The 115,343-nt window shown below is 45.2% G+C and carries 99 protein-coding genes, 4 tRNA genes and 1 pseudogene (1 of these 104 running past the window's edge); 71 read left to right on the forward strand and 33 right to left on the reverse strand.

Features of this window, described 5'->3' with window-relative positions; translation table 11 throughout:
• Positions 1-105 precede the first annotated feature (105 nt).
• From M3085_RS06020 to M3085_RS06035, 4 genes are all read left to right on the forward strand, one after another.
• Entirely contained in the window at positions 106-1,287 is a 1,182-nt protein-coding gene (locus M3085_RS06020) for an iron-containing alcohol dehydrogenase (RefSeq protein ID WP_249052529.1), read from the forward strand.
• 174 nt (positions 1,288-1,461) lie between these two features.
• The gene (locus tag M3085_RS06025) at positions 1,462-2,238 is read left to right on the forward strand and encodes an AMP nucleosidase (protein WP_178257541.1); all 777 of its coding nucleotides are present in this window, start codon (positions 1,462-1,464) and stop codon (positions 2,236-2,238) included.
• Positions 2,239-2,250: 12 nt separating this feature from the next.
• Positions 2,251-3,267, forward strand: coding sequence for a DNA polymerase III subunit delta (gene holA, locus M3085_RS06030; protein WP_178257542.1), 1,017 nt, complete (start codon positions 2,251-2,253; stop codon positions 3,265-3,267).
• A gap of 304 nt (positions 3,268-3,571) precedes the next feature.
• On the forward strand, positions 3,572-5,899 hold the full coding sequence (locus M3085_RS06035; protein ID WP_178257543.1) for a transglycosylase domain-containing protein: 2,328 nt from the start codon (positions 3,572-3,574) through the stop codon (positions 5,897-5,899).
• A 63-nt stretch (positions 5,900-5,962) separates the two neighbouring features.
• Here M3085_RS06035 and gcvP read toward each other — a convergent pair whose 3' ends face one another.
• Genes gcvP through M3085_RS06055 form a run of 4 tightly spaced genes read right to left on the reverse strand, consistent with a single transcriptional unit; the run spans position 5,963 to position 11,012 of the window.
• A complete protein-coding gene (gcvP, locus tag M3085_RS06040; protein WP_249052530.1) occupies positions 5,963-8,812 on the reverse strand; it encodes an aminomethyl-transferring glycine dehydrogenase in 2,850 nt (949 codons plus the stop codon).
• 39 nt (positions 8,813-8,851) lie between these two features.
• Positions 8,852-9,490, reverse strand: a complete 639-nt coding sequence (locus M3085_RS06045; RefSeq protein ID WP_178257545.1) for an MBL fold metallo-hydrolase — start codon at positions 9,488-9,490, stop codon at positions 8,852-8,854.
• Between the two features lie 9 nt (positions 9,491-9,499).
• Positions 9,500-10,126 carry a 16S rRNA (guanine(527)-N(7))-methyltransferase RsmG gene (gene rsmG / locus M3085_RS06050; protein ID WP_249052531.1) on the reverse strand — a complete coding sequence of 209 codons (627 nt, stop codon included), beginning with the start codon at positions 10,124-10,126 and terminating at the stop codon, positions 9,500-9,502.
• 31 nt (positions 10,127-10,157) lie between these two features.
• A complete protein-coding gene (locus M3085_RS06055; RefSeq protein WP_249052532.1) occupies positions 10,158-11,012 on the reverse strand; it encodes an RsiV family protein in 855 nt (284 codons plus the stop codon).
• 112 nt (positions 11,013-11,124) lie between these two features.
• On the opposite strand from M3085_RS06055, the gene lipB reads away from it, so the two are divergent.
• Both lipB and M3085_RS06065 read left to right on the forward strand, forming a co-directional pair.
• A complete protein-coding gene (gene lipB / locus M3085_RS06060) occupies positions 11,125-11,790 on the forward strand; it encodes a lipoyl(octanoyl) transferase LipB (protein ID WP_249052533.1) in 666 nt (221 codons plus the stop codon).
• 108 nt (positions 11,791-11,898) lie between these two features.
• Positions 11,899-12,462, forward strand: coding sequence for a DapH/DapD/GlmU-related protein (locus M3085_RS06065; protein ID WP_249052534.1), 564 nt, complete (start codon positions 11,899-11,901; stop codon positions 12,460-12,462).
• A 77-nt stretch (positions 12,463-12,539) separates the two neighbouring features.
• On the opposite strand, the gene M3085_RS06070 is transcribed toward M3085_RS06065, so the two are convergent.
• Complete coding sequence (locus M3085_RS06070; protein ID WP_178255871.1) at positions 12,540-14,204, reverse strand: AMP-binding protein; 1,665 nt, start codon at positions 14,202-14,204, stop codon at positions 12,540-12,542.
• Positions 14,205-14,627: 423 nt separating this feature from the next.
• Here M3085_RS06070 and M3085_RS06075 point away from each other — a divergent pair, with 423 nt between their 5' ends.
• The 4 genes from M3085_RS06075 to M3085_RS06090 all read left to right on the forward strand — a co-directional run bounded on the left by M3085_RS06075 (position 14,628) and on the right by M3085_RS06090 (position 18,351).
• A complete protein-coding gene (locus M3085_RS06075; RefSeq protein ID WP_178255872.1) occupies positions 14,628-15,464 on the forward strand; it encodes an outer membrane protein assembly factor BamD in 837 nt (278 codons plus the stop codon).
• Between the two features lie 29 nt (positions 15,465-15,493).
• Complete coding sequence (locus M3085_RS06080) at positions 15,494-15,829, forward strand: DNA-directed RNA polymerase subunit omega (protein WP_178255873.1); 336 nt, start codon at positions 15,494-15,496, stop codon at positions 15,827-15,829.
• A 118-nt stretch (positions 15,830-15,947) separates the two neighbouring features.
• On the forward strand, positions 15,948-16,403 hold the full coding sequence (locus tag M3085_RS06085; RefSeq protein WP_178255874.1) for a DUF4293 domain-containing protein: 456 nt from the start codon (positions 15,948-15,950) through the stop codon (positions 16,401-16,403).
• Positions 16,404-16,572: 169 nt separating this feature from the next.
• Positions 16,573-18,351, forward strand: a complete 1,779-nt coding sequence (locus M3085_RS06090; protein WP_249052535.1) for an alpha-1,3-galactosidase B — start codon at positions 16,573-16,575, stop codon at positions 18,349-18,351.
• Positions 18,352-18,468: 117 nt separating this feature from the next.
• Here M3085_RS06090 and M3085_RS06095 read toward each other — a convergent pair whose 3' ends face one another.
• Together M3085_RS06095 and serB are read right to left on the reverse strand one after the other, a co-directional pair.
• Positions 18,469-19,737, reverse strand: a complete 1,269-nt coding sequence (locus tag M3085_RS06095) for a DEAD/DEAH box helicase (protein WP_191709532.1) — start codon at positions 19,735-19,737, stop codon at positions 18,469-18,471.
• A gap of 28 nt (positions 19,738-19,765) precedes the next feature.
• Positions 19,766-20,998 (reverse strand): phosphoserine phosphatase SerB, encoded by a 1,233-nt coding sequence (gene serB / locus M3085_RS06100; RefSeq protein ID WP_178255877.1) that lies wholly within the window; start codon positions 20,996-20,998, stop codon positions 19,766-19,768.
• A 269-nt stretch (positions 20,999-21,267) separates the two neighbouring features.
• On the opposite strand from serB, the gene M3085_RS06105 reads away from it, so the two are divergent.
• Complete coding sequence (locus M3085_RS06105; protein ID WP_178255878.1) at positions 21,268-21,765, forward strand: thioredoxin family protein; 498 nt, start codon at positions 21,268-21,270, stop codon at positions 21,763-21,765.
• A gap of 242 nt (positions 21,766-22,007) precedes the next feature.
• Here the strand turns inward: M3085_RS06105 and M3085_RS06110 are convergent, their stop codons facing one another.
• The 3 genes from M3085_RS06110 to lon are packed head-to-tail and all read right to left on the reverse strand — an operon-like array spanning position 22,008 to position 26,736.
• Positions 22,008-23,132, reverse strand: a complete 1,125-nt coding sequence (locus M3085_RS06110) for an LptF/LptG family permease (RefSeq protein ID WP_191709531.1) — start codon at positions 23,130-23,132, stop codon at positions 22,008-22,010.
• On the reverse strand, positions 23,129-24,259 hold the full coding sequence (gene tgt / locus M3085_RS06115) for a tRNA guanosine(34) transglycosylase Tgt (RefSeq protein WP_178256618.1): 1,131 nt from the start codon (positions 24,257-24,259) through the stop codon (positions 23,129-23,131). The genes M3085_RS06110 and tgt overlap by 4 nt, the downstream gene beginning before the upstream one ends.
• Complete coding sequence (lon, locus tag M3085_RS06120) at positions 24,256-26,736, reverse strand: endopeptidase La (protein ID WP_249052536.1); 2,481 nt, start codon at positions 26,734-26,736, stop codon at positions 24,256-24,258. The genes tgt and lon overlap by 4 nt, the downstream gene beginning before the upstream one ends.
• A 178-nt stretch (positions 26,737-26,914) precedes the next feature.
• Between lon and M3085_RS06125 the strand changes: the two genes are divergently transcribed.
• Complete coding sequence (locus M3085_RS06125; protein WP_249052537.1) at positions 26,915-27,631, forward strand: tRNA1(Val) (adenine(37)-N6)-methyltransferase; 717 nt, start codon at positions 26,915-26,917, stop codon at positions 27,629-27,631.
• Here M3085_RS06125 and M3085_RS06130 read toward each other — a convergent pair.
• A complete protein-coding gene (locus M3085_RS06130) occupies positions 27,621-28,652 on the reverse strand; it encodes a diacylglycerol/lipid kinase family protein (RefSeq protein WP_178256615.1) in 1,032 nt (343 codons plus the stop codon). The genes M3085_RS06125 and M3085_RS06130 overlap by 11 nt on opposite strands.
• Before the next feature lie 225 nt (positions 28,653-28,877).
• Here M3085_RS06130 and spt point away from each other — a divergent pair, with 225 nt between their 5' ends.
• Positions 28,878-30,065, forward strand: a complete 1,188-nt coding sequence (gene spt, locus M3085_RS06135) for a serine palmitoyltransferase (protein WP_178256614.1) — start codon at positions 28,878-28,880, stop codon at positions 30,063-30,065.
• Positions 30,066-30,154: 89 nt separating this feature from the next.
• Here spt and M3085_RS06140 read toward each other — a convergent pair whose 3' ends face one another.
• Positions 30,155-30,982: a Cof-type HAD-IIB family hydrolase gene (locus M3085_RS06140; protein ID WP_249052538.1), complete on the reverse strand. Its 828-nt coding sequence runs from the start codon at positions 30,980-30,982 to the stop codon at positions 30,155-30,157.
• 414 nt (positions 30,983-31,396) lie between these two features.
• Between M3085_RS06140 and M3085_RS06145 the strand changes: the two genes are divergently transcribed.
• Positions 31,397-32,068, forward strand: a complete 672-nt coding sequence (locus tag M3085_RS06145) for an MgtC/SapB family protein (RefSeq protein WP_178256612.1) — start codon at positions 31,397-31,399, stop codon at positions 32,066-32,068.
• A gap of 115 nt (positions 32,069-32,183) precedes the next feature.
• On the opposite strand, the gene M3085_RS06150 is transcribed toward M3085_RS06145, so the two are convergent.
• Positions 32,184-32,402, reverse strand: a complete 219-nt coding sequence (locus M3085_RS06150) for a winged helix-turn-helix domain-containing protein (protein WP_178256611.1) — start codon at positions 32,400-32,402, stop codon at positions 32,184-32,186.
• A gap of 242 nt (positions 32,403-32,644) precedes the next feature.
• Here M3085_RS06150 and M3085_RS06155 point away from each other — a divergent pair, with 242 nt between their 5' ends.
• The 10 genes from M3085_RS06155 (at position 32,645) to M3085_RS06200 (ending at position 40,648) form a co-directional block, all read left to right on the forward strand.
• A complete protein-coding gene (locus M3085_RS06155; protein ID WP_178256610.1) occupies positions 32,645-33,058 on the forward strand; it encodes a secondary thiamine-phosphate synthase enzyme YjbQ in 414 nt (137 codons plus the stop codon).
• A 225-nt stretch (positions 33,059-33,283) separates the two neighbouring features.
• Positions 33,284-34,813, forward strand: a complete 1,530-nt coding sequence (gene atpD / locus M3085_RS06160; RefSeq protein WP_178256609.1) for a F0F1 ATP synthase subunit beta — start codon at positions 33,284-33,286, stop codon at positions 34,811-34,813.
• A gap of 67 nt (positions 34,814-34,880) precedes the next feature.
• The gene (atpC, locus tag M3085_RS06165; RefSeq protein WP_178256608.1) at positions 34,881-35,126 is read left to right on the forward strand and encodes an ATP synthase F1 subunit epsilon; all 246 of its coding nucleotides are present in this window, start codon (positions 34,881-34,883) and stop codon (positions 35,124-35,126) included.
• Positions 35,127-35,196: 70 nt separating this feature from the next.
• Entirely contained in the window at positions 35,197-35,688 is a 492-nt protein-coding gene (locus tag M3085_RS06170; protein ID WP_178256607.1) for a hypothetical protein, read from the forward strand.
• Entirely contained in the window at positions 35,606-36,670 is a 1,065-nt protein-coding gene (gene atpB, locus M3085_RS06175) for a F0F1 ATP synthase subunit A (protein WP_249052539.1), read from the forward strand. Before M3085_RS06170 ends, atpB begins: the two co-directional genes overlap by 83 nt.
• A 48-nt stretch (positions 36,671-36,718) precedes the next feature.
• Positions 36,719-36,973, forward strand: coding sequence for an ATP synthase F0 subunit C (gene atpE / locus M3085_RS06180; protein WP_178256605.1), 255 nt, complete (start codon positions 36,719-36,721; stop codon positions 36,971-36,973).
• 13 nt (positions 36,974-36,986) lie between these two features.
• Positions 36,987-37,490: a F0F1 ATP synthase subunit B gene (atpF, locus tag M3085_RS06185; protein ID WP_178256604.1), complete on the forward strand. Its 504-nt coding sequence runs from the start codon at positions 36,987-36,989 to the stop codon at positions 37,488-37,490.
• Positions 37,491-37,496: 6 nt separating this feature from the next.
• Positions 37,497-38,051 carry a F0F1 ATP synthase subunit delta gene (locus M3085_RS06190; RefSeq protein ID WP_249052662.1) on the forward strand — a complete coding sequence of 185 codons (555 nt, stop codon included), beginning with the start codon at positions 37,497-37,499 and terminating at the stop codon, positions 38,049-38,051.
• Positions 38,052-38,168: 117 nt separating this feature from the next.
• Positions 38,169-39,758: a F0F1 ATP synthase subunit alpha gene (gene atpA / locus M3085_RS06195; RefSeq protein ID WP_178256603.1), complete on the forward strand. Its 1,590-nt coding sequence runs from the start codon at positions 38,169-38,171 to the stop codon at positions 39,756-39,758.
• 5 nt (positions 39,759-39,763) lie between these two features.
• On the forward strand, positions 39,764-40,648 hold the full coding sequence (locus M3085_RS06200) for a F0F1 ATP synthase subunit gamma (protein ID WP_249052540.1): 885 nt from the start codon (positions 39,764-39,766) through the stop codon (positions 40,646-40,648).
• 151 nt (positions 40,649-40,799) lie between these two features.
• Here the strand turns inward: M3085_RS06200 and M3085_RS06205 are convergent, their stop codons facing one another.
• The 3 genes from M3085_RS06205 to uxaC all read right to left on the reverse strand — a co-directional run bounded on the left by M3085_RS06205 (position 40,800) and on the right by uxaC (position 43,934).
• Positions 40,800-41,228, reverse strand: coding sequence for a hypothetical protein (locus M3085_RS06205; protein WP_178256601.1), 429 nt, complete (start codon positions 41,226-41,228; stop codon positions 40,800-40,802).
• Positions 41,229-41,353: 125 nt separating this feature from the next.
• Entirely contained in the window at positions 41,354-42,160 is an 807-nt protein-coding gene (locus M3085_RS06210; protein WP_178256600.1) for an MBL fold metallo-hydrolase, read from the reverse strand.
• A 367-nt stretch (positions 42,161-42,527) separates the two neighbouring features.
• A complete protein-coding gene (gene uxaC / locus M3085_RS06215) occupies positions 42,528-43,934 on the reverse strand; it encodes a glucuronate isomerase (RefSeq protein ID WP_191709524.1) in 1,407 nt (468 codons plus the stop codon).
• 156 nt (positions 43,935-44,090) lie between these two features.
• On the opposite strand from uxaC, the gene M3085_RS06220 reads away from it, so the two are divergent.
• Positions 44,091-45,530, forward strand: a complete 1,440-nt coding sequence (locus M3085_RS06220; RefSeq protein WP_249052541.1) for a tagaturonate reductase — start codon at positions 44,091-44,093, stop codon at positions 45,528-45,530.
• Positions 45,531-45,649: 119 nt separating this feature from the next.
• Here the strand turns inward: M3085_RS06220 and M3085_RS06225 are convergent, their stop codons facing one another.
• A complete protein-coding gene (locus M3085_RS06225; RefSeq protein WP_178256597.1) occupies positions 45,650-46,843 on the reverse strand; it encodes a BamA/TamA family outer membrane protein in 1,194 nt (397 codons plus the stop codon).
• Positions 46,844-47,032: 189 nt separating this feature from the next.
• On the opposite strand from M3085_RS06225, the gene pepT reads away from it, so the two are divergent.
• The 5 genes from pepT (at position 47,033) to M3085_RS06250 (ending at position 53,143) form a co-directional block, all read left to right on the forward strand.
• Positions 47,033-48,259, forward strand: coding sequence for a peptidase T (gene pepT, locus M3085_RS06230; RefSeq protein WP_178256596.1), 1,227 nt, complete (start codon positions 47,033-47,035; stop codon positions 48,257-48,259).
• Between the two features lie 71 nt (positions 48,260-48,330).
• Complete coding sequence (gene gcvT / locus M3085_RS06235) at positions 48,331-49,416, forward strand: glycine cleavage system aminomethyltransferase GcvT (protein ID WP_178256595.1); 1,086 nt, start codon at positions 48,331-48,333, stop codon at positions 49,414-49,416.
• Positions 49,417-49,523: 107 nt separating this feature from the next.
• Complete coding sequence (gene tatA / locus M3085_RS06240) at positions 49,524-49,733, forward strand: twin-arginine translocase TatA/TatE family subunit (RefSeq protein WP_178256594.1); 210 nt, start codon at positions 49,524-49,526, stop codon at positions 49,731-49,733.
• A gap of 41 nt (positions 49,734-49,774) precedes the next feature.
• On the forward strand, positions 49,775-51,424 hold the full coding sequence (locus M3085_RS06245) for a M23 family metallopeptidase (protein ID WP_178256620.1): 1,650 nt from the start codon (positions 49,775-49,777) through the stop codon (positions 51,422-51,424).
• Positions 51,425-51,499: 75 nt separating this feature from the next.
• Positions 51,500-53,143: a C69 family dipeptidase gene (locus M3085_RS06250; RefSeq protein WP_178256593.1), complete on the forward strand. Its 1,644-nt coding sequence runs from the start codon at positions 51,500-51,502 to the stop codon at positions 53,141-53,143.
• A 180-nt stretch (positions 53,144-53,323) separates the two neighbouring features.
• Here M3085_RS06250 and M3085_RS06255 read toward each other — a convergent pair whose 3' ends face one another.
• The 6 genes from M3085_RS06255 to M3085_RS06280 are packed head-to-tail and all read right to left on the reverse strand — an operon-like array spanning position 53,324 to position 62,431.
• Positions 53,324-54,025 (reverse strand): ABC transporter ATP-binding protein, encoded by a 702-nt coding sequence (locus tag M3085_RS06255; RefSeq protein ID WP_249052542.1) that lies wholly within the window; start codon positions 54,023-54,025, stop codon positions 53,324-53,326.
• 13 nt (positions 54,026-54,038) lie between these two features.
• The gene (locus M3085_RS06260; RefSeq protein WP_191709520.1) at positions 54,039-55,523 is read right to left on the reverse strand and encodes a DUF5687 family protein; all 1,485 of its coding nucleotides are present in this window, start codon (positions 55,521-55,523) and stop codon (positions 54,039-54,041) included.
• A gap of 2 nt (positions 55,524-55,525) precedes the next feature.
• Positions 55,526-58,342: a M16 family metallopeptidase gene (locus M3085_RS06265; protein ID WP_410554320.1), complete on the reverse strand. Its 2,817-nt coding sequence runs from the start codon at positions 58,340-58,342 to the stop codon at positions 55,526-55,528.
• Positions 58,343-58,368: 26 nt separating this feature from the next.
• A complete protein-coding gene (trxB, locus tag M3085_RS06270; RefSeq protein WP_191709518.1) occupies positions 58,369-59,316 on the reverse strand; it encodes a thioredoxin-disulfide reductase in 948 nt (315 codons plus the stop codon).
• Positions 59,317-59,334: 18 nt separating this feature from the next.
• Complete coding sequence (locus M3085_RS06275; protein WP_178256588.1) at positions 59,335-59,949, reverse strand: LolA-like putative outer membrane lipoprotein chaperone; 615 nt, start codon at positions 59,947-59,949, stop codon at positions 59,335-59,337.
• On the reverse strand, positions 59,942-62,431 hold the full coding sequence (locus tag M3085_RS06280) for a DNA translocase FtsK 4TM domain-containing protein (protein ID WP_410554322.1): 2,490 nt from the start codon (positions 62,429-62,431) through the stop codon (positions 59,942-59,944). The genes M3085_RS06275 and M3085_RS06280 overlap by 8 nt, the downstream gene beginning before the upstream one ends.
• A gap of 104 nt (positions 62,432-62,535) precedes the next feature.
• Between M3085_RS06280 and M3085_RS06285 the strand changes: the two genes are divergently transcribed.
• From M3085_RS06285 to M3085_RS06295, 3 genes are read left to right on the forward strand one after another with little or no spacing between them, the layout of a single operon-like run.
• Complete coding sequence (locus tag M3085_RS06285; protein WP_249052544.1) at positions 62,536-63,138, forward strand: DUF5063 domain-containing protein; 603 nt, start codon at positions 62,536-62,538, stop codon at positions 63,136-63,138.
• Positions 63,139-63,151: 13 nt separating this feature from the next.
• Positions 63,152-63,775 (forward strand): 3'-5' exonuclease, encoded by a 624-nt coding sequence (locus tag M3085_RS06290; RefSeq protein WP_249052545.1) that lies wholly within the window; start codon positions 63,152-63,154, stop codon positions 63,773-63,775.
• A 2-nt stretch (positions 63,776-63,777) separates the two neighbouring features.
• Entirely contained in the window at positions 63,778-64,965 is a 1,188-nt protein-coding gene (locus M3085_RS06295) for a class I SAM-dependent rRNA methyltransferase (protein ID WP_249052546.1), read from the forward strand.
• 168 nt (positions 64,966-65,133) lie between these two features.
• Here the strand turns inward: M3085_RS06295 and M3085_RS06300 are convergent.
• From M3085_RS06300 to feoB, 6 genes are all read right to left on the reverse strand, one after another.
• Positions 65,134-65,209, reverse strand: a tRNA-Lys gene (locus tag M3085_RS06300).
• Positions 65,210-65,239: 30 nt separating this feature from the next.
• A tRNA-Lys gene (locus tag M3085_RS06305) sits at positions 65,240-65,312 on the reverse strand.
• A 13-nt stretch (positions 65,313-65,325) separates the two neighbouring features.
• Positions 65,326-65,397 (reverse strand) — tRNA-Cys (locus M3085_RS06310).
• A 28-nt stretch (positions 65,398-65,425) separates the two neighbouring features.
• Positions 65,426-65,497: transfer RNA gene (locus tag M3085_RS06315), tRNA-Cys, on the reverse strand.
• Positions 65,498-65,580: 83 nt separating this feature from the next.
• Positions 65,581-65,736 (reverse strand): FeoB-associated Cys-rich membrane protein, encoded by a 156-nt coding sequence (locus tag M3085_RS06320; protein WP_191709516.1) that lies wholly within the window; start codon positions 65,734-65,736, stop codon positions 65,581-65,583.
• 20 nt (positions 65,737-65,756) lie between these two features.
• Positions 65,757-68,222 (reverse strand): ferrous iron transport protein B, encoded by a 2,466-nt coding sequence (feoB, locus tag M3085_RS06325; RefSeq protein ID WP_249052547.1) that lies wholly within the window; start codon positions 68,220-68,222, stop codon positions 65,757-65,759.
• Between the two features lie 337 nt (positions 68,223-68,559).
• Here feoB and tilS point away from each other — a divergent pair, with 337 nt between their 5' ends.
• The 6 genes from tilS to M3085_RS06355 all read left to right on the forward strand — a co-directional run bounded on the left by tilS (position 68,560) and on the right by M3085_RS06355 (position 77,486).
• Positions 68,560-69,858 carry a tRNA lysidine(34) synthetase TilS gene (gene tilS / locus M3085_RS06330; protein ID WP_249052548.1) on the forward strand — a complete coding sequence of 433 codons (1,299 nt, stop codon included), beginning with the start codon at positions 68,560-68,562 and terminating at the stop codon, positions 69,856-69,858.
• 95 nt (positions 69,859-69,953) lie between these two features.
• Positions 69,954-70,130 carry a histone H1 gene (locus tag M3085_RS06335; protein ID WP_178256576.1) on the forward strand — a complete coding sequence of 59 codons (177 nt, stop codon included), beginning with the start codon at positions 69,954-69,956 and terminating at the stop codon, positions 70,128-70,130.
• Between the two features lie 93 nt (positions 70,131-70,223).
• Positions 70,224-74,636, forward strand: a complete 4,413-nt coding sequence (locus M3085_RS06340) for a DUF5113 domain-containing protein (RefSeq protein WP_249052549.1) — start codon at positions 70,224-70,226, stop codon at positions 74,634-74,636.
• Between the two features lie 16 nt (positions 74,637-74,652).
• Positions 74,653-75,378, forward strand: a complete 726-nt coding sequence (locus M3085_RS06345) for a DUF5932 domain-containing protein (RefSeq protein ID WP_178256574.1) — start codon at positions 74,653-74,655, stop codon at positions 75,376-75,378.
• The gene (locus M3085_RS06350; RefSeq protein WP_249052550.1) at positions 75,368-76,069 is read left to right on the forward strand and encodes an AbgT family transporter; all 702 of its coding nucleotides are present in this window, start codon (positions 75,368-75,370) and stop codon (positions 76,067-76,069) included. The genes M3085_RS06345 and M3085_RS06350 overlap by 11 nt, the downstream gene beginning before the upstream one ends.
• A gap of 313 nt (positions 76,070-76,382) precedes the next feature.
• Complete coding sequence (locus M3085_RS06355) at positions 76,383-77,486, forward strand: TlpA disulfide reductase family protein (RefSeq protein WP_191709510.1); 1,104 nt, start codon at positions 76,383-76,385, stop codon at positions 77,484-77,486.
• Between the two features lie 329 nt (positions 77,487-77,815).
• Here the strand turns inward: M3085_RS06355 and M3085_RS06360 are convergent, their stop codons facing one another.
• Complete coding sequence (locus M3085_RS06360; RefSeq protein ID WP_249052551.1) at positions 77,816-78,574, reverse strand: hypothetical protein; 759 nt, start codon at positions 78,572-78,574, stop codon at positions 77,816-77,818.
• Positions 78,575-78,710: 136 nt separating this feature from the next.
• On the opposite strand from M3085_RS06360, the pseudogene M3085_RS06365 reads away from it, so the two are divergent.
• The 29 genes and pseudogenes from M3085_RS06365 to M3085_RS06505 all read left to right on the forward strand — a co-directional run.
• Positions 78,711-80,297 (forward strand): annotated as a pseudogene (locus tag M3085_RS06365) (efflux RND transporter permease subunit); the annotation flags it as partial.
• Between the two features lie 592 nt (positions 80,298-80,889).
• Positions 80,890-82,182 carry an MFS transporter gene (locus M3085_RS06370; RefSeq protein ID WP_249052552.1) on the forward strand — a complete coding sequence of 431 codons (1,293 nt, stop codon included), beginning with the start codon at positions 80,890-80,892 and terminating at the stop codon, positions 82,180-82,182.
• Positions 82,179-82,760, forward strand: a complete 582-nt coding sequence (locus M3085_RS06375) for a bifunctional nuclease family protein (RefSeq protein WP_191709506.1) — start codon at positions 82,179-82,181, stop codon at positions 82,758-82,760. The genes M3085_RS06370 and M3085_RS06375 overlap by 4 nt, the downstream gene beginning before the upstream one ends.
• A gap of 26 nt (positions 82,761-82,786) precedes the next feature.
• Positions 82,787-84,253 (forward strand): DUF4836 family protein, encoded by a 1,467-nt coding sequence (locus M3085_RS06380; RefSeq protein ID WP_249052553.1) that lies wholly within the window; start codon positions 82,787-82,789, stop codon positions 84,251-84,253.
• Between the two features lie 57 nt (positions 84,254-84,310).
• A complete protein-coding gene (locus M3085_RS06385) occupies positions 84,311-85,012 on the forward strand; it encodes a 16S rRNA (uracil(1498)-N(3))-methyltransferase (protein ID WP_249052554.1) in 702 nt (233 codons plus the stop codon).
• A gap of 1 nt (position 85,013) precedes the next feature.
• Positions 85,014-86,495 carry a DUF4836 family protein gene (locus tag M3085_RS06390; protein WP_249052555.1) on the forward strand — a complete coding sequence of 494 codons (1,482 nt, stop codon included), beginning with the start codon at positions 85,014-85,016 and terminating at the stop codon, positions 86,493-86,495.
• Positions 86,496-86,507: 12 nt separating this feature from the next.
• Positions 86,508-87,152, forward strand: coding sequence for an ATP-binding cassette domain-containing protein (locus tag M3085_RS06395; protein ID WP_204499983.1), 645 nt, complete (start codon positions 86,508-86,510; stop codon positions 87,150-87,152).
• Positions 87,153-87,154: 2 nt separating this feature from the next.
• Complete coding sequence (locus M3085_RS06400; protein ID WP_191709501.1) at positions 87,155-88,342, forward strand: ABC transporter permease; 1,188 nt, start codon at positions 87,155-87,157, stop codon at positions 88,340-88,342.
• 312 nt (positions 88,343-88,654) lie between these two features.
• Positions 88,655-89,509 carry a type I methionyl aminopeptidase gene (gene map / locus M3085_RS06405; protein ID WP_191709500.1) on the forward strand — a complete coding sequence of 285 codons (855 nt, stop codon included), beginning with the start codon at positions 88,655-88,657 and terminating at the stop codon, positions 89,507-89,509.
• Between the two features lie 18 nt (positions 89,510-89,527).
• Complete coding sequence (gene tsaD / locus M3085_RS06410; RefSeq protein ID WP_191709499.1) at positions 89,528-90,550, forward strand: tRNA (adenosine(37)-N6)-threonylcarbamoyltransferase complex transferase subunit TsaD; 1,023 nt, start codon at positions 89,528-89,530, stop codon at positions 90,548-90,550.
• Between the two features lie 20 nt (positions 90,551-90,570).
• Entirely contained in the window at positions 90,571-91,071 is a 501-nt protein-coding gene (locus M3085_RS06415) for a CinA family protein (protein ID WP_191709498.1), read from the forward strand.
• A gap of 103 nt (positions 91,072-91,174) precedes the next feature.
• Positions 91,175-91,435: a 50S ribosomal protein L28 gene (rpmB, locus tag M3085_RS06420; RefSeq protein WP_191709497.1), complete on the forward strand. Its 261-nt coding sequence runs from the start codon at positions 91,175-91,177 to the stop codon at positions 91,433-91,435.
• A 19-nt stretch (positions 91,436-91,454) separates the two neighbouring features.
• A complete protein-coding gene (gene rpmG, locus M3085_RS06425) occupies positions 91,455-91,643 on the forward strand; it encodes a 50S ribosomal protein L33 (RefSeq protein WP_005841291.1) in 189 nt (62 codons plus the stop codon).
• 9 nt (positions 91,644-91,652) lie between these two features.
• Positions 91,653-91,808, forward strand: a complete 156-nt coding sequence (locus M3085_RS06430) for a DUF4295 domain-containing protein (protein ID WP_191709496.1) — start codon at positions 91,653-91,655, stop codon at positions 91,806-91,808.
• Positions 91,809-91,931: 123 nt separating this feature from the next.
• Positions 91,932-92,897 carry a signal recognition particle-docking protein FtsY gene (ftsY, locus tag M3085_RS06435; protein ID WP_191709495.1) on the forward strand — a complete coding sequence of 322 codons (966 nt, stop codon included), beginning with the start codon at positions 91,932-91,934 and terminating at the stop codon, positions 92,895-92,897.
• A complete protein-coding gene (gene rimO, locus M3085_RS06440; RefSeq protein ID WP_204499981.1) occupies positions 92,894-94,192 on the forward strand; it encodes a 30S ribosomal protein S12 methylthiotransferase RimO in 1,299 nt (432 codons plus the stop codon). Before ftsY ends, rimO begins: the two co-directional genes overlap by 4 nt.
• A 14-nt stretch (positions 94,193-94,206) precedes the next feature.
• Entirely contained in the window at positions 94,207-94,497 is a 291-nt protein-coding gene (locus M3085_RS06445) for an HU family DNA-binding protein (RefSeq protein ID WP_191709493.1), read from the forward strand.
• Entirely contained in the window at positions 94,490-95,500 is a 1,011-nt protein-coding gene (locus M3085_RS06450; RefSeq protein ID WP_249052556.1) for an HU family DNA-binding protein, read from the forward strand. Before M3085_RS06445 ends, M3085_RS06450 begins: the two co-directional genes overlap by 8 nt.
• Before the next feature lie 239 nt (positions 95,501-95,739).
• Positions 95,740-96,735, forward strand: coding sequence for an AAA family ATPase (locus M3085_RS06455; RefSeq protein WP_191709491.1), 996 nt, complete (start codon positions 95,740-95,742; stop codon positions 96,733-96,735).
• A 74-nt stretch (positions 96,736-96,809) separates the two neighbouring features.
• Positions 96,810-97,679 (forward strand): DUF58 domain-containing protein, encoded by an 870-nt coding sequence (locus M3085_RS06460; protein ID WP_249052557.1) that lies wholly within the window; start codon positions 96,810-96,812, stop codon positions 97,677-97,679.
• Positions 97,680-97,687: 8 nt separating this feature from the next.
• The gene (locus M3085_RS06465; RefSeq protein WP_410554334.1) at positions 97,688-98,788 is read left to right on the forward strand and encodes a hypothetical protein; all 1,101 of its coding nucleotides are present in this window, start codon (positions 97,688-97,690) and stop codon (positions 98,786-98,788) included.
• 15 nt (positions 98,789-98,803) lie between these two features.
• Positions 98,804-99,802, forward strand: a complete 999-nt coding sequence (locus M3085_RS06470; RefSeq protein ID WP_204499978.1) for a vWA domain-containing protein — start codon at positions 98,804-98,806, stop codon at positions 99,800-99,802.
• 12 nt (positions 99,803-99,814) lie between these two features.
• Entirely contained in the window at positions 99,815-100,840 is a 1,026-nt protein-coding gene (locus M3085_RS06475; RefSeq protein ID WP_191709488.1) for a vWA domain-containing protein, read from the forward strand.
• 4 nt (positions 100,841-100,844) lie between these two features.
• On the forward strand, positions 100,845-101,540 hold the full coding sequence (locus M3085_RS06480) for a tetratricopeptide repeat protein (RefSeq protein WP_191709487.1): 696 nt from the start codon (positions 100,845-100,847) through the stop codon (positions 101,538-101,540).
• A gap of 38 nt (positions 101,541-101,578) precedes the next feature.
• A complete protein-coding gene (locus M3085_RS06485) occupies positions 101,579-103,408 on the forward strand; it encodes a BatD family protein (RefSeq protein WP_249052558.1) in 1,830 nt (609 codons plus the stop codon).
• Positions 103,409-103,421: 13 nt separating this feature from the next.
• Entirely contained in the window at positions 103,422-104,174 is a 753-nt protein-coding gene (locus M3085_RS06490; protein ID WP_204499974.1) for a tetratricopeptide repeat protein, read from the forward strand.
• Positions 104,175-104,188: 14 nt separating this feature from the next.
• Complete coding sequence (locus M3085_RS06495; protein ID WP_249052664.1) at positions 104,189-104,905, forward strand: phosphatase PAP2 family protein; 717 nt, start codon at positions 104,189-104,191, stop codon at positions 104,903-104,905.
• A 406-nt stretch (positions 104,906-105,311) separates the two neighbouring features.
• The gene (locus tag M3085_RS06500) at positions 105,312-105,569 is read left to right on the forward strand and encodes a DNA-binding protein (protein ID WP_191709484.1); all 258 of its coding nucleotides are present in this window, start codon (positions 105,312-105,314) and stop codon (positions 105,567-105,569) included.
• A gap of 74 nt (positions 105,570-105,643) precedes the next feature.
• A complete protein-coding gene (locus tag M3085_RS06505) occupies positions 105,644-106,771 on the forward strand; it encodes a universal stress protein (protein WP_191709483.1) in 1,128 nt (375 codons plus the stop codon).
• Positions 106,772-106,867: 96 nt separating this feature from the next.
• Here the strand turns inward: M3085_RS06505 and M3085_RS06510 are convergent, their stop codons facing one another.
• The gene (locus M3085_RS06510) at positions 106,868-108,415 is read right to left on the reverse strand and encodes a peptide MFS transporter (RefSeq protein ID WP_191709482.1); all 1,548 of its coding nucleotides are present in this window, start codon (positions 108,413-108,415) and stop codon (positions 106,868-106,870) included.
• 230 nt (positions 108,416-108,645) lie between these two features.
• Entirely contained in the window at positions 108,646-109,251 is a 606-nt protein-coding gene (locus tag M3085_RS06515; RefSeq protein WP_239466518.1) for a tetratricopeptide repeat protein, read from the reverse strand.
• 132 nt (positions 109,252-109,383) lie between these two features.
• On the opposite strand from M3085_RS06515, the gene M3085_RS06520 reads away from it, so the two are divergent.
• From M3085_RS06520 to M3085_RS06530, 3 genes are all read left to right on the forward strand, one after another.
• On the forward strand, positions 109,384-110,469 hold the full coding sequence (locus tag M3085_RS06520) for a phosphotransferase enzyme family protein (RefSeq protein ID WP_204499972.1): 1,086 nt from the start codon (positions 109,384-109,386) through the stop codon (positions 110,467-110,469).
• Between the two features lie 239 nt (positions 110,470-110,708).
• Positions 110,709-111,617 carry an EamA family transporter gene (locus tag M3085_RS06525; protein ID WP_191709480.1) on the forward strand — a complete coding sequence of 303 codons (909 nt, stop codon included), beginning with the start codon at positions 110,709-110,711 and terminating at the stop codon, positions 111,615-111,617.
• A 12-nt stretch (positions 111,618-111,629) separates the two neighbouring features.
• Positions 111,630-112,865 carry a DUF418 domain-containing protein gene (locus tag M3085_RS06530; RefSeq protein WP_249052559.1) on the forward strand — a complete coding sequence of 412 codons (1,236 nt, stop codon included), beginning with the start codon at positions 111,630-111,632 and terminating at the stop codon, positions 112,863-112,865.
• 48 nt (positions 112,866-112,913) lie between these two features.
• Here the strand turns inward: M3085_RS06530 and M3085_RS06535 are convergent, their stop codons facing one another.
• On the reverse strand, positions 112,914-115,343 hold the 3' portion of the coding sequence (locus tag M3085_RS06535) for a PD-(D/E)XK nuclease family protein (protein ID WP_249052560.1). It continues 447 nt past the right edge of the window; the window shows 2,430 of its 2,877 coding nt (coding positions 448-2,877); its start codon lies beyond the right edge, outside the window — the gene reads right to left on this strand; its stop codon occupies positions 112,914-112,916.

Below are 115,343 nucleotides of genomic sequence, written 5' to 3' on the forward strand. Positions count from 1 at the left end.
AAATCTGTAAATACGATACAATCGTCTGTAAATCGGGTACAAGCTATTCATGGCTTCTTTCCTATTTTTGCATCAGATAAAAAGATAATTTAAACACTTTAATGTATGCAGACCAATAACAGTTATGACATGCACATTCCTACCCACGTATTGTTTGGTGCCGGAATGTTGAATCAGTTGAGCGAACAACCCATGCCGGGTAAAAAGGCATTGATTGTTATTTCGAATGGAAAATCTACCCGTGCCAATGGTTATTTGAGCCGCACCGAAGAGCAACTGCAAAAGGCGGGTATTGAAACCGTGGTGTTTGACGGCGTATCGCCTAATCCCACTGTGGGTAACGTAAATGCCGGAGCTGAAGCAGCACGTAAGGCTGATTGCGATTTCCTTGTTGCATTGGGAGGGGGCAGCGTAATGGACTGTGCCAAAGCCATTGCTGTGATGGCTACCAACGAAGGAGAACTGTGGGATTACGTGACTGTCGGTTCCGGAAAAGGACATTCCATCGCCGTAAAGCCATTGCCTATCGTAGCTATAACTACTACGGCCGGAACCGGTTCGGAAACAGACAATTCGGGGGTCATTACGAAAGAAGATACGTTTGAAAAAGCATTCGTGGGCGATGCTTCGCTGTTTCCTGTGCTTTCGGTAGTCGACCCTGAGCTGATGGCAAGTGTACCGCCTGCGTTTACCGCTTATCAAGGTTTCGATGCGTTGTTCCACAGCACGGAAGGTTATATTGCAAAAGGGGCGAATCTGATGAGCGACATGTATGCTCTTGAGGCGATTCGTAACATTGCCGAATATTTGCCGCGTGCGGTTAAAAACGGAAACGACATGGAAGCACGTACCCGCGTGGCTTTCGGAAACACGTTGTCGGGGGGCGTTATGTGTCTGACGCTTATCACCAGCGAACATGCGTTGGAACATGCTCTTTCAGCTTATCATCCTAATTTGCCTCACGGGGCGGGTCTGATAATGGTAAGCCGTGCTTATTACGAATTTTTTATAAAGAACCATGCTTGCGACGACCGTTTTGTGCGTATGGCTCAGGCTATGGGGATGGCAGATGCTACGAAGCCCGAAGATTTTCTTACGGCGCTGACTCGTTTGCAGGAGGCTTGTGGCGTTGCCGATTTGAAGATGTCTGATTACGGCATTGCTCCCGACGAGTTTGAAAAACTGATGAGAAACTCCCGCGAGGTTATGGGCGTAATGTTTACCAGCGACCGCGTGCAGATGTCGGACGAAGATATTGTGGAAGTGTATCGGAAATCTTATAAATGAGAGGCTTCCGTGGCAGGGCGGGACGTCTGAAATGTTGCCGCCGGCTTGCTCAGAAATGCGTGCTTATGTTTTAACCGGAACGTAAGCACGTTTTTTTTATGTGCATCAGAACCGGAAACGGATTTGGAGTTATGCGGTAGAAAATATATCTTTGTCTGAAAAGAGCAAAAACAAATGAAGACGAAAGAAGAAATTGTGGCAAACTGGTTGCCGCGATACACCAAACGGAAGCTGGAAGACTTCGGCGAATATATCCTGTTGACCAATTTTAATAAATACGTCGAGCTGTTTGCCGAGCGGTTCGGCGTCCCCGTGTTGGGGCGGGATGCCAACATGACTTCTGCCCATGCCGAGGGAATCACAATAATAAATTTCGGTATGGGTAGTCCCAATGCCGCCATCATCATGGACTTGCTGAGTGCTATTCGCCCCAAAGCCTGCCTGTTTCTGGGCAAATGCGGAGGCATCGACAAGAAAAATCATTTGGGTGATTTGATACTTCCGATTGCAGCCATCCGCGGTGAAGGAACTTCAAACGATTATTATCCTCCCGAAGTGCCTGCGCTTCCGGCGTTCATGCTTCAGCGTGCGGTTTCTTCTGCCATTCGTGACCATTCACGCGACTACTGGACGGGGACGATTTATACTACAAACCGACGTATATGGGAACATGACGAGGCTTTTAAGGCGTATCTGCTGAAAACACGGGCGATGGCGGTCGACATGGAAACTGCCACACTCTTCGTAACCGGCTTTGCCAACCACATTCCTACGGGAGCGCTCTTGTTGGTGTCTGACCAGCCGATGATTCCCGAAGGGATAAAAACCGAGCAAAGCGATTCGCTAGTAACGCAACAGTTCGTAAACGAGCATCTGGAAATCGGGGTCGATGCCTTGCGCATGATTATAGAAGAGAAACGAACGGTTAAACATTTGAAATTCGACTGGTAAATCGATGGCATTATGGCTAAAGAAGTAACATACGAAGAAATTGTCCGCAACCTGCGCAACAAAGTGTATGCGCCCGTGTATTTCCTCATGGGTGAGGAAGATTATTATATCGACCGCATATCCGATTATATCATCGATACCGTTCTGACCGATACCGAGAAAGAATTTAATCTTACCGTGTTATATGGTTCCGATACCGATATCGCCACGATTATCAATGCCGCGAAGCGTTATCCGATGATGTCGAAATATCAAGTGGTGGCGGTAAGAGAGGCGCAGGCGATCCGTAATCTGGATGAGTTGGTTTACTATTTACAGAAGCCGCTGGAATCGACTATTTTGGTGATGTGTTATAAACACGGTGCGTTAGACCGTCGGAAAAAACTGGTTGCCGAACTGGAGAAAGCCGGCGTTCTGTTTGAGTCGAAGAAACTGAAAGACGCTCAGCTTCCGGGATTTATCACCTCATACCTGAAGCGGAAGCAGGTGGAGATAGAGCCGAAAGCCTCGGAGATGATGGCAGAATTTGTAGGCACGGATTTAAACCGCATGGCGGGCGAGTTGGAAAAATTAGTGATAACACTTCCGGCAGGTCAGCGGCGGATTACTCCCGAACAGATTGAACGTAACATCGGCATCAGCAAGGATTATAATAATTTTGAGTTACGCAATGCGCTGATAGAGAAAGATGTGCTGAAGGCAAACCGCATCATTAAGTATTTTGAGGAAAACCCTAAAAACAATCCCTTGCAAGTCACGCTTGCCGTGCTGTTCAATTTCTTTGCCAACCTGATGTTGGTGTATTATGCGCCCGACAAGTCGGACCGGGGAATAGCCGCTCACCTCGGGCTGCGTTCGCCGTGGCAGGCTAAAGATTACGAAAATGCCATGAAGCGGTATACGGGCGTAAAGGTGATGCAGATAGTGGGAGCAATCCGCCAGTGTGATGCCAAATCGAAAGGCGTGGGAAATTCCTCCGTGTCCGACGGCGAACTCCTCCGCGAACTGGTTTACTTCATTCTTCACTGATAATCAGTCTTTTCTGTTAATCTGTGTAAGGGCACATCCCGAATGAATAAAAACCCTTTTTGAGTCTTTTTATGCCCCGGAAAACGCTACCGTTAGTGTTGGTCATTTCTAACGGTAGAGTTGCCCGGTTCTACCCGTAAAACCACCTCGTTCTATGGGTAGTGTTTTTCATCCTTCTCGCCCAGTCGGGTAAAGTCCGATAACTTTCATGCTACTATTGCTATCTTCTTTGGATTTTATGTGGTTATTCTAACGATTTTCCTTAATTTTGCAGTTTAAAAAGAATAAATCTATTTAGGAGAAAATGAGAAAGACATTTATATACGTATTGTGGGGAATCATTTTTTTGTGTATTGCGGCTGTAGCTATCGTGTTTACCGCCATCGCAAACGGAAAAATCGGCTATGTTCCTCCCGTTGAAGAACTGGAAAACCCCAACCTGAAGTTTGCCACGCAAGTTATCTCAGAAGACGGGCAACTGCTCGGTACGTGGTCGCTTAGTAAAGAAAACCGCGTGTATGTAGGTTATGAAGACCTCTCGCCACATTTGGTTCACGCACTGGTGGCTACGGAAGATGTGCGTTTCAGCGAACATTCGGGCATTGATGCACGTGCATTCATGCGTGCCGTTATCAAGCGCGGTATATTCATGCAGAAAAATGCAGGTGGGGGAAGTACCATAACCCAGCAGCTTGCCAAGCAGTTTTATTCGCCTACGGCAGACAACGTGATGGAGCGTTTGCTGCAAAAACCCATCGAGTGGGTGATTGCGGTAAAGCTGGAAAGATATTATACGAAAGAGGAAATCCTGACAATGTATCTGAATAAGTTTGATTTCCTGAATAATGCCGTAGGTATAAAAACAGCGGCGAAAACGTATTTCGGTAAAGAGCCGAAGACGTTGAAAATCGAAGAAGCCGCCACGCTGATAGGTATGTGTAAAAACCCGTCGCTGTATAATCCGCGCCGGTTTAACGAGCGTTCGCGCGGACGCCGCAACACGGTGCTTGACCAGATGCGGAAGGCGGGATTCCTGACACAGGCGGAATGTGACTCGTTGCAGGCTCTTCCGCTGGTGTTGAAGTTCCAGCCCGTTGACCATAAAGACGGTCTGGCGACTTACTTCCGCGAATACCTGCGCGGGGTAATGACGGCAAAGAAACCCGAAAAGAGCAACTACCGGGGATGGCAGATGCAGAAGTTTTACGAAGACTCGCTGGCATGGGAAACCAATCCGCTGTATGGCTGGTGTGCTAAAAACAAGAAGAAAGACGGAACGAATTATAATCTGTATGTAGACGGACTGAAGATTCATACCACGATAAACTCGCGTATGCAGCGTTATGCCGAAGAAGCGGTTTACGAACATGTGGCGAAATACCTCCAGCCGCGCTTCTTCAAAGAAAAACGCGGACGCAAAACCGCACCTTACACCAATCAGTTGACCGTAGAAGAGGTGCAACAAATTCTGAATCGCTCCATCCACCAGAGCGACCGTTACCGGACGATGAAAAATGCGGGCTGTTCGGAAGCCGAAATCATGAAGGCATTTAACACTAAATACGAAATGTCTGTGTTCTCATGGGAAGGCGAAAAAGATACGATAATGACTCCGCTCGACTCTATTAAGTATTACAAACATTTCTTGCGTGCCGGATTCATGTCGATGGACCCGCTGACGGGACATGTAAAGGCGTATGTGGGAGGTCCGAATTACAATTATTTCCAGTACGACATGGCGATGGTGGGACGCCGGCAGGTAGGTTCTACTATCAAACCTTATGTTTATGCGCTGGCTATGGAGAACGGCTTCTCTCCCTGCGATGAGGTGCGTAACGTAGAACAGACCCTGTTTGATGAAAACGGACGGGCATGGTCTCCGCGTAACAGCTCGCGGTCGCATTACGGCGAAATAGTAACCTTGAAATGGGGATTGGCAAACTCAAACAACTGGATATCCGCTTACCTGATGAGCAAGCTCAGCCCGTATGATTTGGTTCGCCTGATTCATTCGTTCGGCATCTTGAATAAAGACGTTCAACCCACGGTATCGCTCTGCCTCGGCCCGTGTGAGATTTCGGTGGGCGAAATGGTAAGTGCTTATACGGCATTTGTAAACAAGGGCATCCGTACTGCTCCGCTGTTTGTTACCAGTATCGAAGACAACGAGGGCAATGTGATAGCCGAATTTACTCCGCAGGTAAACGAAGTAATCAGCGAATCGACCGCCTATAAGATGCTGGTTATGTTACGTGCGGTTATCAATGAAGGTACGGGTGGACGTGTGCGTCGTCTGTACGGTATCAAAGCCGACATGGGTGGTAAAACGGGTACTACCAACCGGAACTCCGACGGTTGGTTCATGGGATTTACTCCCTCGCTGGTATCCGGCTGTTGGGTAGGAGGCGAAGAACGCGACATCCATTTCGACACCATGCGCGATGGACAGGGAGCATCAATGGCACTTCCCGTATGGTCACTGTACATGCAGAAAGTATTTGCCGACAAGACATTGGGTTATTCGGAAGACGAGACATTCGACATCCCCGAAGATTTCGATCCGTGTAAAGACCGGTTGACAGAGATAGAAGAAGAAAATACCAGCCGGTTAGACGACTTGTTTTTCCAATAACTTTCAGATAGGGTAAAAAAATCCCCATCATCCGTCCGGGTGATGGGGATTTTTTGTTATCGCTTATTCAAAACTGCCGTAACGTGTAGGAAGAAGTTTACGGTCTCCCAGCGTATTGTCTACGCGCGCTACGTTTATCCAGAATTTGTTTTCGCGTACGCTTTCCATCGGATAAACCGCTTTTTCGCGGCTGTACATGTGTTGCCACTGATTGCCCACAGCCTCATATTCCGGATGCGGTGCATTTACCAAAACGTTGTCTTCTTTCGAAGCATCTCCGTTTTTGATTTCTTCTATTTCGTTCCAGATGCAAAGCATGGCATCCACGAAGTTATCCAACTCTGCAAGGCTCTCGCTCTCGGTAGGTTCAATCATCAGTGTGCCGTGAACCGGGAAAGACAGCGTAGGAGCATGGTAACCATAGTCCATGAGTCGTTTGGCAATATCGTTTTCGGTGATACCGCTTTCTTCGTGTATCTTCCGGCACTCCAAAATCATCTCATGACCCACAAATCCGTTCGTCCCTCGGTAAACAATTCCATACGTATCTTTCAGGCGAGCCGCCAGATAGTTGGCATTCAGGATGGCAGTCTTCGTAGCCTTTTCAAGCCCTTCGGTTCCCATCATGCAGATATAGCCGTAAGTAATAGGCAGGATACCCGCACTTCCGTAAGGAGCAGCAGCCACCTCGTTTTGCGGATTACCCATGGCTGCATGTCCCGGAAGGAACGGAATCAGATGTTGAGCCACGCAAACCGGACCTACACCCGGACCGCCTCCTCCGTGAGGGCTGGCAAAAGTCTTATGCAGATTCAGGTGACACACATCGGCCCCGATAGTTCCCGGATTGGTCAGTCCCACTTGCGCGTTCATGTTCGCACCGTCCATGTAAACCTGTGCGCCGCAAGCATGAATGATTTCACAAATCTCCTTAATGTCTGCTTCAAATATACCGTGTGTTGAAGGATACGTAATCATCAGCGCAGCCAGTTCGTTCTTATGAGCTTCCGCTTTCGCACGCAAATCTTCCACATCCACGTTACCATGCTCGTCGCAAGCACAAGTCAGCGTTTCATATCCCGCTTGTACGGCTGATGCCGGGTTTGTTCCGTGTGCCGATGCCGGAATCAGAATCAGGTGTCGGTGTCCTTCGCCGATGCTCTCCAAATAACTCCGGATGATGCGTAGTCCCGTATATTCGCCTGCTGCACCCGAATTAGGCTGAAGCGTTACGCCGGCAAATCCCGTAATGGTCTTCAGTTGTTCGCTCAAGTTGCTGATCAATGTCTGATAACCCTGCGCTTGGTCTTCCGGAACGAGCGGGTGGATATTCATCCAACCGGCGTTGCTCAGCGGAATCATCTCAGAAGCTGCATTCAGTTTCATCGTACATGAACCCAATGAAATCATGGAGTGAGCGAGAGAAATATCTTTCCGTTCCAATCGCTTGATGTAACGCATCATTTCGGTTTCGGTATGATACTTACAGAATACTTCGTGTGTCAGGTAACCGGAGGTTCTTTGCAAGTCGCGAGGCAGGGCGGCAGTCTCCGGAATCTCGTTGATTTCATGAACCGGCTTTTCTGCTGCAATGCTGAATATCGCTATCAGCAGATTAACGTCTGCAAGGGTTGTTGTCTCGTCGACGCTTACACCTACATCGCCGTTATCGAAATAGCGGAGATTAACTTCCTTACTCAAAGCTATCGTGCGGAGCTTCTCTGTTGAAACTTGGGCAGGCAGTTGCAGGCGGAGCGTATCAAAGAAACATTTGTTGAGCTGCTTATATCCTAAGTGAGCCAGTTGCTTGTTGAGCGTCACCGCTGTAAAGTGGATGTGTTCGGCAATGCTGCGGATACCTTCCGCCCCATGATATACGGCATAAAATCCGCTCATGGTAGCCAGTAATGCCTGAGCAGTACAGATGTTGGAAGTAGCCTTTTCGCGTTTGATATGTTGCTCGCGCGTCTGTAAAGCCATTCGGTAACAAATATGTCCGTATTTATCTTTCGACAATCCGATGATACGCCCCGGCATGTTGCGTTTGTACTCATCGCGTGTAGCGAAATAAGCAGCCGACGGTCCGCCGTAGAACATCGGAATACCCAGACGCTGAGTGCTTCCGAATACGATATCAGCTCCCCATTCACCCGGAGGCATCAGCAAGGCGAGTGCCAAGATATCGGCATCTACGGCAACTTTGCATCCTGCTTCGTGAGCGCGGGATGTAAATTCACGGTAATCTTCTACGCTTCCGCTGTTGTTTGGATATTGAATGATACATCCGAAGATATCCGGCGTAAACTTCAAATTCTTATAGCTGCCTGTCTTTATTTGCATACCCTGCGGGATGGCGCGCGTATGTATCACAGCCAACACCTGTGGGAAGATTTCCTCATCTACAAATAAAGTGGTGGCTCCCGCTTTTTGTTGTGCACGGCTCCGCAGACCGAACATCATTGTTGCAGCCTCGGCAGCCGCCGTTGCTTCATCCAGCAAAGAGCAGTTCGCCAAAGGCATGGCAGTTAAGTCGCTGACCACGGTCTGGAAATTCAGTAAGGCTTCCAATCGTCCCTGTGAGATTTCAGTCTGGTAAGGAGTATACGACGTATACCATACGGGATTCTCGAATACGTTGCGCTGAATCACTGCCGGTGTAACCGTGTCATACCATCCTGTCCCGATATAAGATTTATATAATTTATTCATTGCCGCCAATGAAGCAATGTGCATGGAAAACTCTCGTTCGCTCATGGCAGGAGCCAGAGGTAGGGGAGTTTTCAAGCGGATTTGTGAGGGAATGGTACGGTCTATCAGTTCATCCAGTGTTTTCACTCCTATCTTTTCCAGCATAGCTGGCAAGTCTTTGTCGGATATGCCGACATGCCTATCTGCAAATGTTCTTGTTTTCATGATTGTTTTAAGGTTGATATTATATAATTACATTGTTTCTTATCTGAAAAAAGGATTATCCATTTTTTCATTGCCGATGGTGGTCGAATCGCCATGTCCCGGGTAAACCACAGTTTCATCGGGGAGGACGAAAAGACGCTCGATGATACTGCGGCGCAGTTGGTTGAAATCACCTCCTTCAAGGTCGGCACGTCCGATGCTTCCTTGAAAAAGGACATCCCCGCTAAACAGGCACGCCGATTCTTTACAATAAAAAGCAATGCCTCCCGGCGAGTGTCCCGGAACGTGAATAGCCTTCAGCTGCACGTTCCCGAAACGAAGCGTATCATTGTCATTGATGTATCCGCCTAACGGAGCCGGAGTTTCATTCAGCTCGAAACCAAACATGCGGCAATGTTCTGCCGTATGTGGCAATAAGAATTCATCGTCTTTACATGCCTGTGGTTGAACACCGAATTCGCGCACGATGAAAGCATTGCCGAATATATGGTCAAGATGCAGATGAGTATTTAGCAGCAGTTTGAGAGTCAACTTATTATCTTGTATGTATTTTTTCAACACTTGTTGTTCGTCTGCATAATAACATCCGGCGTCAATAATGGCAGCTTCTCCGGTTTCGTCCGAAAGGACGTAACAATTTACCGGAAACATGTTAAATTCAAATCGTTTGATTTTCATATCTTTCAACTATCCGTTAATGGTTACGTAAACTACTTTCTTCGTATCAAAATATTCTTCTTGGAAATCATTCTTCAGTTCATGCAGCATCGATTTATGTTTTACCGGAAGAATTTCGTGGCTCAGTTCGCCACCTTTTAGGCATATCAGTCCGTTAGGCAATGCGTTCTGTTGCTCTTTTTTGATGTTCTTTCGGATTATTTTTATTAAATCTGCCAACGGCATTACCGCACGGCTTACTACGAAATCGAATTTCCGAGTTTCTTCCTCAGCCCTGCAATGCCGTGTCGTTACATTTTCTAATCCGATGGCTTGCGCCACTTCGGTGGCAACTTTCACTTTCTTGCCGATGCTATCAACCAAATGAAACTGTACATCAGGGAAAAGGATGGCGAGGGGAATGCCCGGAAAACCGCCTCCCGTACCCAAGTCCATTACTTCCGTACCGGGACGGAAATTGATGACTTTGGCTATGCCCAATGAGTGGAGCACATGATGTTCGTACAGGTTTGTAATATCTTTGCGCGAAATCACGTTGATTTTGCTGTTCCAGTCGGTATATAAATCGTATAAAGCAGCAAACTGCTCTTTCTGTCTCTCGGTTAATTGGGGGAAATATCTCAGAATAATCTCCATTGTCTGTATTGATGTTGTTTTGAATATATTGTTATAATTTTAAGTAAGTCTCTATTTCTGCATAAGGGACGGTCAACTGAAAATCGCCCATTGAGTACGGAGCTATGTCGTAGCGGTTATATAAAAAGGTTATGCCTTCTTCTTTCAACAGGAAATTGTCGGGGATATATAAGTCTGTGTCCAATAATACGCCTGCCGACTGTAAACCTTCCATACTGCTGATGGTATCTGTTTCCAGCCGCTTGTTTGCTTCCTGTATCAGTTGTTTTAATATGAGATTGCAAATGTCTTTATCCGTTCCCGGCAGGAAGATGTCTTCTTTGGTTAATGCCTTTCCGTTTGATGCATTGATGTTTACCCATTTGCCCCATGTGTTCGGATGAGCTCCTCCGGTATTTTGAAACGTTGATACCGTATAGTTCCAAAACTGGTTATTCTTTCCCTTAGCCAATTCGCTCGTGATGTCGAACTCATAGTTATACCATTGCGGAATATCTTTGGCATCCACTCCGTTTTTGATGTCGGCTTGATAGTATTTTTCAACATCGTTTTTGTATTTCGAAATATAAGTATGCATTACAGAGTCGACAAAGATTTCCGGCGACAGGAGGCTGAGCTGTTCATTGAAGAATATGCTTTGCAAGGTCTGATTCACGCTTTGCGAAACCGAATCCTTGTCTGAACATTTCAAATACATGAAATCAAGGTGTATTTTACAATTCGGAGAGCTTTCTACGGCTGTGTTAAGGCTGACAGTGGTGTCGGCTTGCAGACTTGCTATACTTGCTTCTTCAACAACTTGATTCTTTTCTATACATCCCGGTGACAAAAAGCACACGAACGGACTTAAGATAATTGCGGTGAGTAAAAGTTTATTCGTTTTCATTATTTAATTGTTTTTATGAGGGAGTTCATTGGGAACTCCTGTCAGACAAATGTAGAAAAACTTCCCGGATTTTCATATCTTTGTCCGAAGAATCTTTAAGCTAAAAAACATTATGAAAACTGAAAATTGGGGACTTATTTCTTATGCGGAAGCGTGGAAACGGCAGACCGAATGCTTCGATGCACTGGTTGCAGCCAAACAAAACGGTATGCCGTATGAAAATAGATTGATTTTTTGTCAGCATCCTCACGTATATACATTGGGCAAACACGGGAAAGAGACCAATCTTCTGCTCGACGTTTCCCGCTTGCAGCAGCTTGGGGCGGAGCTGTTCCGCATAGACCGGGGCGGAGATATTACCTATCACGGGCCGGGACAAATCGTTTGTTATCCGATATTGAATTTGGAAGATTTCCATTTGGGACTGAAAGAATATATATCCTTGCTGGAAGAAGCAGTGATTCGGGTATGCGCTTCATACGGAATCAAGGCAGAGCGGGTGGCAGGTGCTACGGGAGTATGGATAGATAAGGGAATGCCCGGCGAACGCAAGATATGTGCAATGGGGGTGCGTTGCAGCCATTTTGTTACCATGCACGGCTTGGCATTGAACGTCAGCACGGATTTGCGCTATTTCAGTTATATTCATCCCTGCGGTTTTGTCGACAAGGGGGTTACGTCGATTGAGCGCGAGACAGGGCGTGACGTTCCGTTTGAAGAGGCAAGAAAGAGATTGGAGATAATGCTGACAGAACTGTTATCGGGCAGGATAAAGTGAAAATAACAGCTGATATCCATAATTAGGTTCATAATATCTGTAATATATTTAATAGAAAGAATCTGTTTTTTCCGAAATTTGCAGCGTAAAAACAAAACTTAACCTGTTATGACGTTAAAGGAATATTTGAAACATGTGACAGAGCGGAAACCTCTGAATACAGAAGAAATTTACCAGTTCATGAATCAGATGAGCGATGAGGCTCGCCGTATAACTTTTGAGTTGAACGGAGCGTATCATACCCCCGATGAAGTGCGCGAATTGATGTCCCGCTTGTTTGGCAAACCTGTAGATCCTACTTTCCGTGTGTTCCCTCCCTTTTACACCGATTTCGGGAAAAACATAACCGTAGGAAAGAACGTATTTATCAATGCCTGTTGTCATTTTCAAGATCAAGGAGGCGTAACGTTGGGCGATGATTGTTTAATCGGACACAATGTGGTGTTTGCCACGTTGAATCATGGCATTGCTCCCGAAAAACGGACATCCATGAATCATGCTCCCATTGTGCTGGGGAAGAATGTGTGGGTTGGCTCTAATTCCACCATTTTGCAGGGCGTGACCGTAGGCGACAATGCCATTATTGCAGCAGGGTCGGTGGTGAACAGGGATGTACCGGCAAACACCATCGTGGGAGGCGTGCCGGCAAAGCATATCCGCCACATCGGATAGGGTGGCAAGCCGTTAAAAGGCAAGAGGCAGAACTAAACGCCGGACGCTGTTCTGCCTCTTGTTTCCCTTTGCAAGGATTACTCCTTGATATCTTGATACATAAACCGTTTGATGCTCTTCTTGGCTGTTTTTTCAAACTCTTCGGGATAGAGTTTGATGCGGGTAATCTGAGAATATGCAGGAAGCAGCTTATTCAGTTCGATGCGGTTCGTTTCAATCGCAGCTTCAAGCTGTTGCTTGCTCATGCTCTGTGCAAAAGCTTCTTCGTTGTCAGGATAAACCAGTGCGATGAGCTTGCTGTCTTTCATGATAACCAGCGATTCGTTTACAAACGGCATGTTGTTCAAACGCGCCTCTATTTCTTCCGGATAAATATTTTGTCCTGAAGAAGAAAGCAACATGTTTTTACAACGTCCCTTTATAAAGATATTCCCGTTTGCATCTTTTATAGCCATGTCGCCCGTATGCAGCCATCCGTCTTTGTCGATGGTTTGAGCGGTTGCCTCTTCGTTTTTATAATAACCCAACATCACGTTCATGCCCCGGCAAACCAATTCGCCCGGAATTTCTTCGGGGTTCGAAGACAGCACTTTCGTTTCCATGTTCGATACCGTTTTACCGCATGAGGTATATAAAATCTCATCCCAGCGGCTGTGGCAGATGAGAGGAGCACACTCCGTCATCCCGTAAGCAATGGTGTAAGGGAAATTGATTTTCCGTAAAAAGGCTTCCACTTCCGCGTTGAACGGTGCGCCCCCGATTACGATTTCTATAAAGTTCCCGCCGAATACCTCCATTGCCTTTTGGCGGATTTCCGCCTTAATACGGTCGCTGATGATAGGCAGACGCAGCAAGAGTTTGCCCAGTTTGTTGTCGACGGTAGGAAGGATGTTTTTCTTGAAAATCTTTTCAACGATGAGCGGTACACATGCTATTACGCGCGGACGGATTTCAGAAAATGATTCGGCTATGATTTTCGGGCTCGGCATACGGGTCAGGAACCATAAGTGCGCGCCTATGGTCATGCCGTAAAGAAAATCGAAGACCAACCCGAATATATGTCCGAGCGGAAGCATGGATACTACGCGGTCGCCTGCCTGAAGGTTTACCTTCTGATGAATATGTACCACGTTCGACAGGATGCTCCGGTAAGGCAGCATGACACCTTTCGAATATCCCGTAGTGCCCGATGTGTAGTTGATTACTGCCAACTCTTCCGGCTGTTCGCGCCGGTATGAGACCTGCTCGGCACGGAAACGGCAGGGATATTTTTTGCCGAACTCTTCGTTCAGATGTTCGCGTGCATACGTAAGCTGTTTGGAACGCGAAACCACGAGATCAAAATTCTTCAGCTCGATGATACCTTCGAGATTGGGCATCGCAGCTTCGTTGAAATTCTCCCATACTTGGTCGCCCACGAAGAGCATACGCGCTTCAGAATGATTGACAATGTGATGAACGTTATCGGCTTTAAATTCGTGAAGGATGGGGACTGCCACACCTCCATAAGTGATGATGCTGAGAAATACTGCACACCAATTCGCGCTGTTGCGTCCGCATAAAGCGATTTTGTCGCCCGGCTCTATGCCGGCATGTCGGAATAAGATATGCATTTTTTCAATTTTGCGTGCCACGTCACGGTATTGCAAGGTAGCACCTTTGTAGTCTGTCAGTGCGTCACGATTCCAGTTCGTGCGGATACTTTGTTCGATTAACTCTATAAAACTGTCTTTTGTCTCCATCTTTTGGTATGAGAATTGCACATTTAGCGTGAATTTGTGCGCAAAAATAGTAAAATTAAGCAAACATTCATAGAGATTCGGCTGTTTTTGTAAACCGGGCGCCGTTTCATAGTCCCGGTGAAATAAATTCACTCGGCGGACCGCCTGCCGTATCCTTTTGTGTGACGGCAGAGGAATGTCCTCAAAAACAGATGTTTACGAGACTCGAAATTCAACCGCATGTGTTGTGTAACTTATGTGGATAAACCGGGTAACGCTTCGGCTTGCGTAAGTAAGTCTATCCCATAGAGAAAAAACAACGTCCGATTTCGGTCGGACGACGGCAGGTTAACCTGTCGATTCATTTCATTTTGTTAATTTTTAATCCAATAGTTGTATTATTCCGTGGAAAGCCGTAATTTTGCGCAACTATATATGAATGATATGAAAAAATACATAGTTATGGCGCTCCTTTCCGCCGGATTGTTATCCTCGTGCGGAGAGTACAACAAAGTGCTGAAAAGCACTGATTATGAATATAAATACGAAGCTGCGAAAAGTTATTTCGCCAAAGGACAAAACTCAAGGGCTGCAACTATCTTGGAAGAATTGATTCCTATCCTGAAAGGTACGGTCAATGGTGAAGAGTCTCTGTACATGCTGGCAATGACCTACTATAATCAGGGCGATTACGTATCGGCTTCACATTATTTTAATACGTATTACACCACTTATCCGCGCGGGACTTACACGGAGTTGGCACGATTCCACAGCGGGAAAGCGCTTTATCTTGATACGCCCGAACCCCGTTTGGACCAAAGCAGCACTTACAAGGCGATTGAAGAATTGCAGATGTTCATGGAATATTTCCCCGGAAGTTCGCGCCGCGATCTTGCCCAGAGCATGATATTCGAACTTCAAGACAAGCTGGTGGAAAAAGAATATCTTTCGGCAAAACTGTATTACGATTTGGGCTCTTACTCAGGAAATGCCTCATACAGCAGTACGGGTAACAACTATCTGGCTGCGGTGGTTACTGCCCAGAACATTCTGAAAGATTATCCGTATACGAAATTGCGCGAAGACCTTTCCATCCTGATACTGCGTGCCAAATACGGCATGGCGAAAGAAAGCGTGCTCGAAAAGAAAGAAGAACGTATGCGCGAAACCATCGACGAGTATTATGCGTTTAAGAATGAATTTCCTGAAAGCAAGTATATGACGGAAGTGGAAAACATCTTCAAGGATGCCAGCCGTTTTGTTTCGACTGAAGAAGAATAACTAATAATATTGGGATTAAATAAAACATTATGGATTACAAAAAAACAAATGCTCCTACGACTACCGTTACCCGTGATTTAATGGAACTGTGTGAAGACACGGGCAATATTTATGAAACAGTAGCCATCATAGGCAAACGTGCCAATCAGATTGCGGCGGAGATGAAGAACGACCTTTCTAAGAAATTGCAGGAGTTTGCTTCGTACAACGATAATCTGGAGGAGGTTTTTGAAAACAGAGAACAAATCGAAATCTCTCGTTATTATGAAAAGCTCCCGAAACCGACGTTGATAGCAACTCAGGAGTACATCGAAGGAAAAGTTTATTACAGAAATCCGGCGAAGGAGAAAGAAAAATTGCAATAAAAAGATGACTTTTCTTCTGAAATAAGAAATGTATAAAGAATCTGTAACGGCGGCAAAGCATACCGGAGCTACAGATTCTTTGTTTTATCAAGAAACCTTAACAAGATTAGATAATTCTATGATACAACGTATTCAAACCGTTTATTTACTGATTGTAGCCATACTGTCGGTAGTAATGATGTTTCTCCCCGTGGGGAGTTTTGTGGGTGCGGATTATAGCGTTCCGCCCGTTGAGTTTACCAATCTGGCGGTAGTGGCTGCCGACGGGACGGCGAATTATGCTCCGTGGGCGCTGTTCGTATTGCTGGTAGCGATAGCCGTAATTTCCGCAGTAACGATATTCTTGTATAAGAAACGCATGTTGCAGATTCGGCTTACGGTTTTCAACTGTGTGTTGCTGGTGGGATATTATGCTACGCTGATCACCTTTGTGTTTATGCTGAAAGGCGACTGCCGGTATGTTCCTTCATGGACTGTCTGCCTGCCTTTCGTGTCGCTCGTACTGAGTTGGCTCGCTATCCGTGCGATAGGAAAAGACGAAATGTTGGTCAAGGCTTACGAACGTTTGCGCTGATTAGGCTTTTAGTCGGCTTTTATTCAAGAACATTAAAAAAACATTATATGAAAAGCCAACTGATTCATTGCGGATCGGTTGGCTTTTTGCTTTTCTTTTTCAGGTGATGCAGCTTTCGTTTCAATAAAAAGTATTTATTTTGCAAAGTAATGCATCTAATAAATCTGTTATGAAAAACAAACTGATATACACGGCACTGCTTGCTTCGCTTTGTTTTCCGCTGTGGGCGCAGCAAGTTTACGACATGAGCCGCTTCGGGATTGTCCCCGGAAAGAAGAGCAACATGTCGGCACGTATGGAAAAGGCACTCGCCAAGATTAAAAAGGAATCCCGCGAGGGGGAGTCACTCATCCTGAAGTTTAAGCCCGGGACGTACCATTTCTACCCCGAAGGAGCGGCAGAGCGGGTTTATTACATCTCAAACCACGACCAGACGAATCCCAAACGGGTAGGAATTGCGCTGGAAGACCTGAAATCGGTTACGCTGGAAGGAAACGGAGCGGAATTTGTGTTCCACGGACAGATGATTCCTGTTTCTATGCTTCGTAGCAGCGACTGTACGTTGCAGGATTTCAGTATCGACTTTGCCAATCCGCACATCGCGCAGGTACAAATCGTGAAAAATGCAGGAGAGAAAGGCATTACCTTCCGGCCTGCTCCGTGGGTGGATTACCGCGTGACGAAAGATTCGATATTTGAAACTTACGGCAAGGGATGGACGTTGCACCCGATGTCGGGGATTGCGTTCGAGGAAAAGACCCGACACATTGTTTACCGTACCAGTGACATCGCCTGTCCCACCAAAGGTTGTACGCAGGTAGGAGAGAACCTGATTTACGCTCCCCGCTGGAAAGACAGCCGCTTGCCCGAAGGCACTGTTGTGGCAATGCGTTCGTGGGATCGTCCTACGCCCGGCATCTTCTTGTCGCATAACACTCATACCACATTGAAAAACGTGAAGGTGCATTACGCGCAAGGCATGGGACTTTTGGCTCAGCTTTGCGACGGCATTACGATGGAGGGTTTCGGCGTATGTCTGAAAGGTGACACGGACGTCCGTTACTTTACCACCCAAGCAGACGCTACCCACTTTTCGCAGTGTAAGGGAAAGATAACTTCGGTGAACGGACTGTATGAAGGGATGATGGACGACGCCATCAACGTACACGGCACGTATCTGAAGGTACTCCGCCGTGTAGACGACCATACGTTGGCGGCTCGCTACATGCACGACCAGTCGTGGGGATTTGATTGGGGATTTGCGGGCGACAGCGTACAGTTCATCCGCTCGCAGACGATGGAACTGCTGGATGGAAGAAACTGTATCGAGCGCATTACGGCTTCCGACCAACCGACGGCGGAAGGTGCCAGAGAGTTTCTTATCCGTTTCGTTCAGCCGCTTCCGAATGAGATTGGCGGACAGGAAGATTTCGGCATCGAAAACCTGACGTGGACTCCGGAAGTTTATTTTGCGCATAACGTAGTGCGTAACAATCGCGCCCGTGGCGCACTGTTCAGTACACCGCGCCAAACGGTGGTGGAACATAACTTGTTCGACCATACTTCGGGCACGGCAATCTTGCTGTGCGGAGACTGCAACGGTTGGTATGAAACCGGAGCCTGCCGCGATGTGGTCATCCGTCATAACCGTTTCGTCAATTCGCTCACGAGCATGTTTCAATTTACTAACGCCGTGATTTCCATTTATCCGGAAATCCCCGATTTGGAACATCAGGTGAAATATTTCCACGGCGGAAAGCCGGGAGCCATCCGGATAACCGATAATGAGTTCGAAGTGTTCGATGCTCCGGTGTTATATGCCAAATCGGTAGACGGGCTGGTATTCGAGCGGAATAAAATATCTACCAATAGCGATTACAAGCCCTTTCACTGGAATCAGAGCCGCTTTCTGCTGGAAAAAGTAAATCGTGCGGAAATATCGGAATAATAGATGCCTTTCTTTCAGAGGCGGTTTCAGATAAATAGAATCCTCTTATTTTATCCTGTTCATTCGATATGAAAGATAAAATAAGAGGATTTTTTATGCGGATAGATGTCTTTTTTGTCAGTTTTTGGTAGTTCTCCGTTGTGGCATATTTTTTCTGTTCCGGTTTCCGGAAGCATGTTTCTTTCCGGCGTTTCCCTTATTCTTCCAGTTTTTTCCGCTGTGGCGTGAGGTATGTGGCGCATAGATGGGAGCTTCGCCAAGTTCTGCCGGTACGGGAATCTTATAAATGCTCTTTCCTAAAAAGTCTTCTATCTGTTTAAAGCGGGTTTGCTCGGTTTCGCTGACAAAGGTGATGGCACATCCATCGTTGTTGGCGCGCGCCGTACGTCCGATACGATGAACGTAATCTTCGCTGTCGTGAGGCACATCGTAATTGATAACCAAACGGATGTCGTCGATGTCTATGCCTCGCGCCACGATGTCCGTAGCTACCAGCATGTTGATTCTGCCGTTTCGGAACTCGTGCATGATTGCCTCGCGCTGACACTGCTCCAAGTCGGAGTGCATTTCTCCTACATTCAGATTCAGATGCTTCAACGCCTTAGCCACCTCTTTTACCTTCAGTTTCGATGAGGCGAAGATAATCACGCGCTCCGGTTTCTGTGCGTTGAACAGACTTTTTATGATGCCTAATTTTTGCGCTTCGTAGCAGATGTAAGCCGCCTGTATGATTTTGTCGGCCGGTTTCGATACGGCAAGTTTCACCTCCACCGGGTCGGTCAGGATGGTTTTTGCCAGTTGCTGGATTTTGTTTGGCATGGTAGCCGAGAACATGATGGTTTGCCGCTCCTTCGGCAGGTACTTCACGATTTGCATGATATCGTCGGCAAATCCCATGTCGAGCATACGGTCTGCTTCATCCAAGATAAAAAACGACACTTTCGATAAGTCTACGTAGCCCAGACTCAAGTGACTGATTAATCTTCCCGGCGTTGCTATCACCACGTCTGCCCCCAGCGTGAGTCCTTTCTTCTCCTGCTCGAAGCGAACCCCGTCGTTTCCTCCGTAAACCGCCACGCTCGAAGCCGGCATGAAGTAAGAAAAACCCTCCATCTGTTGGTCTATCTGCTGGGCAAGTTCGCGGGTAGGAGCCATGATGATACAGTTAATGGCATCCACCGGATATCCGCCTTTGCTGAGCTGGTTGAGTACAGGCAGTAGGTAGGCAGCCGTCTTTCCCGTTCCCGTCTGGGCAACCCCAATCAAGTCACGTCCCTCAAGGATAACGGGTATCGTATGCTCCTGTACCGGCGTACATTCGCTAAAGTTCATGGCGTCTAATGCCTGTAAAACGCATTCTTCTAAGTTCAGTTCTGAAAACTTCATAATTAGTATATCAATCTTTTATATATGCTTATAGTTTGCCCCGTTCGTCGAGGTAAGAGTCTTTGAAACCGAGGAAATACAACACGCCGTCCAGTCCGATGGTGTTGATAGACTGGCGTGCGTTTGCCACCACTTTCGGTTTGGCATGAAAGGCAATGCCCAACCCTGCCACAGAAAGCATCGGCAGGTCATTTGCACCGTCGCCCACGGCGATGGTCTGCGCAATGTCGACTTTCTCCACCTGTGCGATAAGTTGCAGAAGCTCCGCTTTCCGTTTTCCGTCTACGATGTCTCCCACGTATCTGCCCGTAAGTTTCCCGTCTACGATTTCGAGCTGGTTGGCATATACATAATCTATACCGAACTTATCCTTCAGGTAATTGCCGAAATACGTGAAACCTCCCGACAGGATGGCTATTTTGTAGCCGTACTTCTTCAGCACGTACATCAGTCGTTCTACTCCCTCCGTGATGGGCAGGTTTTCGGCAATCTCTTTCATTACGCTTTCGTCCAGCCCTTTCAGCAAGGCAACCCTTTCTTTAAAACTTTCCCTGAAATCAATTTCACCGCGCATGGCTCTCTCCGTAATCTCCTTTACTTGTTCGCCTACGCCTGCCCGTATCGCCAGCTCATCAATAACCTCGGTTTCTATCAGTGTAGAGTCCATATCGAAACAAATCAACCGGCGCATACGGCGATACATATTGTCCAACTGGAACGAAAAATCCATTGAAAGCGAGCTGCTTAACTGCATCAGTTGGCTTTGCAGTTCCTCTTTGTTTTTCGGAGTGCCACGAACCGAAAGTTCGATACAAGCCCTTACGTTCGCTTTTTTCTCGTCCAGCGGAATACGTCCCGTCAGGCGCCGGATGCCATCGATGTTCAACTGGTGCTGCGCCAATATCTTGGTAGCTCCCGCTATCTGTGCGGCGGTCAGCTTTCTGCCCAGCAGGGTAAGAATGTACCGGTTTTTCCCTTGCATGTTTACCCATTCTTCATATTCCTCTGCCGAAATGGGATAAAAGCGGATGTTGATACCCAATGCAGATGCCTTGAAAAGCAGCTCCTTCATGATATTTCCCGAATCCTTGTCATGACATTTGAAAAGAATACCGAGCGAAAGCGTGCTATGAATATCAGCCTGACCGATATCCATAATGTCTACATCATATTCCGATAAGATTTCGGTGATTGAAGCCGTCAATCCCGGACGATCCACACCGCTGATGCGGATTAATATCAGTTCTGTTTTAGTTTCCATGGGGTTAATTTATCTATGCAAATGTACAAATTATATCGCTTTCGGGCGTATTTAGGGGGAGTTTTTATTAAACAAGTATAAAACTCATGCTGTAAAACATAAATTTTATTCGTTGTTTTTCGTTTTTTATTCGAAAAGATTTACCTTTGCACCGGATTTCCGAAGAGAAAGAGATATTTCTGTGGCAAGAGGTGTCTTGGAAATAATGTTCCGGGCGGAAATTACTGTAAAAGGACAGTCCCGGATAGTATTAACTAAAATCAAATTACATGATTAAAAATGTAAAATGGTTTTTTGTTGTATTAATAACCGGTTCCTTACTCTCTTTTTCATTCAGCAGAGAGAGTGTATTTACTGAGAAGCTGGCTGTGGGTACGAGAGTCCCCGAGTTGGCACTCTGCAACGAAGTGCAGCCGCTCAACCTGCACGCTGCCGATGGTAGTTACACCTTGTTGAGCTTTTGGGCAAGCTACGATGCAGCTTCGCGAATGACGAACGCAACGCTGAGTCATGCCGTAGAAAAAGATGCCCGCGTGAAGTTGATTTCCATTTCGTTCGACCGTTACCGCTCGGTTTTTGATGCGGCGGTACGTCAAGACGGGATAGACAAAGAGGTCTGTCATCTGGAAATGGAAGGGGAAGATTCGGAAGTATTCAAATCGTACGATTTGAAAAGCGGTTTTAAAAATTACTTGGTCGACAGCCGCGGAGTGATTGTTGCCAAGAACGTAACCGCAGACGAATTGGCCTTGTATCTTAACCGATAAGGCTCCCCGTTGGGAAAGAAAAAAGTGAATACAACAAAAAAAGCAAAAGTTGCAATGAAAGCGCGTTACGCAAATTCATTGCAACTTTTTTTATTGAGCCTGTCCCGAAAAACGCTACCGTTAGCGTGGGGCATTTCTTGCGGTAGCGTTGACCATTTCTACCCATAGTGTTGACCGGTTCTACCGTTAGTGTTTTTCAAGCTCACTGTGAAGATTGAATTGCTTCATTACCAACTTGTTCCCTACTTCGGTGCCTTGCGGTATAAATATACTGCTATAAAGACGTAAATGATGTTCGGAATCCAGACAGCAAGATTCGGATGCATATTGCCGTTGATGGCAAAAGTCGATGATATGGTTTGGAACAGAATGTACGAGAAACTCAGTCCGATACCGATACCCAAGTGTAATCCCATTCCACCTTTTCGCTTCTGCGAGGAGAGTGAAAGCCCGATAACGGTAAGGATGAACGCGGCAAACGAAGTGGCTATACGCCGATAGTATTCTACTTCGAACACCTTGATGTTGGCAAATCCGCGCTGTTTCTGTTTGTCGATATACTCCCTCAGCTGCGGGCTGGTCATGGTTTCCTGCTGGCCTCGGGTGATAAGAAAGTCCTGCGGCTCCATGTTGATGATAGAGTCGATACGGTCGCCTTTGGTGATGGTTTCCCGCATTCCCTTCATCTCGCGCAGCATGTAGTCTTTGATAATCCACTTATGTACCTGAGCCGTATCATAGGTAATCCGCCGGGCGGTAAGGTGGGAAACCAGCTTATGGTCTTCGAATTTGTCCAGCGAAAACCGATACCCCGTTTTATTATAATCTTCGTACCGTTCCATGTAGGCGATGACACCGCTGTCTACTTCAAGTTGGATGTTTCGGGCATAGTCGGACGATTTTTTATTCTTATACACCCGTTCGAACTCCAGTCGCGTTACGCTTCCCGTGGGTATGACTTCGGTACTTAGCACATAAGTAACCAGCGCAATGATGGCAGCAGAAATCATGTAAGGCACCATCAGCCGCTTGAAACTCATGCCCGTAGAAAACATGGCGATGATTTCGGAGTTTTCCGCCAGCTTCGAGGTGAAGAAAATAACGGCGATAAACACAAACAGCGGGCTGAACAGGTTGGTGTAGTAGGGGATGAAGTTCAGGTAATAATCGAAGGCAATAGCCTTGAGCGGCGCTTTGTTCTTGATAAAGTCATCAATGTTTTCATTGATGTCAAACACAACGGCGATTGAAATAATCAGCGCGATGGCAAAGAAATAAGTACCTAAGAACTTGACGATGATGTACCTGTCAAGCCTCTTCAGCCACTTTTGTTTGAACAGTTGTTTTATGTTTACCGGTATTTTCATAATCGTGTAGACAAGCGTTTTACCATCATGGGTTTCCACGTAGAGAAATCTCCTGCAATGATATGTTTGCGGGCTTCTTTTACCAGCCATAAGTAGAAGGCAAGGTTGTGGATAGAAGCGATTTGTAGGGCAAGAAGTTCTTGTGCATGGAAGAGATGGCGCAAATAAGCACGGCTGTATGCGGTATCAACGTACGAAGCTCCGTCTGCTTCGATGGGGGAATAGTCGTTCTCCCATTTCTTGTTGCGCATGTTCATGATGCCATCTTTTGTAAAGAGCATACCGTTACGCCCGTTGCGCGTAGGCATCACACAGTCGAACATATCCACACCTCGCTCGATACCCTCTAAGATGTTGACAGGCGTACCCACTCCCATCAGATAGCGCGGACGGTCGGCAGGCAGTATCTCGTTGACCACCTCAATCATCTCATACATCTTCTCGGTCGGTTCGCCTACCGCAAGTCCGCCGATAGCATTTCCGTCGGCATTCTTAGACGCAATGTATTCGGCAGAACGCCGGCGCAAATCCGGATAAACGCAACCTTGCACGATGGGGAAAAGAGACTGGTTATATCCGTATTTAGGCTCTGTTTCGTTAAAGCGCGTAATGCAACGGTCCAGCCAGCGGTGAGTCAGCTCCATTGATTTCTTGGCATAGTTATAATCAGACGTTCCCGGTGCACATTCATCAAACGCCATCATGATATCCGCACCGATGGTACGTTCGATATCCATCACTCTTTCGGGTGTAAACAAATGTTTTGAACCGTCGATGTGGGAACGGAACTCCACGCCTTCTTCCTTCATCTTCCGGATACCCGAAAGCGAGAACACTTGGAATCCTCCACTGTCGGTCAGCATCGGGCGGTCGAATCCGTTGAATTTATGCAAGCCTCCTGCTCCTTCGATGATGTCTAACCCCGGACGCAAATAAAGATGGTAGGTATTCCCCAAAATTATTTGCGCCTTAATATCTTCTTTTAACTCACGCAAGTGTACGCCTTTTACCGTGCCGGCGGTTCCCACAGGCATAAAGATAGGTGTTTCTATCTGCCCGTGGTCGGTAGTGATTAATCCGGCACGCGCATTCGAGCGTGCATCTGTGTATTGCAGTTCAAATTTCATTTCTTTTCTTCTTTCTGTTCCTCGGTTACGGTAAAATCAATGGCATCTGCCACTTTCTCATCGGTCAATGCCAAATCTAATACCTCCTTGATGTCTTTTACATAATGGAAAGTCAAGCCTTGCAGATACAACGGCTGTATTTCCTCTATGTTTTTACGGTTTTCCTCGCAAAGGATAATATCCTTGATACCGGCACGTTTGGCAGCCAGAATTTTTTCCTTGATACCGCCTACGGGCAATACCTTTCCGCGCAAGGTAATTTCTCCTGTCATTGCCAGATTAGGTTTAACTTTTCGTTGGGTCAATGCAGAAGCCAGTGAGGTAACCATTGTAATGCCTGCCGAAGGCCCGTCTTTAGGAATTGCACCTTCGGGCACATGGATATGAATATTCCAATTATCGAAAATACCTTCCGGCAAGTCTAACAAATGGCTATGTGATTTCAGGTATTCCAGTGCCAGCATTGCCGATTCTTTCATCACGTCTCCCAGATTACCTGTAAGCGTGAGCCGGCTTCCTTTTCCTTTGCTCAGACTGGTTTCAACAAAAAGTATTTCTCCTCCCACGGCCGTCCAAGCCAATCCGGTAACCACTCCGGCATATTCATTGCCTTGATACTTGTCACGAGAGTATTCAGGTGTACCGAGATAGTTCGGAATATCAGACGGTTTCAACTCGTGTTGTTCAGTAAATTTGTCGCTTGCTATCTCCAGCGCAATTTTCCGCATCACTTTGTTGATTTTCTTTTCCAGCTCACGCACTCCGCTTTCACGGGTGTAGTTTTCAATGATGTATTCGATGGCAGCCTTTGTGAACTTAACGTGTTCTTTTTTCAGTCCGTTTGTTTCCATTTCTTTCGGAATCAAATGGCGGCGTGCTATCTCAATTTTTTCTTCGGTGATGTATCCGCTGACTTCTATCAACTCCATGCGGTCGAGCAAGGGAGTAGGAATCGTAGATAAGTTATTTGCAGTGGCGATAAACATGACTTTCGACAAATCATAATCGATGTCAATGTAATTATCGTGGAACGTATTGTTCTGTTCCGGATCAAGCACTTCGAGCATAGCCGAACTTGGGTCTCCCTGACGGTCTCTGCCTAATTTATCAATTTCATCCAAGATAACTACCGGATTTGAGGTTTCAGCTTTTATCAGACTCTTGATAATACGTCCCGGCATCGCACCTATATAAGTTTTGCGATGTCCTCGAATCTCTGCTTCATCGTGTACTCCACCCAATGACATACGCACATATTTCCGTTTCAACGAAGCTGCGATAGAACGTCCCAAAGATGTTTTTCCTACTCCCGGAGGTCCGTACAAGCAAATGATGGGAGATTTCAAATCGCCCTTCAGCTTCAATACCGCCAAATGTTCCAATATACGTTCTTTTACTTTTTCCAGTCCGTAATGGTCTTTATTCAGAATCTTTTCGGCGTTTGTTATGTTAATGACATCGGTTGTATAAACATCCCACGGCAACGCAAGCAGTGTTTGCAGGTAAGTCAGTTGCACGTTATAGTCCGGCGATTGCGGATTGATGCGTTCAAGTTTGCTTACCTCGCGTTCGAAGATTTCGGCAACTTCTTTTTTCCAGTGTTTCTGTTCACCTTTTTGGCGGAGTTCGTCTATCTCATCGTTCTGTCCGTTCCCCAGCTCGTCTTGGATGTTTTTTATCTGCTGTTGCAAGAAGTATTCACGCTGCTGGCGGTCAATTTCCTCGCGTGTACGCATTTGGATGCTTTGCTTCAAGGCAGCCAGTTGGACTTCCTTATTCAATATCTGAATAAGCCGGTATAATCGTTCCTTCAGCGTATTGAGGTCGAGCAATTCAAACTTTTCTTCGATGGAAAAAGGGAAATTCGTACATACGAAGTTCACCAATAATTCCGAGTTATCCAAATTTTTAATGGCAAACGAAGTGTCCGGACTCATGTGTTCCGACGTTTCGACAAACTTCAGACACTGTTCGCGGCAGGTATCCATCAATGCCTTAAACTCATCCGAATCTTCCGCCTCCATTGTTTCTTTTATAGGCGTTACTTTGCCTTTGAGGTAAGGACGTACGGAGGTTATTTCATCTAAATGGACTTTAGGCCCGTTAGCCTGAAGAATAACCGTAGTGTTTCCTCCCGGCATTTCGAATACACGTAAAACCTTGCCTATAACAGCCGTAGGGTAGAGGTCTTTGTACCCCGGATTTTCCACTTCGCTGAGCTTTTGTGTAGCAATAACGATAGAGGAACTATTTTTTAAAGCAGCGTTTACCAGCTTCAGTGTGGTGCGGCGTCCTGCCGTAATAGGCATGACAACCGATGGAAACATAACCATGTTGCGTAAAGTCATAACCGGAAACTCCTGCTCCAGTTCTTCTTCCGTTACTTCTCTTGGCACTGTTTCTATTTCAGCCAACATCGAAATGTCTTCGCTGTCTGTGTTCATTAGAATATTTTCTTTTCGACTTTTTTTTATCATAATCTCATTCAGTAGTGTGTTTGGCTTTTTCAAAAGCGGCTACAAAGTTAATCATTCTGCATTAAATACGGAACAAACAGGGGCGGCAAATACATTAATAATAGTGAATATATACTGAATTGTTCGCAGATAAACATCATTTTGCTTACTTTTGGCGCGCAAACAAGTTTTCGGTTATATGGCAAATCCTTATTTTAAATTTAAGCAATTTACGGTTTATCACGATAAATGTGCCATGAAGGTTGGTACAGACGGAGTTTTGATAGGTGCTTGGGCAGACGTTTCGCGTGCGGAAAAAATATTGGATGTGGGTACAGGAAGCGGTTTGATTGCATTGATGATTGCCCAGCGTTGCGATGCTTCTGTGTTAGGGATTGATATTGACGAAGACGCGGTGATTCAAGCCCGGGAAAACGTGATGGCATCGCAGTGGAGCGGGCAGATTACCATTGCCCGGCAAGACGTACGGGTGATGGCAAACGAGTGCGACACAAAGTTTGATGTCATTTTATCCAACCCTCCGTATTTTGCAGAAGACGTGAAATGTCCCGAAGCACAGCGGAACACAGCGCGGCATACCGATGAACTTGATTTCCATTCTCTTTTGCAGGCTGTATCCGTGCTTTTAACCGATGATGGAACATTCTCCGTTGTTCTGCCGGCCAATGCAGCCTCCGATTTTATTGCGCTTGCCACAAAGTTCAAGCTGTTCTTGAGTAAGCAAACGTGGGTTTACACCAAACCGAATATGCCTGCAAAGCGAGTGTTGATGGCGTTTTCGAGAGATAAATCAACCGAAACGCAGGTCGGACACCTTACGATAGAAACAGCTCCTAAAGTCTATACTCCGGAATTTACCGCACTGATGAAAGACTTTTATCTTTTTATTTCTTAGACAGCCTTCTCAGTATATTCTGGTTGAGCATGAGTAATTGCTTGTGTCTGTCCGATATAGTCGTGCTGATGGGGCGTCTTCCTATGAAGTCGGTAAAGTGCTGTAAAATATTGAACGGCTGTTCATACATCCTTGCGGGCTTCATCGGTGCAATAACATGCAGTCCCTGATGAACGATTTCCACCTTTAGGTCTTTTCCTCCCATAGCGGGGTCGCCATCAAAATGAAAGACTCCTTCTTTGGCCCGGTGGATGATAATACGGTCATCTCGCATGGTTTTGATGCAACTGTTCTGGTCGATGGTCTTATTAAAAAGCTGAAACGACAACGACGGGACGTCTAACACCGTAAAAGGTTCTAATACCGTAATATCCATCATTCCGTCGGTCAGTGATGCTTGAGGGGCAATGTAAGCATTGTTCCCATATTGCGAAGCGTTGGCGCAAGCTATTAAGAAAGCCTTATAGCGTACCGTTCCAGTCGAATTTTCTATTTCGTATGTTTCAGGACGATACCTCAGGCTTTCGTGCAGGGTGTTTTCCAGATAAGTCAGTAACCCCCGCTTGCCGGAATCGGCAAATTTCAAACTTACGAAAGCGTCGAATCCCACCCCGCACGTACAGAAAAACGGACGCCCGTCTATAATCCCGTAATCGATGTTCTTGATAATACCCGCGTTAAGCGTATAAATAGCCCCTTTGGGGTCCATTGGGATATGTAAATGCCGGGCAAGTCCATTTCCCGAACCGCAAGGGATGATACCCAGTGCGGTGTCAGTATGGATAAGTGAACGTCCTATTTCATTGATAGTACCGTCTCCGCCAATGGCTACTACGATGTCTACATGCTCTTTTACAGCTTGTCTCGCAATTTCCGTTGCATGTCCTGCATACTCGGTCTTGCGTATGGAATAGTCGTATTTCGAGCGGTCTATCAGTTCATTAATCAGCCGCAGTATAATTTCTTTTCCGTTAGTTCCCGAAATAGGGTTTATTATAAACGTAATGCGTTTCTTCTCCATCTTTTTTGAGGTTTATCCTGAAAAAATCAGGTTACAAAAGTAACATTCTTAATTTTAAAATCCTTACTTTGTTATGGATAAATTGGTATCTTGCTAAGTTTTTTTTTAGTCGATTGTGTACGTGTTAGGATAAATTGTTATCTTTGCGCGATATTTCTTAACAGGATATTGGCGAGTATTAATAATTTATTATAAACAGCCGGAAACGGTTTACCAAAATAAAATATGGGAATATTACAAGAAAGACTGAGCAGATACAGAGTGCCTCAAATGTATATGGAGAGAGGCGTATATCCTTATTTTCGTGAGATAGACAGCGCTCAGGACACAGAAGTAATGATGGACGGGAAAAAAGTCCTGATGTTTGGTTCTAATTCTTATATGGGACTGACTTACGACAAACGCATTATCGAGGCAGCCATTGCTGCAACCCGTAAGTATGGTACAGGATGTGCAGGGTCTCGTTTGTTGAACGGTACGCTTGATATTCATATTGAATTGGAAAAGGAGCTGGCGGAGTTTGTAGGAAAAGATGAAGCACTTTGTTTCTCTACGGGATTTACGGTAAACGAGGGAGTTATCCCCCAGTTAGCGGGAAGAGGTGATTACATTATTTGTGATGACCGCGACCATGCGTCTATTGTCGACGGACGTCGTCTTTCGTTTGCTACTCAGTTGAAGTACAAGCATAATGATATGGATGCTTTGGAAAAAGAACTTCAGAAATGCGAACCCGATGCGCTGAAGTTAATCGTGGTAGACAGTGTTTTCTCGATGGAAGGCGACTTGGCTAATTTGCCCGAAATCGTAAGGCTGAAAAAGAAATATAATGCTTGTATTTATGTAGACGAGGCTCACGGTTTGGGCGTGTTCGGAAGAAACGGACGCGGTGTGTGTGACCACTTCGGACTGACGGCAGACATTGACCTTATCATGGGTACATTCAGTAAGTCGCTGGCTTCTATCGGCGGTTTTGTTGCAGGTGATAAAGATGTAATCAACTGGTTGCGCCACAATGCACGTTCTTATATTTTCCAAGCAAGTAATACTCCGGCAGCCACGGCAGCGGCTAAAGAGGCGCTCCATATCCTGAAAACAGAGCCGGAACGTCAGGAAAACCTGTGGAAGATAACTAACTACGCTTTAAAGCGTTTCCGCGATGCCGGGTTTGAGATAGGCGATACCGAAAGCCCGATTATCCCCTTGTACGTACGCGATACTGATAAAACGTTCGAGGTAACCAAGCTGGCTTTCGACGAAGGTGTGTTTATCAATCCGGTGATTCCGCCTGCATGTGCGCCCCAAGACACGCTGGTTCGTTTCGCACTGATGGCTACGCATACGCAAGAGCAAGTTGATTTTGCTATTGATAAGCTGGTTAAATGCTTTAAGCAACTGGATATTTTGAAATAACCGAAAGGCTTTTCTTTATAAAAATCGGGAGAATGTTTTTACGACATCCTCCCGATTTTTTTGTTTCAGTATTTTCCCCGGCCTGCTGCTTACAGAGAAGATGGGCTGTTATCCAGATAAAATTTCTCTACGGCGTATGCCACACCATCTTCTTCATTGGAAAGAGTGATAAAGTCTGCGGCTTGTTTTACGACGTCTTGCGCGTTCTCCATCGCAATGCCTAATCCGGCGTATTGAATCATAGACAGGTCATTGAACCCGTCGCCTATGGCGATCATCTCGTTTTTCGTCATGCCGATTTCTTCCAGCAATACAGACAGCGATTGCGCTTTGTCGATACCTTTGGGCACTAACTCCAGAAAGTAAGGCTCTGAGCGGAACACCCCCATGCGGTCTTTTAATTTTTCATACATTTCTTTTTCAAGAAGAGCGAGCCGGGAAGGTTCGCCTACTATCAGGCATTTCGTGATGGGATGTTTCACAGCCTCCAGAAAGTTGTCTACTTTCTTTATTTTCATAACGTTGAGCAGCGCTTCCTTTAATACATATTCATCATCGGGCTTTTCTGTCAATACGTACTCGTTTTCATAAGTAACGATGGCAAAATCGTTTTCTTTGGCACAGCGGTACAGGTAGGGCAGCAAATCGCTGTCGAGTTGCTTTTCATACATCAGTTCGCGTGTTGTCCAATCAATGATTTCACCCCCGTTATAAGCCAATATGTAGCCCTCGTATTTTTGCAGTTCCAGCTCGTTCGCCAGCGGAGCAACGCCATACGTGGGGCGTCCGGAAGCAAGTACGACTTTCAGTCCGGCTTCTTGGGCTTTTATCAGCGTTTCTTTCGTGTGCCGGGTTATTTCTTTTTTCGAGTTGGTTAAAGTACCGTCTAAATCCAATACCAAAAGTTTATATTTCATACGAAAAGATTAAGTGATGAGATTTTGTTTGCAAATATAATATAATACTTTGAATATCTTCTCGGATTCAGGGCTTTGAAACTGTTTAAACTTCATTTGTCAGGCGAAAATGCGGGAAGAAATAGGCTGCCGCTATACCCCGAAAAACGCTACCGTTAGTGTTACCCCGCCCATGCGGATGCGCTGACTGTTTCTATTCGTAGTGTTTATCGGTTCTACCGTTAGTGTTTTCAAGTTTCAAACTTAGCCGGGGGAAATTAAGAAAGTAGCTGTAAATCAGATATGTATCAGGAATGCCCTCCGCATGTCTTGCGGATGCCTGTCATCGCTTGATAACATTGGTGGAAATTGTTGTATGATATATCCGATTTTTTCCCTAACTTGCGGAAATAAAGATAAAGAAAGGTTTTTGGTATGAATTTATATACAGATTTTGTTCTCAGGCTTTTTGTAGCAGGCATGATGGGGGTAATGATTGGTCTGGAGCGAGAGTATCGCGCCAAAGAAGCAGGGTATCGCACTCATTTTCTGGTGGCGTTAGGCAGCGCTCTGCTGATGATTGTGTCGCAATATGGTTTTTCCGATGTGTTGAAGAAAGATTTAATCCATCTCGACCCCAGCCGTTTGGCATCCCAAGTGGTGAGCGGCATTGGCTTTATCGGTGCGGGTACGATTATTTTACTGCAAAAGCAAGTGGTGAGAGGGCTGACCACTGCTGCCGGTGTATGGGCTACTTCCGGCATCGGACTGGCGATAGGCGCAGGAATGTATGTTATCGGCATATCGGCCACACTGATGGTTCTCATCGGGCTGGAGGTGTTGAGCCGTTGCTTTAAAAGTTTCGGGATGCGGAATATGATTATTGAGTTTTCGACGGAAAACGAAGAGATACTGAAAGACGTTTCGGCAAAATTTAATTCGAAAGATTATCAGGTTTCGTCGTATGAGATGAATCATTCATACGAAGACGGCAGGAAGATGTTTCACGTCAGCATGGTGATTAAGGCAAAGCGCATGAATGAAGAAGGATTGCTGCTGATGTTTCTGAACGATTTTCCGGGCGTAAGAGTAAATAAGATAGTGTGAGAGACGGCATCAATAAACAAGGATATTCCAAAAAACGCCGAGGGCGACATTTGTTTTGGAATATCCTTGCTGTTGTAAATCTTTTTCTTTCCGACTTTGTAAACAGAAAAGGCGCTTATCCGATGTAAACATTTACGTGAAGAAATAATTTGTCTTGGTTTTCATTTATGTCGAAATCTATTTTGTCTTCACGCGCCAACCATCCGATAGCTGCGTTAAGGTCTCTGTCTGATAAGCCAGAGGCTTCTTTAAGGTCTTCGTAATTCCAGTGAGCATTGTCCTTTAAGATATTCCAGACAATGCCTGCGTTTGTGCCAATCTGAATCTTGTCCATAGTTGTCTTGTTTTATAGAGTTGTTATTAATTTATTGTCTATGAAGCAAAAATATATAGAAATTGTTTTATAAACAAATATTTCTTTATTTAATTTGTAATGGGAAGACTGAAGCGAATGTTGAGCCCGGTTTGGGTATGAAGAAAAAGGCGGTGGTGATAAAACGGGTATTCATTTTGCGTATGCCGGTCTGACGGATAATCTGTATTTCCGTGGCAAACTTTATATACATTATTATATATATGATACAACAAACAGAATTTGTGTTAAGACCTCGTGCACGAGGCTTTCATTTGATAACCGGAGAGGTGGCAGCCCATTTGCCGAACCTTCCCCGTGTGGGGCTTGTAAATCTTTTTATTCAGCATACCAGTGCCGCATTGTCTGTCAACGAGAATTGCGACCCCGATGTGCGCGGCGACATGGAGAAGATTTTTAATAATCTGGTAAAAGAGCGGGAGTCGTGGTACGACCATACGCTGGAAGGCTGGGACGACATGCCCGCCCATGCCAAGTCGACGATTGTAGGTGCAAGCCTCACGATACCCATCACCGACGGGCGTTTTAATCTGGGCACATGGCAGGGAATTTACCTCTGTGAGTTCAGAAATCACGGCGGAGGCAGACACATTGTGGCTACGGTGATAGGCGAATGATGCCTTTAGGAGAACCCCTGAAAGGTGATTTGTAAGGTTTTTGTGTGAAAAAGTGTTTATAAATATCGGTCGGCATAAAATGAAGCAGGCAGATTTTCTTGATTTATGGTATATATTTACATTTTGCGGCTAAAAAATGTTACTCGATAGTACACTTTTGAAAGATTATTTTTTAAATTTGCGGTACAGAATTAGTCAAACATTTAACAAACTAATAGGAAGCTTATGTCAAAAATCGTTGGACATATTTCACAGGTAATCGGTCCGGTGGTCGACGTTCACTTCAAGTTGAAGGGAGGACAGGACGCTGAACGTGCTTTGCCTAATATCCACGATGCGTTGACCATCACACGTAAGGATGGTCGTACGCTGGTAGTGGAAGTGCAGCAGCATATTGGTGAAGACACGGTGCGTACCGTTGCAATGGACAGTACGGACGGATTACAGCGTGGAATGGAAGTCATGACTACCGGTCAGTCTATCACGATGCCGGTGGGTAATCAAATTAAGGGACGCGTGATGAATGTCGTTGGTGACGCTATTGACGGAATGCGAGAGTTGGAAAAGAAAGACGGCTTTCCTATCCATCGCGAACCGCCGAAATTTGAAGATTTGGCGACAACTCAGGAAGTCCTGTTTACGGGTATTAAAGTTATCGACCTTTTGGAACCTTATCTGAAGGGAGGTAAAATCGGTTTGTTTGGTGGAGCCGGTGTTGGAAAAACCGTGCTTATCAAAGAATTGATTAACAACATTGCCAAGCGGCACAATGGATTTTCCGTGTTTGCAGGAGTAGGAGAACGTACCCGTGAAGGTAACGACTTGCTGCGCGAAATGATTGAGTCAGGCGTAATTCGTTATGGCGATGAGTTCCTGAAAAGCATGGAAGAAGGAAATTGGGACTTGTCGAAAGTAGATTATAACGAAGTGGAAAAATCGCAGGTGGCAATGGTGTTCGGGCAGATGAATGAGCCTCCCGGCGCACGTCAGTCAGTAGCACTTTCCGGCTTGACGCTTGCCGAATCTTTCCGCGACCGCAAGACGGGAGATAACGGACCGCGTGATATATTGTTCTTCATTGATAATATATTCCGTTTCACTCAGGCAGGTTCGGAAGTTTCAGCATTGCTGGGACGTATGCCTTCTGCCGTAGGTTATCAGCCAACGTTGGCTACGGAAATGGGACAGATGCAGGAGCGAATCACCTCTACCAAGAATGGATCTATTACTTCTGTACAGGCTGTCTATGTCCCTGCCGACGACTTGACCGACCCGGCTCCGGCTACTACTTTTACTCACTTGGACGCAACCACTGTGTTGAGCCGTAAGATTACGGAGTTAGGTATTTATCCGGCTGTTGACCCGTTGGATTCTACATCTCGTATTCTTGACCCGCTGATTGTAGGTAAAGAACATTACGAAACTGCCCAACGAGTAAAACAGATTCTTCAACGCAATAAGGAGTTGCAGGATATCATCTCTATCTTGGGTATGGATGAACTTTCGGATGAAGACCGTTTGACTGTGAACCGTGCCCGTCGTGTACAGCGATTCCTCTCACAGCCCTTTGCCGTGGCAGAACAGTTTACAGGTGTTCCGGGCGTGATGGTTTCTATCGAGGATACAATTAAAGGATTCAAGATGATTCTGGACGGTGAGGTGGATTACTTACCCGAACAGGCATTCTTGAATGTGGGTACCATCGAAGATGCCATAGCGAAAGGAAAGAAATTGCTGGAGGCAGCTAAAGGATAATTTTAAGTTTTTAGGGCTTGTAGCTTAAAACAGGCTCATGGCTCGGAAACTCAAAAATAAGTTAATTATGAAAGAACTTCATCTGGTTATTGTTTCACCCGAACGTACCGTTTACGATGGAAAAGCGGATTCGGTGGTATTGCCGGGAGAATTAGGAGAATTTCAGGTTTTGGTAAACCATGCTCCGATAATATCGTCGTTGGTAGCGGGAGAAGTGAGATATGTGGCCGGAAAGGAAACACACTCTTTAGAAATAAAGGGAGGATTCGTAGAAGTTAGAGATAATCAGATTTCAGTCTGCGCAGAGCTTTGAAAAGAGTGGAAGCGGACGTTGAACCGAATATGTTTTTTATAGTTTTACGAATGAAAAACTGTGTGATGAAATGTTTTTGTTAGCCGTAAAGAAAAAGTTTATAAAAGAATTGACTGTCATAGGAGTGATTCTGACAGCAGTGGTGGCATTGGTATATCATATATTTATCCCTGAAAGGTATTTTTTGTGGTTTCCCGCCATTCCGATATTCTTTTATCTTTTCGGGCTGTTTTACATCTACATGTTCGCGTTCAATTATAGCTTGGGGCTAGACAAAATAGCGATGACTTACCTTGTGTGTAAGACATTGAAGTTTATCCTGAGTATATTGATACTGTTATTCTACGGATTCGTGATAGGACATGAGGTGGTGGCTTTTTTTGCAACGTTTATCCTGTTCTATTTTGCGTTTCTGATATTCGAGACCCGTTTCTTCCTTCGTTTTGAAGCGAAACTGAAATTAAGAAAACAAGCAAACAATGAAAAAACTACGGTACATAGTAATGCTTCTGCTCCTGTTGGCGATAGTTCCGGCAGAAACGCTGAAGGCTCAGAACGATGAAGCTGCGGATGTGGACGTGAATGAATTGGTGTTCGGACATATCGGCGATGCTTATGAATGGCATATCGCAACGTTCGGCAATACTTCACTCAGCATACCGCTCCCGGTAATCGTAAAGAGCAGTACGGGCTGGCATGTTTTTTCTTCTTCTAAATTAGAGGGGGGAGAAGAATATGAGGGCTTGTACATTGCGGAAGGCGGAGCCTACGACGGCAAAATCGTAGAGCGGGATGCTGCGGGTGCAGAAATAAGACCGTTTGACATTTCCATTACCAAAGACGTGTTGGGACTGTTTATCAACAGTGCGATATTGGTGGTTATCATGATAGCCTGTGCGCGCTGGTATAAGAAACATCCTGTGGAGCAAAGCGCTCCGCGCGGCGGTGTGGGTATGATGGAAGCACTCATCCTGATGATTTACGATGATGTAATCAAAGGGTGTGTGGGTGAAGATTACAAGCGGTATGCGCCTTACTTGTTGACGGCCTTCTTCTTTGTGCTGGTCAACAATTTGATGGGGTTGATTCCTATCTTTCCGGGAGGAGCAAACGTTACCGGTAACATTGCTATTACATTGGTGTTAGCTTTGTGTACGTTCCTTTTGACCAATATCTTTGGAACGAAGGAGTATTGGAAGGAGATATTTTGGCCAGACGTGCCTACGTGGTTGAAAGCTCCGGTTCCTATGATGCCGTTGATTGAATTCTTCGGTATATTTACCAAACCGTTTGCATTGATGATTCGTCTTTTCGCCAACATAATGGCAGGTCATGCAGCCGTATTAAGTTTGATAGCCATCATCTTTATTACGGTAAAAGCAGGCCCTATTATAAACGGCTCGATGACGTTTGTCGCTGTAGTATTCGGTATTTTTATGAATGCCCTTGAAATCTTGGTTGCGTTCATTCAGGCTTATGTATTCACCATGCTGTCTGCTGTTTTTATCGGACTGTCACGGGTGAAAGGTCATGAAGCCAAATAAAAGAAATTAAAAGAAATAAAAGTATAACCATTAAAAAACGAAAAAATTATGTTATTGTCAGTTTTATTGCAGGCAGCTGCAGGTGTTGGTATTAGTAAATTAGGTGCTGCTATTGGCGCAGGTATTGCAGTATTAGGTGCAGGTATCGGTATCGGTAGAATTGGTGGTTCTGCTATGGAAGCAATGGCTCGTCAGCCGGAAGCATCAGGCGACCTGCGTATGAGTATGATTATTGCAGCCGCTTTGGTTGAAGGTGTGGCTTTGATTGCCATCGTAGTATGTTTGTTGACTTTGTTCTTATAATTAATAAAGCGTTATGGGATTACTAACTCCGGATCCGGGATTGCTTATCTGGATGCTTATCACGTTCGGAGTCGTTTTCTTTATATTGGCTAAGTACGGTTTTCCGGTAGTCATCAAGATGGTAGACGAAAGGAAGGCTTATATAGACAATTCTCTGAAAGCGGCACGGGAAGCTAACGAACAGTTGGCTAACGTGAAACAGGAAAGCGAAAAGGTTCTGGCTCAGGCTCGTGAAGAGCAAGGTCGTATCTTGAGCGAAGCGGCTGCCACACGCGACCGTATCATTAAAGATGCTCAAGAACGTGCTCAACGCGAAGGACAACGCTTGATGGATGAAGTGAAGAAACAGATTGAAACAGAAAAAGAAAGTGCAATCCGTGACATCCGCCGTCAGGTAGCTGTTTTGTCGGTTGGTATTGCTGAAAAAATAATGCGTAACAAGCTGGCCGACGAGAAAGAGCAAACAGAACTGATTGACCGTATGTTGGATGAAATGATAGAATCTTCTAAAAAATAATACATGATGAATACAGGAGTCGTTTCTATGCGTTTTGCAAAAGCATTGCTCGCTTATGCGAAGGCGAATGGCAAGGAAGGACAGGTATATGAGGAAATGAAGTCATTAGCCTCTCATTATACGGATGTTCCCGATTTGCGTCGTGCGGTAGAGAATCCTGTGTTGGATGCCGATAAGAAACTTGATTTGCTTCGTGAAGCATCGGGAAGAGAAAAGGTAAGCAACGAATTGCTTCGCTTTTTTAAACTGGTGTTAGAAGGAAGAAGAGAAAAGTTCTTGCAATTCATGGCGTGGTCATATATTGATTTATATCGGGAAGATAAAAACATCCTCATGGGTAAATTGATAACTGCCGTCCCCTCTAAACGATTGATACAACATCTGGCAAACTTTGTGGGAAGCAAATCGCAAAGTAAAGTCGAACTGGATACTCAAATAGACCCGAAAATTATCGGTGGCTATATCATCGAAGTAGCGGGATATCGTTTGGATGCCAGCGTTGCCAATCAGTTGAAGCGGGTTAAACAGCAGTTCATTGCGAGAAACAGAAGAATAGTTTAAAGAATATTGAAAATTAAAAATTAAGAATGAAGAATCCATGCCGGTTGTTTATGAAGCATGAGGGAATCAGACTTAATTTTTAATTTTCAGTTCTTCAATTTTCAATTAAAAAAGATTATGCCAGAGAATACAATAAAACCCAGTGAAGTTTCAGAAGTATTGCTTCAGCAGTTACAGGGAATCGATACTTCTCTGAAATTCGATGAAGTGGGAACCGTATTGCAGGTGAGCGATGGCGTAGCGCGTATCTATGGGTTGCGTAATGCCGAGGCCAATGAGTTGCTGCAATTCGAAAACGGTATTATGGGTACGGTGATGAATCTGGAAGAAGATAATGTAGGTGCTGTGTTGTTAGGACCTACCGACCAGATTAAGGAAGGTATGATTGTAAAACGTACCAAGCGCATTGCCTCTATCCGTGTAGGCGAAAGTATGCTGGGACGTGTTATCGACCCGTTGGGCGTACCTTTGGACGGAAGAGGAGAAATCGGTGGCGAACTGTTTGAAATGCCATTGGAACGTAAAGCTCCGGGAGTTATTTTCCGTCAGCCTGTTACAGAACCGTTGCAAACAGGACTTAAAGCTATTGATGCGATGATTCCTATCGGCCGCGGACAGCGTGAGTTGATTATCGGCGACCGTCAGACTGGAAAGACAGCCATTGCGATTGATACCATTATCAACCAGCGTTCTAATTATGAAGCAGGCGATCCCGTATACTGTATTTATGTAGCTATCGGTCAGAAAGGTTCTACGGTAGCAAGTATCGTGAATGCTCTGCGCGAAAAAGGTGCGATGGATTACACGGTAGTAGTAGCTGCAACGGCTTCCGACCCGGCTGCATTGCAGTATTTCGCTCCGTTTGCGGGAGCTGCTATCGGCGAATTCTTCCGCGATACCGGTCGCCATGCGTTGGTAGTTTACGATGATTTGTCTAAGCAGGCAGTAGCCTACCGTGAAGTTTCGTTGATTTTGCGCCGTCCGTCAGGGCGTGAAGCATATCCGGGCGATATTTTCTATCTGCATTCACGTTTGTTGGAGCGTGCTGCGAAGATTATCAGCCAGCAGGAAGTGGCAGAGCAGATGAACGACCTTCCCGTAAGCCTGAAAGGAAAAGTTAAAGCAGGTGGTTCGTTAACGGCATTGCCTATCATTGAAACTCAGGCAGGAGACGTTTCGGCTTACATCCCGACCAATGTGATTTCTATTACCGACGGGCAGATATTTCTTGAAACAGACCTCTTCAATCAGGGCTTCCGTCCGGCAATCAATGTCGGAATCTCAGTGTCGCGTGTAGGTGGTAGCGCCCAAATCAAGAGTATGAAGAAGGTTGCCGGAACCTTGAAAATCGACCAAGCACAATATCGTGAACTGGAAGCATTTTCGAAGTTCAGCAGCGATATGGACCCTGTAACCGCAATGACAATCGACCGCGGACGTAAAAACAATCAGTTGCTTATCCAGCCGCAGTATAGTCCGATGCCGGTAGGTGAACAGGTTGCCATTCTTTATTGCGGAACGCATGGTTTGATGCGTGATATTCCATTAGAGAAGGTACGTGTTTTCCAAGATGCGTTCTTAACCAACTTGCGTGCAAATCATCAAGCCGATGTTATTGACGTGTTGGCAGGCGGAAAGATTAGCGACGAAATAACGGCAATTATTGAAAAAGTAGCGGCAGAAACAGCCGGACAGTTTAAACAATAAGCATCATGGCATCACTGAAAGAAGTAAAAGGAAGAATCAACTCAATCAACGGGACGCTGAAGATTACTTCGGCGATGAAGATGGTATCCTCGTCAAAACTTCATAAGGCGCAGGAAGCTATCGAAAACATGCTTCCTTACGAACGAAGACTACACCGTATGCTTACTAACTTTTTGAGTGCAGGAGTTACGGTCGAGTCGCCTTTCACCGTGAAACGTGATGTAAAGAAGATTGCTGTTGTAGTATTTGCGTCGAATAGTAGTTTATGTGGTGGATTTAACATGAATGTTATCCGCCATTTAAACGAAATGGTTGAGGAATACGGTAACCGGATAGGGCGTGAAAACATTCTGGTTTATCCGATAGGGCGTAAAATCGCCGATGCCGTTAAGAAGATAAAAGGCGTGGTTCCGATGGGGGATTACCAGCATTTATGTGGCAAACCGAACTATCAGGAGGCGGCAGACTTAGCTGTGGATTTGATAAATAGATTCTTGGATGGCGAAATCCAGCAGGTAGAATTGTTATATAACCATTTTAAGTCTACGTCTACTCAAGTTCTGACGCGCGAAACTTATCTGCCCATTGATTTGTCTTCTAAAGAAGATGATGAACATTCGGAATCAAGCAATAAGGAAGCCGATTATATCATCGAACCTTCTGCCGAAAGGGTAATGCAAGAATTACTGCCTAAGGTGTTGCGTATGAAGATATATACGGCATTGCTTGACTCGAATGCGTCTGAACACGCTGCGCGTATGATGGCTATGCAAGTGGCTACCGACAATGCCAATGATTTGATACAGGAATTGACCTTGCTCTATAACAAGAGTCGTCAACAGGCAATTACTAACGAGTTGTTGGATATTGTGGGTGGTACTATGGCTTGATAAAGAAAAAAACTGTACCCGGAGTCGTTAAGACTTTTGGTGTACAGTTTTTAAAAAAAGACCAAAAAATTAATTATCATGATGGAAACGATTTTCTTTTGTCCTTAATTTTAAAACAAAAGAAAATAAGTAATGTTCAGCATTTTTGCATTTATTTTCCTTCAAAATACACGGGTTCTCCGTCGAGCAGGCAGTTTAGCCGGTTTCCTCCTATTGATATATTTTCCATATAAGAATAATCTCTTGTACCGTATTTCATGCGTATGCTGGTGTATATGCTGTTATACCAGTCCCAAACGAAAGTGTAACGGCTCTCCTGAATGTAACCGTAGCGGTCTTGGGTAAAAATGTAATCGTTGCCTACATTGTCGGGGTAAAAGTTCAGTTCCTGACGATAATAAGTACCGTTGTTGTCGTACCATTCATCTACCCACGGACGGCTGCACAAATAATCGGTCATTTCGTAATAGCTGTTTGAACCATTCCCGAACTCGACGCCAATGCCAACGTGCTCACAGGAGGTAAGCGGAATAATCAGTGCTGCAAAAGCCAACAGCAAATATAATTTAAACTTTTTCATATCGGTCTCCTTTCCTTTGGTTTGATGTTACAAAGGTAGAAGGGTAAAATGATATAATCGAATGATTTTTCCTATCTTCTTAAAGGAATTTCCCTATATCGTGTAGGGAAATTCCCAAGTGCCTGTTATTCAAAGCAGTACATCTCTGAAGGGAGCGTACGTTTCAGAGGTATTACTTCGACATCTTTTCCTGCGATGATGTTTTTTTCTTTTAGTGCCAGTTCTACGGTTTTATAAGCCAGTTCCGGATGGTTATTGTCTTTGCTCAGGTGGCACAGCCAGAGATATTTCAAGTCTTTCGGGAAGTGGTTGGCTATAAATTCAGCCATCACTTTGTTACACATGTGCCCTCTTTCGCCGGCGATGCGCTGTTTTAAATGTTGCGGATAAGGCCCCATCTGCAACATCGATTCGTCATAGTTTGCCTCCATAATCAGATAATTCGCCCGGCTGATGTATCGGGCGGCAGTGTCTGTTATGTGACCGATATCTGTGATGAATGTAAATGTTTTTCCGTCGATGCAAACACAATACCCTACGTTGTCTGTACCGTCGTGAGGCACTTCAAAACACGTAATGCTGAAGTCGCCTATTTCTACGGTCTCTTCTTTTTGGATGTAACAGATGTGCAAGGCGCTTAGCTTCTCTGTAACACAATAGCTGCGGCGAATGCCTTGATGGATCTCGGGGGTAGTGTAAATGGGTATGTTATGTTTTTCTCCCAAGTGTCCCACAGCCTTAATGTGGTCAGCATGGTCGTGCGTAATAAATACCGCCCGTATTGTGCTTAAACTCAATCCCCGTTCTTTGAATATTTTTTTTACTGTGCGGATGCCTATTCCCGCGTCAATCAATATGCCATACATGTCTGTCCCCAGATAGTAGCAATTTCCGCTACTGCCGCTGCCCAGACTCATAAACCTAATTTTCATTTCTCGGACTCTTTTTGTTAAAAGGAACGCAAAGTTACAAAAAAATCGCCTAAAGCACACACGAAAATGAAAACATCAAGCCAAGAAAGCTTTTTGGAGAAATTCAAAACAGGCTCTTATAGTTAAATCGGATATAGCAGGATGTCGATGCCGGTTTTCAGGCTCTGTTTCCGCAGGTATATCTCCTCGAAAACACTACGGGTAGCGTTACTCATTTCATACGGTAGCGTTTACTGTTTCTACCCATAGAACCGACCGGTGCTATGGGTAGAATTTTCCGACTTTCCGGCTAAGCGGTAAAGCCTTGAAAATAAGCTCGCTATAAGAACCTGTTTAAATCACTTTCCTCTCCGGTTTTCATCCATGTTTAGAAGTTGAAGAAATGCTTGGCGTTGTTATAACAGATGTCTTCTACCATTTGGCGTACACGAGTCATTTCAGATTCCGGTATTTCGCCGTTTTCTACATCGTTTCCCAAGAGGTTGCACAGTGTACGGCGGAAATATTCGTGGCGCGGATAGGAGAGAAACGACCGGGAGTCTGTCAGCATCCCCACAAAGCGGCTTAACAGCCCTAACAGCGATAATGTATTTATCTGTTTTTCCATGCCGTCTTTCTGGTCGAGGAACCACCAGCCGGAACCGAACTGGATTTTTCCCGGTATCGAACCGTCTTGAAAGTTTCCTGCCATTGTAGCTACGACTTCATTCGCACACGGATTCAGGTTATACAAGATGGTTTTTGCCAGCTTTCCTTCACTGTTCAGCCGGTCGAGGTATTTCGACATTGCTGTGGCTGTGGAAAATTCTCCGATGGAGTCGAACCCCGTATCTGCTCCCAGCAGCTTAAACATCTTCGTGTTGTTGTTGCGTAAAGCCCCGTAATGGAATTGTTGTGTCCAGTTTGTTTCAGCATCCATTTCCCCGAATATCACCAGCATTGCTGATTTAAATTTCCGTACTTCTCCGCAGGTTAGTGGCTTGCCTCCATATACTTTGTTGAATATGCTGTCGATTTCTTTATCGGTATAATCTTCCGCATAAAATTCTTCAATGCCGTGGTCAGACAGTTTGCATCCCTGTTCGCCGAAAAAGTCATGGCGTTTTTGTAAGGCCGTAACCATATCGTCAAAACGGTGGATAGACACACCGCTCACTTCGCTGAGTTTCTCCATATAAGTGCGGAACTCTGCCGGGTGTTCTACCGCCATAGCCTTGTCCGGCCTCCATGTAGGAAGCATTTTTATTTCAAAACCACTCTGGCGCGTGGCGATATGATATTCCAAAGAGTCGGTCGGGTCGTCGGTGGTACATACAGCCTCTACGTGGTAGCGGCGCATCAGGTTGCGTGCCGAGTATTCGGGTGTGGCGAGTTTGGCATTACATTCATCGAATATTTCGCGGGCAGTTGTAGGATTTAATACTTTTTCGATGCCGAAAGCTGTTTTCAGCTCCAGATGAGTCCAGTGATAGAGTGGATTACGCAGGGTGTATGGCACGGTTTCGGCCCATTTTTCAAATTTCTCCCAGTCGGATGTGTCGTTTCCCGTACAGTATCGTTCCGCTACTCCGTTCGCGCGCATCGCACGCCATTTGTAATGGTCGCCTCCTAACCATATTTCAGTGATAGACGTAAATTGATGGTCTTCTGCCACCATCTTGGGGCTAAGGTGGCAATGGTAGTCGATGATGGGCATTTTTGCCGCATGATTGTGATAAAGTTCCTGCGCGGTTTGAGTCTGTAACAGGAAGTTTTCGTCCATGAATTTTTTCATAAGCGTATATAAATTCGTTTGATGTCTCTGTTAGGGTGTATTTCGAGGGCAAATCGTGCTTATACAGCCTTCGTTATCGAACACGAATATATGTATTTTCTGTATAATGACCAAAAAAATCTCTATATTTGCCGATACATCAAATCATTGGACAACATGGAAGTTTTAAACAAAAAGACTGCGGGGAAGACTTTGCGTCCCGAACGCATCATTCAGTTTGGCGAAGGTAATTTCTTGCGTGCGTTTGCCGATTGGATTATCTATAACATGGATGAAAAGACCGGTTTTAACGGCAGCGTAGTGGTGGTGCAGCCTATCGAAAACGGAATGGCAGAGGCTTTGAATGTGCAAGATTGTCTGTATCATGTAAATTTGCAGGGACTGGAAAAGGGACGGCCGGTAAACAGTCTGACTAAAATAGATGTCATTAGCCGGGCGCTTAACCCTTATACGCAGTTTGCCGATTACCTGAAGTTAGCCGAGCAGCCTGACATGCGTTTTGTGATATCAAATACCACCGAAGCAGGCATTGTTTTCGATTCAGCTTGCCGTTTTGACGATGCTCCGGCGGCTTCGTATCCGGGCAAGCTGACCCAGTTGCTTTATCACCGTTTCAGGAAGTTCGGTGGAGACCCTTCGAAGGGATTGATAATCTTTCCTTGCGAGTTGATATTCTTGAACGGGCACCGGCTGAAGGAAACCATTATCCGATATATCAGGCATTGGAACTTAGGGGATGAGTTTCGCCGTTGGTTTGAAACGGCTTGCGGAGTATATGCCACGTTGGTCGACCGCATTGTGCCGGGGTTTCCGCACAAAGATATTGACCGCATCAAGAATACGTTGGGATATGATGATAATCTGGTAGTTCAGGCAGAAGTTTTTCACTTGTGGGTTATCGAGGCTCCGAAATCTGTTGCGGCCGAATTTCCGGCTGATAAGGCAGGTCTGAACGTCTTGTTTGTCGATTCTGAGGCGCCCTACCACGAGCGGAAAGTTACGTTGCTTAACGGTCCTCATACGGTATTATCGCCTGTGGCCTATCTGTCGGGTATAAACATAGTGCGTGATGCGTGCCGTCATGAGGTTATCGGCAGATACATTCATCGGGTGATGTTTGACGAGTTGATGGAAACATTGAATTTGCCGAAAGCCGAGCTTGAACAGTTTGCGCATGACGTATTGGAACGTTTTAATAACCCCTTTGTAGATCATCGCTTAACATCTATCATGCTGAATTCTTTCCCCAAATACCGTACACGCGATTTGCCGGGAGTAAAGGTCTATCTGGCGCGTAAAGGCAAATTGCCCGAAGGACTTGTTTTGGGGCTTGCCGCCATGATTGTTTATTATAAAGGTGGAAATCGTGCCGACGGCACAGAAATCAAGCCCGATGATTCACCCGAAATAATAGAATGGCTGCAAAAGTTATGGAAAACGAACGACACGCAGGAAGTAGCCAAAGGCGTATTGGGCGCAACATTTATTTGGGATGAAGACTTAAACCATATACCGGGGCTGACAGCTCTCGTGAAAAAGTATTTAGATGATATTCTGGAGAAGGGAATGCTGGAAGCGGTAAAAGAATTGTTATAAAAACAAAATCAGGAACTACCGGCGGGTGGCTCCTGATTTTTATATGGGATGAAATAACTCATGCCGGCATGAGAACCTGCGGTTTGATGCAAGTGTTGACAGAATCTCCCCGCATACCGTTAGAAAGCTTCGGTCATGTTGAAATAAAATAAATTCTGTCTGTTGATAAAGTTCCGCCCGAAATCAAGCCGCACGTTCATACGAGGCTGTACCTCAATGCGCAACCCCAGTCCGGCGTTAGGAAGTACCCCTTCTATTTTCCCCGGTGTAGGTCCCATGAACCCGCAGCCTCCCCATGCAACAAATCCCAAATGGCTTAATATTTTTTTCAGTCGGTTGCTACGGTCGTTGTTAAACATTTGCCTGTACTCCACAAGAGCTATGTGAGAAGACTTGTCCCGATACTGCCCCATGTAATATCCGCGTAAGTCGAAAGGCGTTCCGCTTAATACGTATTTATTTAAAGGCACATCGCCGAATACGTGTTTGCTCTGCACAGTCCATGCCAGCACCTTGCGCTGTCCTACCAACTTATATTGCCGGTAATCTAACTCGAAGCGGTAAAACTCGGTATCGCTTCCCAAAAACTTTTCATACATCATGCCGCTGATATTCAGATAAATCCCCTTGTAAGGATTTGCAGGAATATCGCGTGTATCGTAAGTGGCAAGAAATCCGACACCCGAACTGAAATTCTTATATCCGTTTTTCGTACCACCTGCTTCGACATAGCTCGATTCGGTGACAAGATACTTGGCAGGGTCGGTAATGTGGTCGTAATTCAAATCAATTTGCGGTCCGATAAAAAAGTCGGTATCGCTTACCCGGAATAAGAACCACGGGTTGATTTGTATTCCGCTGTAACGGTACTGGCTTGTGGTATCGCTGCGCACATAGTCTTTGTTCGTAGAATATCCTACACCGTAAAAGTTTTCTTGCGTATTCTTATAACTGAATTGTCCGAAAATGCGGAAACGGTCATCTTTAAAGAAAAGCTGCGGTTTCACCATGATGTTCAATCCTCCGTTGAACATAAATGCCATAGCGGCCGGCACCACCGAGCGGCGCATTGTGGTATCTTTTGCATTCATCCGGAAAGTCATCAGTGCGCTTCCTCCCACCAGCAAGCCAAAGTCCGGACTGAAACTTGGACCTCCCAATATATTATAATGGAAATTGCGCTGAGCCACCCGTTGGCGTCGCAGTTCTTTTTTGCTCATCGTAGGTGGTTTTGTAATGGAGTCTTGCGGCTCTTGTGCAAAACTGCCGAGCGTAAGCAGGCAGGCTATGCAGATAAAAATAAGTCTTTTCATACTGTTATGTCGGGGACATTCGGTTAATTGATATTGTGCAAAAGTACAAAAGTTCGTTGAAAAAACGAATATCCGTTATAAGACTTTGAGGTATAGCCGCTGTTTTTAATAAAAAATGGTAACAGGTTTGGCTATTCGGAGGCTATTTTTTACCTTTACATCAACGAATTTTTCATAACATAAAAGAATATGACAGTAATAGAACGCTTTTTAAAGTACGTAACATTCGACACTCAGTCTGATGAATCGACCGGTGTTACCCCCAGTACACCGAAACAGATGGTGTTTGCACAATATTTGAAAACAGAGTTGGAAGACCTCGGGCTGGAGGAAATATCGCTCGATGACAATGGTTACCTTTTCGCTACGCTTCCTGCGAATGTAGACCGTCCTGTGCCCGTTATCGGCTTCATTGCCCATATTGACACCAGCCCCGACATGAGTGGAGAAAATGTAAACCCGCGTATCGTGGAGAACTATGACGGTACAGACATTGCTTTGTGTGAAGCAGAAGGAATCATCCTTTCGCCGAAACGTTTCCCCGAATTGCTTGACCACGTAGGTGAAGACTTGATTGTAACCGATGGTCATACGCTTCTGGGTGCCGATGACAAGGCGGGTATTGCCGAGATTATCGGTGCGATGGCTTACTTGAAGCAGCATCCCGAAATCCCGCACGGAAAAATCCGCATCGGTTTTAACCCCGACGAAGAAATCGGACTGGGGGCCCATAAGTTTGATGTGGAAAAATTCGGAGCGAAATGGGCATATACGATGGACGGCGGCGAAGTAGGAGAGCTGGAGTTTGAAAACTTCAATGCAGCCGCGGCGAAGGTACAGGTAAAAGGACGCAACGTGCATCCCGGCTATGCCAAAAACAAGATGATCAATTCGCTCTTGGTAGCCAATGAGTTTGTTTCCATGCTTCCTGCCGATGAAACACCCGCAACTACCGAAGGCTACGAAGGATTCTATCACTTGATAGGCATGGAGGGAGAGGTAGAAAGCACGATGCTTTCGTACATCATCCGCGACCACGACCGTGAGAAATTTGAATCGCGCAAGGCACTTATGCAAGACTGTGCGGCACGTATCAACGGAAAATACGGCGAAGAACTGGTTACGGTAGAGCTTAAAGACCAATATTATAACATGCGCCAGCAGGTAGAGCCGTTGATGCACATTATCGACATTGCGTTCGCTGCCATGCAGGAAGCAGGAGTAGAGCCTCACGTAAAAGCCATCCGTGGCGGAACAGACGGTGCGCAACTCTCATTTAAAGGTTTGCCGTGTCCGAACATCTTTGCCGGCGGATTGAACTTCCACGGACGTTATGAGTTTGTACCTGTGCAATCAATTGAAAAAGCCATGAATGTGGTAGTAAAAATAGCAGAACTAACAGCTAAGAGATATTGATAAAACGTAAATATTGAAGGCCGGAGAATATGGCCGGTCTTCAATAACTTAATTCTTAATACCAAATCACTATGAAAACAACTCCGTTTACTGAAAAACACATTGCGCTTGGCGCAAAAATGCACGAATTTGCAGGCTATAACATGCCCATCGAATATTCTGGAATCATTGATGAACATCTGACGGTATGTAATGCCGTTGGTGTGTTCGACGTTTCTCACATGGGCGAGTTTTGGGTAAAAGGGCCTCACGCACTTGAGTTCCTTCAACAAGTTACATCGAACAACGTTGCTGTGTTGACACCCGGAAAAATCCAATATACGTGTTTCCCCAACGAAACGGGCGGTATAGTCGACGATTTGCTGGTATATGCCTACGAGCCTGAAAAGTATATGCTGGTAGTGAATGCTGCAAATATTGATAAAGATTGGAATTGGTGTGTTTCGCATAATCAGGTGGGGGCGGAATTGGAAAATGCTTCCGATAACATTGCTCAACTCGCTGTTCAAGGACCGAAAGCGGTTGACGCATTACAGAAACTGACTTCCGTCAACCTGAGTGAAATCCCTTACTACACTTTCCGTGTAGGCGAGTTTGCCGGTGTGCCTAATGTTATCATTTCGAATACCGGATACACCGGGGCGGGCGGTTTCGAACTGTATTTCTATCCTCAATATGCAATGAAGATATGGGACGCCATCTTCGAAGCCGGCGAAGAGTTTGGCATCAAGCCCGCAGGATTAGGAGCCCGTGATACGCTCCGTCTGGAGATGGGATTCTGCCTCTATGGTAACGATATCGATGACACCACTTCACCGCTCGAAGCCGGATTGGGTTGGATAACCAAGTTTGTAGAAGGCAAGAACTTTACGAACCGGGCCGCGCTGGAACAGCAGAAAGCCGAAGGTGTGAGCCGTAAGTTGGTGGGCTTCGAGATGATAGACAGAGGCATTCCGCGCCACGGTTATGCACTGACCGACGCCGAAGGGAGAACCATCGGGCACGTAACTTCCGGCACGATGTCGCCTATACGTAAAATCGGTATCGGGTTGGGATATGTGGAAACAGCTTTTGCCAAACCCGGAACGGAAATCTATTTGGATAATCGCGGACGTAAGCTGAAAGCGCAGGTTGTAAAACCGCCTTTCCGTAAATAACGGTTTTTTAATGGACTTTCGGGCATGAATCCTTGTGATTCGTGCCCGTTTTTTATTAAAATCCTATTATATTTGTACGCAGATAAGATAAAACAACGATAACGGATATGAATACACTATTGTTTTTAGGCTTGGGCACACAGGAAATTCTGATTATCCTGTTGGTGGTATTGCTGCTTTTCGGCGGTAAAAAGATTCCCGAACTGATGAAAGGTATGGGAAAGGGTGTGAAAAATTTCAAAGAAGGACTGAACGGGGTAGGCGACGAGGAAAATACTTCGACGGATAAAGATGCAAAGAAAGACGAAACGAAGTGAGAAAGAAATTAAAGCAAGTTCTATTTTCTGTACGAAAGTTGATGTTTGTGTTTGTGGGAGGAGGAGCCCTCTCGATGCAGGCACAAGATTCTGTACGGGTCGACTTTTGTTCGCCATTTGATTTCCCTTTGTTGCTGAGTGCCAATTTCGGGGAACTTCGTCCCAATCATTTTCATAACGGACTGGATATAAAAACACAGGGTGTGACCGGAAAACCGATTCGCTGCATCGCAGACGGGTATGTTTCACGCATTGCCGTATTCCACGGAGGGTATGGGCAGGCTATTTATGTGGCTCATCCTAACGGATTGACTTCGGTGTACGGGCATATTGTGGCTTTTGCCCCGGAAATCCAGCAGTATCTGCGCAACTATCAATATGCTAACGAGACTTTTACTTGCAGCCTGACGTTTACGCCCGAACAGTTTCCCGTAAAGCAGGGCGATGTTATCGCGCTGAGCGGAAACGAAGGTTCGTCGGCTGGTCCGCATTTGCATTTGGAGCTTCGCCGTACGGATACAGACGAATATATCGACCCCATGCCTTACTTCAAGCGGTATCTTTCAGATAAAAAAGCACCGGTGGCAAGTCTTGTCGGCTTTTATCCCGTAGAAGGCAAAGGAGTGGTAAACGGTTCGCAGCGTAAAAAACTCGTCCCGATAGCCTCACTGAATCAGCCGGTCAGCGCATGGGGTGAAATCTATACGGGTATCAGTGCAAAAGATTATATGGACGGTACTTCCAACTTTTATGGTGTACATTCCGTAACACTCTATGTCGATTCTGTTCAGGTATTCAATAGCACCACCGATGCGGTGGCACCCGCCGAAAACCGGATGATTAACGGCTTTACGGATTACGATGAACTGGTACGTACACGGAGGCTGATTATGCGTTCCCGTACGCTGCCCGGCAATCGCTTGCGTCTGCTTCATACCGGTGAAAGTAAAGGTATCGTAACGATAGATGAGGAGCGCGATTATCATTTCCGTTACGTATTGGAAGATAACTTCGGCAATCGGAAGACTTACCGTTTCACCGTGCGCGGACGCCGGCAGCCGATACCGGAATATCGTCAGGAGGCTGACAGCAAGATGCTTTATTGGAATCGGACAAACGTGATTCAGGAACCGGGAATGGAGCTGGTGATTCCCCGAGGTTACATCTACGATAATGTTGAGCTTCGCACTTCGGTAACGGGAGACAGCGGAGCTGTTTCGTTAGACTATGTGCTGGATGCCGGCAATACCCCTTTACACGATTATTGCGATTTGTCTATCGGTGTGCGCCACCTCCCCGTGTCCGACACTTCGAAATACTATATCGTGCAAAAGGCAGGGAAACGCCGTGCGTCGATGGGCGGAACGTACTCCGACGGGTGGGTGAAAGCCCGCGTTCGTTCGTTGGGACGTTTTGCCGTGGCGGTCGATACCGTTGCTCCGCGGGTAACTCCGGTAGGGATACAAGGATGGCGCACGAATCGAAACATTCGTTTTAAGGTAGGCGATGCAGAAACAGGGGTTGCCTCTTATAAAGTATATATTGACGGACATTTCGTCTTGTTCGGGTTAAAGAAAGGCGTGTTGGTTATCCAAGACCCGGAACGTGTGAAACGTGGAGTGGCACATCAGGCAGAAGTGGTGGTGACGGATTATTGCGGAAACGAGACCCGCCGCACGTATCGCTTCTGATGCGTCTACATGCTCGCCGCCGTCAGAGATATTTCCCATAAAAAATAAAGAAACAATACATAAACCAATTTATATATGAAGAGAAGATTAGTTTTTGCTGTCTTGTTTTTGACAGCCTTTGTTACGGGCAGTTGGGCCTGTACTAATTTTATTGTCGGCAAGAATGCCTCTGCCGACGGTTCGGTAATCGTGTCTTATTCTGCCGATTCGTACGGATTGTTCGGATTCCTTTGCCATTATCCGGCAGCCGTTCATCCGGCGGGAGCGATGCGCGACATCTACGAGTGGGATACCGGTAAGTATTTGGGACAAATCAAGGAGGCTAAACAAACGTATAACGTGATAGGGAATACGAACGAGTTTCAGGTTACTATCGGCGAAACTACGTTCGGCGGACGTCCGGAATTGGTAGATTCTACGGGTATCATGGACTACGGAAGTCTGATATACGTGGCGCTTCAGCGTTCTCGCACGGCGAAAGAAGCCATCAAGGTAATGACCGATTTGGTAAAAGAGTACGGTTATTACAGCAGTGGCGAGTCTTTCTCTATCGCCGACCCTAATGAGGCTTGGATTATGGAAATGATTGGTAAAGGACCGGGAGTGAAAGGTGCCGTATGGGTAGCCGTGCGCATCCCCGACGATTGCATCGCTGCACACGCCAACCAAAGCCGTATCCATAAATTTAATATGAGCGACAAAGAGAACTGCCTCTACGCTCCGGATGTGGTTTCTTTCGCCCGTGAAAAAGGCTATTTCTCCGGAAAGAATACCGATTTCAGCTTTGCGGATGCTTATTGTCCTCTTACTTTCGATAACGTTCGTTTCTGCGAAGCCCGTGTATGGAGTTTTTATAACATGTTCAGCAAATCAACGGGACAGACTTACCTGCCTTACGTTCAGGGCGAGAGTAAAGAACCGATGCCTCTTTACGTGAAGCCCGACCGCAAGGTGTCTGTACGCGATATTCAGCACGCCATGCGCGACCACTACGAGGGTACGCCGCTTGACATTACAAAAGATTGTGGGGCAGGAGCTTTTGAAACGCCCTATCGTCTTTCTCCGCTGACTTTTAAGGTCGATGGTAAAGACTATTTCAACGAACGTCCTATCTCAACTCAGCAGAGTGGCTTTGTTTTTGTTTCGCAGATGCGTTCTACGATGCCCGACATGGTAGGCGGTGTATTGTGGTTCGGATTAGACGATGCAAACATGACGGTGTTTACTCCCGTGTACTGTAATACCGACCGTGTTCCGGCTCCGTATGCCGAAGGTAATGGCGACTGTGTCACGTTCTCATGGGATTCGGCCTTCTGGATTTATAACTGGGTGGCAGACATGATTCGTCCGCGTTACTCGCTGATGGTAGGCGATATGCGTTCCGTACAAAACAGCTTGGAAGATATGTATGCCAATGCGCAGGAAGGAATAGAAAGTGCAGCGTTGAAACTGTATCAGGAAGACCCGCAGAAAGCGAAGGAGTTTCTGACCAACTATACCGACATGGCTGCACGCACCGCACTGGATAGCTGGAAGAAGTTGGGTGAGTTCCTGATTGTCCGTTATAACGACGGCGCAGTGAAGCGTGTGAAAAACGGTAAGCTGGTTCGCCCCGAAACCGGAAACAGTGCTCCGCTCGACCGTCCGGGATACAGCGAAGAGTTCTTGAAAAAATTAGTAGAAGAAACCGGCGACCGCTATTTGATGAAGACTTGGTAAGAGGTACGCCGCTGATTTTGATACTTGAATCGGCAATATCCGGAGGCTTTCTATCTCCGGGTATTGCCGATTTTTTTTGTGCCGAAATTTCTATGGGTAACGCGAGGAAATCCATGCGGAAGTTTTACTTGACACAAGCGTTAGCGTCACCCTGTCTTTCGGGTAGAATTTTTCGTCCGCTTATTCCCTTCTGAAGTATTCTTCCAGCTCTTCCGAAGCCGTTCCTTCGGTGTTGTCGATGTCGCGGATGATGACCCCGTGTTCCAGTACGGCAATGCGTGTGCTGATGTCTGTGGTGTGGGTCAGGTTATGGCTCGACACGAGGATGGTGGCGCATGTTTCGCGGTTATATTCGCGGAGCAAATGCTTGAGCGACGATTGCGAACTGGGGTCGAGGAAGTTGAAAGGCTCGTCTAAAATCACCACCGCAGGGCGGCTGAGCAGGGCAGAGATAATCCCCACCTTCTGTCTGTTTCCGGCAGAAAGGTTGCGGATGTACTTCTTCTGCCCGATGATTTCGTCTGCCATGAAGCGGCTGTAAGCCTCAATCCGTTCCTCTGTTTCGGCCTTTGTGAAACCGCACATTTTTCCCACGAAACAGAAATACTCTTCGGGCGTGAGATAGTCGATAATGAAACTCTCATCAAGGTAAGCCCCTGTGAAATTTTTCCACGATTCACTCCGGCTGACATCAATGTCGTTTATCGTAACGTTTCCGCTGTCAGCCTTCAGAAGGTCGAGCATCAGGCGGAAAAGCGTAGTTTTTCCCGCTCCGTTGTTTCCCACCAATCCCAATATCTCTCCTTCGGCAATGGTATATTCGGGTATGTCGACAGCCACTTTGCTGCCGTAGGTTTTCTTTAAATCATGAATCAGAATCATAAGGATGAGTTGATTAACGTGTGTTTCTAAAGTTTTCCATGTTGTTATACCGGCGTTTCATTAAGCGCACGTAGATGTTTTTTATCCAAATCCGGTGCGTGGCAACCGTTGCAAGTCCGATGACCAACAGGGCGATACCCGCCTCGGTTTCGGGCAGGAAGAACGTCAGCATCCTCTGTATCAGCAGCGGGGCAGCAAATGCGATGAGCGTGATAAGCGTTTGATACATGGTGTTTCCCTGCGACTTTGCCATGAACCCGCCGTTAAGGACGGCGGTCTTGTCGTTATAAACGGCAAGCTGCATGATGGTGGCAAATATCGGTCCCATCGTAAAAAACAGGTAAGCTGCGGAGGTGAGGAGCGAAACCGTGCCTGTCACCACGGGATAAAGCATCATCAGGAAAGGGATTATCAGGAAGATGCTTTGCAGGTAATACTTGGCGAGCAGCAGGTTATAGATGGTTTCTTTATGCACCATCAGCCCGTCGATGTAATTCCCCTCGAACGACATGATTCGGCTCAGTGTCATCAGCCCGAACACACAGTAGCAGTAGAGGCAGATGAAATAATTCATGTAGTTGTTGCTGCCGTACACATCGCCGGCAAGGGCGCACGCAAACATTACCATGATGAAGAGGAAGCTCCAGAAGTTCGACTTCGGAGTTTTGTTGCGGAATATCAGTTTCAGTTCCAAACGCATGTATTCGCCCACGATGCCGTAACGCTCGAAAAACGAATAGTTGCTGATGTGTTTCACCTTGTTGTCTTCCGTGCGCGCCAGTTCCCGGTAAATCAGTTTGCCCTGCACCCAGCGGTTCACTCCCGCCAGTCCGATAGCCACGGCAAGCGTGCCGAGAAATGCCAGCGGATTCCATTCGATGTATCCTTCGCCCAAATCCATGTAAAACCGCGATGTCCACTCCGTTTCGGGCAGGAACTCCAAAAGCGCCATGCTTCCGTACACAGGCAATATGAGCAGGATATAGATGAATTTCTGACGCATCAGCACCCGCACCAGCATACTCCAATAGCCGTTGCCCACCATCAGCAGCCATATCCCCACGCAGTAACCCAATACGCCGGGGATTCCATAGAACCGGAGCACGGAAAGCCATGCGAAGGGCACAAAGAGGAAAAGCCAAAACAGGTTAAACGGATTCAGTCCCGCCTGTATGAGCAAGGCATTGAGTACCCGCTTCTTGGGGAGAGGGAGGAGTAAGTAAGGTTTGATTTCCTGCACCGGAGTGGGTAGCAGGAAGCGCATAAAGAAATCTATCAGCAGAAAGAACGGCAGACCGCAGTTCAGAATGTGATAAGGCTCCATATTCGGTATCCCCTCGCTAAAAGCAAAAAACAGCATAACTCCGATGTAAACGAAGTATGCTGCCCAAAAAGTGATACCGAAATAAATCATAAACTTGGCAAAGCGGTTCCGCTCATATATCGGACTCCGCCTTGCTGCAAGTTTTTGGTTTTTTCGTATGTCGGAAAGTAACATGATTATTTATTTACGGGAGAACTCATGCTGACTTCTATCTGGTTACCTTGTCCGAAGAACGTCTTGGCAAACTCTTTCAGGTCGGTAGCCGTGATGCCGTTTACGATGCTTTCGAAATCGGTATTGGTATCAATTCCGTTCCAGTAATATTCGTTCAGAACGCCGAGCCAGTAACCGTTTTCCTTTTGGTTTTGCTGGTAAGTTTTCAGCATGTATTCTTTCACTTTATTCAAATCATCAGCTTTCGGACCGTTGGCGGTGAAGTCGGCTAATCCTTGTCTTACCAGCTCTACCATCTTCTCTCTACGTGCAGGGTCGGTATCGAAATAGATTTGGAATGCTGCCTTCTCGTCGGGGTACTTCGTGATGCTTCCTCCGCAACTTACGCCATACGTTCCGCCTTGCTCTTCGCGGATGGTCTGCGTGTACAGAATGTCAAGCAACTGTCCGGTAATGTTCATCAATATTTTGTTTCTCAACGTGTACGGACATTCGCCGGTATTAACCAAAACGACAGTAGATTTCGGGGTTTCGAGCGGGCGTACGAAATTGTTTTCTACTTTTCCCTTGCGGAAACTGATGTTGGTCTGTCCGAAGTTTTCCTTACGTCCGTGGGTGGGAAGACCTCCCAAGTATTGTTCTATCAGCGGGGTTGCCGTTTCCATGTCAATGTTTCCTACAAACAAGAAAGTAAAGTCGCCGGCATCTTCGAAACGATTTTTATAAAGTTCCATTACCTTTCCGTAATCCACTTTATCCATCATCTCAGCCTTCATGCTGAAAATACGCGGGTTCTTGTTGTAAAGCGTCATGTTGAGCGAGTCGATAAATACACTCATCGGGTTAGCTTCCTGATTGGTCAGTGCCGCTTTCTTGCGGTTGATGTATGACGAGAACGCTTCTTGGTCGGTACGCGGAGCGGTGAACAGCATGTAAGTAAGCTGGAGCATGGTTTCCAAATCTTTAGGTGAGCAGTTGCCGCTTACTCCTTCGGTATATGTATTGACAGAAGCACTGGCAGATGCCATCTTGCCTGCTAAAACCTTGTTCAGGTCGGTCAGACTGAAATTGCCGAGACCGCCCAAAGCCGCAACCTCGTTAAGGTTAGAGAACTGAAGCACGTCTTTGTTATCAAACAGCGAGTTACCTCCGGGACTGAACGCCTCCATCTGTAATTGGTCGGCTTTGAAGTCGGTCGGCTTGATAACCACCCGCACCCCGTTGCTCAGTGTCAGCAGGGTAGTGCCGAACGCACCTTCTTCTTTCTTAACTACCTTGCCCGGTGCCGGTTTATCTTTCAGCAGCGGTTCGTTGGAAACCTTATCGACATACGCCGTCAGTTCTTCAGTTTGGGTCTTGTCGATGATGGCTTTCAGTTCGGCTTCGGTAGGATATTTCATACCTTCTTTTTCCGGACAGAATACGCTCAGCACGATATTGTTTTCGCCGATTAATTGTTTCATCCAAGCGTTAACAGCCTCCAACGGAATCATCGGAACGATTTGTGTCATCGTCTGGTAATAAAATTCCGTACCCGGAATCGGCTCGCCATTCAAGAAGTTTCCTAAATATTCATTTACGTAAGACGGCGTACGCTGTTTGTCACGTTCGTTGTAACTTACTTCCAAACTGCGCAGATAGTCGGCTTTAGCACGGGCATATTCGCCTGCCGTAAATCCGAAACGGCGTACCCGTTCGATTTCTTTCATCAAGGCTTCTGTTCCGCTCAAGATACCGTCTTCTTTGGTTACAGCAACTCCGGTAAATGCGCCTTTGGTTTTAGCCAGCAAATAGTTGGAGTCATCAATAAAACTTTGTATGAAAGGCGGGTTAGCCTGCTGCATCAATTCATCGATGCGGTTGTTAAGCATCTCTTCGATAGCCCATGTCATATAATTGACAGTAAGATAATCAATCGTATTTTTCTGATCGTCAGGGATAGCCTCATGCTTATGGAATAGATAAACCACAGGAACTTCCTGCTCTTTATCTTTAGCAATGGTGATTATCGGTTCCTGATTATCGGGCACGGGGAAATATTCGCGCTTAGCCGGATTCTTCGGCATCTCGATAGGAGAGAAGAGGCGTTTGATCTTGTTCTCTATCGAATCCACGTTAATGTCTCCCACTACAATGATGCCTTGTTGGTCGGGGCGATACCATTTTTCATAATAATCACGTAATGCTTGATAGGGGAAATTGTCTACCACTTCCATCGTACCGATAGGCAAACGATGTCCGTATTTGCTTCCTTCGTACATAGCCGGGAACACCTGCTCGTACATACGCATCATGGCACCCATCCGCGTACGCCATTCTTCGTGGATGACCCCGCGCTCTTTATCTATTTCTTTGGGAGCAAGCGTTAAATCGTTAGCCCAGTCATGCAGAATAAGCAGACAAGAATCAATAATACCATCGCGGATTACGGGTACATTCGTAATATTATATACTGTTTCATCTATTGAAGTATAGGCATTTAAGTTAGCCCCGAATTTTACTCCGATAGTTTCCAGATATTCGCGTAAGGTATTATCGGGGAAATGTGTTGTACCGTTAAAGCACATGTGTTCCAAAAAGTGAGCCAATCCCCGCTGATCGTCTTCTTCCAAAATAGAACCCACCTTTTGTGCAATGTAAAAATCCGCCTGCTTTTCAGGCAATTCGTTGTGACGTATGTAATAAGTCAGTCCGTTTTCTAACTTGCCTACTCGCACTGCTGGGTCGGTAGGCAGAGGAGGCATTTGCTGGGCAGACACCATTGCCGCACCACTTGCAACGACGATAACGGCAATTGTTTTCTTAAACATGTTCTTCATAACTCTATAACTTAGTAATAATTGAATTAAAGTAATCCATTTGTTGAAAGATAGCGTTCGGCTTCGATAGCTGCCTTACATCCGCTTCCGGCGGCTGTTATCGCTTGGCGGTAATGAGGGTCTGCCACATCGCCCGCTGCAAATACTCCCGGTACCCCGGTGCGTGGTGTTCCGGGCTCTGTGAGGATATAGCCCACTTCATCGGTCTTTACCCACGGCTTGAAAATATCGGAGTTCGGTTGATGACCGATTGCCAAGAAGAATCCATCGATGGCAACATCGTAACGTTCTTCATCGGCTTCACCCATCCGCTTCACCACGTGCATACCCTCAACGCCATTGTCGCCATACAATCCTACGGCGTTATGCTCGAATAACACGGTGATATTGGGATGGTTCATCACACGTTCTTGCATGATTTTCGATGCGCGTAAGAAAGGCTTTCGAACCACCAAGTAAACTTTACTTGCCAAACCTGCCAGATAGATGGCTTCTTCGCAAGCCGTGTCTCCGCCGCCTATAACGGCAACTGTTTTTTTGCGGTAGAAGAAGCCGTCGCACGTAGCACAGGCGCTGACTCCCATACCGGCATACTTCTTTTCATCTTCCAGTCCGAGATACTTGGCGGTAGCTCCGGTAGAAATGATAACCGTATCGGCAGTGATTTCTTTTTCTTCGTCTACGATGAATGTATAGGGGGCTTTGCTTAAATCTGCCTTAGTAACGATGCCGTTGCGGATTTCGGCTCCGAATCTTTCTGCTTGTTTACGGAAATCGTCCATCAGCACAGGACCTGTCACTCCATCGGGATAACCCGGAAAATTCTCTACTTCAGTAGTTGTTGTTAACTGTCCACCCGGCTGAATACCTTCGTAAAGCACAGGGGAAATATTTGCTCGACCGGCATAAATGGCTGCCGTATATCCGGCAGGGCCTGAACCAATGATCAGGCATTTTACATGTTCTGTCGTCATAATTATATGAATATTAATTTATCGCATATCAATAATTTCAGCATTGGGATATTTGCTCTTATCAAAACGGAAAGCATTATCGTTCAAATTTAATTGTGTACGATAATTGTGTACAATGAATTCTTGCATCTGTCCTTCCGTTGGTAAGATTCCGATATAAATCGGTTCGTAATCCGAACCAATCAAGAGTGTTATGCTCTGTATATCTTGTTTCGTTTGAGGAGTCAAGACAATTTCATGACCTTGTTTGCCTTCCCGTGTTTTGACGCCTGAGTAACGGTAGTTAAATCCTTGCTTATAAAGAGATAACCACGCATAAGGATTGATGGCTCTTAATTCTTCGGGAGTAGGAGTGCTGATATTTACTTCCTCATTTTGTTTCAGATAGCTCCATTGCGTCTGCCCGTCGAACCAAGTCGTTACGTCTTGGGTAGTTAATTGGAATTTTTCTCCTTTTAAAAGTAGTTTTCCACTTTGTGAGCCTCCGAAAATAACGCTTATCCCTTTAGACTGGTTGTATTTTTCAACCGTTTTATCTAAGATGTTTTTTGCTTTTGTATCTTGCTGTGCTGATAAAGATAATGTCAGCATTAGTAAGAAAAATAAAGTATAAATTCGATTCATTTTATTCATTTTTTAAGCTGTTCATGCGCATTTCCAAATCATTTTCATCCATACAAAGAACATCGCGCGCTTTGCTACCGTTGGCAGCACCCACGATTCCGGCATGTTCCAGTTGGTCCATGATTCGTCCTGCCCGGTTATAACCGATAGAAAACTTCCGTTGGATGAGCGATGTAGAACCCTGCTGGTGATAAATAACCAGTCGGGCAGCATCTTCGAACAACGGGTCGAGGCGGTTCATATCAACCTCTGCCGCTCCTCCGGAATCCGCACTGTCGTCTACGTATTCGGGCAACATGAATGCCGTAGGATAACCCTGTTGTTCGCTGATATAATTGGCAATTCTTTCTACTTCCGGCGTATCGACAAAAGCGCACTGTACACGCACCGGGTCATTTCCCTGCAAATAAAGCATATCTCCCTTACCAATCAGCTGCTGTGCCCCCGGGCGGTCAAGAATTGTACGAGAGTCCATCATGGAAGCCACGCGGAAAGCCACACGCGCCGGGAAGTTCGCTTTGATGGTTCCGGTGATGATATTCGTAGTCGGACGCTGAGTTGCGATAATGGCGTGAATACCCACCGCACGAGCTAATTGGGCTATGCGACAAATAGGCAATTCAACTTCCTTGCCTGCTGTCATTATCAAATCGCCGAATTCATCAATGATGATAACGATATAAGGCATGAACCGATGTCCTTTTTCGGGATTCAACTGACGGTTGATGAACTTGTTGTTGTATTCCTTAATGTTACGGCAGCCTGCTTTTTTCAGCAAATCATATCGGGTATCCATCTCTACACAGAGCGAGTTCAGCGTTTGTACCACTTTTGTAACATCCGTAATAATGGCATCCTCTCCATCGGGCAGTTTGGCAAGGAAATGTTTCTCTATCGGCGCATAAATGGCAAACTCTACCTTTTTGGGGTCGATGATAACAAACTTCAGTTCGCTGGGATGCTTCTTGTAGAGTAGGGAGGTAACGATGGCGTTCAGTCCTACTGATTTACCTTGACCTGTAGCACCGGCAACCAGCATGTGAGGGGCTTTCGCAAGGTCAACCATGAACACTTCATTTGTGATGGTTTTACCCAAAGCAATGGGAAGCTCAAATGTTGTTTCCTGAAACTTCTTGCTCGCCAATACGCTGCTCATCGGGACAATGCGCGGATTGGCATTTGGCACCTCGATACCGATGGTTCCTTTACCCGGAATCGGAGCAATGATGCGGATACCCAATGCAGAAAGACTTAATGCAATATCGTCTTCCAGATTACGTATTTTCGAGATGCGTACTCCCTCTGCCGGAGTTATTTCATATAATGTAATGGTCGGGCCTACGCTCGCCTTGATGGAGCTTATTTCGATGTCGAAACTGCGCAATACCCGGATGATACGGTCTTTATTGGCATTCTGTTCCTCCATGTTGATGGTAGGCTCATTATCATTATAAGTATTGAGCAGGTCGAGGGTAGGGAACTTATAGTGCTCTAAATCGAGTCGGGGATTATAAGGCTGCGTAACATCTCTGTGCGTAACATCTTCCACCTCGTCAGTTGGTGTGTGGTCAATTTCGAAGAGCGGTTCGTCTTGCTCGTCAGATTCTTCTTTTACATTTTCCTGTTGGCTGTATTCTTGAGCTGCTACCTGTACGTCAGATTCCGTTTCTTTGGTTTCCTGCATGGTCATGGGGATTTCAGGAAAAGTTTCTGTTGCCTCTTCAGTAGGAGAAACGTTGGTCTGAGGTTCAACTTTTATATCGTTTGGAGTTTGTACGGACGTTTCAGCCATTGTTTTTTTGTCAGCCCGATTCTTGTTGTCGCTTTCTGCCTTTACTTCTTCGGAGTGAGCCTGACTCTGTTTGCGTAAAGTAGGGTGGAAAATCTTGCGCATGAACGGCATTGTTTCACGTGTGATTAGTGTGGCGAAAAGCACAGCTGTTACGAACAAAGCGAGAATCAGTCCCGGTGTACCTATTTGTGAACATATCCACTGGCTTACGTTATACCCATGAAGTCCGCCCGGATAAATGAAAGAGTTTTCAAATGTTCCGTCGAATGCAAATCCCAGCGTAATGGAGGTCCAAATCATAACCACCGTACAGCCTACAAACCACCGCTGCAACCGGAATTGGTATGCTTTCATCAATCTCATACCGGCCACGATTAGAAACACAATGATAAAATAAGCCGGAATACCAAAGCAGTCATTAATCAGATACTGGGCAAGCTGTGCCCCTCTTGCTCCGGCGTAGTTCTGTATTTTGTTACCGGTTTCCAGTAATTCGTTTCCTTCAGGATGCGTTAAGATACTTTGGTCGTTTCCGCCCGTGAAAAAGAATGAGCTAAATGCTAATAACAAATAAACACCGAAAATAACACATAACAGTCCTATCACAAAGTGCGCCGTTTCGCTTTTAATGGCAGTAATTACCTTTTTAGGGCTGATAGATTTTTCAGTTGCGCTTTTAATATCATTCATTGTTTTCATTTGTCTTGTTGAAATGCTTTATCTTTAAGATTTATGCAAATGTACGAATAAAAGTAGAACTGAAAAATTTTTTTCGTACCTTTGCGCCCTAACCAATATTATTTATGGAAAATAATACTCAACCGATATTTGACAAAAATACTGTCGAGTTTGTAACCGTGGCTGCCGAGATGTGTGGTTTCTTGGAGCGTGCTTCCCGATTGAAACGACGAGAGTTTGTTGATACTTCTCTTAAACTTTTACCTCTGCTTTACTTGAAAGCCTCTTTGCTGCCTGAGTGTGAGCAAATAGATGAGTTCCCGCCCGAAACATTTGTTACCGAGGCTGATTACGAGCAACTTCGCGTGTCGGTCTCTGCGTTGATGGGGGATAGAGATGATTACTTGGAAGTATTTCTTGACGATATGATGTACAGCGATACGCCAATCAAACAAAGTATATCTGAGGGGTTGGCGGATATCTATCAGGCACTGAAGGATTTTATTTGTGTATATCAGTTAGGGCTGGATAGAACGATGAACGATGCGCTGGCAGTCGTGCGCGATGCTTTTGCTGAATTTTGGGGGCAGCGTCTGGTAAATGTCATGCGGGCGTTACATGAAGTAAAATATAGTACGCCTGCAGAAGATGAAGAGGATATTGAATATGAAGACACTTGTACGGAAGATGAACTGTATGAGGGACTTGATATGGGAGAAGATGAATAAAAGCTGATTTTGGATGATTGAAATACGAAATAAAATAGATAAAAAAGCTGTGGCTGCTTTGCCGAAAGCAGCTTTCGGCGGACGTATCTTCGTGATATACACCGAAGAAGATGCTCAGCGGGCTGTAACTTATTTGAATACACATTCCGTTGTAGGGATAGATACCGAAACACGTCCGTCTTTTCGGAAAGGAGCTGTCAACAAGGTTGCTCTTTTGCAGATAGCTACCTATGATACCTGTTTCCTTTTTCGCTTGAACCGGATAGGTTTGCCGGACTTTCTGGAAGATTTTCTGCAAAATGATGTCCTGAAGGTCGGTTTGTCTTTAAAAGATGACTTTGCCATGCTTCGTAAGCGTAATCAGAAAGATCCGCGTGAAGGAAACTGGGTAGAGTTGCAGGATTATGTTCCTCGTTTTGGCATAGAAGAAAAGAGCTTGCAGAAAATTTACGCTTTGTTGTTTCATGAGAAAGTCTCTAAAAGTCAACGCTTGTCTAATTGGGAGGCTGATACACTGACCGAAGCGCAACAACTCTATGCAGCTACTGATGCTTGGGCTTGCGTTCGTATCTATGAATATCTGGAAGAACTGCGCCAGCATGGTAATTATAAAATCGTAACTAACGAACAACTTTGATTATGGCTTATAAGAAAGTATATTTAAAACCCGGTAAAGAGGAATCTTTGAAACGTTTCCATCCGTGGGTGTTTTCGGGAGCGATTGCCCGTGTAGAGGGCGAACCCGAAGAAGGAGAGGTGGTAGATGTATATACGTCTAAAAAAGAATTTATAGCGTGCGGACATTTTCAGATAGGTAGCATTGCGGTGCGTGTACTCAGTTTCCGTCAGGAGGTAATAGATCGTGCTTATTGGGTACGCCGGTTAAGTGTGGCAAAAGACTTGCGCCGCGCGCTCGGGCTGATTGATAATCCGCAGAACAACACTTATCGCTTGGTTCATGGGGAAGGCGACAACCTGCCGGGCTTGATTATCGATGTTTATAATCATACAGCCGTGATGCAGGCTCATTCTGCCGGTATGCACATCTATCGCATGGAAATAGCCGATGCACTGACTGAAGTAATGGGTGATGTGATTCAGAATATTTATTATAAGTCGGAAACTACTTTGCCTTTTAAAGCCGATTTGCTTGCCACTGAGAACGGGTTTATCAAAGGAGGCAGTCCGGATAACGTGGCGATGGAAAACGGCTTGAAGTTTCATGTCGACTGGCTGAAGGGGCAGAAAACAGGTTTCTTCGTCGACCAGCGTGAAAACCGTGCGTTGTTAGAGCGTTATGCCAACGGGCGAAGCGTATTGAATATGTTCTGCTATACAGGTGGTTTTTCTTTCTATGCGATGCGTGGTGGGGCAAAGTTGGTACATTCGGTAGACAGTTCGGCTAAGGCTATCGACCTGACCAATAAAAATGTGGAGCTCAACTTTCCCGGAGATAAGCGTCATGAATCATACGCTGAAGATGCGTTTAAATTTCTTGATAATATGGGCGACCGTTACGATTTGATAATACTCGATCCGCCCGCCTTTGCCAAACACCGGGACGCATTACGTAACGCATTGCGCGGTTACACGAAACTCAATGCAAAGGCATTCGAGAAGATTCGTCCGGGTGGTATCCTGTTCACTTTCTCTTGCTCGCAGGTGGTCAGCAAGCAAGACTTCCGTAATGCGGTGTTTACGGCAGCCGCCCAGAGCGGTCGTAATGTCCGTATCCTTCATCAGCTCACCCAGCCGGGCGACCATCCGATAAACATCTACCACCCCGAAGGTGAATACTTGAAAGGATTGGTTTTATATGTAGAGTAAATCCGTGTTTTCTCTTTTCATTTGTTTTTGAAAATTCTATTCCATAACATCCCTGTCTTTATGGAATAGAATTTTTTGTGCATAAGCATGGATGATGAATTGGCGGCATAACAAAAAAAGAAGGCATCTTTTTCAGATACCTTCTTTTCTTTCTTGACCTCACGGCTTTGGTACACCCTCAGGGATTCGAACCCTGGACCCACTGATTAAGAGTCAGTTGCTCTACCAACTGAGCTAAGAGTGCATCCACTATAAATTTGTCAAATTTCCTTCGTACACCCTCAGGGATTCGAACCCTGGACCCACTGATTAAGAGTCAGTTGCTCTACCAACTGAGCTAAGAGTGCATTCTGCCGTTTGAGGTTCCTGGCGGATTCGAACCGCCGTACACGGTTTTGCAGACCGCTGACTAAGCCACTCATCCAAGGAACCATTACGGTTTTGTGTTTATGTTCGTTCGAGGTTCCTGGCGGATTCGAACCGCCGTACACGGTTTTGCAGACCGCTGACTAAGCCACTCATCCAAGGAACCGAACTTTCGGCGCTCTCGTTTTTCAAACGCGATGCAAAGGTACAACTATTTTTGAAATCTGCAATACCTTTGACGTAAAAAACTCATTTTTTCTTTCGAGCCATAGCGCATCCGGAGCATCCGCATCCGCAGTTACATACGCCTTTCTTTTTGCGTGTGAATGTTTTAACTATGTTTCTTGCTGCATATAGTACGCAGCAAGAAACAATGATCAGTACGATGATATCTTGTATTCCCATGATGACTTTTTATCTATTTATTAAAACAAACTTCCTATTTGGTAGACAAGGAAAGCTACTATCCATGCCAAAGTGGTGGTATAACCGGCGGCAAATAAAGCCCATTTCCAGCTGCCCGATTCTTGTTTGATGGCAGCAAGGGTGGCTATGCAGGGGAAGTAAATCAAAACAAACAGCATGTAACCGAAGGCTACGAGTGGCGTAATTGGAATGCGGTCTGCCAAGTTCACGCTGTCTACATCGCCGTCGTTTGTATACAGAACGCCCAGCGTACTTACCACAAGCTCTTTGGCGCCTACCCCCGACAGGATGCCTATTCCCATCTTCCAGTCGAATCCAAGAGGTTCGATAGCCGGTTCGATGGCTTTACCTATTTGTCCGATGTAAGAATTCTCTTGCTGTTCGGCCACGGTTTGGTATTCGGTATGGTTCGGGTAATATCCCAAGAACCAGATGATGATAGAAGCTATCATGATGATGCCTCCCATCTTTTTCAGATATTGTTGTCCTTTTTCCCACGTATGGCGCAACACCGATTTGCAGGTAGGCATACGGTAGGGGGGAAGTTCCATTACAAAAGGCGTATCGTCTCCCTTTACAATAAATTTGGCAAAGATACGCGCCATGAGCACTGCCAGCAGGATGCCCACGGCATAGATGGTAAGCAGTACCAGACTGGCGTTGTTGGGGAAGAACGCTCCAATCATGACTAAATAAATGGGCAGGCGGGCGCTGCAAGAGATGAGCGGATTTACCAGCATCGTTACCAAGCGCGATTTACGGCTTTCTATGATGCGCGATGCCATGATGGCAGGCACGTTGCATCCGAACCCCATAATCAGCGGGATAAATGATTTGCCGTGCAGCCCCATTTTGTGCATGATTTTGTCCATGATAAAAGCGGCACGCGCCATGTATCCGGAATCTTCCATAAACGATATAAAGAGATAGAGCAGCAAGATATTGGGCAGAAATACGATAACGCCGCCTACTCCGCCGATGATTCCGTCGATTATCAGGTCTTTCAGTGAGCCGTCGGGCATGAAAGTTTCGACCAGTACCCCGATTTTTTCAACAATCCATTCGATTCCCTGCATGGGGTATTCACCCAGTACAAATGTCGCTTCGAACATGATGTAAAGGAAGATGAAGAATATAGGATAGCCCCAGATGCGGTGTGTCACGATGTTATCGACGATGTGAGTAAACATTTCTTTATTCTGGTGGACATCGGTATAAGTTTCTTTCAACGCACCTGTTATAAAGCCGTATTTGGCATTGGTGATGGCTTGTTCGCTGTCCTCATTAAGTACATTATATAATCGTCGGGCTTCCTTGTCGCGTGTTTGGATGATGGTTTGGGCATTGGGCAGTTGCGAAATAACCCGTTGCTCGATGTCTTTATCGTTTTCCAACAGCTTGATTGCCAAAAAGCGGGTAGAGTATTTGTACCGGATGTTTTCGTTCCGGCAGATTTCGTTTTTCACAGCGTCGATGCTTCGCTCAAGTTCCGGCCCGTGGTTGATATGGATATGCCGGATATAACCTTTCGTCTCAAAATCATCCCCTTCGAATTTATGGTCGGGAACGTACGAGTCGTGCCATTCGCGAAACTCCCGCAATACCTCATTCTGTATTTCCTGTTTCTGCTCCATGAAGTCTGCCCCTTCGTACAGTCCGATGATTACGTGGAACAGATTGTCGATGCCTTCTCCGGTGCGGCTGATGGTAGGAACCATCGGTACGCCCAGTAACCGGCTGAGGTGTTTGATGTCTAAGGTGTTTCCGCTGCGTTGCAGCGCGTCGTACATGTTCAGCGCCACTACCATGCGCACATTCATGTCGATGAGTTGCGTTGTCAGGTAAAGGTTTCTTTCCAAGTTGCCGGCGTCTACCACGTTGATGATAACGTCGGGTGTTTCTTCGATGATGTGTTTGCGTACGTAAAGCTCTTCAGGACTGTAAGCCGAGAGTGAGTACGTGCCCGGCAGGTCTATAAGTCGGAAACTGTATCCCTGAAATTCGAAATGTCCTGCTTTTGCGTCGACTGTTACCCCACTGTAATTGCCCACATGCTCGTGCGAACCGGAAGCCACGTTAAACAGCGATGTTTTTCCGCAATTCGGGTTTCCTACCAGCGCAACGTTGATGGTACGCCGTTTGCCTTGCGCTATTTTTTTCATTTCCTCCTCCGTTACGGGGATGGATTCGGATATGGGGCGGTGATAATCGATAGCTTCATTGTTTGTGTTTCGTGCTTCTTCTTCGCCTACAACCTCAATCATGGATGCCTCTTGTCGGCGTAAGGATATCTCGTACCCCATGACCTTGTATTTTATGGGGTCTTTCAGCGGAGCGTTTTGCAATACTTCTACTGCCTGCCCTTTTATGAACCCCATTTCGATGATGCGCCGACGGAAGCCTCCATGTCCTAAGACTTTGATGATAATTCCTCTTTCTCCCGTCTGTAATTCTGACAATCTCATAGTTCTGTTTTTATTTTGCTTGCAAATATAGACGATTGCTTGTTGTTATGCAAATAATTTAGATTGTTTTTAAATAATATGTTGGGATGTTTCTGTATGTGCCGGGTACTATAAAATGCCCCGTTTGCTCACTCAAGCATAGGCAGGAATCAGGTGCCGTCATGCCCCCGAAAACGCTACCGTTAGTGTTGGTCATTTCTAACGGTAGTGTTGCCCGGTTCTTCCCATAGTGTTCATCGGTTCTATGGGTAGCGTTTTAAGCACTTTTTCAGCCATCAGTTGCCGCCTATCCGAAAATAGTGTAACTTTGTTCGGATAATCAGATAAAAGTCCGGATATGTTTGGTAAAAAAGTGATACGTTATATTGAAGAGAAACAACTGTTCGGTAAAAACGAACGGATATTGGTGGCTTTGAGCGGAGGTGCCGACTCGGTGGCGCTGCTCAGAGTTTTGATTCATGCCGGATACGTGTGCGAGGCAGCCCATTGCAATTTCCATCTGCGCGGCGAAGAGTCGGTGCGCGATGAAAATTTCGTGCGTAAACTGACGGAGCAGTTAAGTGTACCGCTCCATGTAACCCATTTTGATACGGCTGGTTATGCTTTTTCGAAAGGCATTTCCATCGAGATGGCAGCACGCGAATTGCGTTACGGGTGGTTCGAGCAAGTGCGCCGGGATATCGGAGCAAGTGTGGTGGCTGTGGCTCATCATCGAGACGATAGCGTGGAAACTTTTTTACTGAATCTTACACGCGGAACAGGGATTGACGGCTTGCGCGGTATTCGTCCTAAAAACGGAGTGATAGTCCGCCCGCTATTAAGTGTGAGCAGGGAAGAAATATTGACATATTTGTCTTCTCTGAATCAGCCGTACGTAACCGACAGTACGAATCTGGAAGATGAGTTTACCCGGAATAAATTGCGGCTGAACCTATTGCCCATGCTTGAAAGTATTAATCCTTCGGTGAAAGAAGCCATAGCCGAAACAGCACGTAGGCTGTCGGACGTGGCGGATGTTTATCATGCGGCAATGGCAGAGGCTTGTGTTCGGGTGAAAGTGGGCGAACGTCGTGTCAGCATATCGGCTCTGTTGCGGGAGACATCTCCCCAAGCTGTGTTGTACGAATTGTTTTATTCGTTGGGATTTAACGCCTCGCAACTGAAAGATATTTATGGGGCATGTTTGAAAGGGCAGTCGGGCAAGTTGTTTTATGCCGGTGACAAAGTGTTGTTGTGCGACCGTAGCGAACTGATATGGAAACAATGCGGCGAGTGGGACGAACAATCTCCCGTATTACATCAAGAAGTGATTGCTGCCGAGTCGGCACCGGCCTTTCTGCGCAACCCGCTTTATGCCTGTTTGGATGCCGACAAGGTAACCCTGCCGCTGACGCTCCGTAAATGGCAGTCGGGAGACCGGTTTGTTCCTTATGGGATGAAAGGTTTTAAAAAAGTGCGCGATTACATGCTCGATAAGAAGTTTTCCGTATTCCGCAAAGAAGAACAATACGTGGTTTGCAGTGGCGGAGAAATCGTATGGTTAGTAAACGAACGGACGGATAATCGCTATCGTGTAACTACGGAAACACGGCGTATTTTGCTTTTGCATGTAGATTTTGCAACAAAAGACAGGTAGTTGTATTAAAAGATGTAAAAAAAGAAGCTGCCGATGCTTTACATTGAGCGAATTGTATTTACTTTGGATATGTTTAATTAAATATTTAAGAAACTATGAACGAATTAATTGCAAAAATCAAAGAAATGACTGAGGCATTGGTTGCAGACGCAGAGTTACAGGCTGGAAAAGGAAATAAAGCAGCGGGAACCCGTGCGCGTAAAGCATCTTTGGAATTGGAAAAAGTGTTGAAAGAATTTAGAAAAGTATCTTTGGAAGAATCAAAAAAATAAAGTCATACCAACACTGAATGGAGGGAGGTTGTATCTCGTCAGAGTTTCTGATTCCGATACAATCTCTCTTTCTTTATATATATTAGGACTTATATGATAGTGGCTAAGTATGTTTGGAACTTGCTGTGTGCGGCGGTGGTGTGCGGCGCACTGCTTCCGGCGTGTGGAGGCAGGGGGGAGGCAAATCGTCTTGCTGCGGAAACCGACTCGCTGAACCGTCAGGCATACGAGGTACGCTATAAAAATCTGGATGCCTCGTTGCAGGCGGCAAAACAGGCATTCCGCTTGTCTGCCGATTATTCCGACGGACGGGCGGAGGCGTTGAACAATCTGGCTTTCTGTGCTTTCATGCAAATGGACTTTGAACACTCTGCACGCCTGTACCGCGAAGCTGCCCGCACGGGAAGAAACGAAATCGAACACCTGATAGCCGATGTGGGCATGATGAAAATTTGTCAGCGGACATCAATGAACAAAGAGTTCTACGACTATCGCAACCGTGCTCTTCACCGCATGAAACGCATTGACGAAGACCGCTCCTCGATTACCGATGAGTGGTTACAGAAGCGGTTGAATTACGGAATATCGGAGTTTTATATCGTATCGGGCATCTACTATTATTATTTGCAGCAAGACAAAGAGGCGCTGGAAGCCATTAATGCCATCCCCGAAGAGATATTGTGGGGCGATACTTCCCAATGGCTTTACTATCTGTATATGCGCGGTTCGGGGGGAATGTACGAGGCCGATTCGCCGGAAAAAATTGTGTTGGGCGAGCTGGGCTATCTGCTCGACTGTCTGCAAGCGGGTCACGTAGGCGGTTATGTTTATTTCGAAGCCAATGCTATGCAGGCAATAGCCGAGTTGCTGAATTTCAGAAGCAACCGAAAATTGGTGGAAGAAAAACGTTCCGGACTGCTGCGGCTGATCAACCCCGATAACATAGAGCTTGACAGCCTTCCGCTGCGATACGCACGAAACGCCTTGCAGTTGTTCAAACGTTACGGCGACTGGTATCAGATTTCAGGTACTTATCGTACGATTGCCACTTATTATAACCATGCCGGAAAGCCTGAAAAGGCCTTGGCGAATTTGAAAAAAGCATTGGATTACGTAAACCTCCACCATGAAAAATATTACCATTGCGAAGATACACTCGACCGCCTGCGCACGTTTGTGCCTAATGCGCCCGCATCGGTAGAGCTTGCGTGGATAAACGATGAAGGAATCAAAACCGTTCCGGAGTGGATAGCCCGCCTGCGCGAACAGTTGAGCCGTACTTACGCGGCGATGGACTGCAAGCAGGAATCGGATTACAACCGGAATGTATATCTGGATATTCTGGACTATACGCGCCAAGACAAAGAGCTGGAGAGCCGCTATCAGACGCTGAAGCACGAGTCTCGTTTGCTGAATGCCATGCTGATGCTCGTGGTGCTAAGCCTTATCGTTCTGACCGCATTGTTTATCGGACTGAGCATTTACAGAAAAAAACGGAATACCCTTTATCTTCAGAAACTGAAACACCTTTTGACGCTTTGCCGGAAAATAACCGGGGGAGTTCCTGCTGATGCGGCAGACAGGGATGAGGTGAAGGATGCCGTGCTCAGGGCGGTAAAAGATGATTTGTTGCAAATGTTTGGTGCTACCGGCCTGCATGTGGTGTTAGACAGCGAAGAATCAGCGGAAGAAGATGTGTCCGAAACGAAAAACAAGTTGACTTTTGAATTGGTATCTCCCGGCAAGCAAAAGCCGGTGGGAAAACTTTTCCTGTTCCGTTCCAAGAAGTTGCGAAAGGAAGAAGAAGCATATATCCGCCTGTTGCTTCCCTATCTGGCATGGACGCTCGAAAACGGAATGAATTTCGTATTGCTGAGCGACGAACGGAAACGATTGGAAAAAGAACTTTATGCTCACGAGCAGCGACTGGCGGAATATAAGTGTCAGAACGAAGTAAAGAAAGCATGTCTTTCCATTGTTACGGGGATATTGCCCTACATCGACCGTACGGTAAACGAAATACACAAATTGCAGTCGTTTGCTTATGCACAGGCAAAAGACGTTCGCCGGGGAAAGTTGGATTACATCAGCGAACTGATAACCAAAATCAATGAATATAACGACATCTTGGCTTGCTGGATCAAAATGAGACAGGGCGAACTGAGCTTGAGCGTAGAGAACTTCGGTTTGGATGAACTCTTTTCGGTAATAGCAAAGGGCCGACGTACTTTTGAACAGAAGCACCAGCAACTGACGGTTGTGCCTACACAAGCCGTGGTGAAAGCAGACAAGTCGCTGACCTTGTTCATGATAAATACGTTGGCAGAGAACGCCCGGAAATATACGCCCGAAGGTGGATGCATCGAAGTAAAAGCCGAAGAAACCGATACTTATGTCGAGATATCAGTAACCGATAACGGGCCGGGGCTGTCTGCTGATGACATTTCCCTGATATTAGACAGTAAGGTTTACGATTCATCGTCAATAGGTCTATCCACGGCTACAGATGCTTCCGGTCTGCGCAAACAGAAAGGGCACGGATTCGGGTTGATGAACTGTAAAGGAATTATTGAGAAATATCGTAAAACGAATCCGATTTTCAATGTTTGTTTGTTCAGTATCGAAAGCAAATTGGGAAAAGGCAGCCGCTTTTATTTCCGCTTGCCTAAAGGAATCCGCAAAAGCATAGGCGTGGGACTGCTGTTTCTGTTCTCGTGGATGGGTACAGCCTGTTCCGGTCAGGCGGGAGACAAGACTGCGGCTGCCCCTGTAATGGAGTACGACAGCTTGCTGGTAAAAGCCAATAATTACGCTAATTTAGTTTACGACTGCAATGTAAATGGGCGTTATCAGGAGGCATTGATGCTGGCAGACAGTGTATTCCATTATATGAATACGCATCACGCTCATTACTCAGGCAGTCGCACTCCCATGCTCAGCTTATACAGTAAAAGTGAACCGGCAGAACAAACATGGCTGGCTCAAGGTTTTGTTACCGATTACTACATACTGCTCGATGTAAGAAACGAAGCCGCTGTTGCAGCACTGGCAGTAAAAGATTTTCGTGTTTATCGTTATAATAACAATGCCTATACTGTACTATATAAGAAATTAAGCAAAGACACCTCGTTGGAAGAATATTGCCTCCAGATGCAGCAATCGGCAAATAATAAATGGATTGCTTTAGTAGTGTTTATTCTTTCGGTGTTGGCGTGTCTTTCGGCGTATTATGTACTTTACGTGCGCAGGCGACTGTATTACCGCTATAATATGGAGCAGGTATTCGCCATAAACCGAGCCATATTTTCCGCTTCGGCAGCTTGGAGTGAGAAAGGTGAGTTGGCTATACGTCCTGAACAGTTGACCGGTATATTCGGCGAACTGAAAGAGTTGGTTCCTATCGATAATATGGTCTTGGCAGCGTATGACGATGAATCTCACTCCCTGCGCTATACTTATTGTTTCCCGGAAAAAGAAAACCAAAGTGAGCCTGCCGATTCTGTTCAGCAATGTTTCGACAAACAAATTCCGCAATGGACGGAGAATATCGGATGGAGTTGCCTGCCGTTGTGGATAGAGTCGGGAGATGAAAAACGAAGCATCGGCGTACTGGCTCTGAACCTTTTCCGTCCGTTTACCCGTGAAGAAGACCGTTTGGCGGTAGAGCTGGTAACGGGTTATCTGAGTGTTGTGTTATATCATACCATTATTCAGGTGCGGCGTAAGTACAGCGACATTGAGTTGGCGGAAGACGATGCGCGGCGCTCCCGATTCGAAGAAAACCAACTCCATGTTCAGAATATGGTGCTTGACAACTGTTTGTCTACCATCAAACACGAAACAATGTATTATCCGAATCGCATCAAGCAGATATTGGAGCGGATGGACGACGGACTTCCGGAAGCGGAAACAGATACCCAGCTTGAAGCGATGGCAGAATTGGTTGGCTATTATAAAGATGTATTCACACTGCTTACCGCTTGTGCGGCACGCCAGTTAGATGATGTAACTTTCCGCCGTTCGGAAGTAAAGGTGCAGGGCTTGGCGGAGTATGCCGGGAAGTATCTGAAGAAACTGATACGGAAACAGCAGGTAGAGATACAAATGGAAGTCGACTGTGAATCGCTGACGGTAATTGGAGACGAAGTCTTATTACGCTTCCTTCTTGCCAATTTGCTTGAGGAGGCAGTGCGATATGCTCATCCGGGCAAACTGAAACTTTCGGTACGGAACGAGAACGGATTTGCCCGTTTTGATTTTACAGACTGCCGACGTGTCTATACGCAAGAAACCCTGAACGCTTTGTTTTATCCCGATAAATCGCGTATGTGTCCGGCGGGTAGCAGTGGTACACTTGTAGGGACGGAATACTTGGTATGCAAACAAATTATCCGCGAGCATGACGATTATGCCGGACGTCGCGGATGCCGCATCAATGCTTCGCTGGCAACAGGGGAGGGCTTTACCGTATGGTTCACAGTCCCGCTCAGTCAGAAACGAATTTAATCAGATGTTTATAGATATGGAAAAGAAGTTTAAAGTAATCATAGTAGAAGACGTTAAGTTAGAGCTGAAAGGAACGGAGGAGATTTTTCGCCATGAGATACCCAATGCCGAAGTGATAGGTACGGCTATGACCGAAGCCGACTTTTGGACGTTGCTCCAAACCTGTACGCCCGATTTGGTGTTGCTTGACTTAGGTCTGGGAGGTTCCACTACCATCGGCGTAGACATTTGTGCCCGTTTGCACCGCGAACGCCCGGAACTGAAAGTGCTGATATTTACCGGGGAGATTCTGAACGAAAAGCTGTGGGTAGATGCACTGAATGCAGGTGCCGACGGAATCATACTGAAAACCGGTGAGCTGCTGACGGCAACCGATGTGCAGGCGGTAATGGACGGCAAGAAACTGGTCTTCAATTATCCGATATTGGAGAAGATAGTAGAGCGTTTCAAGCAAGCGGTGGAGACAGAACAGCGTCGACAGGAAGCCATCATCGAGTACGACATCGACGAATACGATGAACGCTTGCTGCGTCATTTGGCTTTGGGGTATACGAAAGAAATGATAACCAATCTGAAGGCAATGCCTTTCGGAGTGAAGTCGATTGAGAAACGGCAGAACGACTTGGTAAACCGTCTGTTCCGTCCCGATGAGCGTACCGGTGTAAATGCCTGCCGTCTTGTAACGCGGGCTTTCGAACTCCGCATTTTGGATATAGATAATCTGGAACCCGATGAAGACTAAAGGTTTTATCCGACTTGCCTCATGCTATATGCTGCTTACGCTGGCTGTGCTTTTCGTATCGTGGATTGGAAGCATTTACGACTGGCAGGGCGTTCAGAATCTGCTGAGTCCGGAAGGGCTCCGGTGGGCGCTCCGCAGCCTTGCCGACAACTATCTGCACTCGCCCGTACTGCTTCCGGCATTGATTCTTTTCTTCGGGGCCGGACTTTGGGCAGATTCCGGCTTGGGGCAGTCGCTGTGGAGAGTCTGTTCGGGCAAGCACAGTCTTTTCCGTAAAGAGCGGCGCGGACTATGGATGGCGCTGGTGGTGGGAGGTATCTACGCTGCCGCCTGCGGAGTGCTGGCGTGGGGGCCGTGGGGAATCGTGCGCAATGTCATCGGTACGTTAGAAGATTCTCCGCTGGCGAAAGGGATATGGTGTGTCATCTCTTTAGGCATGTCGCTGATGGCGATAGTCTATGCCTGCGTAGCCGATTATTATCGCTCGGACAAAGACATCGTTCGCGGCATGTCCTGCCTTTTTGTCCGCCGCCCCACCTTTTTCGTCACGTTGTTTTTTGTCACCCTGTTCTTTTCTGCATTAGATTATACGCACCTTCTCGCCTGCGTCGGAGTTCCCGACGGCGTGTTCCGCACCGCCTACCTCGTTTGTTCGCTTCTTCCCCTGATTGAATCGCCGGAAAGAAAGTAAGAGCAAAATTTAATAGGCTCTAAGAAACTGTTTTGAATTTATCGTGCGATGATTTGGGATGAGTTTTTGAGGCATTTTCGCTTCTGTGATGAGGAAGATAGCGGGCTATCTGACGAAGAACAGAAGCGGAAAGGACTAAAAAATCGCTCAAAGCACACACGAAAACGAATGCATCAAGACGAGAAAAACTTTTTGGAGAAATTCAAAACAGTTTCTAAACTTTCTGTAATCTTTTTTTTGTTTCATCTGAAAGCGTTATATTTGTTCGCGAAATGAAATATTCGCTAAATGTAATTTTTAATAGATAAAAGCAATGAAAAAAACAGTGTTAATGGCAGTAGCGGGATTAATGTCGCTGGCTGCTTGTCAGAATCAGACGGGGTATACTGTCAAAGGAACAGCAGAAGGAGTTGCCGATGGAGAATATGTTTACCTGCAAGACTTCGTAGACGGAAACCTCGTTCCGGCAGACTCGGTGGAAGTGAAAAACGGAACATTCGAATTTACTTGTACACCCGATTCATTGATTAAAGTACGTTATGTGACTTATGCCACGGATAATAGCCGCATGGTTGCTACTTTCTTTTCTGAAAACGGAACGATCAATGTGGCGCTGAATCCGGAAGCAAGCCGCGTATCGGGTACTTCGTATAACGACCTTTTCCAGAAGATTATGGACGATTACATGGCTTCAAGACAGGAAATGAATACCATCTGGGAGCAAATGATGAAGATGGACTCTACGCTGACTAAGGCACAGCGCGACTCGATGAGCCAAGTGCTCGACAAGATGGATACCGAAAACATGGATAAGATGTTTACTACGATATCCGATAACGTAACCAACCCCGTTGGCGTTCATCTGTTGGCTTCGTTCGGTTATGCTTTCGATGCCGTGAAGGTTCAGCCGCTGTTGGCTCAAGTTCCTGCCGGATATGCAGCCGATAAAGACCTTGCAGCCTTGAAAGAATACGTGGAAACGGTGGTAAAAACATCCGTAGGGCAGAATTACATCGATTTCGCCATGCCTACTCCCGATGGTAAAGAAATTAAACTTTCTGACTACGTTGCCAAGAACAAATATACCTTGATTGATTTTTGGGCAAGCTGGTGCGGTCCTTGCCGCATGGAGATGCCCAATGTGGTAGCCGCTTATGCCAAGTACAAGGCAAAAGGACTTGAAATCGTAGGTGTTTCGTTAGACAGCAATCTTGAAAGCTGGAAGAAAGCAATTAAGGATTTGAACATTACATGGCCGCAGATGTCTGACTTGAAGGGATGGAAGAGTGCAGGTGCAGGCTTGTACGGCGTCCGTTCAATCCCGGCAACGGTGCTGGTAGACGGACAAGGCAAAATCGTAGCCCGCAATTTGCGTGGAGAAGAATTGGATGCCAAATTGGGCGAACTTTTGAAATAATCATTTATAGAAATACATCACATCGCTCAGCCAACCGATTCGTCAGGAGTCGGTTGGCTTTTTTTATGTTTTTCGGTGGCAAAACGCTACCGCTTGCGTCATTCAGCGCTACCGCTTGCGTTCCATACTTCTATTCGATAAACCCCTTAACGCTACCTATAGAATTTTTTGATACGTTGAGAGCCTGTTTTACTTTATCGGAAAATTTAAACGGTTCTAAGATGACGATTTTTCAGCTTGCTTATCAGGAGGAGTTGCTTGTTTTTAAGATAAAAATTGTATACATTTTTATGGATTTGTACAGCGTTTAAGCAGGCTTTGATAGGTTACTATTTGAAATCAGAGTTGAACCATTGTCTGTTATGTTTATAGATGAAAACCTGCTCTTCTCTTCCTTTGGTCTTATCCCGCAACCACAGTAAAGCATTTTTTGGCGCATTGAATGTTATATGCTTGGATGTAGCGGCTTTTGTCCCTAATGATTTCCATCCGTCAGGTCCGTCTTGATATAACAACTCATATACATCTCCTTCCCATACATAGTTGTCGTCGGTTCTCGTGACGTAATAAATACTTCTTATCGATTGCGGTCTTTCAAGAGCAAACACCAAAGGTTCTATGATGCCTTCCGAAGTCAGGTATAAGAAAGATAATATGTCTCCATCTGTAACATGTTCAATATAAGGGAGAAGCGTGACGGGTTTCATGCGTATTTCTTTTTCAAGCGAAGTGTCTTCATATAGTTTGATTTCTGCAACTTGCAATATGCCTGTGGGAGGTACATATCTTATGTATCGCACAGGATCTGTGTAATTGCTTTCCCATACTTGGAACGTATAGTCTATGGTGTCTTTTATTTCTGCCATAAGTTTGGGATTAGAAAACTTTATGTTGTTATCGCCTTCTATCCGTGCCCCTATCTGTGAATATCCCCACGCAGCAACTCTCGGTATCAAAGCCATTTTCCGGCTGAGTACCACTTCTTCACAGTTAGCCGTGTCCGGAACAAATTCTTCAACCTGACCGTTTGGGGTAAGCATAAAAGGATAGCCTGCGGGTTGTATTTCGCTGCCTAATTTTACCGGCATATATATTATAGCGGGTTCAATATTATTGAAATGTGCCATAGTTCTGTTCTTTCGGACACCTTCTCCTATGACTTGCCATCCATTGACGGAGAATACGGAAAGCCCTATGGGAGATTTATCGTAATCGGTCAGATTAATGCTTCCCGAAAAGATTGAGCAGGCGGAAGCGAAAGGCCGATGGGCGGAACTGTATAACAAGGTGTTCGACAATGCCACTTACCGCGAGGACGTGAAGCCGGTAGTCGACAAGGCATTGGGCGGAACCCTGCGCCTGTTCGTGGAGAAAGTATATAACGGCAGCTATTTCGGGCGCGACGAGAGTGAAGTGGTGCTGTCGGTAAACGCCACGTTGCCCAACGGAAGCACGCTGGAGCAGATGAACACGCTGGTAAAAAGGATGGAGACTTTTCTGAGTGAGTTTAAGGAGATCAGACAGTTCCAAACATCCATATACGATGCCCGTCATGCTTCCATCCAGATCTTTTTCAAGAAGGAGCACCAGCACAGCGGTTTCCCCTACGTATTGAAATCGAATATCATAAGCAAGGCACTGACGCTGGGCGGCGGAAGCTGGAGCGTGTACGGGTTGCAGGATCAGGGATTCAGCAACGACGTCCGCGAGTCTGCCGGCAGTTTCCGGGTAAAGATGTATGGCTACAATTACGACGAACTGAATCATTGGGCGGACGAGATGAAGAAGCTCCTGCTTGCCCACCGCCGTATCAAAGAGGTGACGGTCAACTCCGAATTTTCTTACTGGAAAGATGATTACAGCGAGTTTTTCCTGCAGTTCGACAAGGAACGTATGGCAAAGGAGAATCTCACGGCGGAAGAGCTGTTCGCCGTGCTTCAGCCCGTTTTCATGCACGGGCAGGCAGTGGGGACTATCGTTTACGAAAACCGTTTGGAGTACCTCCGGCTTTCTTCGCGCCAGAGTACGGATTACGACGTGTGGAGCCTGATGGAAGTGCCCTTCGTAATTAACGGGAAATCCTATAAACTGTCCGATTTCGCAGTCGTGGCTAAGGAGCAGGCACCCAAGAAGGTGGCGAAAGAAAACCAGCAGTATGTGCTTTGCCTGCAATACGAGTACATCGGTTCCACGGAACAAGGCAGAAAATTGCTGAAGAAAGATGTGGAGATTCTCAAGGCGCGTCTGCCGATGGGGTATACGGTGGAGATACAGGACTACTATTGGAACTGGGGTGAAAATAACTCCGGGCAATACTTGTTGCTGCTGATAGTGATAGCCATCATCTTTTTCATATCGGCTATCCTGTTCAACTCGCTGAAGCAGCCTCTGGCAATCATATTCGTCATCCCGATTTCGTACATCGGCGTGTTCCTAACCTTCTACCTGTTTGGGCTGAATTTCGATCAGGGCGGTTTTGCCGCATTCATATTGCTGTGCGGCATCACGGTAAACGCCAGCATCTACATCCTGAACGAGTACAACGCCATCCGCAGACGATACCCGCTGCTGGACGAACGCCGTGCCTACACCAAAGCATGGAATGTAAAGATAATTCCGATATTCCTGACAGTAGTGTCCACTGTGCTGGGCTTCATTCCCTTCATGATAGGAGAGGAGAAAGAAGGCTTCTGGTTCCCGCTTGCTGCAGGGACAATCGGCGGGCTGGTAATGTCAGTCGTCGGAATCTTTTTCTATCTCCCCATCTTCTCTTTAAAAAAAGTGCGTAAAGGCATACCCCGTCGGATATGATTCAGAGCCTGAAAAACGCTACCCATAGAACCGATGGACACTATGGGTAGAACCGGGCAACACTACCGTTAGAAATGACCAACGCTAACGGTAGTGTTTTTTTTGATATAACAGCAGGAAAAATTCCCTTGTATATCAGGTAGAAACATTAAAATGAGATTCAATGTGATTCTGACGGTTTCACGCTGTGTTTTGAGGACATCCTGATTGGCAAGGACGTTCCTTTGGTTCTTTGTTGTTATATGTATGCTATTTGTATTCCAAAACAAAGTAATAACGATTGGTTTAGATGATGGTAATCGTGTAAAGATTCAGCAATAGAAGCGTCTGTTTCGTCAATAAAGTCAACTTTCTATGTCTTGAATTATGTCTAACTCACGTTAAATAGCTTCTCTGTTATTGAAACAAATTATACTATAAGGAAACATTATTCAAAAAATTGCGTATATTTGTTTGTTAGAAACTGTCGGATTAAAAAAATACGGATTTTGATAACCAATTATTCCGATGGAATAAGGACAATGCGTGTTTGTTTTTGTAGATTTTAATGCGCGTTTTGTGCGCTTGCTTGTAATGAAAAAGTATTAGCTATATGAATATAAAAGTACGTTTGATTGTAATGAATTTTCTGCAATTTGCAGTGTGGGGAGCTTATTTGACTTCGATGGGAACTTATCTTGCCCGGGTAGGGTTGGGTAATTATATTGGGCTTTTCTATGCGATGCAGGGAATTGTATCTTTGTTTATGCCGGCTATATTAGGCATTATTGCCGACCGCTGGATACCGGCTCAGCGTTTGTTAGGAGTCAGTCATTTATTGGCAGCGTTGTTTATGGCGGGTGCGGGGTATTACGGACTGACGGCGGGCAATGATGTTTCGCTTACCGTATTGTTTGCATTTTATTCCATGAGCGTGGCTTTTTACATGCCTACATTGGCTCTGTCCAACTCGGTGGCATATACTGCGCTTGATAAGGCCGGACTTGATACTATCAAATCTTTTCCTCCGATTCGTACTTTTGGAACCATCGGATTTATTTGTTCGATGTGGCTGGTAGATTTGCTTGGTTTTCAAGATAATTACATGCAGTTCTTTACATGTGCCGCGTGGGGAGTAGTTTTAGCAGCTTATGCTAATACTTTGCCCGATTGCCCGGTAAATCGGGAAGCCGGCGAAAAGAAATCGCTGGTCGAGGCATTAGGCCTGCGTGCTTTTCTGCTGTTTAAAAATAAAAGAATGGCGATATTCTTCGTTTTCTCCATGTTGCTGGGGGTGTCTCTCCAGATAACCAACGGATTTGCCAATCCTTTCATAACCAGTTTTAATGCACTGCCCGAATATGCCGATACCTTTGGTGTACAACATGCCAACTTGCTGATTTCTATTTCACAGATTAGTGAGACTTGCTGTATTTTGTTGATACCTTTCTTTTTAAGTCGTTTTGGTATCAAGAAAGTGATGCTTATAGCGATGGGGGCATGGGTATTACGTTTCGGATTGTTCGGACTGGGCGATCCGGGTAATGGAGTCTGGATGTTCATTCTTTCGATGCTGGTTTATGGAGTGGCTTTCGATTTCTTCAATATTTCAGGCTCTTTGTTTGTCGAGAAAGAGACCGACTTGTCTATCCGCTCAAGTGCGCAAGGGTTGTTCATTATCATGACAAACGGTATAGGCGCTACCGTCGGTACGTTGAGTGCTCAAGCCGTAGTAAATTATTTTGTCGATTTCGACAGCTCTCTGCCTCAGGTTGAAGGCTGGAGCAGTGCGTGGTTTGTATTTGCTGCTTATGCGTTAGTGGTAGCTGTGGTTTTTGCTTTTGTATTTAAAGATAAATATGAACATATCAATAAAGTTTCTTCAAAAGGAGAGCAAGTAAAATGAAAGAAGTAGAATTAAAGTATTTGGATATGTCAACAGTATTGAAGCCATCGGACGCTTATGCTGTTGTTTTGGAAGAAATCGGGGGTGCACACCGTAGGTTGGCTTTAATTATCGGAACTTGGGAAGCTCAAGCGATTCGGGTTGTACAGATGCCTTACCGTATGCCTCGTCCGTTTACGCATGATTTGATTTTAGATATTTTACACGAAGAAGGTATGTTTATCCGTAAAGCCTTGATTTATGAGGTAAAAGATGGTGTGTACTATTCGTACCTTTATATTACGCGCTCAGACAATACTGAATTTAAAATAGATGCCCGTACCACTGATGTCATATCTTTGTCGTTGCGCAAGATGTTTCCGATTTATGTGTATGAAGATATTCTGGAACGTGAAAAGTTGCGCGATTTGATGTCAGACCAAACGTTTGGCTTGACGGTGAACTCTGTTGATATGAAGATGCTGAAAACGGCATTGGAGGAAGCGGTTAGCCGCGAAGATTATGAAACGGCTTCGCAGTTGCGCGATGAAATCAAGCGTAGGGAAGAGACCGATACGGACGACGAACAGACGGAATGATTTTGCACCTTTAAATTCTATATTTTATGAAAACACAACTTAGAAATTGGACCTTATTATTGGTCGTGACGTTATTGGCAGTAGCCTGCTCAACAGAAAAGAAACAGTATGTAAACGTAATTCCTGCTGATGCGTCGTTAGTCGCTTCTTTCAATATGCGGCAGATGATTGAAAAGTGCGCACTCTCAGAAGCCGACACCAAGCAGTTGCAAGACGAAATCGGGAAAGCAATCAAAAATGAAATGGCTGGCAATGATGTTGATCTGATCAACAAAATCATGGCCAATCCGTCTGAAAGCGGTATCGACTGGCGAGAAAATTTATATGTTTTCGCAATGCCCGGAGGTAATATTACAGGAATTGTTGTGGCTGTATCGGACAAGAGCAAGTTGGAAGAGGCTATGAATGTACTGGTGAGCCAAAATGCTTGCAAGCCCTTTAAGGATGGAGCCGGTTTTTCTTATACCACGGTTGAAGAACAGTCGTTGATTGCTTATAATGAAACGACCTTGTTGGTGCTTCTGTCTCAAGTTTCGGGAGAGGTAGAAACGTTGGAAAGCAAAGCGGATGAGTGGCTGAATGCGTTGGAGAATACGTATGCTGAAACCGAATCTTTTAAAAAACTTGTCGAAATAGGAGGAGATATTGCCCTTATCGCCTCAACGGATATATTACCGCAGCAATACTTGTCAATGGTAAAAATGAGTTTGCCCGAACAAATCGACTTAAAAAATATCAAGTCGGCAGTTGCCGTTCGTTTTGAGCAGGGGAAAATGATAATGGATGCAGAGAATTTCTACACCGATAAGACTGTTGAGTCGATGGTAAAAGAGCAAATGAAAATATATGCCGGAAAAGTGGATGATACATTCATGGAAAAGTATCCGAACGATGCAATGTTGTGGATGGGTATCAACCTGAACGGAAAAGAGTTGTATACTTATTTGTTGAATAATAATGTGTTGGGCACAAAACTGAAAAGCGGTTCATTGCCTATCGATGTAGAAAAAATGGTGAGCGCTATCGACGGTCAGGTTGCTTTGGGTATAGGTTCGGATGCTTCGATTCCATCCATCGGACTTTATGCAGAAGTCAACAATGATGATTTCTTACAGGATTTGTCACAATGGAAACCGATACTGGATTTGCAGAAAATCAGTTATGGAGTAGAAGATGGAGTGTTTTATTTGACCAATCAGAAAGAAGTTTCAGCTGAAAATTCCTTGAAGAAAGCTCCGTGGGCAAGAGAAGCAGACGGCAAGTTATTTTTCATGATGATTGATTTCCGCTCATGGGGAGGACTGTTGGCAAGTCAGACCCGCGGCGTTGAAGGAGCGGTTATTAAGATGTTGTCTGAGTATATCGACTATGTTACGGTGAGTGCTGACGACGCTACACACTCATCGCTTACATTCATTATGAGAGATAAAGAAAAGAATGTCTTGGAACAATGGGTGAACGCCGTGAAGAAAATGAATGGAATGAACGAGTGAGTTTTCGCGGAAAACCTTTATCTTTGTGCGTAAGTTAGATTAAAGAAAAGAAACTATATGCACATATTTTATACTCCGGATATTACCGTCGACGGAGAATTGCCGGAAGAAGAGGCAGGACACTGCCTGCGGGTCTTGCGCTTAGGCGTAGGCGATGAGGTGATGCTTACCGACGGTAAAGGATTTTTTTATAAAGCGGTAATCACTGCCGCTACGGGCAAGCGTTGTCAAGTGAAGGTGGTCGAAACCATAGGTCAAGCTCCGTTGTGGAACGGTCATCTTCATTTGGCAATGGCTCCCACTAAAAATATGGACAGAATCGAGTGGTTCGCAGAAAAAGCTACTGAAATAGGGTTTGATGAACTGAGTTTTGTGAACTGCCGTTTTTCCGAGCGCAAGGTTATCAAGACCGAACGCATTGAAAAGATAGTGGTTTCGGCAGTAAAACAATCGCTGAAAGCACGTAAGCCTCTTGTGAATGAATTGACGGATTTCGGGAAATTTATTCAGCAAAAATTCGAAGGCCAGAAGTTTATTGCCCATTGTTATGAAGGCGATAAACCACTGTTGAAAGATGTACTCATCCCCGGAAAAGATGCTGTGGTTTTAATCGGACCTGAAGGCGATTTCAGTCCGGAAGAAGTTCAGAAAGCAGAAGCTGCCGGCTTTCAAGCTATCAGTTTAGGGAAATCTCGCCTGCGCACCGAAACGGCTGCGTTGGTGGCGGTACATATCATGAATTTATTTAATCAGAATTAGCATGAGACGGTATAATGTTGCGATATGGGTAGGAATCTTCATGCTGTTGCTTGCATCGTGTACCGACGGTAGTAAATATGTTTTAGCCTTGCCGGACGATGCGGCATTGGTGGCTTCTGTCAACCTGAAAACGCTTTCTCAGAAGGCGGGATTGAACGATGAAAAGGAAAAAAGCGTAGCCCGGAAACTGAAAGCCGTATTGGGAAGTGATTTAAGTTCGCAGGAGTTGGTAGATAAAATCATACAAAACCCTTCGGAAAGCGGTATCGCATTGGAAGATAACATCTATTTTTTTGTGAGGAAACAGGCTGCCTCTGCCGGCGTGTTGGCACGTGTGTCAAGCCGGAGCGCGGTTGCAGATTTGCTGGAGGCTTTCCATGAACAACAACTGTGCGGTGCTTTGCGTGAAAGCGGAGGATGTATATGGACGGTGATGGGGAATACCCTGATCGCTTATTCCGATATAGCTTTGGTGGCTATGACTCCTTTGCGGCAAGGCGAAGCGAAAGACTTGCAATATCAGGCAGAAAGACTGTTGCGCCAAAAAAAAGGGGAAGGGTTTGCGTCGACTCCCGATTATCAAAAGATGATGGAATCAAAAGGCGATATCGTTACGCTTGCTTCGCTGGAGTTGCTTCCGTCTGAATATGTTACCCCGCTGACAATGGGAGTCTCGGCAGAATTGAAACTGAAAGACGTGAAGGCGTTGGCTACATTGAGCTTTGAAAACGGAAAGGCAGTGGCAGACATTATTCCTGTAATAACAGACGGGGTGATGAATGATTTGCTGGAGAAACAATTAAAGGCTTGCTCAGTCTTGAAAGGACATTATCTGGATACATTTTCTTCAAATACGGGAGTGTGGATGGCAATGAACATCGATGGCGGGCAAATCTTCAGCCTGCTGAACGAAAACCCTACGATGCGCCGCCAGTTCAAAACATCAATGATTCCGCTTGATTTTGCTGCAATCTTCAATGCGGTGAAAGGCGATGTAACAATCGCTTTCCCGAATCCTTTGCGCAGTCGTGACTTCATAATGTATGCTGATGTAGTAAACCGCGATTTCCTTCAAACATTCGAAGCACTTAAACCATTGGTTGCAATGAGTGGAGGACAGGTAAAGTTACTTAATAAAGGTCAAGATGCATACGAGTTTCGGGCTGTCGATGCTGCGATGCTGAATTTGGGAAAAGGTCCGATGGCTCTCTGGTTCGGGGTGAAAGACAATCGCTTTTATCTGACAAACAACGACCAACTGGTAGGAAAGAAACCTTTGGGATGGTCGTTGCGTGATACTGAATGGGGAGGCGGAGTGACCGGAAAACGTTTCTTTGGCGCAGTGAATTTTGCCGGAATGACGGGAGGTCTGGGATATCTCACGGCAGAATCGCCCGATGGAAAGAACATCCATATCGAATGGGTGATGAAAGACAAGCAGGTTAATGTATTGCAACAATTAGTGCAAATAGTAGGTTTTTAAGACGTAATTAGAGTGAATACGATTGAATTACAACAAACATTGCCGGAAGTGTTTGCCGGACGAGACAGCATCGTTTCGGATATTTGGCATAAACAGGTAGCCTTACAGCGCGGAAAGACTTACCTGATTGAGGCTGCTTCGGGGACGGGAAAGTCTTCTTTGTGCAGCTTTATCTACGGATACCGCCGCGATTATCAGGGAATTATTTGTTTCGACGGAGAAAATATACGCAACTATTCGGTGTCCCAGTGGGTTGCTGTCCGCAAACGTTCGATAAGTATGCTCTTTCAGGAACTTCGTTTGTTTGGTGAACTGACTGCGTGGGAGAACGTCCAGTTGAAAAATACCCTTACCGGCTATGCCGATAAGAAGCAAATCAGACAGTGGTTTGAGGCATTGGGAATTTCCGATAAGTGGAATGAAAGGATAGATAAAATGTCATTCGGGCAGCAACAGCGGGTAGCCTTTATCCGCGCATTGTGCCAGCCTTTTGATTTCATCTTTTTAGACGAACCGATCAGCCACCTTGACGATGGGAACAGTCGGATTATGAGTGAAATTCTTATCGAAGAAACTAAAAAACAAGGGGCGGGAATCGTGGTTACGTCTATCGGCAAACACCTCCCGCTAAATTATGACAGAATTATTTCTTTGTAACTATGGTTTGGAAATTACTGAAACAGCATATCAGTGCGGCACAGTTGGCGGGATTCTTTTTTGCCAATCTCTGCGGAATGGTTATCGTGTTGCTTAGCGTACAGTTTTATGGTGATGTGTTGCCTGTATTCACACAGGGCGACAGTTTCATGAAGAAAGATTACTTGGTGGTAAGCAAGAAAGTCAGTACGTTAGGCTCGGTGGTGGGGAAGAGCAGCACCTTCTCGGAGGGGGACATTGCCGATATGGAAGAACAACCCTTCACGAAAGCCGTGGGAACTTTCACGCCTGCACGGTTTAAGGTGTACGGCGGACTGGGTGTACAAGGTATGCAACTGTCTACGGCTATGTTTTTTGAGTCTGTTCCAAACCGCTTTGTCGATGTGAAGTTAAACGATTGGACGTTTAAAGAAGGGCAGGAAGAAATTCCGATTATCATCCCGCGCAATTATTTGAATCTTTATAACTTCGGATTTGCCCAAAGCCGGAATCTTCCGCAGTTATCCGAAGGGGTGATGGGGATGATGTCGCTCGACATCCGTATAAGCGGACGCGGGCAGGTAAAAGCCATGAAAGGACGCATCGTGGGATTCTCAAACCGCCTGAATACCATTCTTGTGCCTGAAGACTTCATGCTGTGGGCGAACCGCACGTATGGGGATAACGAAACAAACCGTCCCTCACGTTTGATTGTGGAAGTCGATAATCCGACCGATGAGCGTATTGCCCAATACTTTAAAGACAATGGTTATGAAACCGAAGGCGATAAGTTAGACTCCGGAAAAACGGCTTGGTTCTTAAAAGTAATCGTAAGCATCGTGTTATCCGTAGGTCTGCTGATAAGTATTCTTTCTTTCTATATCCTGATGCTCAGTATCTATTTGCTTTTACAGAAGAATACCGTAAAGTTAGAAAACCTCCTGCTCATCGGATACAGTCCTTCGCGCGTGGCTCGTCCTTACCAAGCGATGAGCATCGGGCTGAACCTGCTGGTTTTCGTTCTGAGTATGGCAGCGGTTGTGGCGATTCGCTCGGTGTACCTCGATGTTATCGGAAAAATCTTTCCGGATTTGCCCCCAAGTTCGCTACTGTCCTCGTGCGTGGCGGGCGGCATTCTGTTCTTACTCGTATCGTGTCTGAACGTTTGGGCAATTCGCCGTAAGGTCAATTCCATTTGGATTCGCAAGTAATTCTTTTCGCAGAGTCGGCAAACGGAGCAGATGCAAAAACCTATTATCGCAAAGCCTTTTGAATCAAGTCTTTATCTTGACGCTCTCAGACTCGGAAATTCTACCGCAAGAATTGCTTGTTTCTATGGGTAAGACTTGGTAACGTTACGGGTAGAAATGCTTGGCCTTAGCGGTAGAATTTTCAAACCCGGCAAATCGAATCCGAACCATCGTTCGTCACGTCGCAAAGGCGGAGCGAGTTTTTTGTTGAAATGTATGAGGTTTTCCGTTTTTTCTGTTAACTTTGCGTGATTTTATTAGTGAACAAAAGTCATGAGGAGGAATAAAAAAAACTGGAAAGTTCCAAAAGGTGCGGAATTGACAGAATTAGATAAGAAGGTGCTTTTCTATCAGGATAGGGGGCATCTGGTTCCTACACGCGAATTGATTAAGACTCCCGAACAGATAGAAGGCATCCGCCGGAGCGGGATTATCAATACCGGAGTTTTGGATTTGATTGAAAAAGAAATCCATGCCGGAATGAGTACGGCGGACATCGACAAGCTGGTTTACGATTATACGGTAAGCCACGGGGCGATTCCCGCTACGTTAGGTTATGAGGGGTTCCCCAAGAGTTGCTGTACCTCGATTAACGAAGTGGTTTGCCACGGAATACCGAGCGAGGAGGAGATTTTGGAAGAAGGCGATATAATAAATGTAGACTGTACCACGATATTGGACGGTTATTATGCCGACGCTTCTCGCATGTTTGTTATCGGCAAGACTACTCCGGAAAAGGAGAAGCTGGTGCGTGTGGCGAAAGAGTGCTTGGAAATCGGGATGGAAGCCGCCCGCCCTTACGGTTTTGTGGGCGACATCGGTCATGCCATTGAGAAACATGCCAAGAAAAACGGGTTTTCGGTGGTACGCGATTTGTGCGGTCACGGCGTAGGTGTGGAGTTTCACGAAGAACCGGATGTGGAACACTTCGGAAAGAAAGGTACCGGTATGTTGCTGGTTCCGGGAATGGTGTTTACCATCGAGCCGATGATAAATATGGGTACTTGGGAAGTCTTTATTGATGAAGAAGATGGCTGGACGGTAGTGACCGAAGACGAACTTCCGTCGGCACAATGGGAGCATACTTTCGTAATGACGGAGCATGGTCTCAAGATATTAACACATTAATATATATAATAGAAGAAAATGGATACGATTATATTAGGCATAGAGTCATCGTGCGACGACACCTCGGCTGCCGTGATTAAAAACGGCGTATTGCTGTCGAGCGTCATAGCCAGCCAAGCCGTTCATGAGGCATACGGGGGAGTGGTGCCCGAATTGGCTTCGCGTGCCCACCAGCAGAATATCGTGCCTGTGGTACACGAGGCTTTGAAGCGTGCCGGGGTGACGAAAGAAGAACTGAGTGCCGTAGCTTTTACCAGAGGTCCGGGGCTGATGGGGTCTCTGCTGGTCGGCGTTTCCTTTGCTAAAGGGTTGGCGCGTTCGTTAGGCATCCCGATGGTAGAAGTAAATCACTTGCAAGGCCATGTATTGGCTCATTTCATAAAAGAACCCGATGTAGAGTCGGCTCATCCCCAATATCCTTTTATCTGCCTGCTGGTATCGGGCGGAAATTCCCAAATAATCCGTGTAAATGCTTATAACGAGATGGAAGTGCTGGGTCAGACGATAGACGACGCGGCAGGAGAAGCCATCGACAAATGTTCGAAGGTGATGGGACTGGGGTATCCGGGAGGTCCGATAATCGATAAACTTGCCCGTCAGGGTAATCCGAATGCGTTTACATTCAGCAAACCTCACATTGCCGGTTATGATTACAGTTTCAGTGGCTTGAAAACATCATTCCTGTATTCATTACGCAACTGGCTGAAAGAAGACCCTGATTTCATAGAACATCATAAGACAGACCTTGCTGCCTCGCTGGAAAAAACCATTGTGGACATCTTGATGGATAAACTGCGCAAGGTGGTAAAAGATACGGGAATCAACGAAGTGGCAGTGGCCGGGGGAGTTTCGGCGAATAACGGATTGCGCAATGCCTTCCGCGAACATGCGGCAAAGTATGGTTGGAACATCTATATCCCGAAGTTCGGTTATACTACGGATAATGCCGCCATGATAGCCATTACCGGTTATTATAAGTTCTTGGATAAAGATTTTTGTTCGATAGATAAGCCCGCATACTCACGGGTAACAATAAAGTAATACATTAAAATAAAGAGTTTATGTCAGTAGAAACCAAAACATTAAGTAAAGAGATTAGTGAAATATTCTGGAGAGAAGGTTTTACTCTGGCTACCGCCGAAAGCTGCACGGCAGGAAACGTGGCAGCCATTATCACAGCCATACCGGGCAGTTCCCGCTTTTATAAAGGGGGAATCATCGCTTATGCGAACGAAGTGAAGGAAAACCTGCTTCATGTGAAAACAGAAACGTTAGAAGCACATGGCGCTGTGAGCGAGGAAACTGTAACAGAAATGGTTTACGGAGCCATGCAGACATTGAGTACCGATTATGCCATTGCCACATCGGGTATAGCAGGTCCGGCAGGAGGTACTCCCGACAAGCCCGTAGGTACAATCTGGGTGGCAGCAGGCAATAAGTCGAAAGTGATTACAGCGAAACTTACGGAAGACGACGGACGTGAGAAAAATATCCAAGCTGCAACGAAAAAAGCCCTTCAATTACTCTTAGAACTGTGTCAAGAGCAAGAGAATGAGGCGTAAAAGCTAAAATGTTGGCAAAAAGTTTGTGTATATAAAATAAAATCGCTTACTTTGCACTCCGTTTGAAAGAAGCATGAATAAAACTATAAAAACTTAGATAGAAATGTCAAAAATTTGTCAAATTACCGGAAAGAAAGCCTTGAATGGCAACAATGTTTCACACTCAAAAAGAAGAACTAAAAGAACGTTCGATGTGAACTTGTTTACAAAGAAATTTTATTATGTAGAGCAAGACTGTTGGATTAGTCTGAAGATTAGCGCTAACGGTTTGCGTACTATTAACAAGAAAGGCCTTGATGCAGCGCTGACAGAAGCAGTTGAAAAAGGTTATTGCGATTGGAAAAGTATCAAAGTTATTGGTTAATTAAAAGGAGAGAAAGACTATGGCGAAGAAAGCTAAGGGTAATAGAGTACAGGTAATCCTTGAATGCACTGAAATGAAGGATAGTGGTATGCCGGGAACTTCTCGTTACATTACAACTAAAAACAGAAAAAATACCACAGAAAGATTGGAATTGAAAAAGTACAATCCTATTTTGAAGAGAGTAACAGTTCATAAAGAAATTAAATAATAACAGACCATGGCAAAGAAAACAGTCGCAACCCTTCAAACAGGTAAAGAAGGTCGTTCTTATACAAAAGTTATCAAAATGGTTAAGTCTCCGAAAACCGGTGCTTACATTTTTGATGAACAAATGATTCCTAACGAAAAAGTACAGGAACATCTGAAGAAATAATTACGCATTGAGAACAAATCAATAAAAAGTTCCTTTCATGTTTAGAATGAGAGGAACTTTTTTTGTATGTCTTCAATATTTCGTATATCTTTGTATCTGAAACAGATAATAAATACAGATTGTATGGGATTTTTTAGTTTTTTCTCGAAGGAAAAGAAAGAGACTTTAGACAAAGGATTATCTAAAACCAAAGAGAGCGTATTCGGTAAAATAGCCCGTGCCATTGCCGGGAAATCGAAGGTAGACGACGAGGTGCTGGATAATCTGGAGGAAGTTTTGATTACTTCGGATGTGGGTGTGGAGACCACATTGAATATTATCAAACGTATTGAGGCGCGTGTAGCCAAGGATAAATATGTTGATACGAATGAATTGAATAATATTCTTCGTGAAGAAATAGCTACTCTGCTTACTGAAAATAATACGGTAGATGCAGACGATTTCAGCGTTCCGTCGGGCAAGAAGCCTTATGTTATCATGGTAGTAGGGGTGAACGGAGTAGGTAAAACCACCACTATCGGTAAATTGGCTTATCAATTTAAAAAAGCAGGAAAATCGGTTTATCTGGGAGCTGCCGATACGTTCCGTGCAGCTGCAGTTGAACAGCTGGTTATTTGGGGCGAGCGTGTAGGAGTCCCGGTTGTCAAGCAAAAAATGGGTGCCGACCCGGCTTCGGTTGCTTTTGATACATTAAGCTCGGCTGTGGCAAATAATGCGGATGTGGTGATTATTGATACGGCAGGACGTTTGCATAATAAAATCGGTTTGATGAACGAGCTGACCAAGATAAAAAACGTAATGCAGAAAGTCATTCCCGACGCTCCTCATGAAGTGCTTTTGGTGCTTGATGGATCAACCGGTCAGAATGCCTTTGAACAGGCTAAGCAATTTACTTTGGCAACAGAAGTCAATGCGATGGCGATTACTAAATTAGACGGAACAGCTAAGGGAGGAGTGGTTATCGGAATTTCCGACCAATTTAAAATCCCGGTAAAATATATCGGGTTAGGTGAAGGTATAGAAGATTTGCAAATTTTCCGTCGCCGGGAGTTTGTGGATTCATTGTTTGGAACAACAGCTAATAAATGAAAAAAAATACGATAGATATCATAACCTTAGGGTGCTCTAAAAATCTGGTAGACTCGGAGAAACTGATGCGTCAGTTGGAGGCGAGCGGCTATAAGGTTACCCATGACAGTGACAATCCCAAAGGAGAAATAGCCGTTATCAATACGTGCGGATTTATCGGGGATGCAAAAGAAGAGTCGATTAACATGATTCTGGAGTTTTGTCAGGCTAAGGAAGAGGGACGCCTGAAAAAACTTTATGTGATGGGGTGTCTTTCTGAACGTTATCTGAAAGAACTGCAGGTAGAGATTCCGCAAGTAGATAAGTTTTATGGAAAATTTAATTGGAATGACTTGCTTTCCGATTTGGGGAAAAGCTATCACTCTGAGTTTGCTATCGAGCGTCATCTTACTACGCCTGCCCACTATGCTTATTTGAAGATTTCGGAAGGATGCGACCGCCAGTGTGCCTATTGCGCTATTCCCATCATTACAGGCAAGCATGTGTCTCGTCCGATGGAGGAGATTTTAGATGAAGTCCGTATGTTGGTATCCGAAGGGGTAAAAGAGTTTCAGGTCATCGCTCAGGAATTGACTTATTACGGAGTCGATTTGTATAAAAAGCAAATGCTCCCTGAACTGATTGAGCGCATGGCTCAGATACCGGGCGTTGAGTGGATTCGTTTGCATTATGCTTATCCTGCCCGCTTCCCGAAAGAATTGTTCCGTGTGATGCGCGAACATGACAACGTTTGTAAATACATGGATATTGCTTTGCAGCATATCAGCGATAACATGTTGCAGCGGATGCGTCGCCATGTCAGCAAAGCCGAGACTTATGAACTGATTGAGCAGTTCCGTAAAGAAGTGCCCGGCATTCATCTGAGAACTACGCTGATGGTGGGATTTCCGGGCGAAACGGAGCAGGATTTCGAGGAACTGAAAGACTTTGTCCGTAAAGTTCGTTTCGACCGCATGGGGGCTTTTGCCTATTCGGAAGAAGAAGGAACATACTCGGCAGATAAATACGAGGATAATATCCCTGACGAGGTGAAACAGCAGCGTTTGGATGAACTGATGGCTATCCAGCAAGAGATTTCGGCTGAGCTGAGCCACGCCAAGATAGGCAAGACATTTAAAATTATCATCGACCGCAAGGAGGGAGAGTATTACGTGGGCAGAACCGAATTCGACTCGCCTGAGGTAGATCCCGAAGTGTTGGTGAAGGATGAAGGACAGGCATTGAAAATAGGTGAGTTTTATACAGCAAAAATCAACGACGCAGACGATTTTGATTTGTATGCCACTATATTATAATGTTTGTACGGATTATGAATAATAAAGAATTTATCAGTGAACTATCGCGCCGCTTGGGCTATACGGTAAAAGATGCGACAACCGTGACAGATTCTCTTATCGCATGTATAATACAAGACTTGCAAGAAGGGAAGAACGTAACAATCCAGAATTTCGGCACCTTTGAAGTGAAGAAAAAAATGGAGCGTATTTCTGTGAATCCGTTGACCAAGCAGCGTTTCTTGGTTCCGCCCAAGTTAAACCTTTGTTTCAAACCCAACTTGACGTTAAAAGAAAAGCTAAAGAGTAATACTTCTGATGACTGACAAAACCATCCGACAGGATTTAATTGATTTTTTGATTGAACATCATCAAATGGAACCGGCAGATGCAGAAGCGTTTGTCAAGGCTTTTTTCACTCTGATAGAAGAAGCCTTAGTTCGAGACAGATATGTAAAAATCAAAGGATTAGGTACTTTTAAACTGATTGAGGTGAACGCTCGCGAAAGCGTGGATGTCAATACGGGTGAGCGTATACAGATAAAAGAATATACAAAAGTTTCATTCATTCCCGAAGCATCGGTCCGAGATGCTGTGAATAAGCCTTTCGCACATTTCGAAACTGTTCTTCTGAAAGACGATGTTCATTTCAGCGACATGCCGGAGTCTTCAGAGAACGAAGAAAATACGGTTGAGGAACAGGATGTTCCATCTGCCGAAAACACATCGAATAGCGTCCTTCAGTCTGAGCCTGTGTCTGAGGCTCCGTCTCGCATGGGAAAAAATATTGTTATGCGCTTGCCGTGGTGCATGATTTCTGCTATTTTACTGTTAGGTGTATTGGTTGGCGGAATTGTAGCGTGGATGTTGGGCTCTGGGCGCAGATATATTCCCGAATCAATGTTACATTGTTATTTTGAAAATCAAAAACCGGCAGAGACAATATCTTCTGATAAGCCCGATTCTGTGATGCTTGCTCCGGTTGTAACCGTTGCCGTCCGGACTGATTCGGTAAGTAAAAAATCTGTTACAAAAACGGATGAAAAAGGAAAAACAGCAAAGGAAGAAATTTCAATCCGTAAAGAAAATTTGTCCGACACGGTAGAATATGACATGACAGGAACGAAAACCACTTATACACTCCGTTCGGGAGAAAGTCTTGCCAGAATTTCTTTGAAATTTTACGGCAATAAAAAATTGTGGCCTTATTTGGCGAGGTACAATAAACAAATTATTAAAAATCCTAATAATGTACCTGTCGGGACAACCATTCGCATTCCCGTTCTTGTGCCGAAAAGGGCAAAAAGCGTGGAAAGACCCTCAAATTAAATTTCTTTAGCCCAATTAGGTTTAAATCTGTACCTCAATCTGTATTTTTTAATAAATATTTGTTGTGTCTGTTAATCGAATCCTTTAATTTTGGGGTGCGTTAAAAAACTTTTTGACGCATCGTTTGAGTAATAAAATAGGGATGTCTGCATTCGTCCGATTTCTTACGCTAAAGAGTCTGATAAAAAATGCGGATGCTCCATTAATTGAAATAGAAAAATTAAATAATAAAAAAAATTATGGCTGAAGCTATTGACATTCGTGAGCTAAATGAACGCATTGAACGTCAGAGTGCGTTTGTTACAAATCTGATGACCGGTATGGATCAAGTTATCGTCGGTCAGAAACATCTTATAGAATCATTATTAATCGGTCTGTTGTCCGACGGTCATATCCTCTTGGAAGGTGTTCCCGGATTGGCAAAGACTTTGGCAATCAAAACGCTGGCTTCTTTGATTGACGCAAAATACAGTCGTATACAGTTTACCCCCGACTTACTTCCTGCCGATGTTCTCGGTACGATGATATACAGTCAGAAAGACGAACAGTTTATTACTCGAAAAGGGCCTATCTTCGCTAATTTTGTATTGGCGGATGAAATTAACCGTGCCCCTGCGAAAGTGCAGAGTGCTTTGCTTGAAGCCATGCAAGAACGTCAGGTAACCTTGAGTAAAGAAACCTTCCGCCTGCCTGAACCATTCTTGGTAATGGCTACTCAAAACCCGATAGAACAAGAAGGTACTTATCCGCTTCCTGAAGCGCAAGTCGACCGTTTCATGCTGAAAGTGCTTATCGACTATCCGAAATTGGAAGAAGAGAAAAAGATTATCCGTCAGAATATATCAGGCGAGAAGATAGAAATCCGTCCGATTCTGAGAGCGGAAGATATTATCGAAGCCCGTAAGGTGGTACATCAAGTTTATTTGGACGAAAAAATCGAGCAGTATATTGCCGATATCGTATTTGCAACCCGCTATCCGGAGAAATACGATTTGAAAGATTTGAAAGGTCTGATAGGCTTTGGCGGTTCTCCGCGTGCATCTATCAACTTGGCTTTGGCGGCACGTAGCTACGCATTTATCAAGCGTCGTGGTTATGTGATTCCGGAAGATGTCCGTGCTGTTTCGCACGATGTGCTTCGCCACCGTATCGGATTGACGTACGAAGCAGAAGCGACTAACGTAACGTCTGACGAAATCGTAAGTAAGATTCTGAACAAGGTAGAAGTGCCCTAATGAGCCGGAGTGTTTCGGCTCGCCTGTTATAGCGAAAAGGGCTTATACGTTGTTAAAAGATTAATCTTAAAAGAATGGAAACAAGTGAATTACTAAAGCGCGTCCGTCAGATTGAAATAAAAACGCGCGGACTTTCGAGCAATATTTTTGCGGGGCAGTATCATTCTGCTTTCAAGGGCAGGGGTATGGCGTTTTCGGAGGTGCGCGAGTATCAGTATGGCGATGATGTACGCGATATAGACTGGAATGTAACGGCTCGCTTTGACAAACCATTCGTTAAGGTATTCGAAGAAGAACGCGAACTGACTGTCATGTTACTGGTTGATGTGTCGAACAGTTTGGATTTCGGAACGGTAAAGCAGATGAAGAAAAGTATGGTGACTGAAATAGCGGCGACGCTTGCTTTTTCTGCCATCCAGAATAACGATAAAATCGGGGTTATTTTCTTTTCCGACCGTATAGAAAAGTTTATTCCCCCTAAAAAAGGGCGTAAACATATTCTTTACATTATCCGTGAGCTGTTGGATTTTCAACCGCAAAGTCAACGGACAAATCTGCAATGCGCTATTGAGTATCTGACTAATGTGTTGAAGAAGCGTTGTACGGCGTTTATGTTAAGCGATTTTATTGATGAACGCGATTTTAAAAATGCGCTGACGGTGGCAAACCGTAAGCATGATGTGGTGGCTATTCAGGTGTACGATCGCCGAATGGAGGAATTACCGGATATTGGTTTGATGCATGTACGTGATGCGGAAACGGGTCATGAACAGTGGATTGATACCTCATCGAAAGCACTGCGTAAAGCGCATTATGAATGGTGGGTGAAACAACAAGCCAGACTGAATGACACTTTTACGCATTGTAATGTCGATTCGGTTTCGGTGCGTACCGACCAAGATTATGTAAAAGCATTGTTGAATTTATTCGCTAAACGAAACTAAGAGAAAAGATGAAATATACCCTATGTAATAGGTTAAGGGCGTTGAAAGTGTTGGGCTGTATGGCTTTGCTTTTTTTGGCTTCTTCCACGCTCCGCGCACAGGTGACTGTGGAGGCAACTATCGATTCTTTGCAATTGCTCATCGGCGAGCAGGCAAAGGTAAAGCTTGAGGTCAGTATGGATGCCAATCATAAACTGATTCTGCCTGCCGTGCGTGATACGCTGGTGAAGGGAGTTGAAGTTTTGGATGTTGCTAAACCGGATACGCAATTACTTAACGAGAATAAGCGTTGGCTGATATCTCAGGAGTATACCATTACTTCTTTCGATTCGGCTTTATATTATCTGCCGCCTTTTGAAGTTAAGGTTGACAACGAATCTTATCAGTCGCAGGCATTGGCGTTAAAGGTATATTCTGTGCCGGTGGATACACTTCATCCCGACCAGTTTTTTGGGCCGAAGAGTATTCAGGAAGTACCCTTGACATGGAGTGACATTGCCCCGTTGGTATACGCTTTCTTGTTGATGCTCATATTGGGTGCGGTGGCAGTCTTTTTTGTCATCCGTTACCGGAACAATAAGCCTATCATTAAGATTATCAAAATCGAACCCAAGCTGCCTCCTCATCAGGCTGCCATGAAGAAGATAGAAGAAATCAAGGCAAACAAGGCATGGCAGCGCGAAGAACCGAAACTTTATTATACCGAACTTACAGACGTAATCCGTGTCTATATAAAGGAACGTTTCGGATTTAACGCGATGGAAATGACTTCTTCTGAGATTATCGAACGGTTGCTTGAAGAAAAAGATAAAGAGTCTATCAATGACTTGAAAGTGCTTTTCGAAACTGCCGATCTCGTGAAGTTTGCCAAGTTTGCGCCTTTGATGAACGAAAATGATATGAATTTGGTTAGTGCTGTTGATTTTATCAATCAAACCAAAAAAGAAGAAGACCCGAATGCCAAGAAAGAACCCACGGAAATTAAGGTGGAGGAAAAGCGTTCGAAACAGGGACGCATTATGTTGTTGTGCAGCATAGCGGTTACGGGTATCGGCGCTGTGATAGCACTTTATGTGGCTATCCGCCATATAATAGCGCTCTTCTTTTAATAAATTAATAGAGTTATGGTTTTTGCAAATATTGAATATCTGTTTCTGCTACTGCTTCTTATCCCATATATAGTATGGTATATCATGAAGCGTAAAAAAACGGAGCCTACCATGCAGGTTTCTACGGCGCGTATGTATATGAATGCGCCCCGAAGCTGGAAGGTATGGCTGCTTCACGCCCCGTTTGTATTGCGGATTGTTACTTTTGTGATGATAGTGTTGGTATTGGCACGCCCGCAGACTACCGATAATTGGCAGAATACGGAAATAGAAGGAATAGACATCATGCTGGCGGTAGACGTTTCTACCAGTATGCTTGCTGAAGACTTGAAGCCGAATCGTATTGAGGCGGCAAAACAGGTGGCATCGGAATTTATCAATGGTCGTCCGAACGATAATATCGGTTTAACCATCTTTGCAGGAGAGGCTTTTACCCAATGTCCGCTGACGGTTGACCACGGTGTGCTTTTGAATCTTTTCCGCAGCGTAAGTTGCGATATGGTGCAGCGTGGAATGATAGAAGATGGAACGGCACTGGGGATGGGACTTGCCAATGCCGTAAGCCGACTGAAAGATAGCAAAGCTAAATCGAAAGTCATTATCCTCTTGACCGACGGTGTGAATAACCGTGGCGACATTTCTCCGCTTACTGCTGCCGAAATAGCCAAGCAGTTCGGTATCAGAGTGTATACTATCGGAGTAGGAACGAATGGAACCGCTCCTTATCCGATGCAAACTTATGCAGGAGTACAGTATGTTCAGATGCCTGTTGAGATAGATGAACAAACCATGTCGCAAATTGCCGGAACTACGAATGGCAACTATTTCCGCGCTACCAGTAACTCGAAGTTGAAAGATGTATATCGCGAAATAGACAAGTTGGAAAAAACCAAGTTGAATGTAAAAGAGTTCAGCAAGCGCGAAGAGGCCTATGAACTGTATGCACTGATTGCTTTCCTTTGCATTTTGCTGGAAATAGTTTTGCGCAATACCGTATTAAAGAAAATACCTTAAAAAGAGAAAGTTATGTTTCGATTCGGAGAACCTATCTATTTATATTTGCTAATCATACTGCCTTTTCTGATAGCGTTTTATTTGTATTCCAATTATAAACGCCGCAAGAAAATTCGCCGGTATGGTGACCCGGAATTGCTGGCACAATTAATGCCGGATGTTTCTAAATATCGTCCGGATGTAAAATTCTGGTTAGTGTTTGCCGCACTTACGATGGTTATCTTTATGTTAGCCCGTCCGCAATTCGGCTCGAAGATGGAAACGGTAAAACGTCAGGGCGTAGAAACAGTCGTGGCGTTAGACATTTCCAATTCGATGTTGGCACAAGATGTAACGCCCAGCCGTTTGGATAAATCAAAGAAACTGATTTCGCGGCTGGTTGAGACTTTTAATAATGATAAAGTGGCACTGATTGTTTTTGCTGGAGAGGCCTTTACTCAGCTGCCGATAACAAGCGATTACGTATCTGCCAAGATGTTTTTAGAAACTATCAGTCCTTCATTGATAAGTACGCAGGGAACAGATATCAGAGGGGCTATCGACTTGGCTATGAAGAGTTTTACTCCGAATGAGGGGGTTGGTAGAGCTATCGTGCTGATAACCGATGGTGAGAATCATGAAGGCGGAGCGGTAGAAGCCGCAAAAGAAGCAGCCTCTAAAGGAGTGCGTGTCTTTGTACTTGGAGTAGGTTCGCCCGATGGAGCTCCCATTCCTACGGAAGGTCAGAACGAGTTCCGGCGGGATAAGGATGGAAACGTTATCGTTACGCGGCTGAACGAACAGATGTGTCAGGAAATCGCACAGGCCGGAAACGGAATGTATGTACGTGTAGACAATACCAATCGTGCCGAACGGGCATTGAATGCAGAAATTAATAAGTTGGCAAAAGCGGATGTCGAAACCCAAGTGTTTACCGAATTCGATGAACAATTTCAGGTGTTGGCATGGCTGGCGTTGCTTTTACTGGCAGCCGAAATCATGATATTAGACCGTAAAAATCCGCTTTTCAAGAATGTGAGACTCTTTAAACGAGATTGAGATAATGATACGCAAGGGATATATATTATTGATGTTGATGTTTGTCTCTGTTTTCGCGTACGGACAGAAAACAGAGCGGGATTATTTGCGAAGCGGAAACAAACTTTATAAAGACAGTTTGTTTGTCAAGGCAGAAGTGGATTATCGTAAAGCGTTGGAGCTAAACCCTAAATCGGCGGATGCCATGTATAACCTCGGTAATTCTTTGCTCATGCAAGAAAAGGCAAAAGAGGCTATGGAGCAATTTGATGCTGCTTCACGCATTGAAAAAGATAAATCCAAATTAGCGCGGATATATCATAACATGGGGGTTATCCTGCAATCGTCGAAACAGCTTCCGCAGTGTATTGAAGCATATAAAGAGTCATTGCGCAACAATCCGAAAGATGATGAAACTCGCTATAACTTGGCCTTGGCACAGAAACAATTGAAAGATCAGCAGCAACAGCAGCAGAATCAAGACCAGAATAAAGAGCAGAAGCAAGATCAAAAGCAGGATGATAAACAGCAAAATAAAGATCAGCAAGACCAAAATAAACAAGAACAGCAACAGAATCAGCAACAGCAGCAACAGAACCAAATGTCGAAAGAAAATGCGGAACAATTGCTGAACGCAGTGATGCAGGATGAAAAGAATGTCCAAGATAAAGTGAAAAAACAAATTCAGGTTCAAGGACGTAAGTTAGAGAAAGATTGGTGATACTGTTTATTGAGTAGATAATATAAAAAATGAAATAAATGAGGAAGATTATTTTCTTACTATTATTAACGGTTACTGCGTGGCAGATGCAGGCTGCAAATAAAGTTACGTTTACTGCCAGTGCCCCTGATGTGGTGGTAAGCGGTGACCAGTTTCGTTTGGAGTTTACAGTTAATACACAGCAGGTAAAGGATTTCCGTGCTCCGTCTATTAGCGGATTCGATGTTTTGATGGGCCCCAGTCGCTCGCAGCAAAGCAGTACGCAAATTATTAATGGAAAAGTATCGTCCAGCCGGTCGATTACCTTTACGTATATTCTGATGGCGGGAAAAGAAGGTACGTATACTATCCCCGCTGCAAGCATAGAGGCTGAAGGAGAAAAGATTTTCTCAAATTCCATACAGATTAAAGTTCTTCCGGCAGATCAATCGACTGGTGGTAATGCCGGAGGAAAGCAAGGAGGCGCTTCTTCCTCTCGTAGCCAGCAAGCGGGCAGTAAAATAACAAAGGATGATTTGTTTATCACAGCTACGGCAAGTAAAACAACTGTACACGAGCAGGAAGCTATTTTATTGACTTATAAAGTATATACGCTGGTAAACCTCCGTCAACTGTACGGCAAGATGCCTGATTTGAAAGGATTCCACACTCAGGAAGTACAACTTCCCCAGCAGAAAACTTTCAAACTGGAGCATTATAAAGGGAGAAATTATAATACAACCGTATGGAGTCAGTATATCTTGTTTCCGCAGCAGACTGGTAAATTGGAGATTCCCTCTATTACTTTCGATGGCGTAATTGCACAACAGACTTTCTCGGAAGATCCGTTTGATGCCTTTTTTAACGGGGGCGGATATGTAGAAGTAAAAAAGAAAATCGTAACCCCGAAACTGACTATCAACGTAGAACCGCTGCCGGCTAAACCAGCCAACTTCTCTGGCGGAGTAGGAGATTTTAAAATTTCTTCATCAATTAATGCTACTGAGGTCAAGACGAATGACGCTGTAACTATTAAGTTGACGCTGAGCGGAGTAGGAAACATGAAGTTAATCAATACGCCCGAAGTGAAATTCCCGCAGGATTTTGAAATTTACGATCCGAAAGTCACGGATAATTACGACCTGACAAATAATGGATTGAGCGGAACGAAGACTTTTGAGTATTTGGCCATTCCGCGTCATGCCGGTAACTTTACTATTCCGCCGATTGAGTTTACTTATTTCGACCTGAAGAGTAATTCTTATAAGACACTGAAAACGCAGGCGTATAATCTGAAAGTGGAAAAAGGACAGGGAAATGCCGACCAAGTGATTTCCGACTTTACCAATAAAGAAAGCGTCAAAGTGCTTGGTAAAGACATACGCTTTATTAAGCTTGGCGACACGACATTGTATCCGAAAGGTAAATTCTTCTTCGGAACAGTGGGATACTATTTATGGTATATCATACCGTTGCTGTTGTTTGTTGTTTTTGTCATTCTGTATAGAAACCGTGCGAAAGAAAATGCAAATATGGCAAAAATGAAGACCAAGAAAGCAAACAAGGTAGCTACCAAGCGTATGAAGCTGGCTGGTAAATTATTGGCTGAAAACAAGAAAAATGAATTCTACGACGAAGTGCTGAAGGCTTTGTGGGGATATATCAGTGATAAGTTAAGTATTCCGGTTTCGCAGCTTTCAAAAGACAATATTGAAGCTGAGCTTGCAAAATATGGCGTGAGCGAAGAGCTGGTAAAAGAATTTATTGCTGCACTGAATGAATGTGAATTTGCCCGCTATGCTCCGGGAAATGAAAGCGAAGCAATGGATAAAGTTTATTCCGCATCCGTTGAAATCATCAGTAAGATGGAAAACAATATTAAACACTAAAAAACAGGAAAGGATGAAAAGATTATTTGTCGTATACGTGTTTTTATTAAGTCTTGTCCAACTGGTATCGGCTGCTTCGGCAAAAGAGGAAGCCGACAAAGCTTATCAAGACAATGACTTTAAAGGAGCTATTGAGAAATACGAGGCCATCTTAAATGCCGGAGATGAGTCGGCAGATATTTATTATAACTTGGGAAACAGTTATTTTAAAGATAAGAATATGGCAAAAGCCATACTCAACTATGAGCGCGCTTTGTTGCTGAATCCGGGCGATTCTGACACCCGGTTTAATTTGGAAATGGCCCGGAGCAAGACTGTCGATCAGATTATGCCCGCCAGTGAAGTGTTTATTGTAACATGGATAAACGCGCTCACCAACCTGATGAGTGAAAGTGGATGGGGCAGACTTGGTATCATTTCTTTCATACTGCTTTTGGTGGGAATGGTTTTCTATATTTTCGGCAATCGGATATGGGTGAAAAAAGTGGGATTTATTTCGGCTTTCGTATTGTTGCTGGTCACGATATTTGCCAATGTCTTTGCCGGTCGGCAAAAAGAAGAACTGGTAATCCGTAACGGGGCAATTATAATGAGCCCTACGGTGACAGTAAAAAGCACGCCCGATGAAAGTGGGACAGATTTGTTTGTACTTCACGAAGGAACCAAAGTATATATCGAAGATAATTCGATGACAGAGTGGAAAGAAATCCGCTTGGAAGACGGTAATAAAGGTTGGGTGCAGACGAAAGCTATTGAAGTTATTTGATACGTTCCATTATGATTGACATACAGCAACTTATTGATTTTGATAAAGAACTATTGCTTACCTTGAACGGAAGTCACTCCTTGTTCTGGGATGGAGTGATGTGGGTGGTAACCAGCACAGCTACTTGGATTCCGGCTATATTGATGCTTTTATATGTTATTTTCAAGAATAATAAGCCTACACAGGCTCTGCTGATTGTCGGGATGATCGCTTTGACCGTAACGTTGGCAGACCAGCTTTCATCCAGTATATGCAAGCCTTTTTTCGCCCGTTTCCGTCCTACCCAAGACCCTGAGATAATGTATCTGGTTCATACGGTCAACGGGTATCGGGGAGGCTTGTACGGCTTCATTTCCGGCCATGCCACCAATACGTTTGCGGTAGCTATGTTTGTTTCTCTACTTATCCGTAACAAATGCTTTACATGGATGATGTTTGTATGGGCAGCCATCCCGTCGTATTCCCGAATCTATTTGGGCGTACATTATCCGGGCGACATCCTCTGCGGGGCAATATGCGGTTGCTGTATTTCACTTCTTACGTACTGGCTTTATAGTTTCCTCCAAAGAAAACTGTTCATCAATAACCGCTACATGTCGACACCCTCTTATGCCACCGACAAGAAAACATACGGTAGCGAAGATGTAAACTTGCTGCATCTTGTCTTGTTGCTTACCTATATTTACGCACTGGTAATGGGAATGATTAAAGCCAAAGTGCTCGATTTCTGATGCTACTTATAGAACCTGTTTGAATTTGTTATAAAAAAAGTCGAAGAACTTACAGTAAAGTTTCTTCGGCTTTTTTGTTGGATATAAATCCCTTTAACTTTCCTGCCTTGCGAAAGCAAGAAATTCTCCGCCGTTATATCCGAAAAATACTACCGTTAGCGTTGTCCTTTTCTAACGGATGAGTTCACCATTTCTATTCGGAAGACTGACCGGTTTTACCGTTAGCGTTTTTCAAAGCTCCTGACGAAGCCGGAGCGTGTTTTTATGAACTATATGATAGAAATTCAGGCCCGGAAACCGATTTTTGTAAAAATATTATTGATTTTATTTGTCTTGTCAGAATCTTTCATTATTTTTATATCGAGATTTTAAAACAATCAGTCTAACTCTTAAATATGGAACTACTATGAACAGAACAATAACTTTTAACGAGTTGCGTAAAATTAAAGATTCATTGCCCACCGGAAGTATGCACCGTATCGCCGACGAACTGAGCCTGAGCGTAGAAACGGTGCGGAACTTCTTTGGCGGACATAATTTTAAAGACGGTAAAAGTGTAGGTATTCACTTGGAGCCGGGACCGGATGGCGGTTTAGTCATGTTGGACGATACGACAGTGCTTGACAAAGCAATCGCTATCTTAAAGGAACAGCAAAAAGCGTAAAATACCAATCCCAGTCAGCGTGTCCCGATGGCTGGGATTTTTTCTTATATGTTCAACCTTAAAAAACTTGTGTTATGGAAGAAAAACTTGTTACGTTAGCTATTTTGACTTATTCCAAGGCGCAAATTCTTAAAACCGTACTTGAGAATGAAGGTATTGAAGCATATATTCATAATGTGAACTTAATTCAGCCGGTTATTTCATCGGGAGTACGAATCCGTATTAAAGAAAGCGACCTGCCGCGTGCTTTGAAAATCATTGAAAGTTCGGCTTGGCTGGCAGATGAAGTGGTAAAAGAAGAGCCTCAGAAAGCGGAACGCCGGAGCAAGAAGATATTAATTCCGATAGATTTTTCAGGGTATTCTTTAAAGGCGTGTGAGTTTGGGTTCAATTTTGCCAATGAAATTCATGCCGAAGTTGTTCTGATGCACGTGTATTTCAGTCCGGTATACATGCCGAGCCTGCAATATGCTACGGAGGGGTATGGCATTCCTTTCGAAAAAGAAATGGGCATTAAAAGCATGTTGGATAATATACACGAGCAGTTGAATAAACTTGTCGAGCATATCAAAGAAAAGATAAATAGCGGTGAGCTTCCGTCTGTGAAGTATACTTGCCTGCTGCGTGAGGGAGTGCCCGAAGAGGAAATCCTTCATTATGCCCGCACAGAAGAACCGCTTATCATCATTATGGGCACCCGCGGAATGGGTGAGAAGGAGCTGGACTTAATAGGTAGTGTGACGGCGGAAATTATTGACCGTAGCCCTACGTTTGTTTATGCGATTCCGGAACATGTTAAGGCTAAGAACTTTAACGAAATACATAAGGTTGGGTTTATTACCAACTTTGACCAGCGCGACCTGATAGCGTTTGATTCGCTCATTACGACTTTTCAAAACTATAAGTTCGACATTTCATTTATTCATCTGAATACAAACGAGCAGCGTCGTACGTGGAATGAAATAAAGCTCGCAGGTATTAAAGAATATTTCAAGAAACAATACCCGCAGTTAAACATCAGTTATAATATAGTGACGGAAGACCATTTGCTGAATAATTTAGATGTATATGTAAAAGAAGAAAATATAGACGTGCTTTGCATTACGAATTATAAACGGAATGTATTTGCCCGTCTTTTTAATCCGAGTATTGCACGAAGAATGATATTCCATTCTAATACGCCCATACTGGTTATCAAATAATTAAAACACATTCAGCCACAGGTTTACGCCCGAAGCAGGTCGTTGCGTAAACTTGTGGCTGTTTTTTGGGGGAGGGAAAGGGAATGGAAAGAAAAGTTATTCCGTTCCTTTCATCATCTTTTGCAGTTTTCCGGAGAATACAAAAAGTATGACGGCAGCCGTGCCGCTCATAAACACAAAGAGCATGAAGAAATCGAAAAGATTTTCAACCTGATAGCCTAAAAAGTTTTTACTGATTCCGTTTTCGGGATAATATCCGCTCAGCATCCCGGCAAATTTGTTGGCTGCCGAGGTGCTGAGATACCATACACCCATCAGCAGCGAAGAAAACCGTACGGGAGAGAGCTTGTAAACTAAAGAAAGCCCGATGGGAGCGAGGCAGAGTTCACCCATCGTGTGAATCAGATACAATCCCGTAAGCCAGACCATGCTTACTTTTACGCCCGGTTCAACGTCTTTCACGCCAAAAGCGATGAACAAGTAACCTAAAGCCAACAGAAACAAGCCGATAGCCTGTTTGCGCGGTGAAGAAGGTTCGATTCCTCGCTTTCCTAAAAACGACCAGATGGCAGCAAACAGTGGGGCAAGGGTAACAATCATAATCGGATTAAACGATTGGAAATAAGCTGCCGGCATCTCCCATCCTCCAATATGACGATCGGTCTGCTCATCGGCAAAGAAAGTCAGCGATGCTCCAGCCTGCTCGTAAGCAGCCCAAAAGAATATGACGAAAAAGGCGATGATATAGATTACCCCGATACGTGCCTGCTCAATGCGTGTCAGCGATTTATCGGTGATAATCAGCAGCGGAACGGTTATGGCAGTGGCGTAGATAAGCGAACCTATCCAGTCGGCATTGTGAAAATAATTGCCGTTTGTTGCGCTCCAATCTATTGAGAACAAAAGGGTCAGCAGGAGAGTGCCTATCACCATACCGCATGTACGTTTCGATGTCGCAGTACGTGGAGCGGTATCATCGGCGTCGCGTTTCGTCTGGGTAGGAACCGCGCCTACGGGATTTCCGTCCGGGTCGCAGATATATTTGTTTTTAAACACTGAAAAAACACTCGCACCCAGCAACATGCCGATACATGCTGCCAAAAATCCCCATTTAAAATCTTCCGGATGTCCGGTGTTTCCCACCAACCCGCAGATAAGCGGAGCAAGGGTAGACCCTACGTTTACGCCCATATAGAAGATGGTAAAAGCAGAATCCTTGCGCGTATCGTCTGCCGCATACAGCCTTCCTACCATCGTGGAGATGTTCGGTTTGAAAAAACCGTTACCCAATATCAGCATTCCTAATCCGCAGAACATCAGCCATTTGGCAAGCGATACCTCATGGAAATAGCAGGCACTGAGAAACAGTAGAAACTGTCCGATTGCCATCGTCAGTGCACCCACCACGATAGAACGCCTGTTTCCCCAGTATCGGTCGGCTATGTAACCACCGATAAGCGGAGTCAGATACACTAATCCTGTATAACTTCCGTAAACTTGTGAGGCTGTTTCTTTGTCGAACAGCAACGCCTGTACCATGTAGAGCATGAACAGCGCACGCATACCGTAGTAACTGAAACGTTCCCACATTTCTGTTACAAATAACAGATAGAGCCCTTTGGGATGTCCTTTTGCTTGATTCATTCTTTTTTGTCTTGATAAATGTTAGTAATTTTCTCGTTCGGAGTACAAAAGTAATAAATCAAGTCTTTAGAAACAAGGAGATGTTACAAGGAATAAAAAACATGCGTATATTTTGTTTGATATATACGCATGTTTTACTAAAATATCAATATGCGTCAGTCAGGGCTTCCGCATGTTTTTTACCCTTGTGAGCCGCCTGTCCGGACCACAAGAAAGTGTAAATTGCAACTTTATTTTATCAGGGTGTAAGCAGAAGCGATGCGGTTGACAAGTTCGGCAGACGGAGCTGCTGCCAAAAGTTGGAGAACCAAGTCGTTCACATCCGCCTTGCTGTCTAATTTGAGAGCCGTGGTAACGTCCTCGAATGAAGCCTCGTAGTTTCCGTTATTCAGATAGGCTTCGGCACGTGCCTTATAGTTTTCAGTATCTTCCGGATTCAGACGGATTGCCTCAGTCAGGTCGGTAGCTGCCAAATCCCACTCTTTTAAATTGAGCAACATTGTTCCACGGGTATAATAGGCAAACGAACGGTACTCGTTATCGTCTTGGGGGAGTAACTCCAACGCATTGTTTACAGCGTCCAGCGCCATTTTCATATCGCCATAATAATTACAGATAAGAGCCATATAACAATGGGCATATCCGTTTTGCGGATGTTCGTTGATTTCTGCGTTTAAAAGTTCGTATGCCTTTTCGGGATTTCCTTCGTTCAGAGCTGTAACCCCATTAATATAGTTGGTACTTTCGGGGCGGTTCAGCGTATGTGCATTCACGTATGAGGCTGCAAATAAGCAACAGATTAAAAGGCTTGTCAGTGTCTTCATGGTAGTTTTCATGGTTCGTTTAGTTTTTAACGGCGGCAAAACTATAAAGTTTTCAGAAACACGCAAAGATTTTTTGGTAAAATGTTTCGTTACTATGAAAACTTTGTTACTTTTGTATGTTATTGAACATAAATTGAATAGACTATGGATTCACAACTTAAAGAAATTGTTTGTCATTTTCCTGAAATAACCGGAATATCAGAAATCAAGCCTTTGACTTCCGGTTTGATAAACCAGACTTATCTTGTTTGCACTGCATCGCCTCAGCAGAATGATTACGTGCTTCAGTGTATAAATCATTATGTGTTTAAAGATGTAGCTCTTCTGCAACACAATATTGAATGTGTAACCCGCCATATCCGTCGGAAGTTGGAAGAACGTAACGAGCCGGACATTGACCGGAAAGTGCTCCGTTTTTTGTCGACAGATAATGGAACTACCTATTATTTTGATGGGGAGCGTTACTGGAGGGCATGTGTGTTTATTCGCAACTCACGGACGTTGACAGAGGTGAACCCTGAAATGGCTTATCTGGTGGGACTGAAGTTTGGAGAATTTGAGGCGATGTTGGTAGATTTGGACGAACCGTTGGGCGAAACGATTCCCGATTTTCACAACATGGAGCTTCGCATCCGCCAACTGCGTGAGGCTGCTTCGCTCGACAGTGTGGGGCGGAAAGAGAAAGTTGCTTCTTTGATAGCTGATATCGAACGGGATGCCGATGAGATGTGTCGTGCAGAGCAGCTTTATCGAGAAGGTAAACTTCCGAAACGTGTATGTCACTGCGATACGAAGGTAAGCAACATGCTGTTTGATGCCGACGGCAAGGTATTGTGTGTAATCGACTTGGACACCGTAATGCCTTCGTTTGTTTTTTCTGATTTCGGCGATTTCTTGCGTTCGGCTGCTAACACTGCTCCTGAAGATGAGCCGGATTTAAGCAAGGTTCATTTTGACATTGATATATTTAAATCGTTTGCCAAAGGATACATCGCTTCGGCGGGTTCGTTTCTTACTCCGCTCGAAGTAGAAATGTTACCGTATGCAGTGATGCTTTTCCCTTATATGCAAGCGGTTAGGTTCTTGACCGATTATCTGAATGGCGACGTATACTACCGAACGCAATATGGAGAGCATAATTATGTCCGTACGTTGGCTCAGTATAAATTATATCAGGAAGTTCGGAAATCCGAATCGGCAATGAAAGCATACATAGCCGGATTGATTTGATTGATACATCGTTTTGAGAGAAAACGCATTGTGGAGACAGGGATTATTGTAGCGTTAGGCTGCAGTTATCCCTGTTTCTTTTAGAGCCTGTCGCTTTAAACGAAACTCTAAGCAACGCTCTTCTATTTTTTTGTACAAAAAAACTGTAATTGTGGTAATTATCTCCGCCATACAGGTAGTTGTCTTATTGATGCAAACTGTTATTTTTGCAACCAAACAGTTTGGTATATATAAGAAGGATGAAAACAGTCAAAAGATATGCCGTTTGGATAGCCTACTTCTTGATTTATGTAGTGTGGGGTTCTACCTATTATTTTATAGGTGTAGCCTTGCACGGATTTCCTACTTTCTTGTTAGGCGCATTACGGTTCAGTATGGCGGGTGTGTTGTTACTCTTCCTTTGTTTTATCCGTGGCGAACAGGTTTTTCGGCTTTCTCTGGTCCGGCGTTCGGCAATAAGCGGCATTGTCCTTCTTTTTATTGATATGGCAGTTATTATGCTGGCACAACGGTATGTCAGTAGCAGTGTGGTAGCCATCGTAGCTTCCTCTACGGCACTATGGATTATGGTATTTGACATTCCGATGTGGAAGAAAACCTTCAGCAGCGTAACAACAGTCGTTGGCTTGCTGTTGGGATTTATAGGTGTGGGTATGCTTTATGTTGAGCAGATGGGAAAAGAGAGTGCTGTTTATCAGCATGGTGAATATGGTATTTTGATACTGGTAGCCGGATGTATATCATGGTCGTTGGGTTCGCTTTATGCCAAATATCGTTCATCGGCGGTAGAGGGGATAAATGGTTTTGCCGGTTCGGCATGGCAAATGCTATCAGCCGGTATCATGTTCTGGTTATGTTCCGGATTATCGAACGACTGGGAAGAGGTCGATTTTCAAACGATATCGCAGGCAGCGTGGCTGTCATTGATTTACTTGGTGACATTCGGTTCTTTACTTGCCTATTCTGCTTACGTATGGTTATTGAAAGTTCGTCCGGCTACCGAGGTGGCGACTCATGCTTATGTTAATCCTGTGGTGGCTGTGGTTATCGGCGGATTGGGCGGAGAAGACATTACATTTATCCAATTAATCGGGCTGGCTGTTATATTATGTAGCGTTATGTTAGTCAACAAAAAGAAAACTGAATAAAAAAAAGGACTTATGAATACAGAAAACATTGCTCCTGTAAAATCGTCGGAACGCTATGTCATTCTTGATGCCTTACGGGGATTTGCGATACTGGGAATTTGCATGGCAAACTATCCGGAATTTTCACTTTATACATTCCAAAGCAGTGAAACGATAAAGGCCATGCCGACATCGGGCATAGACCATGTATTGCGCTATTTGCTTTACATCTTTGTCGACGGAAAATTTTATACTTTGTTTTCACTGCTGTTCGGTATTGGCTTTTCCATTATCATCGCTAATGCTGCACGGAAAGGGGCAAACGGTTTTCAGATATTTTATCGACGGATGGCCGTGCTGACAGTCATAGGCTTTCTGCATTTGATGTTTATTTGGAGCGGCGATATTTTAATGTTATATGCCCTGTTGGGTATGTTGCTCCCGTTATTCCGCAACGTATCTGATAGGGGACTATTAAAGGTTTCCGCTTTTTTCCTTTTAATTCCTGTTGTTATAGATGCGCTGACAGCATTTTTCGGCATCAGACTTTCTGCTCCGGCAGTTCGTGCGCAGTGGCATTACTGTAATCTTTATGGTATAACAGAAGAAAATTTTGGCTATTGGTTGCGCGATGCGGGCTGTTATAAAGAGGTTTTTCAATTCCTTGTTCAAGGTGCATTAGTCCGTGTGCAGGAATTTGTGGACGGTAACCGCTATTGTAAGGTTTTCGGATTGTTCATTTTAGGTTTCTATATTGGACGTAACCGAATGTACACCGGACTGGAAACCCGTATTGGTTTGTTAAAAACGATAACCCGACTGGGTTTTCTGATTGGACTGCCATTGTCATTGCTTTATGCATGGAGCAGCATGAACGGACATCCGTGGGGAAACGCAATGCATACTTTGATTTATACGATCAGTGTTTATCCGTTGGGGCTGGCTTACTTGTGTGGCATCTGCCTGTTCTATCTCCGAAGAAAAGAAGCAAAGTTATGGAGCTGTCTGGCTGCACCGGGAAGGATGGCGCTGACAAACTATATCGGACAGTCGGTTATTGGTATGTTTTTATTTTACGGTATCGGTTTAGGCTGGGGAGCTAATGTGGGATTGATACAGACAGAAGTAATCGCATTCCTTGTTTACATTTTTCAAATTCTATTCAGTCGTTTATGGCTCTTCGGTTTTCGTTTCGGCTTGCTGGAATGGATTTGGCGAATGCTGACTTATGGCAAAAAGTTTGAAATCCGGAATAACGTTCGCGCTTGAGGTGATTATAGCACAAACATAATTCCGGATTTAGAGATTTTAAAACGCTTATTTCTTGCAAAGCGTTTTAAAATCGCAGTAGGTACACTTTTCTTCTGTTTCGGTTTGCGTAAAAGCAATGTCGGGGTGGAAGATGGTCTCAAGCAGCGTACTCAACTGGCTGCGGAACTCCTCCTCGTATCGGCTGAAGTCTTCAACCGGTTCTTTGGGCTTTCGGGGCTCGCCCATCTGAATAACAGGAGAATAACTGTCCGACGCAGCCCGATGGATGTAGAGCAGGGAAGGGGCAACCTGCCTGTTGTCTCCTTTCTCCCGAAGTTTCCGACAAACAATGGAAGCATAAAGGAAAGTTTGAAAAACGTAGTTCGAACGTTTCTTTCCCGGTATAAACAATGATTCTATGTTGGCGGGGATATCGGCATCGCCTCCCGTTTTATAATCCACGATGCGCAGCGTATTGTCTTTGCTGTCCATGCGGTCTATGGTCCCTCCGATGCAGGATTTCAGCATCCCTTTAGGCGTACGGATTTCGATTTGCTCTCTCACAGGAACTTCGGAAGCCACGAATGTGAACGGGGCATAGCGCAGGTCGTTTTGCAAGAGTTGGCGGATGTAACGCACGATAACCTCGAAGTTGATGAGCTGTATGCCGTTATAAAGCGCACGTTCATCTTCCGGTATGTTGAAGAATAACCTCTTAAAACCACTATCGACATAGTTGCGCAGACGCACATCGTCTTTCAGCAAGGCTTCGATAGCCTCCCGGCTTATAGTCTTGCTGCCGTGTGAGGTCAAATCCTTGTAAATATGCTCGGCAGCATCGTGGAAGATACTTCCGAATTTAGCAGAATCTATTTCTGCACTCACTTCGTCGGGTGTGGAGAGGGAAGCTACATATTGATAATAGAATTTCAGCGGACAATCCATGTAACAATTCAGAGCCGAGGGAGAAAGATAGGTTTTGGGATTCACGCGGATATCGAATCGGCTCTGCATCCGTTTCATTATTTCCGGTGTTTTCTCGACAATGATAGGCGCAGAGCCTTGCGGGGATTGTTCTGCTTCCAGTTGTTTCTTTACTATCGGATATTCCCATTCAATGAGGAACTGAAGCATGAAACGCGACATCTCTCCCCGGTTGATTCCGTCTGTAGCCGTATTATAAAGCAGGGTTACCCGTTCTGCACGCTGTAATAACCGATAGAAATAGTAGGCATAAACGGCAATCTTATGGTCGATGGTGGTCATGCCGAAAGCCTTGCGGAGGTTATATGGTATGAAAGAAGAGTCGCCGCCTGTTTTCGGAAGCTGACCTTCGTTGACCGACAGCATGACCAGATGGCGGAAATCGAGGTTACGTGTTTCCAAAACGCCCATTACCTGTAAACCGATGGCAGGTTCGCCGTGAAAAGGAATGCTTGCCGCAGACATGACGCGCGTAAGCAAACGCTTGAAAGTATCTTGCCGTACATTCAGTTCTCCGCTTTCTGTAAGCGTCCGGAAGCGGTTGACTAACGTGTAGGTCTTGAAAAGCGATTCGCGATACAACTGATTAAACGCATCATCGGCAGATGCGCTCTGTTTGCGGTAGATAACAGCTACCTGTTTGATGACTTCGGAAAGCAAACCGCATAGTTCAAGGTTACTTTGGCAAGGCTTGAATATCTTTCCCAGCACCTCATCTTGTTGCAGCTCCGAAGGGAGAGGGTAGAAACGGTTTCCTTCGGTAAGTGTCTTTTCCAACGTTTCGGCGATGGCGGACAGTTGTCGCGTGTAAGGATGTTTCAATACGCTGATTACTTCATTAAACTGAAAACGCCCGTTGTTCGGGTTATAGCCTGTGGTGTGAAGTTCGGTCAGCGCATTGACAAAACTGTATGCCGGAGTTTGTGAGAGCGGAAAACCCATCGTGATGTTTATATGGCGTATGTTCTCTGGCAGCGAATGTAACACGGGTTGCAGCATCGCTTCGTTGCAGAGTACCACAGCTGTTTCTTTTTCTTCCGCAGTAAGATTCTCCCGAATCCATTGGGGAAGGTAACGGATTTGCCCGTTCTCGGTAGGCGATTCGATGAATGTCACTTCCTTCGGTTTGTTCAGATTATGGAATGCCGATAAAGGAAGTTCCGAAGGGAAATCTTTCAGATTCCGGCGTATGAATTCTCCCGCTTCGTGTGGATTCTTCTCCAGATAAAACAGGTCATAATCCCAATAGAAAAGAGCTTTCCCTGCATCGTTTAAGCGGGAAAACAGCTTGTGTTCCACTTTATTCAGTACGTTGAAACCCACAAAAACATATTTGTCATACGGGAGGTCGGCTACATCCATCGTGTCAATAACCTTGCGGTAGAGCATTCCCTCGTAAGCGATGCCCTGACTCTCCAACAATGTTTTGTATAGTGTATAAATATCTCCCAATACATTCCATAACGAAGTAAACCGTTGCTTCAGCTCGGTCATACGGTCGGGAGAAAAATT

The organism is Bacteroides caecicola (genome assembly GCF_023337095.1).
GTDB lineage: Bacteria > Bacteroidota > Bacteroidia > Bacteroidales > Bacteroidaceae > Phocaeicola > Phocaeicola gallinarum.

What these genes read in the sequence shown, in the direction of transcription:
- M3085_RS06020 (WP_249052529.1), top strand. Translation starts at nt 106, where the DNA reads ATGCAGACCAATAACAGTTATGACATGCACATTCCTACCCACGTATTG.
- M3085_RS06025 (WP_178257541.1), top strand. Translation starts at nt 1,462, where the DNA reads ATGAAGACGAAAGAAGAAATTGTGGCAAACTGGTTGCCGCGATACACC.
- holA (WP_178257542.1), top strand. Translation starts at nt 2,251, where the DNA reads ATGGCTAAAGAAGTAACATACGAAGAAATTGTCCGCAACCTGCGCAAC.
- M3085_RS06035 (WP_178257543.1), top strand. Translation starts at nt 3,572, where the DNA reads ATGAGAAAGACATTTATATACGTATTGTGGGGAATCATTTTTTTGTGT.
- gcvP (WP_249052530.1), bottom strand. Translation starts at nt 8,812, where the DNA reads ATGAAAACAAGAACATTTGCAGATAGGCATGTCGGCATATCCGACAAA.
- M3085_RS06045 (WP_178257545.1), bottom strand. Translation starts at nt 9,490, where the DNA reads ATGAAAATCAAACGATTTGAATTTAACATGTTTCCGGTAAATTGTTAC.
- rsmG (WP_249052531.1), bottom strand. Translation starts at nt 10,126, where the DNA reads ATGGAGATTATTCTGAGATATTTCCCCCAATTAACCGAGAGACAGAAA.
- M3085_RS06055 (WP_249052532.1), bottom strand. Translation starts at nt 11,012, where the DNA reads ATGAAAACGAATAAACTTTTACTCACCGCAATTATCTTAAGTCCGTTC.
- lipB (WP_249052533.1), top strand. Translation starts at nt 11,125, where the DNA reads ATGAAAACTGAAAATTGGGGACTTATTTCTTATGCGGAAGCGTGGAAA.
- M3085_RS06065 (WP_249052534.1), top strand. Translation starts at nt 11,899, where the DNA reads ATGACGTTAAAGGAATATTTGAAACATGTGACAGAGCGGAAACCTCTG.
- M3085_RS06070 (WP_178255871.1), bottom strand. Translation starts at nt 14,204, where the DNA reads ATGGAGACAAAAGACAGTTTTATAGAGTTAATCGAACAAAGTATCCGC.
- M3085_RS06075 (WP_178255872.1), top strand. Translation starts at nt 14,628, where the DNA reads ATGAAAAAATACATAGTTATGGCGCTCCTTTCCGCCGGATTGTTATCC.
- M3085_RS06080 (WP_178255873.1), top strand. Translation starts at nt 15,494, where the DNA reads ATGGATTACAAAAAAACAAATGCTCCTACGACTACCGTTACCCGTGAT.
- M3085_RS06085 (WP_178255874.1), top strand. Translation starts at nt 15,948, where the DNA reads ATGATACAACGTATTCAAACCGTTTATTTACTGATTGTAGCCATACTG.
- M3085_RS06090 (WP_249052535.1), top strand. Translation starts at nt 16,573, where the DNA reads ATGAAAAACAAACTGATATACACGGCACTGCTTGCTTCGCTTTGTTTT.
- M3085_RS06095 (WP_191709532.1), bottom strand. Translation starts at nt 19,737, where the DNA reads ATGAAGTTTTCAGAACTGAACTTAGAAGAATGCGTTTTACAGGCATTA.
- serB (WP_178255877.1), bottom strand. Translation starts at nt 20,998, where the DNA reads ATGGAAACTAAAACAGAACTGATATTAATCCGCATCAGCGGTGTGGAT.
- M3085_RS06105 (WP_178255878.1), top strand. Translation starts at nt 21,268, where the DNA reads ATGATTAAAAATGTAAAATGGTTTTTTGTTGTATTAATAACCGGTTCC.
- M3085_RS06110 (WP_191709531.1), bottom strand. Translation starts at nt 23,132, where the DNA reads ATGAAAATACCGGTAAACATAAAACAACTGTTCAAACAAAAGTGGCTG.
- tgt (WP_178256618.1), bottom strand. Translation starts at nt 24,259, where the DNA reads ATGAAATTTGAACTGCAATACACAGATGCACGCTCGAATGCGCGTGCC.
- lon (WP_249052536.1), bottom strand. Translation starts at nt 26,736, where the DNA reads ATGATAAAAAAAAGTCGAAAAGAAAATATTCTAATGAACACAGACAGC.
- M3085_RS06125 (WP_249052537.1), top strand. Translation starts at nt 26,915, where the DNA reads ATGGCAAATCCTTATTTTAAATTTAAGCAATTTACGGTTTATCACGAT.
- M3085_RS06130 (WP_178256615.1), bottom strand. Translation starts at nt 28,652, where the DNA reads ATGGAGAAGAAACGCATTACGTTTATAATAAACCCTATTTCGGGAACT.
- spt (WP_178256614.1), top strand. Translation starts at nt 28,878, where the DNA reads ATGGGAATATTACAAGAAAGACTGAGCAGATACAGAGTGCCTCAAATG.
- M3085_RS06140 (WP_249052538.1), bottom strand. Translation starts at nt 30,982, where the DNA reads ATGAAATATAAACTTTTGGTATTGGATTTAGACGGTACTTTAACCAAC.
- M3085_RS06145 (WP_178256612.1), top strand. Translation starts at nt 31,397, where the DNA reads ATGAATTTATATACAGATTTTGTTCTCAGGCTTTTTGTAGCAGGCATG.
- M3085_RS06150 (WP_178256611.1), bottom strand. Translation starts at nt 32,402, where the DNA reads ATGGACAAGATTCAGATTGGCACAAACGCAGGCATTGTCTGGAATATC.
- M3085_RS06155 (WP_178256610.1), top strand. Translation starts at nt 32,645, where the DNA reads ATGATACAACAAACAGAATTTGTGTTAAGACCTCGTGCACGAGGCTTT.
- atpD (WP_178256609.1), top strand. Translation starts at nt 33,284, where the DNA reads ATGTCAAAAATCGTTGGACATATTTCACAGGTAATCGGTCCGGTGGTC.
- atpC (WP_178256608.1), top strand. Translation starts at nt 34,881, where the DNA reads ATGAAAGAACTTCATCTGGTTATTGTTTCACCCGAACGTACCGTTTAC.
- M3085_RS06170 (WP_178256607.1), top strand. Translation starts at nt 35,197, where the DNA reads ATGTTTTTGTTAGCCGTAAAGAAAAAGTTTATAAAAGAATTGACTGTC.
- atpB (WP_249052539.1), top strand. Translation starts at nt 35,606, where the DNA reads ATGAAAAAACTACGGTACATAGTAATGCTTCTGCTCCTGTTGGCGATA.
- atpE (WP_178256605.1), top strand. Translation starts at nt 36,719, where the DNA reads ATGTTATTGTCAGTTTTATTGCAGGCAGCTGCAGGTGTTGGTATTAGT.
- atpF (WP_178256604.1), top strand. Translation starts at nt 36,987, where the DNA reads ATGGGATTACTAACTCCGGATCCGGGATTGCTTATCTGGATGCTTATC.
- M3085_RS06190 (WP_249052662.1), top strand. Translation starts at nt 37,497, where the DNA reads ATGAATACAGGAGTCGTTTCTATGCGTTTTGCAAAAGCATTGCTCGCT.
- atpA (WP_178256603.1), top strand. Translation starts at nt 38,169, where the DNA reads ATGCCAGAGAATACAATAAAACCCAGTGAAGTTTCAGAAGTATTGCTT.
- M3085_RS06200 (WP_249052540.1), top strand. Translation starts at nt 39,764, where the DNA reads ATGGCATCACTGAAAGAAGTAAAAGGAAGAATCAACTCAATCAACGGG.
- M3085_RS06205 (WP_178256601.1), bottom strand. Translation starts at nt 41,228, where the DNA reads ATGAAAAAGTTTAAATTATATTTGCTGTTGGCTTTTGCAGCACTGATT.
- M3085_RS06210 (WP_178256600.1), bottom strand. Translation starts at nt 42,160, where the DNA reads ATGAAAATTAGGTTTATGAGTCTGGGCAGCGGCAGTAGCGGAAATTGC.
- uxaC (WP_191709524.1), bottom strand. Translation starts at nt 43,934, where the DNA reads ATGAAAAAATTCATGGACGAAAACTTCCTGTTACAGACTCAAACCGCG.
- M3085_RS06220 (WP_249052541.1), top strand. Translation starts at nt 44,091, where the DNA reads ATGGAAGTTTTAAACAAAAAGACTGCGGGGAAGACTTTGCGTCCCGAA.
- M3085_RS06225 (WP_178256597.1), bottom strand. Translation starts at nt 46,843, where the DNA reads ATGAAAAGACTTATTTTTATCTGCATAGCCTGCCTGCTTACGCTCGGC.
- pepT (WP_178256596.1), top strand. Translation starts at nt 47,033, where the DNA reads ATGACAGTAATAGAACGCTTTTTAAAGTACGTAACATTCGACACTCAG.
- gcvT (WP_178256595.1), top strand. Translation starts at nt 48,331, where the DNA reads ATGAAAACAACTCCGTTTACTGAAAAACACATTGCGCTTGGCGCAAAA.
- tatA (WP_178256594.1), top strand. Translation starts at nt 49,524, where the DNA reads ATGAATACACTATTGTTTTTAGGCTTGGGCACACAGGAAATTCTGATT.
- M3085_RS06245 (WP_178256620.1), top strand. Translation starts at nt 49,775, where the DNA reads ATGTTTGTGTTTGTGGGAGGAGGAGCCCTCTCGATGCAGGCACAAGAT.
- M3085_RS06250 (WP_178256593.1), top strand. Translation starts at nt 51,500, where the DNA reads ATGAAGAGAAGATTAGTTTTTGCTGTCTTGTTTTTGACAGCCTTTGTT.
- M3085_RS06255 (WP_249052542.1), bottom strand. Translation starts at nt 54,025, where the DNA reads ATGATTCTGATTCATGATTTAAAGAAAACCTACGGCAGCAAAGTGGCT.
- M3085_RS06260 (WP_191709520.1), bottom strand. Translation starts at nt 55,523, where the DNA reads ATGTTACTTTCCGACATACGAAAAAACCAAAAACTTGCAGCAAGGCGG.
- M3085_RS06265 (WP_410554320.1), bottom strand. Translation starts at nt 58,342, where the DNA reads ATGAAGAACATGTTTAAGAAAACAATTGCCGTTATCGTCGTTGCAAGT.
- trxB (WP_191709518.1), bottom strand. Translation starts at nt 59,316, where the DNA reads ATGACGACAGAACATGTAAAATGCCTGATCATTGGTTCAGGCCCTGCC.
- M3085_RS06275 (WP_178256588.1), bottom strand. Translation starts at nt 59,949, where the DNA reads ATGAATAAAATGAATCGAATTTATACTTTATTTTTCTTACTAATGCTG.
- M3085_RS06280 (WP_410554322.1), bottom strand. Translation starts at nt 62,431, where the DNA reads ATGAAAACAATGAATGATATTAAAAGCGCAACTGAAAAATCTATCAGC.
- M3085_RS06285 (WP_249052544.1), top strand. Translation starts at nt 62,536, where the DNA reads ATGGAAAATAATACTCAACCGATATTTGACAAAAATACTGTCGAGTTT.
- M3085_RS06290 (WP_249052545.1), top strand. Translation starts at nt 63,152, where the DNA reads ATGATTGAAATACGAAATAAAATAGATAAAAAAGCTGTGGCTGCTTTG.
- M3085_RS06295 (WP_249052546.1), top strand. Translation starts at nt 63,778, where the DNA reads ATGGCTTATAAGAAAGTATATTTAAAACCCGGTAAAGAGGAATCTTTG.
- M3085_RS06320 (WP_191709516.1), bottom strand. Translation starts at nt 65,736, where the DNA reads ATGGGAATACAAGATATCATCGTACTGATCATTGTTTCTTGCTGCGTA.
- feoB (WP_249052547.1), bottom strand. Translation starts at nt 68,222, where the DNA reads ATGAGATTGTCAGAATTACAGACGGGAGAAAGAGGAATTATCATCAAA.
- tilS (WP_249052548.1), top strand. Translation starts at nt 68,560, where the DNA reads ATGTTTGGTAAAAAAGTGATACGTTATATTGAAGAGAAACAACTGTTC.
- M3085_RS06335 (WP_178256576.1), top strand. Translation starts at nt 69,954, where the DNA reads ATGAACGAATTAATTGCAAAAATCAAAGAAATGACTGAGGCATTGGTT.
- M3085_RS06340 (WP_249052549.1), top strand. Translation starts at nt 70,224, where the DNA reads ATGATAGTGGCTAAGTATGTTTGGAACTTGCTGTGTGCGGCGGTGGTG.
- M3085_RS06345 (WP_178256574.1), top strand. Translation starts at nt 74,653, where the DNA reads ATGGAAAAGAAGTTTAAAGTAATCATAGTAGAAGACGTTAAGTTAGAG.
- M3085_RS06350 (WP_249052550.1), top strand. Translation starts at nt 75,368, where the DNA reads ATGAAGACTAAAGGTTTTATCCGACTTGCCTCATGCTATATGCTGCTT.
- M3085_RS06355 (WP_191709510.1), top strand. Translation starts at nt 76,383, where the DNA reads ATGAAAAAAACAGTGTTAATGGCAGTAGCGGGATTAATGTCGCTGGCT.
- M3085_RS06360 (WP_249052551.1), bottom strand. Translation starts at nt 78,574, where the DNA reads ATGCCGGTAAAATTAGGCAGCGAAATACAACCCGCAGGCTATCCTTTT.
- M3085_RS06370 (WP_249052552.1), top strand. Translation starts at nt 80,890, where the DNA reads ATGAATATAAAAGTACGTTTGATTGTAATGAATTTTCTGCAATTTGCA.
- M3085_RS06375 (WP_191709506.1), top strand. Translation starts at nt 82,179, where the DNA reads ATGAAAGAAGTAGAATTAAAGTATTTGGATATGTCAACAGTATTGAAG.
- M3085_RS06380 (WP_249052553.1), top strand. Translation starts at nt 82,787, where the DNA reads ATGAAAACACAACTTAGAAATTGGACCTTATTATTGGTCGTGACGTTA.
- M3085_RS06385 (WP_249052554.1), top strand. Translation starts at nt 84,311, where the DNA reads ATGCACATATTTTATACTCCGGATATTACCGTCGACGGAGAATTGCCG.
- M3085_RS06390 (WP_249052555.1), top strand. Translation starts at nt 85,014, where the DNA reads ATGAGACGGTATAATGTTGCGATATGGGTAGGAATCTTCATGCTGTTG.
- M3085_RS06400 (WP_191709501.1), top strand. Translation starts at nt 87,155, where the DNA reads ATGGTTTGGAAATTACTGAAACAGCATATCAGTGCGGCACAGTTGGCG.
- map (WP_191709500.1), top strand. Translation starts at nt 88,655, where the DNA reads ATGAGGAGGAATAAAAAAAACTGGAAAGTTCCAAAAGGTGCGGAATTG.
- tsaD (WP_191709499.1), top strand. Translation starts at nt 89,528, where the DNA reads ATGGATACGATTATATTAGGCATAGAGTCATCGTGCGACGACACCTCG.
- M3085_RS06415 (WP_191709498.1), top strand. Translation starts at nt 90,571, where the DNA reads ATGTCAGTAGAAACCAAAACATTAAGTAAAGAGATTAGTGAAATATTC.
- rpmB (WP_191709497.1), top strand. Translation starts at nt 91,175, where the DNA reads ATGTCAAAAATTTGTCAAATTACCGGAAAGAAAGCCTTGAATGGCAAC.
- rpmG (WP_005841291.1), top strand. Translation starts at nt 91,455, where the DNA reads ATGGCGAAGAAAGCTAAGGGTAATAGAGTACAGGTAATCCTTGAATGC.
- M3085_RS06430 (WP_191709496.1), top strand. Translation starts at nt 91,653, where the DNA reads ATGGCAAAGAAAACAGTCGCAACCCTTCAAACAGGTAAAGAAGGTCGT.
- ftsY (WP_191709495.1), top strand. Translation starts at nt 91,932, where the DNA reads ATGGGATTTTTTAGTTTTTTCTCGAAGGAAAAGAAAGAGACTTTAGAC.
- rimO (WP_204499981.1), top strand. Translation starts at nt 92,894, where the DNA reads ATGAAAAAAAATACGATAGATATCATAACCTTAGGGTGCTCTAAAAAT.
- M3085_RS06445 (WP_191709493.1), top strand. Translation starts at nt 94,207, where the DNA reads ATGAATAATAAAGAATTTATCAGTGAACTATCGCGCCGCTTGGGCTAT.
- M3085_RS06450 (WP_249052556.1), top strand. Translation starts at nt 94,490, where the DNA reads ATGACTGACAAAACCATCCGACAGGATTTAATTGATTTTTTGATTGAA.
- M3085_RS06455 (WP_191709491.1), top strand. Translation starts at nt 95,740, where the DNA reads ATGGCTGAAGCTATTGACATTCGTGAGCTAAATGAACGCATTGAACGT.
- M3085_RS06460 (WP_249052557.1), top strand. Translation starts at nt 96,810, where the DNA reads ATGGAAACAAGTGAATTACTAAAGCGCGTCCGTCAGATTGAAATAAAA.
- M3085_RS06465 (WP_410554334.1), top strand. Translation starts at nt 97,688, where the DNA reads ATGAAATATACCCTATGTAATAGGTTAAGGGCGTTGAAAGTGTTGGGC.
- M3085_RS06470 (WP_204499978.1), top strand. Translation starts at nt 98,804, where the DNA reads ATGGTTTTTGCAAATATTGAATATCTGTTTCTGCTACTGCTTCTTATC.
- M3085_RS06475 (WP_191709488.1), top strand. Translation starts at nt 99,815, where the DNA reads ATGTTTCGATTCGGAGAACCTATCTATTTATATTTGCTAATCATACTG.
- M3085_RS06480 (WP_191709487.1), top strand. Translation starts at nt 100,845, where the DNA reads ATGATACGCAAGGGATATATATTATTGATGTTGATGTTTGTCTCTGTT.
- M3085_RS06485 (WP_249052558.1), top strand. Translation starts at nt 101,579, where the DNA reads ATGAGGAAGATTATTTTCTTACTATTATTAACGGTTACTGCGTGGCAG.
- M3085_RS06490 (WP_204499974.1), top strand. Translation starts at nt 103,422, where the DNA reads ATGAAAAGATTATTTGTCGTATACGTGTTTTTATTAAGTCTTGTCCAA.
- M3085_RS06500 (WP_191709484.1), top strand. Translation starts at nt 105,312, where the DNA reads ATGAACAGAACAATAACTTTTAACGAGTTGCGTAAAATTAAAGATTCA.
- M3085_RS06505 (WP_191709483.1), top strand. Translation starts at nt 105,644, where the DNA reads ATGGAAGAAAAACTTGTTACGTTAGCTATTTTGACTTATTCCAAGGCG.
- M3085_RS06510 (WP_191709482.1), bottom strand. Translation starts at nt 108,415, where the DNA reads ATGAATCAAGCAAAAGGACATCCCAAAGGGCTCTATCTGTTATTTGTA.
- M3085_RS06515 (WP_239466518.1), bottom strand. Translation starts at nt 109,251, where the DNA reads ATGAAAACTACCATGAAGACACTGACAAGCCTTTTAATCTGTTGCTTA.
- M3085_RS06520 (WP_204499972.1), top strand. Translation starts at nt 109,384, where the DNA reads ATGGATTCACAACTTAAAGAAATTGTTTGTCATTTTCCTGAAATAACC.
- M3085_RS06525 (WP_191709480.1), top strand. Translation starts at nt 110,709, where the DNA reads ATGAAAACAGTCAAAAGATATGCCGTTTGGATAGCCTACTTCTTGATT.
- M3085_RS06530 (WP_249052559.1), top strand. Translation starts at nt 111,630, where the DNA reads ATGAATACAGAAAACATTGCTCCTGTAAAATCGTCGGAACGCTATGTC.